Source organism: Streptomyces sp. NPDC051133 (assembly GCF_040682635.1).
Lineage (GTDB): Bacteria > Actinomycetota > Actinomycetes > Streptomycetales > Streptomycetaceae > Streptomyces.
In genome coordinates this window covers 1-111,719 of the sequence record NZ_JBFBBK010000018.1, presented here as the reverse complement: position 1 = coordinate 111,719, position 111,719 = coordinate 1, and the positions used below count along the sequence as shown (strand labels likewise).

General features: G+C 71.1%; 115 protein-coding genes, 9 tRNA genes, 3 pseudogenes and 1 riboswitch (1 of these 128 running past the window's edge). Of the genes and pseudogenes, 81 read left to right on the top strand and 46 right to left on the bottom strand.

Features of this window, described 5'->3' with window-relative positions:
* The 10 genes from AB0N17_RS20220 to AB0N17_RS20175 form a co-directional block, all read left to right on the top strand.
* Positions 1-108 carry the 3' end of a hypothetical protein gene (locus AB0N17_RS20220; protein WP_366012745.1) on the top strand. 171 nt of this gene lie to the left of the window's left edge, so only the last 108 of its 279 coding nucleotides appear in the window; its start codon lies beyond the left edge, outside the window; its stop codon occupies positions 106-108.
* Positions 109-111: 3 nt separating this feature from the next.
* A complete protein-coding gene (locus tag AB0N17_RS20215; protein WP_366012744.1) occupies positions 112-567 on the top strand; it encodes a hypothetical protein in 456 nt (151 codons plus the stop codon).
* On the top strand, positions 564-935 hold the full coding sequence (locus AB0N17_RS20210) for a hypothetical protein (RefSeq protein WP_366012743.1): 372 nt from the start codon (positions 564-566) through the stop codon (positions 933-935). The genes AB0N17_RS20215 and AB0N17_RS20210 overlap by 4 nt, the downstream gene beginning before the upstream one ends.
* 10 nt (positions 936-945) lie before the next feature.
* Positions 946-1,863, top strand: coding sequence for a hypothetical protein (locus AB0N17_RS20205; RefSeq protein WP_366012742.1), 918 nt, complete (start codon positions 946-948; stop codon positions 1,861-1,863).
* Entirely contained in the window at positions 1,860-2,363 is a 504-nt protein-coding gene (locus AB0N17_RS20200; protein WP_366012741.1) for a hypothetical protein, read from the top strand. The genes AB0N17_RS20205 and AB0N17_RS20200 overlap by 4 nt, the downstream gene beginning before the upstream one ends.
* Complete coding sequence (locus tag AB0N17_RS20195; protein WP_366012740.1) at positions 2,360-2,575, top strand: hypothetical protein; 216 nt, start codon at positions 2,360-2,362, stop codon at positions 2,573-2,575. The genes AB0N17_RS20200 and AB0N17_RS20195 overlap by 4 nt, the downstream gene beginning before the upstream one ends.
* Before the next feature lie 23 nt (positions 2,576-2,598).
* Positions 2,599-3,168, top strand: coding sequence for a hypothetical protein (locus tag AB0N17_RS20190; RefSeq protein ID WP_366012739.1), 570 nt, complete (start codon positions 2,599-2,601; stop codon positions 3,166-3,168).
* Complete coding sequence (locus AB0N17_RS20185) at positions 3,165-3,371, top strand: hypothetical protein (protein ID WP_366012738.1); 207 nt, start codon at positions 3,165-3,167, stop codon at positions 3,369-3,371. The genes AB0N17_RS20190 and AB0N17_RS20185 overlap by 4 nt, the downstream gene beginning before the upstream one ends.
* A 33-nt stretch (positions 3,372-3,404) precedes the next feature.
* Positions 3,405-3,746 (top strand): hypothetical protein, encoded by a 342-nt coding sequence (locus AB0N17_RS20180; protein WP_366012737.1) that lies wholly within the window; start codon positions 3,405-3,407, stop codon positions 3,744-3,746.
* Between the two features lie 100 nt (positions 3,747-3,846).
* Positions 3,847-4,830: a hypothetical protein gene (locus AB0N17_RS20175; RefSeq protein ID WP_366012736.1), complete on the top strand. Its 984-nt coding sequence runs from the start codon at positions 3,847-3,849 to the stop codon at positions 4,828-4,830.
* Between the two features lie 67 nt (positions 4,831-4,897).
* On the opposite strand, the gene AB0N17_RS20170 is transcribed toward AB0N17_RS20175, so the two are convergent.
* A complete protein-coding gene (locus tag AB0N17_RS20170) occupies positions 4,898-5,200 on the bottom strand; it encodes a hypothetical protein (protein ID WP_366012734.1) in 303 nt (100 codons plus the stop codon).
* A gap of 108 nt (positions 5,201-5,308) precedes the next feature.
* Between AB0N17_RS20170 and AB0N17_RS20165 the strand changes: the two genes are divergently transcribed.
* Positions 5,309-6,400 (top strand): hypothetical protein, encoded by a 1,092-nt coding sequence (locus AB0N17_RS20165; RefSeq protein ID WP_366012733.1) that lies wholly within the window; start codon positions 5,309-5,311, stop codon positions 6,398-6,400.
* 65 nt (positions 6,401-6,465) lie between these two features.
* Here the strand turns inward: AB0N17_RS20165 and AB0N17_RS20160 are convergent, their stop codons facing one another.
* Positions 6,466-6,699, bottom strand: a complete 234-nt coding sequence (locus AB0N17_RS20160) for a hypothetical protein (protein WP_366012732.1) — start codon at positions 6,697-6,699, stop codon at positions 6,466-6,468.
* 82 nt (positions 6,700-6,781) lie between these two features.
* A complete protein-coding gene (locus AB0N17_RS20155) occupies positions 6,782-6,988 on the bottom strand; it encodes a hypothetical protein (protein WP_366012731.1) in 207 nt (68 codons plus the stop codon).
* 210 nt (positions 6,989-7,198) lie between these two features.
* On the opposite strand from AB0N17_RS20155, the gene AB0N17_RS20150 reads away from it, so the two are divergent.
* From AB0N17_RS20150 to AB0N17_RS19985, 34 genes are all read left to right on the top strand, one after another.
* Complete coding sequence (locus tag AB0N17_RS20150) at positions 7,199-7,483, top strand: hypothetical protein (protein WP_366012730.1); 285 nt, start codon at positions 7,199-7,201, stop codon at positions 7,481-7,483.
* 122 nt (positions 7,484-7,605) lie between these two features.
* Positions 7,606-8,589: a DUF2637 domain-containing protein gene (locus AB0N17_RS20145; protein WP_366012729.1), complete on the top strand. Its 984-nt coding sequence runs from the start codon at positions 7,606-7,608 to the stop codon at positions 8,587-8,589.
* On the top strand, positions 8,586-10,559 hold the full coding sequence (locus AB0N17_RS20140; protein ID WP_366012728.1) for an FtsK/SpoIIIE domain-containing protein: 1,974 nt from the start codon (positions 8,586-8,588) through the stop codon (positions 10,557-10,559). The genes AB0N17_RS20145 and AB0N17_RS20140 overlap by 4 nt, the downstream gene beginning before the upstream one ends.
* Complete coding sequence (locus tag AB0N17_RS20135; protein ID WP_366012727.1) at positions 10,556-11,035, top strand: hypothetical protein; 480 nt, start codon at positions 10,556-10,558, stop codon at positions 11,033-11,035. Before AB0N17_RS20140 ends, AB0N17_RS20135 begins: the two co-directional genes overlap by 4 nt.
* Before the next feature lie 630 nt (positions 11,036-11,665).
* The gene (locus AB0N17_RS20130; protein WP_366012726.1) at positions 11,666-12,037 is read left to right on the top strand and encodes a hypothetical protein; all 372 of its coding nucleotides are present in this window, start codon (positions 11,666-11,668) and stop codon (positions 12,035-12,037) included.
* An 86-nt stretch (positions 12,038-12,123) separates the two neighbouring features.
* Positions 12,124-12,381, top strand: a complete 258-nt coding sequence (locus AB0N17_RS20125; RefSeq protein ID WP_366012725.1) for a hypothetical protein — start codon at positions 12,124-12,126, stop codon at positions 12,379-12,381.
* Positions 12,378-12,680: an HNH endonuclease signature motif containing protein gene (locus tag AB0N17_RS20120; RefSeq protein ID WP_366012724.1), complete on the top strand. Its 303-nt coding sequence runs from the start codon at positions 12,378-12,380 to the stop codon at positions 12,678-12,680. Before AB0N17_RS20125 ends, AB0N17_RS20120 begins: the two co-directional genes overlap by 4 nt.
* Before the next feature lie 295 nt (positions 12,681-12,975).
* Positions 12,976-13,554: a bifunctional DNA primase/polymerase gene (locus tag AB0N17_RS20115; protein ID WP_366012723.1), complete on the top strand. Its 579-nt coding sequence runs from the start codon at positions 12,976-12,978 to the stop codon at positions 13,552-13,554.
* 52 nt (positions 13,555-13,606) lie between these two features.
* On the top strand, positions 13,607-14,080 hold the full coding sequence (locus AB0N17_RS20110; protein WP_366012722.1) for a hypothetical protein: 474 nt from the start codon (positions 13,607-13,609) through the stop codon (positions 14,078-14,080).
* A 12-nt stretch (positions 14,081-14,092) separates the two neighbouring features.
* The gene (locus AB0N17_RS20105) at positions 14,093-15,769 is read left to right on the top strand and encodes a terminase (protein WP_366012721.1); all 1,677 of its coding nucleotides are present in this window, start codon (positions 14,093-14,095) and stop codon (positions 15,767-15,769) included.
* A gap of 12 nt (positions 15,770-15,781) precedes the next feature.
* A complete protein-coding gene (locus AB0N17_RS20100) occupies positions 15,782-17,215 on the top strand; it encodes a phage portal protein (RefSeq protein WP_366012720.1) in 1,434 nt (477 codons plus the stop codon).
* The gene (locus tag AB0N17_RS20095) at positions 17,208-18,011 is read left to right on the top strand and encodes a hypothetical protein (RefSeq protein WP_366012719.1); all 804 of its coding nucleotides are present in this window, start codon (positions 17,208-17,210) and stop codon (positions 18,009-18,011) included. The genes AB0N17_RS20100 and AB0N17_RS20095 overlap by 8 nt, the downstream gene beginning before the upstream one ends.
* A gap of 60 nt (positions 18,012-18,071) precedes the next feature.
* Positions 18,072-18,839: a hypothetical protein gene (locus AB0N17_RS20090; protein ID WP_366012718.1), complete on the top strand. Its 768-nt coding sequence runs from the start codon at positions 18,072-18,074 to the stop codon at positions 18,837-18,839.
* A gap of 19 nt (positions 18,840-18,858) precedes the next feature.
* A complete protein-coding gene (locus AB0N17_RS20085) occupies positions 18,859-19,251 on the top strand; it encodes a head decoration protein (protein WP_366012717.1) in 393 nt (130 codons plus the stop codon).
* Positions 19,252-19,267: 16 nt separating this feature from the next.
* On the top strand, positions 19,268-20,317 hold the full coding sequence (locus AB0N17_RS20080) for a major capsid protein (protein ID WP_366012716.1): 1,050 nt from the start codon (positions 19,268-19,270) through the stop codon (positions 20,315-20,317).
* Complete coding sequence (locus AB0N17_RS20075; RefSeq protein WP_366012715.1) at positions 20,317-20,634, top strand: hypothetical protein; 318 nt, start codon at positions 20,317-20,319, stop codon at positions 20,632-20,634. The genes AB0N17_RS20080 and AB0N17_RS20075 overlap by 1 nt, the downstream gene beginning before the upstream one ends.
* A gap of 4 nt (positions 20,635-20,638) precedes the next feature.
* Entirely contained in the window at positions 20,639-21,085 is a 447-nt protein-coding gene (locus AB0N17_RS20070) for a hypothetical protein (protein ID WP_366012714.1), read from the top strand.
* Positions 21,079-21,435, top strand: a complete 357-nt coding sequence (locus AB0N17_RS20065) for a hypothetical protein (protein WP_366012713.1) — start codon at positions 21,079-21,081, stop codon at positions 21,433-21,435. The genes AB0N17_RS20070 and AB0N17_RS20065 overlap by 7 nt, the downstream gene beginning before the upstream one ends.
* Positions 21,436-21,439: 4 nt before the next feature.
* Positions 21,440-21,718, top strand: a complete 279-nt coding sequence (locus AB0N17_RS20060) for a hypothetical protein (RefSeq protein ID WP_366012712.1) — start codon at positions 21,440-21,442, stop codon at positions 21,716-21,718.
* Positions 21,718-22,122, top strand: coding sequence for a hypothetical protein (locus tag AB0N17_RS20055; RefSeq protein WP_366012711.1), 405 nt, complete (start codon positions 21,718-21,720; stop codon positions 22,120-22,122). Before AB0N17_RS20060 ends, AB0N17_RS20055 begins: the two co-directional genes overlap by 1 nt.
* A 79-nt stretch (positions 22,123-22,201) precedes the next feature.
* Positions 22,202-22,849, top strand: coding sequence for a phage tail protein (locus AB0N17_RS20050; protein WP_366012710.1), 648 nt, complete (start codon positions 22,202-22,204; stop codon positions 22,847-22,849).
* A 100-nt stretch (positions 22,850-22,949) separates the two neighbouring features.
* Positions 22,950-23,282, top strand: coding sequence for a hypothetical protein (locus AB0N17_RS20045; protein WP_366012709.1), 333 nt, complete (start codon positions 22,950-22,952; stop codon positions 23,280-23,282).
* A gap of 38 nt (positions 23,283-23,320) precedes the next feature.
* Complete coding sequence (locus AB0N17_RS20040; RefSeq protein ID WP_366012708.1) at positions 23,321-23,743, top strand: hypothetical protein; 423 nt, start codon at positions 23,321-23,323, stop codon at positions 23,741-23,743.
* A 3-nt stretch (positions 23,744-23,746) separates the two neighbouring features.
* On the top strand, positions 23,747-28,111 hold the full coding sequence (locus AB0N17_RS20035; protein WP_366012707.1) for a phage tail tape measure protein: 4,365 nt from the start codon (positions 23,747-23,749) through the stop codon (positions 28,109-28,111).
* Between the two features lie 4 nt (positions 28,112-28,115).
* Positions 28,116-29,003: a hypothetical protein gene (locus AB0N17_RS20030; protein ID WP_366012706.1), complete on the top strand. Its 888-nt coding sequence runs from the start codon at positions 28,116-28,118 to the stop codon at positions 29,001-29,003.
* 86 nt (positions 29,004-29,089) lie between these two features.
* Positions 29,090-30,151 carry a phage tail protein gene (locus tag AB0N17_RS20025; protein ID WP_366012705.1) on the top strand — a complete coding sequence of 354 codons (1,062 nt, stop codon included), beginning with the start codon at positions 29,090-29,092 and terminating at the stop codon, positions 30,149-30,151.
* Positions 30,148-31,080 (top strand): hypothetical protein, encoded by a 933-nt coding sequence (locus AB0N17_RS20020; RefSeq protein ID WP_366012704.1) that lies wholly within the window; start codon positions 30,148-30,150, stop codon positions 31,078-31,080. Before AB0N17_RS20025 ends, AB0N17_RS20020 begins: the two co-directional genes overlap by 4 nt.
* An 8-nt stretch (positions 31,081-31,088) precedes the next feature.
* The gene (locus tag AB0N17_RS20015; RefSeq protein WP_366012703.1) at positions 31,089-31,703 is read left to right on the top strand and encodes a hypothetical protein; all 615 of its coding nucleotides are present in this window, start codon (positions 31,089-31,091) and stop codon (positions 31,701-31,703) included.
* Positions 31,704-31,719: 16 nt separating this feature from the next.
* Complete coding sequence (locus tag AB0N17_RS20010; protein ID WP_366012702.1) at positions 31,720-34,251, top strand: right-handed parallel beta-helix repeat-containing protein; 2,532 nt, start codon at positions 31,720-31,722, stop codon at positions 34,249-34,251.
* A gap of 75 nt (positions 34,252-34,326) precedes the next feature.
* Positions 34,327-34,608: a hypothetical protein gene (locus tag AB0N17_RS20005; RefSeq protein ID WP_366012701.1), complete on the top strand. Its 282-nt coding sequence runs from the start codon at positions 34,327-34,329 to the stop codon at positions 34,606-34,608.
* Complete coding sequence (locus tag AB0N17_RS20000) at positions 34,605-35,414, top strand: CHAP domain-containing protein (protein WP_366012700.1); 810 nt, start codon at positions 34,605-34,607, stop codon at positions 35,412-35,414. The genes AB0N17_RS20005 and AB0N17_RS20000 overlap by 4 nt, the downstream gene beginning before the upstream one ends.
* Before the next feature lie 57 nt (positions 35,415-35,471).
* Positions 35,472-35,786, top strand: coding sequence for a hypothetical protein (locus AB0N17_RS19995; RefSeq protein WP_366012699.1), 315 nt, complete (start codon positions 35,472-35,474; stop codon positions 35,784-35,786).
* A gap of 53 nt (positions 35,787-35,839) precedes the next feature.
* Complete coding sequence (locus tag AB0N17_RS19990) at positions 35,840-36,172, top strand: hypothetical protein (protein ID WP_366012698.1); 333 nt, start codon at positions 35,840-35,842, stop codon at positions 36,170-36,172.
* Positions 36,169-36,870, top strand: a complete 702-nt coding sequence (locus tag AB0N17_RS19985) for a collagen-like protein (protein ID WP_366012697.1) — start codon at positions 36,169-36,171, stop codon at positions 36,868-36,870. Before AB0N17_RS19990 ends, AB0N17_RS19985 begins: the two co-directional genes overlap by 4 nt.
* 61 nt (positions 36,871-36,931) lie before the next feature.
* Here AB0N17_RS19985 and AB0N17_RS19980 read toward each other — a convergent pair whose 3' ends face one another.
* The gene (locus tag AB0N17_RS19980) at positions 36,932-38,275 is read right to left on the bottom strand and encodes a hypothetical protein (protein ID WP_366012696.1); all 1,344 of its coding nucleotides are present in this window, start codon (positions 38,273-38,275) and stop codon (positions 36,932-36,934) included.
* A gap of 25 nt (positions 38,276-38,300) precedes the next feature.
* Positions 38,301-38,759, bottom strand: a complete 459-nt coding sequence (locus tag AB0N17_RS19975; RefSeq protein WP_366012695.1) for a hypothetical protein — start codon at positions 38,757-38,759, stop codon at positions 38,301-38,303.
* Between the two features lie 154 nt (positions 38,760-38,913).
* Between AB0N17_RS19975 and AB0N17_RS19970 the strand changes: the two genes are divergently transcribed.
* From AB0N17_RS19970 to AB0N17_RS19950, 5 genes are read left to right on the top strand one after another with little or no spacing between them, the layout of a single operon-like run.
* Positions 38,914-39,102 carry a hypothetical protein gene (locus tag AB0N17_RS19970; protein ID WP_366012694.1) on the top strand — a complete coding sequence of 63 codons (189 nt, stop codon included), beginning with the start codon at positions 38,914-38,916 and terminating at the stop codon, positions 39,100-39,102.
* A complete protein-coding gene (locus AB0N17_RS19965; RefSeq protein ID WP_366012693.1) occupies positions 39,099-39,611 on the top strand; it encodes a hypothetical protein in 513 nt (170 codons plus the stop codon). The genes AB0N17_RS19970 and AB0N17_RS19965 overlap by 4 nt, the downstream gene beginning before the upstream one ends.
* Positions 39,608-40,141 (top strand): hypothetical protein, encoded by a 534-nt coding sequence (locus tag AB0N17_RS19960; RefSeq protein ID WP_366012692.1) that lies wholly within the window; start codon positions 39,608-39,610, stop codon positions 40,139-40,141. The genes AB0N17_RS19965 and AB0N17_RS19960 overlap by 4 nt, the downstream gene beginning before the upstream one ends.
* 53 nt (positions 40,142-40,194) lie before the next feature.
* Positions 40,195-41,304, top strand: a complete 1,110-nt coding sequence (locus AB0N17_RS19955; RefSeq protein ID WP_366012691.1) for a hypothetical protein — start codon at positions 40,195-40,197, stop codon at positions 41,302-41,304.
* Complete coding sequence (locus tag AB0N17_RS19950; RefSeq protein ID WP_366012690.1) at positions 41,301-41,669, top strand: ASCH domain-containing protein; 369 nt, start codon at positions 41,301-41,303, stop codon at positions 41,667-41,669. Before AB0N17_RS19955 ends, AB0N17_RS19950 begins: the two co-directional genes overlap by 4 nt.
* 587 nt (positions 41,670-42,256) lie before the next feature.
* Here the strand turns inward: AB0N17_RS19950 and AB0N17_RS19945 are convergent.
* The 3 genes and pseudogenes from AB0N17_RS19945 to AB0N17_RS19935 all read right to left on the bottom strand — a co-directional run.
* Positions 42,257-43,648, bottom strand: coding sequence for a site-specific integrase (locus AB0N17_RS19945; protein WP_366012689.1), 1,392 nt, complete (start codon positions 43,646-43,648; stop codon positions 42,257-42,259).
* Positions 43,648-43,851, bottom strand: coding sequence for a helix-turn-helix domain-containing protein (locus AB0N17_RS19940; RefSeq protein WP_366012688.1), 204 nt, complete (start codon positions 43,849-43,851; stop codon positions 43,648-43,650). The genes AB0N17_RS19945 and AB0N17_RS19940 overlap by 1 nt, the downstream gene beginning before the upstream one ends.
* Positions 43,852-44,039: 188 nt before the next feature.
* Positions 44,040-45,827: pseudogene (locus AB0N17_RS19935) on the bottom strand (asparagine synthase-related protein); the annotation flags it as partial.
* 702 nt (positions 45,828-46,529) lie between these two features.
* On the opposite strand from AB0N17_RS19935, the gene AB0N17_RS19930 reads away from it, so the two are divergent.
* The 4 genes from AB0N17_RS19930 to AB0N17_RS19915 all read left to right on the top strand — a co-directional run bounded on the left by AB0N17_RS19930 (position 46,530) and on the right by AB0N17_RS19915 (position 51,618).
* Positions 46,530-47,957 (top strand): MFS transporter, encoded by a 1,428-nt coding sequence (locus AB0N17_RS19930; protein WP_366012687.1) that lies wholly within the window; start codon positions 46,530-46,532, stop codon positions 47,955-47,957.
* Between the two features lie 90 nt (positions 47,958-48,047).
* Complete coding sequence (gene lhgO, locus AB0N17_RS19925; protein ID WP_366012686.1) at positions 48,048-49,265, top strand: L-2-hydroxyglutarate oxidase; 1,218 nt, start codon at positions 48,048-48,050, stop codon at positions 49,263-49,265.
* A gap of 58 nt (positions 49,266-49,323) precedes the next feature.
* Positions 49,324-50,148 carry a tRNA (guanosine(46)-N7)-methyltransferase TrmB gene (gene trmB / locus AB0N17_RS19920; protein ID WP_366012685.1) on the top strand — a complete coding sequence of 275 codons (825 nt, stop codon included), beginning with the start codon at positions 49,324-49,326 and terminating at the stop codon, positions 50,146-50,148.
* 63 nt (positions 50,149-50,211) lie between these two features.
* Positions 50,212-51,618, top strand: a complete 1,407-nt coding sequence (locus AB0N17_RS19915) for a PrsW family intramembrane metalloprotease (protein ID WP_366012684.1) — start codon at positions 50,212-50,214, stop codon at positions 51,616-51,618.
* 39 nt (positions 51,619-51,657) lie between these two features.
* Here AB0N17_RS19915 and AB0N17_RS19910 read toward each other — a convergent pair whose 3' ends face one another.
* The 3 genes from AB0N17_RS19910 to AB0N17_RS19900 form a co-directional block, all read right to left on the bottom strand.
* Entirely contained in the window at positions 51,658-52,602 is a 945-nt protein-coding gene (locus AB0N17_RS19910) for an aldo/keto reductase (RefSeq protein ID WP_366012683.1), read from the bottom strand.
* A gap of 70 nt (positions 52,603-52,672) precedes the next feature.
* A complete protein-coding gene (locus AB0N17_RS19905) occupies positions 52,673-53,719 on the bottom strand; it encodes a M23 family metallopeptidase (protein ID WP_366012682.1) in 1,047 nt (348 codons plus the stop codon).
* 7 nt (positions 53,720-53,726) lie between these two features.
* Positions 53,727-53,896, bottom strand: a riboswitch (cyclic di-AMP (ydaO/yuaA leader).
* A 254-nt stretch (positions 53,897-54,150) separates the two neighbouring features.
* Positions 54,151-55,332 (bottom strand): PP2C family protein-serine/threonine phosphatase, encoded by a 1,182-nt coding sequence (locus AB0N17_RS19900; protein ID WP_366012681.1) that lies wholly within the window; start codon positions 55,330-55,332, stop codon positions 54,151-54,153.
* Between the two features lie 179 nt (positions 55,333-55,511).
* Here AB0N17_RS19900 and AB0N17_RS19895 point away from each other — a divergent pair.
* Positions 55,512-55,585: transfer RNA gene (locus tag AB0N17_RS19895), tRNA-Met, on the top strand.
* Positions 55,586-55,667: 82 nt separating this feature from the next.
* On the opposite strand, the gene AB0N17_RS19890 is transcribed toward AB0N17_RS19895, so the two are convergent.
* Complete coding sequence (locus AB0N17_RS19890; RefSeq protein ID WP_366012680.1) at positions 55,668-56,801, bottom strand: dihydrofolate reductase family protein; 1,134 nt, start codon at positions 56,799-56,801, stop codon at positions 55,668-55,670.
* Positions 56,802-56,870: 69 nt separating this feature from the next.
* Here AB0N17_RS19890 and AB0N17_RS19885 point away from each other — a divergent pair, with 69 nt between their 5' ends.
* Both AB0N17_RS19885 and ribA read left to right on the top strand, forming a co-directional pair.
* Complete coding sequence (locus tag AB0N17_RS19885; protein WP_366012679.1) at positions 56,871-57,401, top strand: MarR family transcriptional regulator; 531 nt, start codon at positions 56,871-56,873, stop codon at positions 57,399-57,401.
* A gap of 144 nt (positions 57,402-57,545) precedes the next feature.
* A complete protein-coding gene (ribA, locus tag AB0N17_RS19880) occupies positions 57,546-58,172 on the top strand; it encodes a GTP cyclohydrolase II (protein ID WP_366012678.1) in 627 nt (208 codons plus the stop codon).
* 53 nt (positions 58,173-58,225) lie between these two features.
* On the opposite strand, the gene AB0N17_RS19875 is transcribed toward ribA, so the two are convergent.
* Both AB0N17_RS19875 and AB0N17_RS19870 read right to left on the bottom strand, forming a co-directional pair.
* Positions 58,226-59,653, bottom strand: a complete 1,428-nt coding sequence (locus AB0N17_RS19875; protein WP_366012677.1) for a DHA2 family efflux MFS transporter permease subunit — start codon at positions 59,651-59,653, stop codon at positions 58,226-58,228.
* Positions 59,654-59,667: 14 nt separating this feature from the next.
* On the bottom strand, positions 59,668-60,354 hold the full coding sequence (locus AB0N17_RS19870; RefSeq protein ID WP_366012676.1) for an NAD(P)H-dependent oxidoreductase: 687 nt from the start codon (positions 60,352-60,354) through the stop codon (positions 59,668-59,670).
* Positions 60,355-60,483: 129 nt separating this feature from the next.
* On the opposite strand from AB0N17_RS19870, the gene AB0N17_RS19865 reads away from it, so the two are divergent.
* The 3 genes from AB0N17_RS19865 to AB0N17_RS19855 all read left to right on the top strand — a co-directional run bounded on the left by AB0N17_RS19865 (position 60,484) and on the right by AB0N17_RS19855 (position 61,843).
* Positions 60,484-61,182: a TetR/AcrR family transcriptional regulator gene (locus AB0N17_RS19865; protein WP_366012675.1), complete on the top strand. Its 699-nt coding sequence runs from the start codon at positions 60,484-60,486 to the stop codon at positions 61,180-61,182.
* Between the two features lie 102 nt (positions 61,183-61,284).
* Positions 61,285-61,638: a hypothetical protein gene (locus AB0N17_RS19860; protein ID WP_366012674.1), complete on the top strand. Its 354-nt coding sequence runs from the start codon at positions 61,285-61,287 to the stop codon at positions 61,636-61,638.
* A gap of 28 nt (positions 61,639-61,666) precedes the next feature.
* Positions 61,667-61,843 (top strand): hypothetical protein, encoded by a 177-nt coding sequence (locus tag AB0N17_RS19855; protein WP_366012672.1) that lies wholly within the window; start codon positions 61,667-61,669, stop codon positions 61,841-61,843.
* A 100-nt stretch (positions 61,844-61,943) separates the two neighbouring features.
* Here the strand turns inward: AB0N17_RS19855 and AB0N17_RS19850 are convergent, their stop codons facing one another.
* A complete protein-coding gene (locus AB0N17_RS19850; RefSeq protein ID WP_366012669.1) occupies positions 61,944-62,852 on the bottom strand; it encodes a hypothetical protein in 909 nt (302 codons plus the stop codon).
* A 244-nt stretch (positions 62,853-63,096) separates the two neighbouring features.
* On the opposite strand from AB0N17_RS19850, the gene AB0N17_RS19845 reads away from it, so the two are divergent.
* The 3 genes from AB0N17_RS19845 to AB0N17_RS19835 all read left to right on the top strand — a co-directional run bounded on the left by AB0N17_RS19845 (position 63,097) and on the right by AB0N17_RS19835 (position 64,748).
* Positions 63,097-63,513, top strand: coding sequence for a hypothetical protein (locus AB0N17_RS19845; RefSeq protein ID WP_366012668.1), 417 nt, complete (start codon positions 63,097-63,099; stop codon positions 63,511-63,513).
* Positions 63,510-63,824 carry a transcriptional regulator gene (locus AB0N17_RS19840; protein ID WP_366012667.1) on the top strand — a complete coding sequence of 105 codons (315 nt, stop codon included), beginning with the start codon at positions 63,510-63,512 and terminating at the stop codon, positions 63,822-63,824. The genes AB0N17_RS19845 and AB0N17_RS19840 overlap by 4 nt, the downstream gene beginning before the upstream one ends.
* Positions 63,825-64,097: 273 nt before the next feature.
* The gene (locus tag AB0N17_RS19835; protein ID WP_366012666.1) at positions 64,098-64,748 is read left to right on the top strand and encodes a GPP34 family phosphoprotein; all 651 of its coding nucleotides are present in this window, start codon (positions 64,098-64,100) and stop codon (positions 64,746-64,748) included.
* Between the two features lie 250 nt (positions 64,749-64,998).
* On the opposite strand, the gene AB0N17_RS19830 is transcribed toward AB0N17_RS19835, so the two are convergent.
* The 14 genes from AB0N17_RS19830 to AB0N17_RS19765 form a co-directional block, all read right to left on the bottom strand.
* On the bottom strand, positions 64,999-66,042 hold the full coding sequence (locus tag AB0N17_RS19830) for a hypothetical protein (RefSeq protein ID WP_366012665.1): 1,044 nt from the start codon (positions 66,040-66,042) through the stop codon (positions 64,999-65,001).
* An 8-nt stretch (positions 66,043-66,050) separates the two neighbouring features.
* A complete protein-coding gene (locus AB0N17_RS19825; RefSeq protein ID WP_366012664.1) occupies positions 66,051-67,268 on the bottom strand; it encodes an ABC transporter permease in 1,218 nt (405 codons plus the stop codon).
* The gene (locus tag AB0N17_RS19820; RefSeq protein WP_366012663.1) at positions 67,265-67,990 is read right to left on the bottom strand and encodes an ABC transporter ATP-binding protein; all 726 of its coding nucleotides are present in this window, start codon (positions 67,988-67,990) and stop codon (positions 67,265-67,267) included. Before AB0N17_RS19820 ends, AB0N17_RS19825 begins: the two co-directional genes overlap by 4 nt.
* Positions 67,991-68,013: 23 nt before the next feature.
* Positions 68,014-69,615 (bottom strand): hypothetical protein, encoded by a 1,602-nt coding sequence (locus tag AB0N17_RS19815; protein ID WP_366012662.1) that lies wholly within the window; start codon positions 69,613-69,615, stop codon positions 68,014-68,016.
* Positions 69,616-69,764: 149 nt separating this feature from the next.
* Positions 69,765-70,262, bottom strand: a complete 498-nt coding sequence (locus AB0N17_RS19810) for a hypothetical protein (protein ID WP_366012661.1) — start codon at positions 70,260-70,262, stop codon at positions 69,765-69,767.
* A gap of 168 nt (positions 70,263-70,430) precedes the next feature.
* Entirely contained in the window at positions 70,431-70,904 is a 474-nt protein-coding gene (locus AB0N17_RS19805; RefSeq protein WP_366012815.1) for a DUF3515 family protein, read from the bottom strand.
* 112 nt (positions 70,905-71,016) lie between these two features.
* On the bottom strand, positions 71,017-71,241 hold the full coding sequence (locus AB0N17_RS19800) for a helix-turn-helix transcriptional regulator (RefSeq protein WP_030938482.1): 225 nt from the start codon (positions 71,239-71,241) through the stop codon (positions 71,017-71,019).
* A complete protein-coding gene (locus AB0N17_RS19795) occupies positions 71,241-71,861 on the bottom strand; it encodes a DUF2975 domain-containing protein (RefSeq protein WP_366012660.1) in 621 nt (206 codons plus the stop codon). Before AB0N17_RS19795 ends, AB0N17_RS19800 begins: the two co-directional genes overlap by 1 nt.
* Positions 71,862-72,100: 239 nt before the next feature.
* The gene (locus tag AB0N17_RS19790) at positions 72,101-72,406 is read right to left on the bottom strand and encodes a helix-turn-helix transcriptional regulator (protein WP_366012659.1); all 306 of its coding nucleotides are present in this window, start codon (positions 72,404-72,406) and stop codon (positions 72,101-72,103) included.
* A 603-nt stretch (positions 72,407-73,009) separates the two neighbouring features.
* A tRNA-Lys gene (locus AB0N17_RS19785) sits at positions 73,010-73,082 on the bottom strand.
* A 99-nt stretch (positions 73,083-73,181) separates the two neighbouring features.
* The gene (locus AB0N17_RS19780; RefSeq protein WP_366012658.1) at positions 73,182-74,687 is read right to left on the bottom strand and encodes an amino acid permease; all 1,506 of its coding nucleotides are present in this window, start codon (positions 74,685-74,687) and stop codon (positions 73,182-73,184) included.
* Between the two features lie 116 nt (positions 74,688-74,803).
* Positions 74,804-76,945 carry a DEAD/DEAH box helicase gene (locus AB0N17_RS19775; protein WP_366012657.1) on the bottom strand — a complete coding sequence of 714 codons (2,142 nt, stop codon included), beginning with the start codon at positions 76,943-76,945 and terminating at the stop codon, positions 74,804-74,806.
* A 226-nt stretch (positions 76,946-77,171) separates the two neighbouring features.
* Complete coding sequence (locus AB0N17_RS19770; protein ID WP_366012656.1) at positions 77,172-77,693, bottom strand: hypothetical protein; 522 nt, start codon at positions 77,691-77,693, stop codon at positions 77,172-77,174.
* Between the two features lie 88 nt (positions 77,694-77,781).
* Entirely contained in the window at positions 77,782-78,132 is a 351-nt protein-coding gene (locus tag AB0N17_RS19765; RefSeq protein WP_366012814.1) for a metallopeptidase family protein, read from the bottom strand.
* 83 nt (positions 78,133-78,215) lie between these two features.
* Here AB0N17_RS19765 and AB0N17_RS19760 point away from each other — a divergent pair, with 83 nt between their 5' ends.
* The 4 genes from AB0N17_RS19760 (at position 78,216) to AB0N17_RS19745 (ending at position 80,218) form a co-directional block, all read left to right on the top strand.
* A complete protein-coding gene (locus tag AB0N17_RS19760; RefSeq protein ID WP_366012655.1) occupies positions 78,216-79,856 on the top strand; it encodes a metallophosphoesterase in 1,641 nt (546 codons plus the stop codon).
* 80 nt (positions 79,857-79,936) lie between these two features.
* Positions 79,937-80,009: transfer RNA gene (locus AB0N17_RS19755), tRNA-Glu, on the top strand.
* 36 nt (positions 80,010-80,045) lie between these two features.
* A tRNA-Asp gene (locus tag AB0N17_RS19750) sits at positions 80,046-80,120 on the top strand.
* Between the two features lie 24 nt (positions 80,121-80,144).
* Positions 80,145-80,218, top strand: a tRNA-Phe gene (locus AB0N17_RS19745).
* 89 nt (positions 80,219-80,307) lie between these two features.
* On the opposite strand, the gene AB0N17_RS19740 is transcribed toward AB0N17_RS19745, so the two are convergent.
* On the bottom strand, positions 80,308-80,517 hold the full coding sequence (locus AB0N17_RS19740) for a hypothetical protein (protein ID WP_366012654.1): 210 nt from the start codon (positions 80,515-80,517) through the stop codon (positions 80,308-80,310).
* Positions 80,518-80,727: 210 nt separating this feature from the next.
* Here AB0N17_RS19740 and AB0N17_RS19735 point away from each other — a divergent pair, with 210 nt between their 5' ends.
* Complete coding sequence (locus AB0N17_RS19735) at positions 80,728-81,018, top strand: hypothetical protein (protein ID WP_366012653.1); 291 nt, start codon at positions 80,728-80,730, stop codon at positions 81,016-81,018.
* Positions 81,019-81,034: 16 nt separating this feature from the next.
* Here the strand turns inward: AB0N17_RS19735 and AB0N17_RS19730 are convergent, their stop codons facing one another.
* The gene (locus AB0N17_RS19730; RefSeq protein ID WP_366012652.1) at positions 81,035-82,060 is read right to left on the bottom strand and encodes an ABC transporter permease; all 1,026 of its coding nucleotides are present in this window, start codon (positions 82,058-82,060) and stop codon (positions 81,035-81,037) included.
* A gap of 115 nt (positions 82,061-82,175) precedes the next feature.
* Between AB0N17_RS19730 and hrpA the strand changes: the two genes are divergently transcribed.
* The 3 genes from hrpA (at position 82,176) to AB0N17_RS19715 (ending at position 87,025) form a co-directional block, all read left to right on the top strand.
* Positions 82,176-86,120 (top strand): ATP-dependent RNA helicase HrpA, encoded by a 3,945-nt coding sequence (gene hrpA / locus AB0N17_RS19725; RefSeq protein WP_366012651.1) that lies wholly within the window; start codon positions 82,176-82,178, stop codon positions 86,118-86,120.
* A 97-nt stretch (positions 86,121-86,217) separates the two neighbouring features.
* Positions 86,218-86,292: transfer RNA gene (locus AB0N17_RS19720), tRNA-Asp, on the top strand.
* 541 nt (positions 86,293-86,833) lie between these two features.
* Positions 86,834-87,025 (top strand): DUF6274 family protein, encoded by a 192-nt coding sequence (locus tag AB0N17_RS19715; RefSeq protein ID WP_366012650.1) that lies wholly within the window; start codon positions 86,834-86,836, stop codon positions 87,023-87,025.
* A 459-nt stretch (positions 87,026-87,484) separates the two neighbouring features.
* Here the strand turns inward: AB0N17_RS19715 and bldC are convergent, their stop codons facing one another.
* Both bldC and AB0N17_RS19705 read right to left on the bottom strand, forming a co-directional pair.
* Positions 87,485-87,691, bottom strand: coding sequence for a developmental transcriptional regulator BldC (bldC, locus tag AB0N17_RS19710; RefSeq protein ID WP_003949541.1), 207 nt, complete (start codon positions 87,689-87,691; stop codon positions 87,485-87,487).
* A 519-nt stretch (positions 87,692-88,210) separates the two neighbouring features.
* Positions 88,211-89,053 carry a hypothetical protein gene (locus tag AB0N17_RS19705; RefSeq protein ID WP_366012649.1) on the bottom strand — a complete coding sequence of 281 codons (843 nt, stop codon included), beginning with the start codon at positions 89,051-89,053 and terminating at the stop codon, positions 88,211-88,213.
* A 200-nt stretch (positions 89,054-89,253) separates the two neighbouring features.
* Here AB0N17_RS19705 and AB0N17_RS19700 point away from each other — a divergent pair, with 200 nt between their 5' ends.
* Both AB0N17_RS19700 and AB0N17_RS19695 read left to right on the top strand, forming a co-directional pair.
* Positions 89,254-90,360, top strand: coding sequence for a Glu/Leu/Phe/Val dehydrogenase dimerization domain-containing protein (locus tag AB0N17_RS19700; protein ID WP_366012647.1), 1,107 nt, complete (start codon positions 89,254-89,256; stop codon positions 90,358-90,360).
* A gap of 298 nt (positions 90,361-90,658) precedes the next feature.
* Entirely contained in the window at positions 90,659-90,907 is a 249-nt protein-coding gene (locus tag AB0N17_RS19695) for a DUF3073 domain-containing protein (protein WP_361256657.1), read from the top strand.
* Positions 90,908-90,986: 79 nt separating this feature from the next.
* Here the strand turns inward: AB0N17_RS19695 and purM are convergent, their stop codons facing one another.
* The 7 genes from purM to purS form a co-directional block, all read right to left on the bottom strand.
* On the bottom strand, positions 90,987-92,054 hold the full coding sequence (purM, locus tag AB0N17_RS19690; protein ID WP_366012646.1) for a phosphoribosylformylglycinamidine cyclo-ligase: 1,068 nt from the start codon (positions 92,052-92,054) through the stop codon (positions 90,987-90,989).
* 35 nt (positions 92,055-92,089) lie between these two features.
* A complete protein-coding gene (gene purF, locus AB0N17_RS19685; protein ID WP_366012645.1) occupies positions 92,090-93,619 on the bottom strand; it encodes an amidophosphoribosyltransferase in 1,530 nt (509 codons plus the stop codon).
* Positions 93,620-93,820: 201 nt separating this feature from the next.
* Positions 93,821-94,258, bottom strand: a complete 438-nt coding sequence (locus tag AB0N17_RS19680) for an META domain-containing protein (protein WP_366012644.1) — start codon at positions 94,256-94,258, stop codon at positions 93,821-93,823.
* 56 nt (positions 94,259-94,314) lie between these two features.
* Positions 94,315-95,112 (bottom strand): sterol carrier family protein, encoded by a 798-nt coding sequence (locus AB0N17_RS19675; protein WP_366012643.1) that lies wholly within the window; start codon positions 95,110-95,112, stop codon positions 94,315-94,317.
* Positions 95,113-95,251: 139 nt separating this feature from the next.
* On the bottom strand, positions 95,252-97,510 hold the full coding sequence (gene purL / locus AB0N17_RS19670; RefSeq protein ID WP_366012642.1) for a phosphoribosylformylglycinamidine synthase subunit PurL: 2,259 nt from the start codon (positions 97,508-97,510) through the stop codon (positions 95,252-95,254).
* A complete protein-coding gene (gene purQ, locus AB0N17_RS19665; protein WP_366012641.1) occupies positions 97,507-98,211 on the bottom strand; it encodes a phosphoribosylformylglycinamidine synthase subunit PurQ in 705 nt (234 codons plus the stop codon). Before purQ ends, purL begins: the two co-directional genes overlap by 4 nt.
* The gene (gene purS, locus AB0N17_RS19660; RefSeq protein WP_366012639.1) at positions 98,208-98,471 is read right to left on the bottom strand and encodes a phosphoribosylformylglycinamidine synthase subunit PurS; all 264 of its coding nucleotides are present in this window, start codon (positions 98,469-98,471) and stop codon (positions 98,208-98,210) included. Before purS ends, purQ begins: the two co-directional genes overlap by 4 nt.
* A 309-nt stretch (positions 98,472-98,780) precedes the next feature.
* Here purS and AB0N17_RS19655 point away from each other — a divergent pair, with 309 nt between their 5' ends.
* The 8 genes from AB0N17_RS19655 (at position 98,781) to AB0N17_RS19620 (ending at position 103,827) form a co-directional block, all read left to right on the top strand.
* Entirely contained in the window at positions 98,781-99,098 is a 318-nt protein-coding gene (locus tag AB0N17_RS19655; protein WP_366012638.1) for an Lsr2 family protein, read from the top strand.
* A gap of 167 nt (positions 99,099-99,265) precedes the next feature.
* Positions 99,266-99,337, top strand: a tRNA-Gly gene (locus AB0N17_RS19650).
* Between the two features lie 80 nt (positions 99,338-99,417).
* Positions 99,418-99,490 (top strand) — tRNA-Gly (locus AB0N17_RS19645).
* Positions 99,491-99,615: 125 nt separating this feature from the next.
* Positions 99,616-100,560, top strand: coding sequence for an ABC transporter ATP-binding protein (locus AB0N17_RS19640; protein WP_366012637.1), 945 nt, complete (start codon positions 99,616-99,618; stop codon positions 100,558-100,560).
* Between the two features lie 485 nt (positions 100,561-101,045).
* Positions 101,046-101,843, top strand: coding sequence for an ABC transporter permease (locus AB0N17_RS19635; protein WP_366012813.1), 798 nt, complete (start codon positions 101,046-101,048; stop codon positions 101,841-101,843).
* 50 nt (positions 101,844-101,893) lie between these two features.
* A complete protein-coding gene (locus AB0N17_RS19630) occupies positions 101,894-103,117 on the top strand; it encodes a histidine kinase (RefSeq protein ID WP_366012636.1) in 1,224 nt (407 codons plus the stop codon).
* A gap of 5 nt (positions 103,118-103,122) precedes the next feature.
* Positions 103,123-103,728, top strand: coding sequence for a response regulator transcription factor (locus tag AB0N17_RS19625; protein WP_366012812.1), 606 nt, complete (start codon positions 103,123-103,125; stop codon positions 103,726-103,728).
* 23 nt (positions 103,729-103,751) lie between these two features.
* A tRNA-Gly gene (locus AB0N17_RS19620) sits at positions 103,752-103,827 on the top strand.
* Positions 103,828-103,890: 63 nt separating this feature from the next.
* Here the strand turns inward: AB0N17_RS19620 and AB0N17_RS19615 are convergent.
* The 6 genes and pseudogenes from AB0N17_RS19615 to AB0N17_RS19590 form a co-directional block, all read right to left on the bottom strand.
* Entirely contained in the window at positions 103,891-104,790 is a 900-nt protein-coding gene (locus AB0N17_RS19615; RefSeq protein WP_366012635.1) for a phosphoribosylaminoimidazolesuccinocarboxamide synthase, read from the bottom strand.
* A gap of 123 nt (positions 104,791-104,913) precedes the next feature.
* Positions 104,914-106,410 (bottom strand): N,N-dimethylformamidase beta subunit family domain-containing protein, encoded by a 1,497-nt coding sequence (locus AB0N17_RS19610; RefSeq protein ID WP_366012634.1) that lies wholly within the window; start codon positions 106,408-106,410, stop codon positions 104,914-104,916.
* Positions 106,411-106,696: 286 nt separating this feature from the next.
* The gene (locus AB0N17_RS19605; protein WP_366012633.1) at positions 106,697-109,327 is read right to left on the bottom strand and encodes a hypothetical protein; all 2,631 of its coding nucleotides are present in this window, start codon (positions 109,325-109,327) and stop codon (positions 106,697-106,699) included.
* Between the two features lie 283 nt (positions 109,328-109,610).
* On the bottom strand, positions 109,611-110,861 hold the full coding sequence (gene purD, locus AB0N17_RS19600) for a phosphoribosylamine--glycine ligase (RefSeq protein WP_366012632.1): 1,251 nt from the start codon (positions 110,859-110,861) through the stop codon (positions 109,611-109,613).
* 109 nt (positions 110,862-110,970) lie between these two features.
* Positions 110,971-111,615 (bottom strand): annotated as a pseudogene (locus AB0N17_RS19595) (DNA polymerase III subunit gamma and tau); the annotation flags it as partial.
* Between the two features lie 10 nt (positions 111,616-111,625).
* Positions 111,626-111,719 (bottom strand): annotated as a pseudogene (locus tag AB0N17_RS19590) (Scr1 family TA system antitoxin-like transcriptional regulator); the annotation flags it as partial.

Sequence of the window (111,719 nt, the reverse complement as noted above, 5' to 3'; positions counted from 1 at the left end):
TACGCCCGCCACCAGCGCGACGAGTGCCCGATTCCCGAGATCCGCGAGCGGGCCGCACGCCATTACGCCCGCCTGCAGCAGTCCCTCAGCAAACGACGGAGGAAGTAACCCATGCCCAAGCTCGACAAAGACGCGGCCGTCGAGGTCAAGCTCGACAGTGCCGCCGGTCTGCTCGAACAGTCCCTCACCGACGAGCAGCGCCGCGGGCTGTTCGAGCACCCCGGCATGCGGGTGATCGCGATCGTCGAACTCGCGAGCGTCACGTACACCGGGCACGCCACCAGCGAGGACAAGGCGCCGCAGGTGAAGCTCAGGATCACGACCGCTGAGGCGGCGCAGGACAACGACCAGGCGGCGCAAGTCCTCGAGGTCGCCCGCGCGATGATGCGGCGCCGCAAGATGAACAACACGCTCGACGAGGTCGGCCCCGGCGGCACGGTCGTCGAGGACGCGGTACGCGAGGCGCTCGCCAGTCACCCGACCGAAGTCGAGTACGAGCACCACCAGGCGCAGCAGGACGCACGCCGGGGACGCGAGCGCCGCAGCCGGATCGAGCAGCACGGGTGACACGCCCACCCGGCAGCAACGGCGGTGCGCGGCGCGAGCGATGCCGCTGCGGCCGAACCGTGCTGCGGCAGCTCGTCGGCAACCGGGCGGCGCTCGACGTCACCGCCGACGCCGACCCGCTGTCCGCTGCAGCGGCGGCCGAGCTGCGCGAGCCGAACCGGCTCGACTGGTGCGTGCGGCAGCGCAAGGGCGGCCCCGACCTCGCGTGGGTCGACCGGCGTAATCACCCGGCCGACTGCGACCGCCCCCACGTGATCGACCACAAGTGCACGGCACCTGCCCCTGCTGCCCATGCCCACGGGCGCGGGCAACAGGGGCGGCGCCCCCGAAACACCTCGGTTCCCGAGGGACAGCTCACCCTCGGATAGGAGAACTCCGATGCCATGGTTCGTCGTTGACGACAACGCCGACACACACCCGAAGATGATCGCCGCAACGAACGCGGCGCTCGGGCTGTGGCTCAAGTGCGGGGCGTACGCGGCACGTCATCTGACCGACGGCATCGTGCCGGGCGCCGTCGCCAAGATGTACGGCTCGGCGCCGCAGATCAAGAAACTCACGGCGGCCGGTCTGTGGCACACCTCGGGCCACGACTGCTCGCACCCGAAGTGCCTGCAGCCGGCTGCCGGTGACTTCGTGATCCATGACTACCTCGTGTACAACCCGTCGCGCCGCGACGTCCTCGCGAAGCGCGAGCGGGCGGCGGCGAAGAAGCGGAAGCAGCGCGCCGTGCAGGATGCGCGCGAAGGTCTCGAGGCTTTCGGCGGCGAATCGCACGAGAATCGCGGCGGATTCGACGACGATCCGGATCCGAATCACTCATCGGAATATGACGATCCCGCAGGTCGCGGCGGTGCGTCCCCGAGGGACAGCCGGGGGACTCGCACGCGCGCGACCCCCTCCCCTCCCCTCCCCTCCCATCAGGGGGGTGCAGATAGAGAGCCGTCTGCAGGCGGTCGCGGGCGCGATCCTCTCTCTCTGATCGCCGCCGACTGGCAGCCGAGCGACGAGGACGTCGCCGCCGCGCAGCTCGCCCGAGCCGACGCCGGTCGCGAGCAGCTCACCCCGCAGCAGATCGGCCTCGTCACCCGCAAGTTCCGGCAGCGGATGCTCGACGACCAGGTGCGCGCCGCAGGCTTCGGCGGCCGGTGGCAGCAGTGGGCCGAGAACGAGCGCACCGAGCAGCCCGCCGTCGGCGGCAACGTCGTCCACCTTCCCGCCATGACCCGCGGACAGCAGCAGCGGGCCGGACTCGACCGCCTCGCACAGCAGTTGGACGGAGGCCACACCGCATGACCTTGAAAGAAACCCTTGAGCTGCTGCGGCAGATCGCCCTCGTCGACGACCGCGTCGTGCGGCTCGACGACACCGAGCAGGCTGCGCAGCTCACGATGTGGGCGGCGATCCTGCGCGACGTGCCGCTGCCGTTCGCCGGGCAGGCGGTCGGCGACCACTACGCGACGAGCGCGTTCCCGATCATGCCGAAGGACATCGCCGAGCGGTGGCGTGCCGAGTCACGCCGACGGCTCGACCGGCACGTCGGCACGTTCGAGCCGTGCGCGTACCCGCACCTCGACCCCGACGACATCCCCGGGTACCGGGCAGCGCTGCGTGCCGAACGTGACGGAGTGCGCCGCGGCGCCGACGACCCGATCGAGCTGCGGGCGCTGCTCGCCGGATCCGAGCCGGCTGCGGCTGGTCGGCCGAACGAGGCGTACCTGCAGGCGCGCGAGGCGCTGCGCGTTGCCCGCGATACGGCTCGCACCGCGCCGCAGGAAAGCGGGGCGACGTCATGACCGGCCGCCGTCCGCTCGGCGAGGACGTACCCGACGGCACGTTCGGCGGCGCCCGCCCCCTTCGCCGTGACTGGCAGACCGAGCCCGACCCGGACGAGCAGCAGCACCTCGCCGACCCGCTGCTCGCCGAGCTGTGGCCCGACGGCACGTTCGGCGGCGCCCGCCCGCGCCGCACCCCGCACACCGGCACCGACGCCCGACCGGCCGCCTGATGACCCACAGGGAGACACGAGAGATGACCGACCAGCCGATGACCGCTATCGCGGCGCTGCGCGCGTTCGCCCTGCAGCACGTCGACGACGCCGCGGCGCAGGCACTGATCGACCAGGCGACACACGAACTGACCGGCCGCACGGTGGTGTGGCCGGAGGACGACGCCGTACCGCTGCGGTTCTTCTTCCGCCGGAACGAGGACGTGACCGGCATCAGCGGCGAGGGGCACATCGCCGACGGCGTGCTGTGGCCCGACGGCACGGTGTCGCTGCGGTGGCGCGGGCCGCATCCGAAAATCGACTTCTGCGACCGCGGCATCGACACAGCCGAGTTCGTGCACGGACACGGCGGCTCGACGCAGATCGTGTTCATCGACCAGCCGGGCGACATACCCGCGATCGGCGAGCCGGCTGCGGCGCCGCTCGTGCTGCGCCGCGTCCTCGAGCACGCCCTGCGCAAGCCGGTGCCATGCCCGAACTGCTCGCGCACCGTGGCGTGCCGGTGCATCGCCGACCGCACTGAGGCGCGTGTCGACGTCGTGCTCGGCGCGCTCGCCCCGTGGCTGAAGACCGGCAGCGGCGAGGCGGCATGAGCGCCGCGTTCGATCACGACGACCTCGCCGACCTCGACCCGGACGACGCCGAGCAGCTCGCCGAGCTGTCCGACGACGAACTCGCCGCCGCTCTCGACGACCTGTACGGAAACGACCCGCTCGCCGGCTACCCGACCCCCGCGACCAGGCGGCGCAAGCCGGACGCGATCGGCCGTCGGCTCGTCGACCTCCCCCCGCTGTAACTCGCCCGCCATCCACAGACTGTGAGGAACACCGTGGACAACACGACCGCCGCCCCGCCCGCTGCCGACTCGTCGACCGGCTACCTGCTCGCCGCCCTCGACGAGGTTCGAGCGTGGCGGCACCGGCATCCGCATTTCGACTCGGCGCGGTTCGCCGAACTCGACGCGATCCTCGACCGCGCGGCCGTCGGCCGGATCGAGCGGCGCCTCGACCTGCCCGAGGCGACGTCGCTGCCCGAGGCGGTGAACGCGCATCACGCCGTCATGAACCTGCGGCGCCGGATCCTCGCCGACGCCCATCGCGCATGGGATCTCGTCGAGGCCCGCGCCATGCGACAAATCGCGCGGTTCATGCCTGCGACCGACGCGGAGTGACCGACGGCGGGGCGCCCCATGCCGGCCAGCAATCCGGGCGCCCCCGCTGCCCCTCGCGGTGTGATCAGCCTACGCCCCACGCAACACAGGAGCGCTCACCATGCACCGCACCGCCCGCCGCACCCCCGCTGAAGACCTGAAGATCGTGATTGACCACTGGGAAGACATGCGCGACCTGATCGACACCTCGACGCCCGGCACGTGGCCCCCGGCCATGGGCAGCGGCGAGTACCTTCGCGCCCTCGACGAGCACGACGTCGACGAGGTCGGCCTCGCGCTGCAGCACGCGCAGCACCTCGTCACCCGCGTCGACGAGCACGGCCGCCCGCAGTACGAGTGTGTGCACTGTGACTACGTCGGCGAGGGCCGCGCCCACACCCCGCGCGCCGACCGCGACGCGCTCGTGCTCGGCGAGCGGCCGGTGCCGCTGCGGCTGCACGTCGTCGACGCGTGCCGCGCGGTCGAGGCGGCGCTGCGCTCGCTCGCCGACGAGATCGCCGCCGAGGTACAGCTCGCGCCGCTCCCCTCGTCGGTCGCCTGCCGCGCCGACTACCGCAGCGAGCGCGCGGCGCGCATCGCCGCCGACGACCGCGACCGGCGCGACCGGCTCGCCGCAGCCGACGCCGCGAGCCCGCATCGCTGGCCGTTCACGATGGGCGACCGGTCGGCCGTGCGCGCCGCGCGGTGGCTGCTCGCACGCATCAACGACGAGACCGTGCACTGCAAGCCGGTGTCAGGTGTGCAGCGCGCCCGCATCGCGGTCGTCGCGCGTGAGGCGGCGCGGCGTATCGAGCGGACGATCGGCGGCGTCGGCGAGCGGTACGCCGTGACGATGGACGACCGGCCGTGCCCGTACTGCGGCGACGTCCTCACGCTGCACCGTGGCGGCGGGCTCGCCGACGTCGTCGTCTGCGCCGGTCGCGACTGCGAGGCGCCGGTCGGGCTCGACGACGGCCGCCGCACCTGGTCGACGCCCGAGCAGCTCGCCGCGCTGCAGCGTGACCTCGACGCGGCAGTGCGGCGCCGGAAGCGCGCTGATGCGCGTCGGCGACAGCGTGCTGCGGCGCGCGCTGCGGCTGCCTGATGCGCGATGCGCCGCCGCGTCCTGGTGGGCGCAGCGGCGCATCACGGCCGACTGTCGGTGCGGCCGGCTACTTTCCCTTGGCGATCTGGTCGACCCGTGGAACGGAAAGCCCGATGGACTCGCCGACCTTCGCGAGCGTCATCGTCTTGCGCAGCTCGCGCACGTCGGTGCGGCGCGTCTCTGTGAGTTCCTTCTGCCGGTCGTCGACTGCCTTGAGTAGGGCCGTGATCATCGCTGCGCGCTCGACCGGCGACAGCTCCGGGTCGAGGGCGAGTTCGGCGGCTGCCTCAAAGAGCTGCGCCGGGCTGCGCCGGTCGACTGCCTCGTCGCCGGTCTCGTCGCCGGTCTCGGGTTGCTGCGTCGTCTCCATAGCTGGTGATTCTAGGCCCCCCGAAAGATCGTTTTCTAGGGGCCTTGACACGAATTTATAGGGACCTATAAATTCGTGCTCACAACGACGACAGAGAGGAACGAAGCGATGACGATGACCTACGACGAGGTGCAGCCCGACACCCGAGTGATCTGCCACTCGCGCGGCGGCCTCAAGGGCACCGTGCTGCGCAAGTTCATGGGCGGCAAGGACAAGGCCGAGCAGCTCGTGTACATCGCGTTCGACGAGGGCGGCCCCGCCCACAACACCCCCGAGCAGCTCAGCCCGATCAACGAGCCCGCGCCCGAGCCGAAGCTGAGCCGCGCCTACAAGGGCAGCTCGTCGTTCTGGATCGGCGGCCACGAGTATGAGGTGTTCAACACGACGGGCGTCGGCGACGTGCGCGGCTACTGGGCATGCATCCGCAGGTCGCACGACGGCACGGCGCACACGAACGAGGCGTACATCGTGTCGGGCGCCGACAGCCGTAAGGCAGCGTTCGAACTCGCCCTCGAAAAGCTCAAGGTGCGCAAGATCGTCAAGATCCTGCCGCGCCGCTACATGCAGGTGACCGTGCCGAAGGACGAGCGCGACGACTACGCGTACCCGTCGGTCCGGGTCGACGGATGGGTCGCCGCGTGGCACACCGACGGCTACGTGATCGTGTTCGAGAACGGGCGCGAGCGTGGGATGGTGTGGGCCGACCGCCCGATCGAGGCGAAGATCATCGGTCGCGACGGCCGCGAGCACGCCATCGACGGCGAGTTCAGGCACCTTGAGGCGGGCGTGCTCGCGGTGTACGTCCACCACATGAAGGCACGCGTTCGTCGCGCCGTCGACGTCGAGCTGCTGCCCGTCATCGTGACCGAGCTGCCCGACGACGAGGATCACGCGCCGCTGCTCGTCGACCCCGCCGCCGCCCGCGTCGTCCGCGCGGCCGACGTCGCCGACGGCGACACCGTGCTCGCCTCGTTCCCCGACTACGGGAAGCGCGAGGGCATGCTGCGCTCGGACTACTTCAATGACCAGTACGAGGCGCACCCGATGCCGTACGACCCGACGCACGGCTGCGGCTCGTGTGCCACGATGGCCGACCATGAGGGCGAGGTCGTGAACCTGGGCGACGACAACCCGTGGGAGGTGTGCGACCCGCACGCGGCCGACGCGCTGCTGCTGGTGGTGCCCGCTCGCCGCATCTGACAGCCCGGACGGGCACAGCGAAGCACCCCCGCCAAGGGTAGTGGCGGGGGTGCTTCGCGTTCATCCTACGGGCCGTGCAGCGGCGCCTCGCCCCACTCGTCGGCACCGCCGCCGCGCCACTCGATCAGCGGCGAGGCAGCGACCTCGAGGCCGTCGAGCCCTTCGAGTCCCGCGCGCCGCAGGAACTCGACCAGGTCGCGCAGCGAGTACGCCGTGCCGAGAATCTCGCTGTCGACGCGGACGCGGCGCCCGCCGCTCGGCGACGGCGGATACACGACGACAGGCTTCGGCTCGCCCATACAGCCATGCTCGGCGCGCTCGCGGCCGTCCGCAGCCTGGCGAGCCCGTACGGCTGTCGCGTCGGCTACAACGGCGGCGTGCTCACTGCTGCTCGCCGTCGGCGCGCAGGTCGGTGCGCTGTCCGGGGCGCAGCTCGCGCGTATCCCAGTAGGCGCGCACCTCGTCGAGATCCCACTCGTCGCGGGTGCTGCCCTTGCGTCGGCGCGGCTGCGGAAAGTCGGCGTGTTGGCGGCGCCAGTTGTGCAGCGACTGCCGCGTCGTGCCGAGTGCGGCAGCGAGCTGCGACATGTTCAGCAACGTCGGTTCCCCCTCGCCGGTCTCTGTCGGCTGCGGCTCTTCCCGCTCTGGCATGGCGCCCATCCTGCCTAACCTCATTGACACTGTAAAGCAGGTTCCGTACCGTCGGACCCGCATAACGGAAAGCCCGGCCGGTGCGCAGGCACACCGAACGGCCGGGCGACCGGCCCACACCGACCGTGCAGCCGAGAGGGCAGATCAGTGACGAATCGTAGCCGGGCACCGCAGGCCACCCCCACCCGTTCCGCGCGCGCCCGGCTGCTGCTGTGGGCGCTCGCACTGCTCGCCGTGGCGTTCCCGGCTGCGGTCGGACCGGCACTGCACCTCGCGCTCGGCACGCTCGCATTCGCCGTCGCGCATGGTTCGACGACGTGCACCGTCGCCGCCCTGGTCCTGCTCGCCCGAGCCTTCCCGAGCGTCGCCCGCGGGATCGGCCGGTTCCTCGGCGTCGGCGCCCGCAGCGCCGTTCGCACCGTATTCGCATGATCCACCGATTCACCTCGCAGGAAGAGCCCGCCATGACTGCCCCCGGATCCCGTCGCCTGTGGCCTACCCGCGCCGCACTGTTCCTCGTCATGGGTGCCGCCCTCGCCGTCGGCACGTGGTCGGTGTACACGCTGCTGCACGGCCGGTTCGAGGCACCGAAGACCGTCGCACTGTTCGGCTGCCTCATGTTCGACGCCGCCGCCCTGTTCTTCGCCCGGCTCGCGCAGCAGTACGCGACGTCGGAAGACTCCGGCCTCGCGCCGCGCGTCGCGATGCTCTGCATGATCGGCACCTCGTCGTGGGTGAACTGGCAGCACGCGCAGCTCGAAGGGTGGGGGAACGTCGGCTCGGTCGTCATGGCCGCCGCGCCGGTCATCGCCGAGTTGGCGTTCGAGATGTGGCACCGGTTCGAGCACCGCGAGGAACTGCGCCGCCTCGGCCGCGTACCCGAGTCGGCGCCGGCGATCGGATTCCTCGCGTGGGTGCTGCACCCGCAGGAGTCGTTCAAGGTGTTCGACAAGCACGTCGCGGCACGGCTCGTCGAGGTCGCCGCCGCAGCCGACCGGCGCGTCGAAGCGGCGCGCGGCGCCGAGCACGACGCGGAGCGCGTCACCGTGATGCGCGAGGACGATGCGCCGCATCAGCCTGCGCCGCATCACCTCGTCATCGAGGTGCGACAGCCCGCCGCGATCGCCGCCGCACCCGCTGCCGCGCCCGCACCTGCAGCGCCGCTGTACCCCGGCGAGGCGCCGCAGGCTGTACCCGCGATGCGCGCAGCTCAGCAGGCATCCGCGCCGCAGCCGCAGCAGTCCGCCGACCCGGCCGCCGTGCTGCGCCGCATCGACGAGGCGCTGCACGGCCGCACCCTCAACAAGGCCGACGCGGTGCGCGCCGTGATGCGCATCGCCCCTGATGCGGCGCCGAAGGAGATCGCGCATCACCTGATGCGGCACGGCTACGGCGAGACCGACGCCAAGTACGTCCGCACCGTGCAGTCACGCGACCGCAAGAGCGCCGTGCGCGACCAGGCGCAGCGCGCGTCCACGCCCACGGGCGCGGGCGAAACGACCGGCCACGAGAACGACGGAACGGGGCAGTACCTGTGAGCACCGCCGAGCACCTCGACCCGTACGGCGACACCGACGTGCCGCACCTGCAGCTCGTGACGACGATCCCTGACACGTCGGCAGAGATCGAAAAGCGCAGGCCACACCCCGTCGTCGTCACGTCGTCGTCGTCATCGTCGGCGCGAGCGTGGCGGCTGTGCGTCCGCACCCTCACCCGCGTCGGCGCGTGGATATCGCGCCGCCGGTGGGAACTGCTGCCCGCGGGCGGCACGGCCGCCGTGACCGGGCTCGGGCTCGCGCAGCCTGGCGGGGGACCGGCGTTCGGGTACGGCGTGCTCGCAGCCGGCTCGGCGGTCGCCGGCTGGTTCGCCCTCGAGCATAAGAACGAGCCGATCGCCCGCATCGCGGCCGGCGGCACGCTCGCACTGGCCGACGTCGCGACCGCCGCCGCGTGCGGGCTCGACTGGCCGACGCTCACCGCGTACGGGCTCACGACCGGCGCCGCGTACGGCGTGTACGGGCCATGGCTCGCGACGCAGCGCAACGCCCGCATGAAACTGCAGCTCGACACCGTCAAGGCGAAGGGCGCCATGCCTGCAGCGATGGGGCTCGACGCGGCCGACCCCGGCCTGATCGGCGGCACGCCTGAAGAAACGGCACTGCGCCGCGCGATCCACGCGCTCACCGGCTCGGCACCGGCCGACGTCCTCGCGTTCGCCCGCACCGAGCACGGGTGGCAGGCGCTCGTCGTGCTGCCCATGGGCCGCAACACCTCAGCCGACTCGATCATCAAGCGGCAGGCGCAGTTCGCTGCGAACCTCGGGCTGCCTGGTCGGCTGCTGCTGCGCAAGGGCGACGCCGAGAACCTGCTCGTCGTCCGGCTGTCGACTCTCGACCCGCTCGCAGGAACGATCCCGTTCGTCGACAACGGCGTGCGCACCTGCACGGCGCCGGTGCTGCTCGGCGCCGACGACGAGGGCAACGCGATGACCCTCGACCTGATGTACCGGCACACGCTGATCGCGGGTGCCTCCGACTGGGGTAAGTCGGGCATCCTGAACCTGATCATCGTGCGTCTCGCGAAGTGCCTCGACGCCGATCTGTACGGCATCGACATGAAGCCGGGCGCACCCGAACTCGGCCCCTGGTCGCCGGTCATGAAGGTCGCCCGCAATCCGCACGAGGCGCGGGTGCTGCTGGAGTGGATCCGCGACGAGGCGCACCGCCGCGGCGAGATCCTCAAGGCACTGACGCAGCAGGCCCTCGCCGAGGGCAAGGGGCCGGTGCGCAAGTGGGTGCCCGGCAAGCACGGGAACGCGATCTTCGTGTTCACCGACGAACTCGGCGAACTCGTGCGGCAGGATCCGACCCTTGCCGAGCTGTACGAGTCGCTGCTCGCGATCGTGCGGTTCCTCGGGATCATGTTCGTAAGCGCGACGCAGCAGCCGTCCCGCAGAGTGTTCGGCGGCTCGACGGACGCCCGCGGCAACTACGCGAACCGGCTGTCGACCAGGCAGGGCGAGTCCGGGCACGCGCCGTTCATCTTCGGCGCCGGCTGCCAGTCCAAGGGATGGCGCCCCGAAGAACTCGACCTGCCCGGCAAGTACCTCGCGCAGACACCCGAGCACGACCAGCCGCGCCGCGTGTACCGCGCGCAGTGGGTGTCCGACGAGGTGCTCGCCGACGCGGTCGGGTTCTACTACACCGACAAGCGCGACACCGAGCCGCAGCCCGCGATCACCGACGAGCCGTGGGTCGAGCAGTTCGCGCCGCTGCGCTACCCGGACGGCGAGCCGGTCGGCCGCGACGAGTGGCCCGATCTGTACCGCGTGTTCGCCGGTCTCGGCTCGGCCACGAAAGACGAGCTGCGCGCGGCCGGTAACTACAGCTCGCGCGACACCGTGCGCCGCGCCCTCGAGGTGTGGGAGGGGCACGGCGTGCGCTCGCGCCGCGACGGCCGCTCAACCCGGTTCTATCTGCCCGACGCGAAGGAGACGACGACCGCATGACCGGCGACCGGCTGCCCGAGCGGCAGCACACCATCACGACGCCCGTACTCGGGCAGCCGCTCGTCGGGAACGTCGTACCCGCCGCCGAGCAGCAGCTCGCGCCCGCACCTCCGCCCGGCATGCGGGTGATCGGGTACGTGCGGATCGATGACGTGCTGTACCCGCAGTACGGGCCGCTGTACGAGCCGGCCGTGCCCGCGCCGCAGCCGGCTGCGCCCGTGCTCGACCCGCAGGCGCAGCGCACGGCCGCGCGCGGTGTGTTCGCCGCCGGTACCGGCGTCGGCGCCTACTTCGCGCTCAAGGCGTTCGCGCTCGTCGCCGAGTCGCTCGTGCAGCTCGTGATCGCCGCAGCGGTGTGCGGCCTCGTGTGGGTGCTGCCGACCGGCCGCCGCGCCGTGCGCGAGGGACCGACGTACATCACGAACAACCGCGGGCCGTTCGCAGGCTGGTGGTCGAGGACCGGCCCGCGCAGGTAGCCCGACAGCCCGCACAGCACGCCCCGTTCGGCACCTCGCCGTGCGGGGCGTTTTGCTGTCCACGGACGTTTTCGCGAGCGATTCGTCGACGATTCGCGCGCGATTCCTCAACGATTGTGCGGTACATCATTCGCAGGAAAAATCACGTCCTCGCAGGTCAACGCGATCTGTCCCTAGGGGACTCCCGAGGGACTCGCGCGCGCGCGTTCCCCTCCCCTCCCATATATGGGGGGGTGGCCGTAGAGAGAGCACCTACAGGTAGTAGGCGGCGCGCGCACGAGCGACGATCTCTCTCTCAGCACCCCCACGAAACTTGACTCTCGCGATCACGTGTCGCACTCTGGTCGGCAAGTCCGCCCTGCCCGGACACAGAAGACGCACCGAACGCCCCGCCCACCGCGGGGCGTTCGTCATTCCCCCCCCCATCGCCGGTCGCACCCCCGTCGACCGGTACCGGCGCCGCCTCACCGGCCCGAGGCGGCGCCGCCCCCACTCGCGCGGGGCGGAAGACAGATACGAACCATGGCGGGTTTGCTGCCCGCCCCGCGCGTGACACCGACACCTGTTCAACCATCAGGAACACGGGGCACCCTGGACGTTCACCCAGAACCGCACGAAGGGGAACGGCCCATGTTCGGCAGGAAGAAGACCGACGAGGAGAAAGCCGCAGCGAAGCGGCTCAGCCGCATACGAGCAGCCGCTGCAGCAGCCGGCGTGACCGTCATCGGCGAGAAGTTCCACCAGGCCGGGCAGGCGCCGATCCCCGTCGAGGGATCCCGCGTGACGATCGAACTCGGCGAGACAGCCCGTAAGCGGATCACAGCGACGCGGGTCGCGCTCACCGGCATCTTCGCTCTGTGGCTGAAGAAGGACGAGCAGAAGCTGTACATCACGATCGAGCACCCCGACGGCGTGATCCTGTACCCGGTGGCTGCCAAGAAGGAGCCGCAGGCGCGCGTGTTCGCGACCATGGTCAACGGCGAGGCGACCGGCGTCGAGTAGCAGCACGGGCACGCCGCACCCGACACAGCCACCCCCCACACGCGGCACCCCGGCCGCTCGACGCCCCCGGACGGGAGGACACCGCCATGCGCGTACGCCTCACCGACGGACAGCACGAGGTCGAGATCAAAGCCAAGGGCTCCAGTCGGCGCAGGCTCGACGACGTCGAGAACGCGGCGCTGCGGATCCTCGACGCGCTGCGCGCCGAGCAGCCGGTGCGGCCGGGCACGACGTTCGGGTTCACCGCCGACACCTCACTCGACGGGGTCAGTCTCGACAGCAGCACCGAGCGAGCCGAGCCGTACGACGACCAGGTCGACGGCGACGAGGACGACGAAGCATGAGCGGCGGATGGGCAGGCAGCAACCGGCGAGCCGAGCTGCCGCGCGACTGGTACACGCACATACGGCCGTTCGTCCTCGCACGAGACGAGCACCGATGCCGCAACCGGATCGACGGCCGCGTGTGCGGACGCCGGGCGAACCAGGTCGACCACATCGGCGACCGAGACAACCACCGGCCCGAGAACCTGCAGGCGCTGTGCGAGGACTGCCACGCGAAGAAGAGCAGCGCGCAGGGCAACGCCGCGCGCTGGGCGGTCCGCAGGCAGCGACCGAAGGAACGGCACCCCGGATTGCTGTAAGGCGCTGTACGGCGATTTGAGCGGCGATCTCGGGCCCTGGGGGGTGACTCCCCTCCCCGCCCCGTCTGGGGCTCGGGAGGTGCTGTGGGGCTCGTCCTGTACGGGTCTGGGGAAAACGGCCACGCTGCGGGGCGTGGGCGGCGCGCTGGGCGGCGCGCACGGGTGCGGCAGGCTGATTCGATGGCGGGCGGTAGGGGTGCCGCAGATCGCCTCTCAGCCTGCCGCCCCTCATACACGAACGGTAAACATGCAGGTCAGCGCGCTAAAAGTGTGACATCTGCTGTAGACTGGACTCATGACGAACAGGACGTGCGAGCAGTGCGGCGGCCCCATGCCGGTCATGGCGCGGGCTCACGCGATCACCTGCTCGCCCAACTGCCGCAAGGCGCGCTCGCGCAAGCGCCGGTCGATCCCGGCCGAGCTGACTGCCCGGCCGCGATGGGTCCGGCGCACCTCGCGAAAGGTTCCGCTCACGACCGGCGGCGACGCGGCGAGCAGCACGGACCCGTCGACCTGGTCGTCGTACCGCGAGGCTGCGGCGAGCGAGGTCGGTGCCGGTCTCGGGTTCGTCCTCGACGGCGACGGGATCGTCGTGCTCGACCTCGATCACTGCCTCGTCGACGGCGAGCTGCTGCCGTGGGCGCAGCGCGTGCTCGACGCGGCCGACCGCACGTGGGTTGAGGTGTCGGCGAGCGGCGACGGGCTGCACGTCTGGGGGCGCGGGCGGCTGGAGCACGGCAGGCGCATCACGGTCGGCGGCGGCTCGGTCGAGCTGTACGGCGACGGCAGGTACATCGCAGTCACGGGACGCACGTTCGGCGGCACGCCGCAGCGTCTCGGCGATCTGCAGCACGTCATCGACTCTCTGCTGTAGCGGCCCGACACGGGTGCACTGCAGCGCGCACCCGACACGGGAGGTACAGCCCATGGCAGGCAACGGCCCGCCCCCGAAGGCACGCAAGGTTCGGCGCAACGCTGACGCGATCGCGCAGACGGTACTCAGGTGGGAGCGCGCTGAGGCGCCCGAGCTGCCGACGTTCGAGATCGAGCAAGACGGCGAGCTGCGCGAGTTCGTGTGGCCGGGGCGCACGCGCGAGTGGTGGCAGATGTGGATCGACTCGCCGCAGTCTGAGCACTTCGGCGCGTCCGACTGGCAGTACCTGCTCGACACCGCGCTGATTCACGCCCGGCTGTGGCGGGGCGATCTGTCGGCGGCGGCCGAGCTGCGGCTGCGGGTCGCCGCGTTCGGGGCGACGCCCGCGGACCGGGCCCGGCTGCGCATGGTGTTCGCTGAGGCGGACGGCGCCGACGGCGGCAGCGGCCGGTCGGGCGGGCCGAGCGCGCGCGAGCGGTACGGGAACCTCCGGCCGTTGCCCGGCGGCAAGAGCAAGGGCGCGTAGCGGGGGGTCGTCATGCCGTGGCGAGGCCCCGAGTACGAGGGCGAGTTTCCGACGCTCGGGTACTACGTCCTCGACTGGATGATCGAGAACCTCGCGCAGCCCGGCCGCGACGACGGCGCCGAGTTCGTACCGACTGCCGAGCAGGCCGAGTTTCTGCTGCGGTACTACCAGGTGCACCCCGTCACCGGCCGACGGGTCATCCATCGCGCGCTGCTGTCACGGCCGCGCGGGTGGGGGAAGAGTCCATTCGTCGGTGCGATCGCGCTCGCCGAAGCGTGCGCCGACGTCGTCGCCGACGGGTTCGACGCCGACGGCGAGCCGGTCGGCCGGCCGTGGCATTCGCTGCGTACGCCGCTCGTGCGTATCGCCGCCGTGACCGAAGACCAGACGGATAACACCTGGTTGCCGTTGCTGGAGATGGCGCGCGGCCGGTCGCTGTCGACCGACTACGGGCTCGACGTCCTCGACACCGTGATCTACCTGCCGCGCGGCGAGATATCCCCGATCACGTCGTCGGCGACGAGCGCGAAGGGGGACCCCGCCTGTTTCGCCAGTCTCGACCAGACGGAGGAATGGAAGGCTTCGAACGGCGGCGTCAAGCTCGCGAAGGTCATGCGGTTCAACGCGGCGAAGCTGGGCGGCAGCCTGATCGAGACGCCGAACGCGTACACGCCCGGCGAGGGGTCCGTCGCCGAGCAGTCCGCGGCCGACTATCAGGCGATCATCGACGGCCGGTCGCGGGCGCGGGGCATCCTCGTCGACCACCGTGAGGCGCCGCCCGACACCGACATGACCGACGAGCGGTCGATCGTCGCCGGGCTGCGGTACGCGTACGGCGACAGCAGCGATCATCCCGACGGGTGCGTGCTGCACGACCCGCCGTGCGAGCCTGGTTGGTCGCCGATCGAGCGGCTCACGAGCGAGTTCTACGACACGTCGAACGAGCCGCAGGATCTGCGGGCAGACCTGTTGAACCAGATCACGCACGCGTCGGATGCGTGGCTGTCCGAGCCCGAGGTGCGCGCCTCGTCCGATCTCGGGAAGGTCGTTGTACCAGGCGACCGCATCGTGCTCGGGTTCGACGGATCGCGGAAACGCTCGCGTGGTGTGACCGACGCGACCGCGCTGATCGGCTGTCGGCTGTCCGATGGGCACCTGTTCACGATCGGCGTGTGGGAGCAGCCGGAACGGCCGCAGCTCGGCCAGGACGGCAAGCCGGTCGAGTGGCAGGTGCCGGTCGTCGAGGTGCTCGCCACGATTGCCGAGACGTTCGAGCAGTACGACGTCGTCGGGTTCTACGCCGACCCGGCCAAGTGGGAATCGCACGTCGCGGATTGGGAGGCGGCATACGGTCCGCGGCTGCAGGTGCAGGCGACCCGGAACCATCCGGTCGAGTGGTGGATGACCGGCGGCCGGTCGGTGCTGATCGTCCGTGCACTGGAGAAGTTCCACACCGCGCTCACTGAGGGCGAGCTGTCGCACGACGGCTCGTCGGCGCTCGTGCGGCACCTGGTCAACGCGCGGCGGCGGCCGAGCCGTTCGGGGCTGCAGATCGGCAAGGCGCATCCCGACAGCCCGAAGAAGATCGACGCCGCAGTCGCGGCCGTGCTCGCGTGGCAGTGCCGCCTCGACGCGATCGCGAAGGGCGTCGCAAGCGAAGAAGAAGAGATGTTCGGCGGCACATTCTGAGAGGGGGCGACCGTGCTCGACGAGACTCCTGATCTCGACAATCCCGATTTCATGCTGCTGCGCCTCGGGCGCCGGCTGCGCAAGCGCACGGGCGTGCTCGAGGGATGGTGGCAGTACTACCGGGGACGGCCGCCGCTGCCGCAGTTGCCGCGGAATGCCGAGCAGGCGTTCATCGACTTTCAGCGCAAGAGCCGCACGAACTTTTGCGGCCTGGTCGCGAATGCCACGGTGCACCGGCTGCTCGCGCTCGGCGTGACCGGCTCGGACGGCAATCCGGACAACAACGCGTCGCGATGGTGGCAGGCGAACCGGCTCGACTCGCGGCAGAAACTCGTATGGCGGGTCGCGATGGCGCAGTCGGTCGGGTACATGCTCGTCGGTCCGCACCCGACGCTCGTCGAGGACAACGGGCGTCCGAGCCCGCTGATCACTCCGGAGCACCCGAGCGAGTGCATCGTCGAGTACGACCCGGAGACCGGCGAGCCGCTCGTCGGGCTCAAGGCGTGGCACAACGACGTCGACGGCTACGGGTACGCGCGGGTCTACTACGACGACCGCAGCTTTCCGTACCGGACGACCGAGCCGTTCGGGAGTCACCGGCTGCCGTGGGGGCCGGACTCGTGGCAGTACGCCGGCGAGGCCGACGACGGCGAGCCGCACGATCTCGGCCGCATGCCCCTGGTCGAGTTCGCTCGCATGCCCGATCTCGGCGAGGATCCCGAGCCCGAGTTCGCGTGCGTCATGGATACGCAGGACCGGGTCAACATGGGCGTGCTTAACCGGATGGCGGCGAGCCGGTACTCGGGCTTCCGGCAGAAGTGGGTCAAGGGCCACCGGTTCCCGAAGCGCCGGGATCCCGACACGGGGCTCACGGTCGTCGAGCAGCCGTTCGTGCCCGGCCCCAACACGGTGTGGGTGTCCGAGGGCGAGAACGCGCAGTTCGGGCAGCTCGACGCGACCGACCTGAGCGGGTTCCTGAAGGAACACGAGTCGGACGTGCGCGACATGCTGATCGTGTCGCAGACACCCGCGTACTACTACGCGAGCGACCTGATCAACATCAGCGCCGACACTGTCGCCGCGCTCGACCTCATGCACGTCGCGAAGTGCCGCGAGCACATCGCCGCGTTCGGCGAGGGGCTCGAGGACGTGTTCAGCCTCGCCGCAGCGCAGGCCGGTGTGCCCGACGACTACACCGAGGCAACGGTGCGTTGGGCCGACCCGCAGTACCTGTCCCCGGCCGTACAGGCGGACGCAGCGACGAAGCTGAAGGCGGTCGGGTATCCGCTCGACGTGATCGCCGAGCGGCTCGGAGAGACACCGCAGCAGGTACGGCGGATCACGGCGGGCGCCGCCTCGCAGGCGCTGCTCGCCGCGTCGCTGCTGCCAGCGACCCCGGCGCCGACCGCGGGCAACCTCCCCGACGAGGGGGCAACCGGTGGGTGAGGCGCTGCAGACGGCGCTCACCGACCGGTACGACGCCCTGTCGACCAGCCTGCGCGACCGCGTCGTGCAGTTCGTGCTCGGCGCGTTCGACAGTCTCGGCAACTACCGCGACAGCGACGCCGCCGCGTTCCTCGAGCGGGTGCTGCCGACCGTGCTCGCCGCGCAGCAGCAGATGGGCCAGATCACCGACGCGTACCTGTCCGCGATGATCGCCGACATGATGGGCGCCGCAGCGGCGCCGGTCGGCGTGCAACTCCCGGAGGCACTGCGCGGCGTGCCGCCCGACGAGGTGTACCGCCGTCCGTTCGTCACCGCGTACACCGCGCTCAGCCAAGGCAAGCCGTACGCGCAGGCGCTCGGCGAGGCGCGTACGCGGCTGCTGTCCATCACCGAGACCGACATGCAGCTCGCCCGCACGCACGCCGCGCAGCAGTCCATGCGGCGAGGCGGAGTGCGGTACTTCCGGCGCGCGCTGCGCGGCCCGAAGAACTGCGCGCTGTGCACGATCGCCAGTACGCAGCGGTACAAGGTCGAGAAACTCATGCCGATCCATCCGGGCTGCAATTGCAAGCCCGAGCCGCTGCCCGGCAACAAGGACCCGGGGCACATCATCGACGACAAGCTGCTGCGCGAGGCGCACGCCGCGATCGCGAAGGGCGTCGGCGCCTCGGACGCGGGCGGCCGTACCCCCGACTACCGGAAGATCATCGTTGTGCGCGAGCACGGCGAGTACGGGCCGCTGCTCGCGGTGGCCCGCCACGACTTCACGGGCCCGAAGGACATCCCCGGCTCGTGACCGGCGCCGACACGGCGCACCTCTGCAGGCTCACCTCACCCCGACACGGGAGACACCACCATGCACGAGCGCACTCTGCCTCGCCACGCCCGCACTGGGCAGCTCGCCATCGGATGGCGCAAGGCCCGTCCCCACCAGGGCGAGGCCCTCGGCGAGGTGTACCCGATCTGGCCCATCCTCGGCGGCGCCCCGGACGACGGCGACGACGACGGGGGCGACGGCGGCGACGACTCCGACACGGACGACGACACCGGCGACGACGACCAGGGCGACGGCGGCAGCGGCGACGACAAGGTCGACCACCAGGCCGAGGCGGACAAGTGGAAGGCGCTCGCGAAGAAACACGAGGGGCGCGCGAAGGCGAACGCCGACGCGGCGAAGGAACTTGCGCGGCTCAAGCGCGAGGGCATGAGCGAGGCCGACAAGCGGGTCGACGAGGCGGTCGCCGCCGCCGTGGCGCAGGAACGCGTCAAGGCCGGCGAGCGCGTCGCCCGCTCGGCGTTCCTCGCCGCAGCGAAGGGCCGCGTCGAGAACGCGAAGGACGTCGCCGACGACGTCAACCTGCGCCGCTACGTCAACGACGAGGGCGAGGTCGACGAGGACGGGATCGCCGAACTCGTCGACCGGCTCGCCCCGAAGAAGTCCGGCAAGGACGACAGCAACAACGAGGACGACGACCGCGAGGGCGGGCGCGACACGCGCCGGCGACGCCGCGGCGGCGGATTCGACCAGGGCGCACGCCGAGGCAAGAGCGGAAAGGGCGGCTCCGTGGCAGCGGGCCGCGACATGTACCGCGAGCTGCTCGGCGAGAGCGCCGGTAAGAACTGACCACACGGAGGAATCGACCATGATTCTCGCTCAGACGACTGAGCAGTTCGGGTCTGACGATCAGTCGTGGCTCGGGTCCGCGCACGGCACGGACGCGACCGAGACGATCTCACTCGACACAAGCACGTTCACCCCGGGCACCCACTACCCCGACGGGTATTTCAAGTCGGGCATTCCGCTCGGGCAGATCACGGCGACGAAGAAGTTCGGGCCGTACGACAACGCCGCGACCGACGGCAGGCAGACGCTCGTCGGGTTCCTGTTCGCCGCCGTCAAGGCACCGGCCGACAACACGCTCGACCCCAACGGGGCGATGCTCACGCACGGCAAGGTGCGCGAGTCGCGCCTGCCGCTGGGTGCTGTCGACGCCGCCGGGCACACCGACGTCGCCGGCTCGATCCGGTTCGTCTGAGAGGGGATGATCTGAGATGAGCTGGGTTCTCGACACAGAGTTCATCGAGCCGACCGAGCTGACTGGCATGATCCGGCAGGCGCTCGCCGATCTGCAGGTGAACCGCTTCACTCTGTCGCGGTGGCTGCCGAACGTCGAGGTCGACGACATCGCGTACGAGTTCACGAAGGGCGGCGGCGGGCTCGCCGAGACCGCCTCGTTCCGCTCGTGGGACGCCGAGTCGAAGGTCGGCCGGCGCGAGGGGATCGGAAAGGTCATGGGCGAGCTGCCCCCGATCTCCGAAGTCATCCCGCTGAACGAGTACGACCGGCTGCGGCTGCGGAAGCTGAACACCAACGACGACCAGGTGCTCAGGCTGATCGCCCGCGACGCGCAGCGCCTCGCCCGGAACATCGGGGCGCGGTTCGAGGTCGTGCGCGGGCAGGCGCTCGTCAACGCGCAGGCCCCGATCGACGAGCTGCAGCAGACGGTCGACTTCGGCCGCACGGCCGCGCACAACGTCGTCGCCGCGACGCTGTGGACGGATCACGCGAACGCGACACCGATCAGCGACCTCGAGTCGTGGGTGCAGCAGTACGTCGACACGAACGGCGTCGAGCCGGCCGTGATCCTCATGCCCAAGGGCGTGCTGCAGCACATGCGGATGTGTGACCAGGTGATCAGGCAGGTGTTCCCGCTCGCCCCGGCCGGTTCGGCTCCCATGGTGAGCGTCGAGCAGGTAAACGCCGTGCTGTCCTCGATGAGCCTGCCGCCGGTCGAGCTGTACGACGCGCAGGTCAAGGTCGACGGCGTCTCGACCCGGATCACTCCGGCGAACGCGATCGCGCTGCTGCCCGAGCCGGGCCCGACAACTGCGGCGCAGCCGACCGATCTCGGCGCGACGCTGCTCGGTACGACCGCTGAGGCGCTCGAAGCCGAGTACAGCCTCGTCGCGGCCGAGCAGCCCGGCATCGTCGCGGCGACGTACAAGACGAAGAACCCGATTCGGCTGTGGACGCACGCGGCGGCGGTCGGCCTGCCGATCCTGCGCGAGCCGAACCTGACTCTCAAGGCGCAGGTGATCTGATGGCTCGGCGGCTCAGGGCGTACGTACACGTCGACGGCGTGCCGTACGGACCGGACAGCGAGGTACCGGCCGACGTCGCGAAGCGGATCGGCGACCACGCATGGAGCGATGGCACCTCGTCGGCCGAAGCGTCCACGCCCACGGGCGCGGGCGACAGCACCGGCGGCGAGGCGCCGCCTCGCTCGGGCCGCGGCTCGGGCCGCGACGCGTGGGTCGCGTTCGCCGAGCAGCACGGCGTCGACGCCGGTGAGGACCGGACGCGCGAGCAGATCATCGCCGATCTCGAAGACCGCGGCGTGATCGAGCGGGAGGAGTAGGGGGATGGCGGCGTTCGCAACGGTCGCCGACTACGAGGCGCGCGCCGCCGTCACCCTCCCCGAGGGCAGCCCGCGGCGAGCGCAGGTCGAGGCGTACCTCGACGACGCGTCGGCGCTCATGGCCCGGCACATCCCGGCCGGCTACACGCCCGACGAGGGGACGCTGCGCGCGATCGCCGTTTCGGTCGTGCGCCGCGTCATGGCCAATCCCGGCGGCTACCGGCAGCGCACGATCGGCCAGTACTCCGAGTCGCTCGGAGAAGACGGCGGGCTGTACCTCACCGACGACGAGAAAGCACAACTCGCCCCGGAGGACGTCACCGACCCGGAGGCCGACGCCGCGTACTCGCTCGGCGTCGCCGACGCGGGGCTGCCGGGGTGGCGGCCGGACCCGTACCCGTACCACCAGTACGACCCGGCGCCCGGGTTCTGGGCGGGCGGTGCGTGGTGATCCCCGGCGACGTGCTGCCGCACCTCGTCGACGTCGAGCACCCCGGCAGCAAAACGGACCGGTACGGCAACCAGGTCGCCGACTGGTCGGCGTCGAAGCACGCCGCGGTCGACGCGTGGCTGCAGCAGAACACGAGCGCCGAGGACACCGACCAGCGGTCGGCACAGATCGGCGAATGGCTCATGCTCTGCAACCCGGTCGACACCGCCGGGCAGCCGCTCACGGTGTACGGCGCCGACCGCGTGCACTGGGGCGGGCTCGACTTCGAAGTGCTCGGCCCGCCCGGACCGGCGTACACGCCGGTCGAGCTGCACCACTACGAGATACGGCTCAAGGCAGTCGAGGGGTGATCGCGTGGCCCGATCGAGGTTCGTCCCCAACCGGCAGAACATCGCCTCGTTTCTGCGCACCCCGGAGACGCGGGCGCTGATCGAGCGCAAGGTGCGAGCGATCGAGTCGGCCGCGAGCGCGTCGGCGCGATCCGACGGCGCGGGCGGGCAGTTCCGGGTCGACGTCGACACGGGCGAGCACCGCGTGCGCGGCGCTGTGATCGGCGACTACTCGACCAACGACCCCGAGGTGTCGCGGCGAGCGCTGCTGCGCGCCCTCGACGCCGCTCGGGAGGTCGAGTGATGGGCATCCCCGTCGGGTTCCCCGACGGCGTCGCGGTCGTCCGGGCGTACTTGCGCGACACGCTCGTCGCCGGCGGCTACGACGTGCCGGTCGGCACGCGGGTGCCGAGTCCGCGACCGGCGCGGTTCGTCCGCCTCGAACGGATCGGCGGTACCCGGCTCGACCTCGTCACCGACCGGCCGCGGATCGATGTGCACTGCTGGGGCGACTCGGAAGAGGACGCGGCCGACCTCGCCGCACGCGTTCGTGCGCTGCTGTTCGCGATGCCGGGTTGGCGAGGCGCTGTCGCGTACGACGTCACGGAGGTCGGGGGACCGAACACGCTGCCCGATCCCGAGTCCGAGCAGCCGCGCGTCGTGTTCGCCGTCGAGGTGTCGCTGCGCGGCGCCCGCCTCGCTCCCTGATCGCTGGCTCACCCGCCACCCTGACCACTCACCCCCGGACCGCTCGTCGGCCGGGGGTTTCCCATGAAGGGGCATCAGCATGACCACACCGACCCCGGTGTCGCTCGAAACCGGGCTGCACACCGAGTACATCCGTAAGCAGCTCGTGCAGGCAGTGTTCGCCGCGGACATCAGCGCCGCAGCGATCACGAACCCGTTCGACACCGACGGCAACCTCGTCGCGATCCCGGCGGCGTACGTGCCGATCGGCTACACCACCGACGACGGCATCAGCTTCCCGAGTGACGTGTCGATGTCCGACGTCACCTCGTCGCAGTCGTCCGAGCCGACCCGCTCGGACGTCGAATCGGACGTGCTCACCGTGACGTTCTCGCCGCAGGAGACGAACGCGGCGACCGTCGCCCTGTACGAGGGGCTGCCGCTGTCCGGTACGGGCTCGCTGCCCGCGATCGGTACCGCGTGGACGTGGGACCGGGCGAAGACCCCCCGGAACCCGTTCCGCAGGCTGCTGTTCATCGGTCTCGACTACGCGGACGACGGAGGCGAAATCTTCGTCGTCAAGCACATGCCGCGGGCTCGCCTCACCGACAAGGACGACGAGACGTGGGCCCGTTCGGACCCGACGACCCGGCCGGTCACGCTCACCGCGTACCGCGACAGCACGGTCGGCACCTCGTGCCGCAACTGGATCGACGGGCCCGGCTGGCGGTCGCTCGCCACGCCCTGATCCCCCCTGATCGGGCGGGGGACGGCGGTTCTGGGTGAGCCCCTCCGTCCCCCGCCCTTCGCATGCTCACCCACTGCTCACCCGGAAGAGAGACACGATCATGAGCAAGCCGAACGGCAAGCGGTACCGGCTGGAGTCCGTGAAGCGGTCGTACGTCGACGCGGTCGGCGGCGAGCGCGTCGAGTTCGAGGTCGGACCCGACGAGGCGCCGCAGGTGTTCAGCTTCCCGCATCCGATCTTCACGCCCGACGAGCTGCAGGAGCAGCTCAACGACGCGAAGGGCGACCAGGCGGGCGCCCGCATCCTGCTCGGCGACCAGTACGACGAGTTCATCGCGGCAGGCGGCGACGTCAACTCGCTGATGCTGCTGTACGTCGGCATCCGGAACGAGGCGCAGGACAAGGTCAGCAAGGTGCGCCCTACGAAGGGGTAGGCGACGGCGACGACGTCGTCGAGGTCTACACGTACACCGTGCTCGACGTCCTCGGCGAGCAGCCTGAGGCCGTCGAGGCGGACTTGATCCGGTACTACGGCAGCAGCGTCGGCAAGGGCGGTCCGCTCGCCGCTTACTGGCGGGGCGAGATCACGCTGCGGCTGCTGCGCGTCCTGGTCGAGGGGCTGCCGCCGGACAGCGCGACCGCGCGCGCTCACAACGGGCACGCGTGGCAGGCACTCGACTACGCCGCCGCCGACACGCGCGATCTGCTCGCGCTGCTGTTCACGGCGTTCGTGAACGCCAACCGCGACCCGAAGAAACCGGCCATGTCCTACCCCGAGCCGGGGTGGCGGCCGGGCGATCCGACGCCCGAGGAGTCCGCGGCCACGACCGAGCGGGACAAGGCGAAGGCGCGGGCGGCGTACGAGCACATCCTCGCGCGCGCGAAGGGGGAATGAGTCATGCCGGTCGAGGTCGGCGTCGGGTACGTGTCCGTCGTGCCCGAGGCACGCGGGTTCGGCCGGCTGCTCAATCAGCAGATCAGCGGCGAGTCGGCGAGGGTCGGCACGTCCGCCGGTCAGGATGCAGGCGAGGGGTTCCTCGGCGGGCTCGGCGGCGTGCTCAAGGCAGGCGTGGCCGGCGTCGCCGCCGCGGGCGGCGCGCTGTTCGCTGCCGGGTTCGCCGAGGCGGTCGAGCAGGACAAGAGCAACGCGAAGTTGGGCGCCTCGCTCGGGCTCACCGAGAAAGAGTCGGCGCGCGCCGGGAAGGTGGCGGGGAAGGTCTACGCCGCCGGGTACGGCGAGTCGATCGACGACGTGAACGCCAGTCTCAAGAGCCTGCAGCAGAACGGCGTCGCCGCGATCAAGGCGCCGCAGCGGGAACTCGCCGGGCTGTCTAAGGCCGCGCTGAACCTCGCCGACGTGTTCGACGCCGACGTCGCCGACTCGACGAAGGCCGTCGGGCAGCTCATGCGCACGGGCCTGGTCAAGAACGGGAAGCAAGGGTTCGACCTGCTCACGGCCGGGTTCCAAAGCGGCGCCGACAAAGCGGGCGACCTGATCGACACCGTGAACGAGTACGCCGTGCAGTGGAAGAAAGCCGGGCTGTCGGGCGCGACCGCGATCGGCCTGATCAATCAGGGGCTGCAGGCGGGCGCCCGCGACGGCGACCTCGTCGCGGACTCGATCAAGGAATTCTCGATCCGGGCCGTCGACGGCAGCAAGACGACGGCGACCGGCTTCAAGATGCTGGGGCTCGACGCCGACGCCATGGCGAGCAAGTTCGCCAAGGGTGGCAAGTCTGCGAACGGCGTGCTGCAGCTCACCCTCGACCGGCTGCGCGGGATCAAGGATCCGGTGAAACAGTCGCAGGCTGCGGTCGCGCTGTTCGGTACCCAGGCAGAGGATTTGGGGGCGAGTCTTCTCGCCCTCGACCCGAGCAAGGCAGCCGACGGGCTCGGCAAGGTGGGCGGCGCCGCCGGCCGCATGGGCAAGCAGCTCAACAACACCGCGTCACACGACATCGAGGTGTTCAAGCGGCAGGCGCTGCAGGGGCTCGCCAACTTCGCGAGCAAGTACGCGCTGCCCGCGCTACGCGACTTCGGCTCGTTCCTCAACACGTACGTGCTGCCGCCCGCGAGGACGGTCGGCGGCACACTGGCGAGCTACCTCGTGCCCGCAGCGAACGCCGTCGGCACAGCGTTCTCGGCAACCGCGGGATGGCTCAAGGAATACGGCGCGTGGCTCATCCCGGTCGGGGTGGCGGCGCTCGGTCTGACGGCGGTTCTGTCGGCGCAGGCGATCACGACCGGCATCGTCGCCGGTGTGTTCGCGGTATACCGCGGGGCGATCCTGCTGTGGTCGAGCGTGACCCGGATCGCGACCGGCGTGCAGGCTGCGTTCAATGCCGTGATGTCCGCGAACCCGGTCGGGCTCGTCGTCGTCGGGCTGCTCGCGCTCGGCGCCGCCCTGGTCGTCGCGTACAACAAGAGCGCGACGTTCCGGGCGATCGTTCAAGGCGCCTGGCAGGGCATCCAGTCGGCCGCGATGACGGCGTGGCAGGGGTTCATCAAGCCCGCACTGTCCGGGATTTGGGCCGGGCTGCAGGCGGTCGGCACGGCCGCCTCGTGGCTGTGGTCGAGCGTGCTGTCGCCGACGTTCTCGGCGATCGCGACCGGCGCGAAGATCCTCGTTGCGGTCGTCGTCGTCGCTGTCGTGACTCCGATCGTGCTCGCGTTCAAGGTGCTCGGCGCGATCGGCTCGTGGCTGTGGACGAACGCGCTGCAGCCCGCGTTCGCCGGTATCGCCGCGGGCGCGATGTGGCTGTGGAACAGCGCGCTCGCCCCCGCGTTCCGAGGGATCGCCGCGCTCGGCGTGTGGCTGTACGGCTCGATCCTGAAGCCGGTGTTCGGCGCGGCGATGGCGCTGATACGTGACGTCGGCGCCGTCGGTATGTGGCTGTACCGCAACGCGCTGCAGCCCGCGTTCCACGGGATCGTCACGCTCGTCTCGTGGTGGTGGACCGGCGTTACCGTGATCTTCGGCTACTTCAAGGCTGGAGTGCACGCGCTCGGCTCGGCTGGCTCGTGGCTGTACCGCTCGGCGATCAAGCCCGCGTTCGATGGGATCGGCTCGGCCGCCTCGTGGCTGTGGTCGAAAGCCCTCAAGCCCGCGTTCGACTCGGCGAAGACCGGCGTACGCCTGGTCGGCGACGCGTTCGGCTCGGCGAAGGACGCGATCGGCAAGGCGTTCGGCAAGATCGAGGACATCACGAAACGGCCCGTCAACTTCGTGATCTCTGCTGTGTACTCGCATGGAATTAAGGCCGTTTGGGACAAGGTGGCCGGGTTTGTCGGACTCGGCAAGCTGCCCGCTGCGCCGAAGCTGCTCGCGCAGGGCGGCACGGTCGGGCCGTGGGGACCAGCCGCGCCGATGAAGGTGAACCGGCCGACGGCGATCGTCGGCGAGGGGCGGCGGCAATACCCCGAGTACGTGATCCCGACCGACCCGCGGTACCGGCAGCGGGCGCTCGCGCTGCACGCGCAGGCAGGTACTCAGCTACTGGCCGGCGGCGGCGTGCTCGGCGCGATCGGCGACGTCGGCGACTGGATCGGCGACAAGGCGAAGTCGGTCGGCTCGGCCGTAATGGACGGCGTCGACTTTCTCGCCCACCCCGGCAAGCTGTGGGACAAGGCGACCAAGTTCGTCCGCGACAAGATCGCGAAGATCGGGCAGAACAAGTTCGCGCAGATGATCGGGAAGGTTCCGATCAAGATGCTGTCGGGCCTGAAAGACAAGGTCGTGAACGCGGCGACGAGCGCGTTCGGCGGCGGCTCGTCGGGCGACGTCGGCGGCTCGGGCGTCAAGCGCTGGTCGTCGGTCGTGCTGCAGGCGCTCAAGATGGTCGGGCAGCCCGCATCGCTGCTGCCGACCGTGCTGCGCAGGATGAACCAGGAGAGCGGCGGCAACCCGCACGCGATCAACAATTGGGACATCAACGCCCGCAACGGTGACCCCTCGCGCGGGCTCATGCAGGTGATCGGGTCCACGTTCCGCGCGTACGCGGGCAAGCTGTTCGGACGCGGCATCTACGACCCGCTCGCCAACATTTACGCGAGCATGCGATACGCGATGTCGAGGTACGGCTCGCTCGCCGCGGCGTACAACCGGGCCGGCGGGTACGCATCGGGCGGCCGACCGAAAGCGGGCGAGGTCGCGTGGGTCGGCGAGCAGGGACCCGAACTGATCAGGTTCGGATCCGGCGGCGCCACGGTGTGGGACAACGCGACGTCAATGCGCATGGCGGCCGGGCTCGGCGCGCTCAGGGGGTTCGCGAAGGGCACGAGCGGCGCGACGTCCGCCCGTCGGCAAGTGCCCGGCGACCTCACCTCGTTCACGAAGTCGCTCACCGGCTCGGCGAGCACGATCGCGTCGGCATCAAAGGCACTCGCCGACGACCTGCGGAAGACCGGCAAGGCTGGCCGCGCGCTCGCCGACCAGGTCGGCAAGACGTCGAGCAAACTGCAGAGCCTCGCGAAGCAACGCGACGCGGTCGCCTCGAAACTCGCGACGGCGAAGCAAGCGGCGGCCGACCAGAAGAAGAACGCGGCCGACTACCTGTCGCTCACGAACGTCGGCGACGTGTCGTCGGTGGGCGACTTGATCTCGGGCATGCAGTCGCGGCAGTCGACGCTCACCGGCTTTCAGTCGCTGATCAAGACCGCACAGAAGAAGGGGGTTTCACAGTCCGTCATACAGCAGCTTGTCGCCGCCGGGCCCGACAGTAACCTCGCGCAGCTCGTCGCCGGGGCGTCCGCGGGCGACATCAAGAAGATCAACGCGCTCGCCAAGAGCGGCGCCAAGATCGGCACCTCGTACGGCAACACGCTCGCCGACGCGATGTACGACGCCGGCTCGCAGGCAGGGCGCGGGTTCTTGACCGGTCTGCAGGCTCAAGAGAAAGCCCTGCAGGCGCAGATGAAAAAGCTCGGCGACGTCCTCGTCGACTCGATCGAGCACCGGCTCGACATCCACTCGCCGAGCCGCGAGACCGAACGCGTCGGCGCCATGGTCGGCGCGGGCGTCGTCGTCGGCACCGACAAGGCGCTCGCCGCTGTCCGCGCGGGCGCCGAGCGGCTCGGCACTGCGGCGATCCCGCCGGTCGTACCGGCTGCTGCTGCGCACGCGCAGGCAGCCGGGCTGCAGCGGGGCGACACGCTCGTGCTGCGGGTCGGCGAGCACGAGTTCGAGGCGGTCGTCGACGAGCGGGTCGACGCCGGGCTCGCCGACGTCCGCAGGCGCTCGCGCGCCGGATCGAAGAAGGGATGACCGCATGCCGATGATCGTCGACCCGGCGGCGCCGCACGTGACGCCGCCGGAACGGATCACTTCGCCCGACGGCTGGTTCGCCGCGATCGTCGACGAGCTGTGGGCGGGCGCCGTGCTGTCGGTGGACTACACCGCCGGGACGGCGCTGCCCGCTGCGGCGACCGTGATGCAGGTGAGGATCACCCGCACCGATCCCGGCGCCGCGCCGGTGCCGGTGCGGTCGGCCGACCCGGCGTGGGCGATCGAGGGCGTCGGCACGGCGTACGACAGCGAGGCGCCGCTCGGCGTCGCCGTCGTGTACACCGCCGTACCGGTCTACGCCGACGGCACGACCGGCCCGTCGTCGAGTCTCGCCGTCACCGTGCCCGCCCCGGAGGCAGGCGACGACCGTGATCTGTGGATCAAGAGTGTCGACGAGCCGGGGCTGTCGCTGCGGGCGATGGTCGTCGACTGGTCGGGCGCCTCGTCGACCGCGAGGCAGGACACGGCCGACGTCGCCGGTTCGCCGTACGTCGCGGTCGCCTACGACACGGCGTCGGCCGAGGCAGTGCAGGTGACTGTCGACGTGCCGCCCGGGGACGTCGACCGCATGCGCGAGCTGCTGCGCTCGGGCGTGCTGCTCGCGCAGGCCCGGCCGGGCTACTACTTCCCCGACAGCTTCCACGTTCCGGGGGACGTCACCGGGCCGACGCCGACCGGCAAACTCGGCAGCAGCGAGGGCTACCGGTTCGGCTGGACGATTCAGCCGGTCGCCCGCCCCGACACCGCCGAGCAGCCGATGCGGCTGCCTGCCTGGTCGTGGGATGCGCTCGCCGAGCAGTTCGGCTCGTGGGATGCGGTCGCCGCGAGCTACAGCTCGTGGGCGTCGCTGTCGACGAACGGTGTCACCTGATGCTGCCCGTTCCCGACACGGTGCACCGCGCCGTACTCGGGCCGACGAGGCGACCTCGCCGAGCCGAATGGTCCAACGACGGCGGCGTGACGTGGCTGCCTGCGCAGCTCGGCGACAGCGACGTGCGCGCCGACCGCAGCGCCGAATGCCGGTACAGCGCGTCGGCCGATCTGCTCGGCGTGCCGCTCGGCCGCAGCGGCGTGAACACGGTCGCGACGCGCGTGCGGCTGTGGCAGGGCGTCGCCGGTCCGCGGATGGACACCGTATGGATCCCCGCCGGTACATACGCCGTCGACGACGTCGAGCGCACGAGGCTCGGCGCCTCGGTCGAGCTGCTCGGGCTCGAGGACGTCATCAGGGGGGCCAAGTTCCCCACTGCGAGGACGCTCGGCCCGGACACCGCCGGGCACCTCGTCGACCCGCTCGTCGCTGAGGCGCTGCCCGGCGCGGTCGTCTCATGGCGGGCGGGCGCCGATCCCAGCACGGCCGTGCCGCAGTTCGTCGTCGACGAGGACCGGTGGCAGGCACTGAGCGGCGGCACCGACAGCAGCGGCACGTCGACCGGGATCGCCGCAGCGCTGGCCGGCGAGGTCTACTGCGACGCCCGCGGCGTGCCCACGATGGCGCCGACGCCGACGCTCGACGACCCGGTCGTGTGGCGGATCCCGTACGGCGTCGCCCTGGTCAAGCCGTCCGAGAAACAGTCGGCTGAGGGGCTCGTGAACCTGTGGGTGATCTCGGGTGACGGCGGCGACGGCTCGGCGTCGGTCGGGCCTGTGTACGTGTGGGACGACGACCCGAACAGCCTCACGTACGCCGGTCCCGCGCCGGTCGAGGATCCCCTCGCGCCGCAGCGGCTCGGCATGCCGTGGGTGCGGCTGCGGGTCGAGCGGTACTCGTCGGCGCTGATCACGTCGACCGCGCAGGCGTACACCGTCGGGCAGGCCAAGCTCGCCGACAGTCTCGGCGTGCAGTCGAGTCTCTCGTTCACGAGCGTATGTCACCCCGCCCTCGAGCCTGGCGACGTCGTCGAGGTCGAGGTGCGGCCGGGCGAGTGGCAGCGGCACATCATCGACAGCCTGTCGTACAGCCTCGGCGCCGTCTCGATGAGCTGCACGACCAGGACGACGACCCGGAGGCTCAATTGACGAGCGAGGCAGCGAACGCGCTCGGCGAGCAGCTCGCCATAGCCAAGAGCGGCGCGGCGGCCGGCGGCACGGTGTCGGCGCAGGTCGTCGACGTCACCGATACCGGCGTGAACCTCGACTACCGGGGCGCGCTGCTGCTCGACGTGCCGTGCGTCGACTCCTACCGCAACCGGCAGGCCGGCGATTGGGTCGCGCTGCGACCAGGCGCGAAGCCGGTCGTGATGTGGCGGCTCGGCCAGGATCCGGGCGAGGTCGACGAGGAGACGATCAAGTCGCTCGCGAAGGACGTCGCCCTTGACGAGCAGGTGCTGCGCGCGGCGACGTGGGGCACGGCCGCGCCATCGGGTACGGGGTGGCAGACGGTACAGACTCTGTACTTGCGCAAGAACTCCGAGGGCAAGGTCGAGCTGTACGGGCAGCTCGCCTCGCAGTCGGACACGTCGCCGGATACGCCGCCCGACCGGGCGCCGAAGCCGGCCACGATCTCGCCGACGGATTACGGGACATGGCGGGGCGGCCGTCCCGACGACTATGCCTCGTATCCGACACAAGGCGACTGGACCGGCCGCGGCAACCGGCGCGGCGCCTGGTTCTACGGCAGCGCGATCTCGGACGCGTGCGCCGGTAAGACCGTCGCGAAGATGACGGTTCGTTTTACCCGCCGCACCGGCTCGGGCGTCAACGCCAAGAGGCCGCTGCACCTGTACCTGCACGATCACAGCTCGCCGCCGTCCGGGCAGCTCGACCTCGATGACGGGCCCGAGGAACTGCTGTCGCTGTCGGTCGGCGCGACCGGCACGGCGACGCTGCCCGCCTCGTGGCGATCGCAGCTCGCATCCGGCGCGGCGAAGGGACTCGCGATCTACGCGAGCGGCAGCCGCGACTACATGTCCGTGCAGGGCGGCACGATCACGATCACCTTCAGTTAGGGGGCCATATGGCTACCGTCGGCCGCGCTCAACTCCCGATCCCTGGTGGCGGCGACGCCCCGGTCGGGCCCGGCGCACTCGCCGAACTCGCGCTCGCCATCGACCCGCACCTCGTGCAGCACGTCGTCGACAAAGCTGAGCGCGACGCGCAGTACGCCGACTCTCCGCTGCACATGCTCGTGTCGGCCGAGAACGGGTCGCTGTGGATGAAGACGAGCGCCTCGTCGAACACGTGGGCCGTGATCTACGAGCCGCTCGCCGACTGGCGGCCGGTCACCCTCGCGAGCGGGTTCACCGCCGGGCAGACGACGCCCGAAATCCGCATCGACCGCGGGCAGGTGTACCTACGCGGCCGGGTCGAGAAGAGCGACGGAACAACGATCGGCATCAGTGGCGTGAAGCTCGGCACCGTGCCCGACGACTGCATCCCGTCGCAGCTCGAAAGCTGGGCGGCCGGCCAGTCCATCACCGGCGACCCCGTCACCGCCGTCGGCCGCATGGAAGCGTTCTCGCACGACCAGGACTCGAACAGCCTCGGCGGCGCCGGCTCGCTCGTCTGGTACTCGCAGGACGGCACCGGAACGACGTGGGTCGACATCAGCGGCCGTTACTCGCTCAACTGAGAGGGGGCTGCCACTCGTGGCGCTCTACACATACGGCGGCACGCCCGCCGACGTCCTCGTGACCTCGACCGGCGACGTCGTGCCCGACTATCCGCTGCTCGTCCGCCGAGCCGGTACCGGCGAACTCGTGACCGCCCTTTACGAGGACGACGGCACGACCCCGATCGGCGAGCTGCGCACGAACCCGTCGAGCAGCTCGCAGCCCGGCGCGATCCGCCCGTTCAAGGTCGCCGACGTGACCGCGATCGACTTCGAGTACCTCGACGCGAGCGGCAACCCGGTCCGCTGGTACCAGGCCGGCCGCGAGGTCGCCGCGGGCGCACTGGAGACCGCGCAGTCGGCGCTCGCCGAAGCCGACGGGAAACTCGACCGCGCAACCGGCGGCACGGTGCAGGGGCCGACGACGTTCGAGCAGCCGCTCACCGCGCCGAACCTGCCCGACCTCGTCGGCGCCCGCTGGTTCATCGTGGCCGGCGCGACCGGCAACGGCGTCGCCGACGACCGCGCCGTGATTCAGGCGCAGCTCGACGCCGCGCACGCTGCAGGCGGCGGCGTCGTGTTCCTGCCGCCCGGCAAGACGTACGGGGTGTCGACGTTCCTCGTCGTGTACGACCGCACCGTGCTGTGGGCGTACGGAGCGACGCTCAAGGCGACCGGGAACAGCGGGCTCGTGCGCAACTTTCTCGGCACCGAGACGTTCACCGGCTACTCGGGACATTCCGGGATCACGCTGCTCGGCGGTACGTACGACGGCAACGCGTCCGACGGCACGACCGGCAGCGTGACCAGCGAAACCGACGTGATCAACTTCGTGCACTGCAGCGACATCACGGTGCGCGACGTGACTGTGCTCAACTGCTCGACCGCGCACGCCCTCGAGTTCAACTCGACCGACGGCGGCCGGGCGATCAACTGCCGGTTTCTCGGGTTCCGGGACAACTCCAGTGGCGGCACGCGGCAGTTCTCCGAAGCCGTGCAAGTCGACATGGCCAAGTCGGGCAGCAGCTCGATCGGCTCGTTCGACAACACACCGAGTCGGAACATCACGATCTCGGGCTGCTACTTCGGTCCGTCGTCGCGGCTCGGCCCCTACGGGCGTGCGGTCGGCTCGCACACGGTCGCCGACACGGTGTACTACGACAACATCACCGTGACCGGCTGCCGGATCGACGGCACGCTGCAGGAAGGCATCCACGGGTACGGCTGGCGACGTGCCGTGATCTCCGACAACGTGATCACCGGTACGGGCATGGCCGGGATCAAGTGCACGGTGCCCGATCCGGCGACCGCCGGGTACGCGCTCACACCGCACTCGATCGACATTCACGGCAACGTGATCGACTCGAACGCGAGCGAGGCTGCGGCGCAGGTGATCGGGTTCGCGACCGCCCTGTATCGGGGCGTTGCCATCACCGGCAACACCTCGCGCAGCTCGGGCAGCGTCGGGTTCCGAGCCGACTACACGAACGGGCCCGTGATCGCCGACAACATCGTCGACTCGTCGTCGTCGACCGGGGTGTTCGTGCAGTGGGGGACCGACGCGACCCTGTCGGGCAACTCGTGCCGCAGCACGGGCAGTAACGCGCTCAACGTGACCGGCTGCACCGGGGGCGCGGTCGTCGGGAACGTCGTCAACGGCACGAGCAGCAATTTCGGGATCTTCGTCGGGCAAGCCGGTGACGGCGTCTCGTCGACCGACGTGCTCGTGTCCGGGAACATGATCACGGCGCCCGCGTCGTCGGGCATCCGGCTGTCGACCGGCGCCGTGCGCTGCACGGTCACCTCGAACAAGGTCAGGAAGGGCTCGGGCGCGGCGACGAGCGCCGTTTCGATGGCGTCGAGCGCGACCGACTGCGCGCTGCTGTTCAACGACTTCGCGGGTAACGGCTGGTCGGCGTCGACCGCCCTGTCGGTGTCGACGGCAGCGCCGTTCACCGGCCCCGGCGGCATGCAGGCGCTGCCCGGCACGAACCAGGTCGACGGCGACCTCACTCCGCTGCCCGCCCTCGAGGCGGCGCTGCGGTCGTCCGGACGGTTCGAGACGACGTCGCGCCTACGCTGCGGCACCTCGTCGACGCCGACGAGCGGCACTCTGTATCTGGTGCCGATATGGCTGCCGCGAGGCACGGTCGTCTCGAACATCACGTTCGTGAGCGGCGGCACCGCCGCGGCGTCGCCAACAAACTGGTGGTTCAGCTTGCATGACAGCTCGCGCAAGATGCTCGCGCGCACGGCCGACCAGACAACGACGGCATGGCCCGCGAACACCGTGATGACGAAGGCCGTCGCGCAGACGACCGCGGGCAGCGCCTCGTCGTACACGACGACGTACACCGGGCTGCACTACCTCGGGATCATGGTCAAGGCGACGACGCAGCCGAACATCGTCGGCGAGGGCAGCGTCGCCGACGTCGTCGCGTCCGTCTCGCCGGGCTACGGCGGCACCGACACCGGCATGTCGACCCCGCCGACCGTGAGCGGTACCGGATTCACGGCCGGCGCGTTCGGTGCCGGATCCGGGATCATGGCGTACGCCTACACGAGCTGACCACTCCCCCGATTCCACGCCCCGAGCCGAGCCGGCCGGGGCGTTTCTCATGCACGCACTCAGGAGGGCTCACCCATGGGTGACACAGAAAGGCCGATCCCCGAACGGCTCGGCGACCAGGAAGAGCAAGCGGCGCACCTCGTGCGGACCGGCAACGGCCCGACCGTCGAGGGCGAGGCCGAGCTGCTCGCCGAGCAGTACGGCAGTCCGGACATGGCCGGGTTCTACACCGGGCCCGAACTCGCCGACCAGGTCGCCGACGAGCCCGCCGGCGACGGCGACCAGGACGACGAGCAGCCGGCCGCCGCGGGCGACGCCCCGGCCGAGGGCACCTCGAAGGGGGGCGAGTCCGCATGAGCCTCGAGGGCATGGTCGCGCAGATGGAACGCTGGATAGGCACCGGCGAACCGAACGCGATTCAGGAGTGGTACCGGCAGCGCAACGGCGCGGCGTACGTGGGCAACTGGCCGTGGTGCGACGCCACGATCACCCGCGCCGCGGTCGACTCGGGCGAGTACGACGCGGTGTGCTTCGGGCACGACTTCGCGTACACCGTGGCGCACGCGCAGCGGTTCAAGGACGCGGGCGCCTGGCACGCGATGACCAACGGCATCAAGGCGTCTGGCATCCGGCGCGGCGACATCGTGTTCTTCGACTGGGCGGGCTCGTCGTCGATCGGCGCGATCGACCATGTCGGCATCGTCACGGGGGTGTCGTCCGACTACCGGTACGTGTACACGATCGAGGGCAACACGGCGAACGTGTGCGCGAGGCGCGTACGCGTCGTGCACGACATCGCCGGGTTCGGCCGCCCCAAGTACAAGCCCGAGCCGAAGACGACGAACACGAGCGGCAGCTCGACGTCGACCTCGAAGCGTCCGCAGGTGTCCCTCTCGCGCCTCGTAAAGGCGTTCAAGACGGATCCGCCGAAGAAGGGCACGCCGGTCTCGTACGCGCCCGTCGAGGTCGTCGAGAACGCGCTCGTCGCCGAGCGGCTGCTCGCGAAGCGGTACGTCGACGGGCACGCCGGTACAGCCACGCGCAGCGCGTACGCCCTGTATCAGGAGCGGCTCGGGTTCACCGGCGACGACGCCGACGGCATCCCCGGAGAGACGTCGCTCAAGCGGCTCGCGAAGGCCCACGGGTTCGACGTCGTCGCCTGATCGCTGCCCGGCCGCCGCCGGGTGGCCGGGCCCACCCATCACCGGAAGGGGGCCGACATGACCGGCCTGTTCGTCAGTTTCATGCGCACCGCCGTGCCGCTGGTCGCGGGGTGGCTGCTCACTCTCGCCGTGCGTACCGGTATCGAGATCAACTCGGCGACCGTCACCGGCCTGGTTACGGCCGGGCTCGCGCTCGCGTACTACGTCGTGTTCAGGCTGCTCGAATGGCTCGGCGAGCGGGCGCCGGGCACCTTCCTGCAGAACCTCGCCGGGGTGTTCCTCGGGTGGGCCCGGCCGCCGGCGTACCCGAAGTACGAGGCGCTGCAGCCGGTCGACCCGGCCGCGTACACCGGCCCGGCTGGCAACGGGTGACGCTGGCCGTTCGGCCGCCGTCCTACCCCCCACTGCACTATCGGAGGTCCCGCGTGGACGCTGCGACGCTCGGCGCCGTCGGAACCATGGTGGTCGGGCTCGCAGCGGCTGCCGCCGCCCTGGTCGGGCACCGTGGCGCGAACGCTGCCTCGCAGTCCGGCGCCGTCCTCGGCGGGTACTCGACGCTCGTCGACAACCTGCAGGAAGAGCGCGACAAGCTGCGCGACCGGCTCGTCGAGACCGAACGGCTACTCGCGGCGGCGTACGCCGAACTCGCCAGTGAGCGGGCCGACAAGGCCGGGCTGCACGAGCAGATCACGGCGCTCACAGCCGAGAAAGTGCGGCTGCGCGAGCAGCTCGTCGAGCTTGGAGGGCAACCCACGTGAAGCGTCGACATGCTCAGCCGGTCCTCGCGCAGCGGTGGCGCTCGCTCGCGGTCGCCGCCGTGCTGCTCGTGCTGTCCGGCGCCGTGCTGCTCGTGTGGCTGCGGATCGACGCCGAAGCGAGCCGCGCAGACGCCCTCGCCGACGAGGCGAACCTGCGCGGCGACGCGGTAAGCACGCTGGCGACCGACGTGCGGGTGCTGCGGGCGCAGATCACGGCGAAAGGCGGCACGCCAGCCGCGCCCGATCCGTCGCGGGCGGTCGACGATCTGCCCGCGCGGGCCGAGGTGCCGGTGCCGATCCCCGGCCCTGCCGGGCCCCGCGGTCCGCAGGGCGAGCCGGGGAAGGCAGCGCCGACGATCACGCCGTCGCCTGGTCCGGCCGGTCCGTCGGGTGCACCGGGTGCGCCGGGCGAGCCCGGGGCAACGGTCACGGGTCCGCCTGGTCCCGCCGGTCCGACCGGCCCCGCAGGACCCGCAGGCCCCGCAGGCCCGCCAGGCAAGGACGGCGCCGACGGAAAGGACGGCGCCGACGGCCGCGACGGACAGACGTGCCCGGACGGGTACACCCTGCAGGCGCCCGCCGACGATCCCGACGCGCTCGTCTGCCGCCGCGATGGCGCACCGCAGCCGAGCGACCCGTCGCCGAGCACCTCGTCGACGCTGCTCGGGCTGCCCGCCGAGCGCCGCCGCATCGCATGAACAGCGCGCCCCTGTCTGGCCTCACGGCCGGGCAGGGGCGCTTTCGTGCGTCCGGAATCGGCTACGCGCCGAGTGAGTCGATCAGGTGATCGTCAAGATCGGCGAACCAATCCTCGCGGCGCCACGGACGCAGATCGCTGCGGGCACGGCGCAGCCTGATCGAGGCAACCCGGCCGCCGGTCGCCGAAGCTGCGTCGATGCATCCGTGCAGCAGCTCGGCCGCCGACTCAGGCTCGTCGAGCCGGATACGAGCGAGTGCCTGATCGGTGGCCACGATCGCCCGCTGCACGCGCTCGCGCGGCGCCTGCAGCGCCTCAGCCGATCGCGCGAAGTAGTCGTGAGCCTCGCCGGGGTCGCCGACGTAAAGCGAGGTGACGCCCTCGAAGCCGCGCAGGTGCGCAGGCGAGAACGACGTCGGCGCCGGATCGCCGTCGCGGTCGCTGTCCATGTCGTACCAGGCGAGAGCGAGCGCCGCTCGCGCGTTCCGCTCGGCGCCAGCGCGGGCCGCGATCTCCGCCTGCAGGGCGTGCGCTCGGGCTCGGATCGTCACACTCTCGCCCGCGCGAGCGTCGCGCACCGCGGCGTCGACGAGCCGCTGTGCCGCTTCGATTCCGGGCGTCGAGTACAGGGTGACCAGGGCGTGACTCATGTGGACGACGGACCGGCGCCACGACGAGCCGGTACCGCCTGCGGCTGCGGTCGCTTCGGCGTACAGCGCTCGGGCTGCAGCGTCGTCGCGGGTCTCGAACGCTGCTCGTCCGGCCATGGTGAATGCCTGTGCGGCGACAGCCTGCAGGCCAGGCAGTAGCGGCTCGGGCACGGCTGCGTCGAGCAGCCGGCGGCACGACTCGACGATCGGAGCGAGCAAGAGCTGCACCCGCACGAACGGCACGCTTCCGACTTGCCCGTTCACATCGCCGACGGCGAGCCGCATGTCGGCGAGCAGCCCCTCGTCGAGTCGTGAAGGATCGGCGAGGGCGGACGAGAGGGCGTGCTGCGTCGCCGGGCCGAGCAGCGCGAGCAGCCCGCCGCCGCCGTCGGTCGCAGTACGCACCAGCAGCGTGCGCAGCTCGTCGAGCCGGTGCTCGCTCTCGCCGAGATGCGCGAGCGCGTCGAGCAGCTCGCCGAAGTCGGACCCGGCGCCGAGCGACGTCTGCCCGTCGGCGCTGCGGGCGTACACGTGGGCGAGCAGCAGTTGATACCGCTCGCCGGGCAGGATCGGCGCCTTACTGGATTCCCACCGGGCGACGGACCGCTGCACACTCGCGACGCTGGCGTCGAGTGGCTGCCCGAGTTCGGCAGCCTTGCCGACGAGGGCTCGGGCGAGGCCGGTGAGGGACCAGCCGCGGGCGAGCCGTAACCGTTTGAGTGTGGCGGCGCCGACGAGGCTGTCGTGCGCGCTCATGTCCTCATGATGCACGCTGCGTAGGTCATACGGGCACGATCAGTCGTGGTTTCCCCCGTGAGGCTGCATAGTTGATCGTCTGCCAAGTGCCCGAGGTGCCCTCGGGTCCCTCGCGCGGGAAGCCGAGCACCATCTGCGCCCGGTCGACCATGTACCGGTTCCGGGCGTGATACGCCGGGGTGCGCAGCTCGGCAGCGCCGAGTTCGACGACTTCGGCGAGCCGGTCGCGACACCGCTCGATCGCCTGCCGCGCTTCGGCCGGCTGCTGTGCGACCGTGCCCGGCACGACGACCGTTATCCGGCTCTTCGAGTGCCCAGCGAGCCAGAGCAGAGTAAGGCTGTCGATGCCCTTCGCGCCGCCGATGAAGAAGTGCGCGTCATCTCTCGCCCACGGCGCGAGGTAGGTGCCGAACAGGTCGCCGAACCAGGTGAGTTCCCGGTGCCCGGTCTCCCGAGTTCCGGTAATCGCTGCAGCTAGAGGCATTGATCAACTCCGTGTCATAGGTTGTCAGATCCTGCGACTTCACGCGCTGCTGTGGGATCGAGGCATGGAAGCGATGACCGCCTCGGCCATTCTGGCCGAACAGCTCGAAGCGCGCGGGCTGTCTGTGACGAATCAGGATCATCACGCTGTAAGCGTGACGAATCCCCTGCACCCCGGACTCGGCGAGATCGTCACCGCGCACGGCGGGCGGTACCTCACCGACTACGGATACGAGATCGGCGAGCAGGGCGACGAGACCGCGACCGCCGAGCGCGTCGCGTTTCTGCTCGGGCTGCCCCGCAGCTCCGCCGCCCGTCCCCCGATCCGAAGGGCAGGGCGATGACCGACAGCGCGACACAGCGGCACATCCGGCGTTCCGAACTCGCTGCCGCCGCGGTCGGCGGACTCGACGGGTTCACGCCGCTCAACTGGGTAAGTCAGACCGGCGCGAGCGCCGTCATCGCCGTCGCGGCATGGGACCGAGGCGAACTCGTCGAGGTCCCCGTCGGCAAGGCATGGCACGTCGTACGCCTGCCTCGCGCACTCGGCTGGAAGACCGTTCGGCGCATGCAGGAGAACGGCACACCGGTCGGCCCGGTGCAGCACACCCCCGACGGCGTCGAGGTGCTCGTGCCGGTCGGCTCGGTGGCCGATTGGCTGCTGCCCGACTCTTACGTGCTCACTGGGGGAACTGTCGCCGTACCGCACCCCTCCATGGTCGCCCCCCATACGCAAGCGGGGCACTCGTGGATCGTCTCGCCGCAGGAGTGTGTGCCACTCACCGACGCCGATCTGCTGCACGAGGCGTACGCCGCGGCGCTTGACTCCATCCCCACGGACGCCGCCCTATGATCATCCCCGTCGCCCCCATCGTCCCCACGCCGGGCGTGATCGCGTCGCTCGGCATCCGCCCATGGATCGACCACACGGCCGCCGGGCAGCACTTCGCCCCCATGCTGATCACCCACCCGACCCCCCGCCGCGACGACGACACCCCCGAGGCGATCGAGGCTCGCATGCGGGGGGTCGCGCAGGCTCTCGGCGCCGGCCGCCCCGACCGCGAGCTGCCGGACGTCGGTCCGCGCGTCGCAATACACCGCGGCGTTGTCCTGGTCCGCCTCGACGGCACCCCGCACGCACTGACCGCGCGTGCCCCCCGCTGGGGCCAGATCATCACCGGTCTCGGTCTCGTGTTGCTCGCCGTAGGACTCGATCCCCTGTCGCCCGGCGCACACGGCGCCGAGGTCGACGAGTACATCGAGCGGGCCGGCGCGACGGGCCGGATTCGGTTCGCCGGTGCCCGCGTCGCCCGTGACGCTCGCCACTGGCCCGGCGTCGAGTCGCCGCACGCCGCACACACCGCGATCCCCGCTCTGCAGTAATCCCGGTCGCCACCCCGGCGGCGCAGTCCCGTTCACCAACCGAGGGATAGAACATGACTGCTCACCCCGTCTCACCGAACACCGTGCTCGCGAACGCGCTCAGCTCGGCAGAGGACGTCCTCGCACCCCGTATACGGACGATGCGCCCGGCGCGGGTGACGTTCGTCGTCGGGACGCAGATCAACGGCGTTCCGCACCTCGGTACGTCCCTCGTGCATTCCCTCTCATTCGCCGCTGCGGCACGGGTTCGGGAACGCTTCGATGTTCCCGTCGAGGTGCTGTTCGGTGCCCTCGACAATGCACCGCACGAGGTCGTCGTCGACCCGGCGTCCGGGCACCGTTTTCAGCGCGCTTACGCGCAGGCGCTCGGCGAGGCAGCCCTCGCCGACCAGGTCGACGAGCTGTACCGACCGCTATTCGACGCACTGTCCGGGCGGCTCTCGATCCCGTACTCGATCGAGATGTACTCGCGGCAGCAGCAGCACGAGCAGTACCGGCGCACCTGGTTACGTGTACACCGTCGCATCGACGCCGCCCGCTGGTGGCTCGATCCGTCGCACGGTGTCCCCCACGTGCGCGTTCCTTGCCCGACGCCGGGCTGTGGCTGGGCTGAGAAGTACGCCGAACGAACCCGCGTCCTGCTCGACACCGATCACGCTGAGGTGCATGCGGTCTGCCTGCACCACGGGCCCTACGAGGTCATCATCGACCCGACCGGCGGCGGTTACCTCGACCTCGCAACGCTGTACCGGAACCTCGTCAAAGAGGTCGCCTCGACCGCCGACCGCGACCGCCTGTGCGTGATGGTGAAGGGCGGCGACTGGGTGTTCGGCTCGACCCTAGTCGACAACGCGCTGACTGCGATCGGCCTCGTCGGTGCCCAACTGCCGACCCGTCTGTTCTGCCCGCAGGTCGTCACGGACACGGGCGCGAAGCTGTCCAAGTCGCTCATACGGGACGGCAAGGCGCCGTTGCCGGACGGCTCGGCGCCGTGGATGCTCGACACCCGACTGTGGCCGGGCTCGTTGCCCGAGTACGCCGACCGGCTGCTCGGCATGGCCGACGTGTTGCTCGCCGATCCGCGCCACTTCTTCCGCGCGTACTCGGCTGGCGAGCTTGGCCGCCTGATGTCCCAACCTACGAGGAGCGTCACCGCTACATGAGCGACACCACGACTGACCGCATGCACGAGTTGAATCTGTACCGCCGGTACTTCGACCTCGTCGCCGCCGGCCGCAAGACGATCGAGGTTCGGGTGCGGTACCCGCACCTTGCTGACATGGCCGCGGGCGACACGATCCGGTTCCGGATCAAGGGCACCGACGAGACGTGCGACGTTCGGGTGCTGCGGGTGACCGCGTATCCGGACTTCGAGGCGCTGCTCGACGGCGAGGGGCCGGCGAACGTGAACCCGACCGCGAGCCGCGAGCAGCAGCTCGTGAACATTCGCGGTATCTACCCGCCCGAGAAAGAGGCGCTCGGCGCGCTCGCGATCGAGATCGAGCTGCTCGGCGCCCAGCGTCCCTAAGCCGGGGTGTCCGGCGGTCGACGCTTCCCCCGACGTCCCGCCGGGCACCCCCTTCCATCCTCGAACGCAGATGCGAATATGCTGAGTGCTTGGCATATGCACGCAGGAGGATGCGTCACCCGGGAGTCAGACCGACGTCCCCCCACATCCGGACGCGATAGGCACCTCACGCGCGAGGCCCGTTCCGTCAAGAGCACGGAGTCGCGTCCATACCGCCCCGGCTGTCCGTACAGTGGCAGCCGGGGCGGGCCCGTTCGGGGGAACGGATCGCGTCAATCTCTCAGGAATCTCACGCCAAGCGCCTTTCCTTAGTTTGGTTCCGAGCGACCTGCGAAGACGCAGGTGAGCACATCGCTAAACCTCGCACACCTTCTAAGCGCTTGGCCGCAGGTTCGAGTCCTGCCGGGGGCGCCCACTGTCAGCCCTCCCATCGGGAGGGCTTTTTGCTGGTCAGGAGGGGTGCGGCCCCACGCAAAGGAGCGCCGGACCCACCCCGGTGATCGCGGGGAGAGTCCGGCGCTGTCCGGCTGTCACCGGGTTTCTGCGGGTGGCTGCGGTGAATACGCGGGGAAGTTCTCCGGGCGCCGTCAGGCGGTCTCAGGCAGATCGGGAAGATCCCCGCGCGCCAGAATCCGCTTCTTGAGGTCCCGGAGCTGCCCCGAGATGCACCGGGCGTAGACGGCCAGCAGCACGGGCACGCTGTTGCCCGCCCACTCGGCCACCTGCGCCGGCGGGATGCCGTCGTTGAGCCAGTTGGTCAGGCAGGTGTGCCGCAGGTCGTACACCCGCTTGCCGAGCGGTGAGGCGAATTCCTCCGGAGAGAGCACTTCGGCGCGGGCGGTCCGCCAGGCCCGGCGGATGACCGAGCCTGCGAGCATGCCGCCCTTCTCGCCCTGGAACAGCAGATCTCCCGGCTTCAGGCTCTCTGCCTTGATGTGCTCGCGCAGGATCCGCGTCAGCGACGGGTGCCCCGGCACGACGCGCGTGTCATCCGAAGCGCGTCCCTTCAGCCCGCGCTCTTCATGGATCTCGCCGTCATCCGTCCAGTTCTTCCCGACCTCCGGCTGAGCGGTGTGGAACAGCAACTCGCACCACTGGTCTTCGGCATCCTCGGCAGGCAGGCGGACGTCCGCAACGCCCATCGCCACAACCTCTTCCGGGCGTGGCCCGGCGTAGTACATCGTGGCGAAGAAGGCGTGGAGCCGATCGCCACCGCGGGGACGCCGGCGTACCCAGCCCAGCAGGCGCGCCGCCTGTTCCGGGTTGAGCAGAGACCTCTTGTCGACCGCGGATGACGTCTTGGGCGCCGCCCCTCTCCCCTTCGGCAGGGGATTCGCCCGCAGAATCCGGTGCTTGACGGCGTACTCCATGGCCACGTTCAGGATCCGCCGGTTGCGCTTGACGGAGCTTGCCGCGGCACGCGTGCCGTCCAACTTCGAGCCGACGGCCCGAAGTACCTCGTCAACCTTGGCGGGGTCCTCCCATGCCGCCATGGTCAGAGTGTTGCGCTCCACCCACTTCAGGATGGTGACCACGTCGGGTGGGGCGTCCTCCCGGCGCCGCGTGTTGAACGCGAACTCCCGCAGCGCAGTGCGTACGTCGACCGGCCGGAACGCCGCCGGCGGTGTCTGCAGCAGAGCAACGGTGGCTGTCATGAGGGCTTTCGACGTGTTCTTGCGGTTGTTTCCGCCGGTCCGGTGCCACTGGGCATCCGCAAAGTGGACGGCGAAGTCGTACCAGTTCACCGCGCTCGCCCCGGACTGGTGCGAGACGGGCCGCCCCGTGGCGAGGCTGAATGCCTCGCCACGGCGCGTGGCACTGACCAGCTCGGAGCGGAAGGCGTCCGCCAGTGCCTTCGTGTCGAACGGCGCTCGCCACTCCTTGCCGTCCAACTCCCATCGGACGGTGTGGGTCGTCTTGCGCTTGCCCTTGTAGACCGCCGTCTTCCAAATCTTGACGTTGTACGTCGTGCCGTCCATCAGGCGGCGTCCTCCCGGTCGTCCAGCCAGTGTTCGTAGTCGCTGCGCCGGACCCGGATGTCACCGTTGGGCAGCTTGATACAGCGAGGGGCTCGCCCCTTCGCGCGCCAGTCGTAGAAGGTGGAGCGCGAGATCTTCAGGTCCTTGCAGATCTCCGCGAGCGTGAGCTTGTCGTCTCGCGGGCGGTACGCGGCCGTCGTCACCGCGTGCTCCTCTCATGGGTCCGTACAGCCGCGCGACCGTCGGAGGGGGCGTCAGGCTGTCCGATGTGGGCCAGGGAGCGGGGGGAGCCGGGTTCCTCGATCGCACCGTCCAGGAGGTTCATGTCGGCGCGCAGGTCGGCGAGTTGACCGGGGTGGGGGTCGGCGCGATCGGGACCCCCGGCGCGCGTGGCCGCCGCGGACGAGGCGTGGGAGGGGGTGCCCCAGCCGGGCGGGAGGTCGGTGACGCCGGCGCCCTCCAGGACCGTACGGAGGACGGCCGCGCGGGCACCGGGCTGCACGCGCAGCGCCTCGGGGAGGGCGCGGCACGCTCGGACGACCTGGTTGTCGAGGAAGGGCGCGTGCAGGCGCTGGGAGCGGATCTCGGCGGCCTGTTCCAGGACGCGCAGGTCGGCGGCGTAGCGGGTGAGGGCGGCACGCGCGCGGTGGTCGCCGGGGCGCCGGTCGCCGGACCCGGCGGACCGGTCCGCCTCCACCTGCAGCAGAACCGATACTTCAGCCAGCGCCTCGCCCGTCAGCCAGCGGGCCGCCGGCCCGGGTCTCGCCCAGCCCAGTGCCGCGAGGGACGCGCCGACCGCTCCCTTGGGCTCCTCGAAGCGGCGCCGCATCAGCCGCTCGGACAGCTCCTCCAGGCCCGCCCGGTAAGGGGTACGGGCCAGGCGGCGGGCCGCGCCGTACACGCGCGCGGGGACCAGCACCGAGCCGTCGGCCTTGGCCAGCGCGGCCACCGGCCGGACCAGATGGCGGCGCCTGCGGTCCATGAGGAGGTCGGCGAGGCGGGCGGGGTGGGCGTCCAGGACCTGGCGGGCGCCGTGGCCGGTGAAGTGGTCGGCGCTGCCGGCGGCGAGGCGGGCGCGGTGCCGGCCGGCCATGACCAGGGAGGGTCCGGGCTCGTCGGTGAGCGGGCCGTCGAGGTCGGCGTAGGGCAGGGTCTCCTCGCCTCCGGTGACCACCACGTGGTGCAGGCGCGGGTTGGCGGCGAGGGCGCCCGCACGTTCGAGCTCGGCCTCGCGCCCGCCGACGGCGAGGTCGTTGAAGGTGACCGCGACGAGCCGCTCGCCGGCGCCCGTGCCGTGCCCCAGCAGGGTGCCCGGTCTGCCCGGGAGCCCCGCGGCCAGCAGGGCCAGCGTGCCGGAGGCCGGTCCGCCGGACAGGTCGGCGCCGATGCCCGGCACCGGCATCCCGCGCGCGGCGCGCCGCTCGGCGGGACCCATGCCGGGCACCGGGCCGGGGTCGAGGCCGGGCACGTGCCGGGGTGCCGCCAGCCGGGCACGGACCGCCTCCACGAGGGCGTCCCGTACGGCGTCCACGGCGCGGTCGGGGTCGGCGGGGGGCGCGGCCACGGCGAGGGAGGCGACCGGCTCGTAGCCGGCGACCTCGCGCGATCCGGCGCGCAGCACCAGCGCATGCCCCGGCGGCACCCGCCGTACGCCCTCGTACGGGGTGGTGTCGCGCAGCGCGGCCGGGACGTCGGGGGCGGCGAGCAGGGCGGCCAGGTGTCCGAAGTCGAGGTTGGCCTCGATGAGGTCGGCGAGGGGCAGGGCGGCGGTGGCGTAGGCCGTGCCGCCGGCCCACGGGGTGTGGAAGACCGGGCGCGCGCCCGCGAGATCGCCGCAGACGGTGATGCGCCGGCCCACCTGCACGACGGCCGTGTAGCTGCCGGGCCAGGCGGTCAGGTGGCGAAGCGCGCCCCCGCGCGCGGTGAACAGCGCGCGGCGCAGCTCCTCGTCGGAGGCGCCGCAGATGCCGAGGACGGCGATCCTGTTCTGCGGGTCGGCGCTCACCACGCGCACCTCGTCCGGGCGCCAGTCGCCGACCGCCCACAGCGGATCCGGGTCGCCCCACAGGAGGTGGGAGCCGACCGGGTGCAGGGTCTCGCCGTCGTACCCGAGGGCGCCCGCGGTGCCGATCCCGGCGGCGCCCGCGGCGGTGCTGCTCCAACCCACCAACCACCGCATCGACGCCTCCACAGACCGTGGACAACCAAGTGCACCGTACGAACGGTTCCCCATGCTGCCATGAAGGACGCGCTGTGGAGGGGCGACGGCACCGGCTTCGACCGAGGGATTCCCGGCGGGCGTTCACGCGCGCGGTGCGGGGCGGCCGTGGGCCGACCATGATCGGTGCGGCGCGAATGCGCCCCCCGCACGCTCCCCCAAAACGCCGTTCGCGCCCTCAACTTGCGTGGTCGGGGCGGAAATCAACCGTGTCGGGCGGGGGTGATTTTCAGCCAAATATGCTGAGCCGCACAGGATTTGAGCACGCTCCGTACAGGCCTGCGGAGCGCGCGGCGGCGCGGACACGCGCACAGTCCGGGAGGCGGGCATCGCCTCCCGGACCGGTCCGCCACCCGCGGGGATGAAGGTGGCGGTGTCCCCCAGCCCACTGGATCCAGTACAGCGGGCCGACCCACGCAAGAGCCATGGAACCGCTCCCCCGGTGGCCGGACCAGAGCGCACGGACGGGCGCACGGCCACACGTGCGGGGGCACGCGGCGACAGGCCGTGCACGGTGCGTACAGGACCGCACTTCCGTACGGACCACAATCCCGCCATCCGGAACAATGCCCCTTAACGCTTGGGATGCGGCGAACTACGCTGGGTTTACGAATGCCGCGTGGTTATGCCACCGCGGCAGCCGTCTGTGTCGAGGGGTGGCGCATGTCCAGGGAGCAACGCGGGCCGAACGAAAAGCTCGGCGCCGTTCTCGCCCTCGCGGGAATCAGCAACGCAGGACTCGCGCGACGCGTCAACGATCTTGGCGCGCAACGCGGGTTGACTCTTCGCTACGACAAGACGTCCGTGGCGCGCTGGGTGTCGAAGGGGATGGTGCCCCAGGGCGCGGCACCGCACCTCATCGCCGCCGCCATCGGGCAGAAGCTCGGCCGCCCCGTGCCGCTCCACGAGATCGGCCTGGCGGACGCGGATCCCGCACCCGAAGTGGGCCTGGCCTTCCCCAGAGACGTGGGACAGGCGGTGAGGTCGGCGACGGAGCTGTACCGCCTCGACCTCGCCGGCCGCCGGGCCGGCTCCGGCGGCATCTGGCAGTCGCTCGCCGGATCGTTCGCAGTGAGCGCATACGCAACGCCCGCCTCACGATGGCTGATAACCCCCGCCGACAGCTCGGTCGCGCGGGAGGCGGGCTCCGCCGAGGAGTCCGGCGCACCGATCAAAGTCGGCCACAGCGACGTGCAGAAGCTGCAGGAGGCCGCCGAGGACGCCCGCCGGTGGGACTCCAAGTACGGCGGAGGGGACTGGCGTTCGTCGATGGTGCCGGAGTGCCTGCGGGTGGAGGCGGCGCCGCTGCTGCTCGGCTCCTACTCCGACGAAGTGGGCCGCGCCCTGTTCGGCGCCAGCGCGGAACTCACCCGGCTCGCGGGGTGGATGGCCTTCGACACCGGACAGCAGGAGGCGGCCCAGCGGTACTACATCCAGGCGCTGCGGCTCGCGCGCGCGGCGGCGGACGTGCCGCTCGGGGGCTACGTGCTCGCCTCCATGTCCTTGCAGGCGACCTACCGGGGCTTCGGCGACGAGGGGGTCGACCTGGCGCAGGCCGCGCTGGAGCGGAACCGCGGGCTGGCGACCGCGCGCACGATGAGTTTCTTCCGGCTGGTGGAGGCGCGGGCACACGCGCGTGCGGGGGATGCGCAGGCGGCGGGTGCGGCGCTGAAGGCGGCGGAGGGGTGGCTCGAGCGGTCCAGGGAAGGTGACAACGATCCCTCTTGGCTTGGTTTCTATGGATATGACCGGTTCGCCGCCGATGCGGCCGAGTGCTACCGCGATCTGAAGGCGCCCCGGCAGGTACGGCGCTTCACCGAGCAGGCGCTGTCGAAGCCGACGGAGGAGTTCGTACGGTCGCACGGGCTGCGGCTGGTGGTGTCGGCGGTGGCCGAGCTGGAGTCGGGGAACCTGGACGCGGCGTGCGAGCAGGGGGTGCGGGCGGTCGAGGTGGCCGGGCGGATCTCCTCGGCGCGGACGACCGAGTACGTGAGGGATCTGCTGCACCGGCTGGAGCCGTACGGGGACGAGCCGCGGGTGGTGGAGCTGCGCGAGCGGGCCCGGCCGCTGCTGATGGTGACGCCGGCCTGACCCCGGCGGGTCCCACCGCTGACACGAGCACCCGACGGCTCCGGCGTTTGAAGGCGTTGTCAGTGGCGCAGTGCACTATCGAGGTGGGAGGTGGTGCAGGTGCCGGTCGGGGCGTACGACTGTGACGTGCTCGTGGTCGGGGGCGGGATCGTCGGGCTGTCGACGGCGTACGCGATCACGCGCGCCGCGCCGGGGACGCGGGTGACCGTGCTGGAGAAGGAGCCGGGCCCGGCCCGGCACCAGACGGGGCGCAACAGCGGGGTCATCCACAGCGGGATCTACTACCGTCCGGGCTCGCTCAAGGCCCGGTACGCGGTGCGGGGCGCCGCCGAGATGGTGAAGTTCTGCGCCGAGTACGGCATCGCGCACGCCGTCACCGGCAAGCTGATCGTCGCCACCGGGCGGGAGGAGCTGCCCCGGCTGCACGCGCTGGTGCAGCGCGGCCGGGAGAACGGGATCCCGGTGCGCGAGCTGGGCCCCGCGCAGATCTGCGAGTACGAGCCGGAGGTGCGGGGGCTGGCGGCCATACACGTCGGCACCACCGGCGTGTGCGACTTCGTCGGGGTCGCCCGGCAGCTCGCTCAGGCGTCGGGGGCCGAGATCCGCTACGGGGCGCGGGTCGCCCGGGTGGACCGGCGGGCGGACCGCGGCGTCGCCGTGCGGACCTCCGCGGGGGACGTCGTACGCGGGCGCGTGCTGGTGAACTGCGCCGGGCTGTACTGCGACGAGGTGGCGCGGCTGACCGGGGACGAGCCCGGGGTGCGGATCGTGCCGTTCCGCGGGGAGTACTACGAGCTGGCGCGGCCCGAGCTGGTGCGGGGGCTGGTGTATCCGGTGCCGGACCCGGCCTTCCCGTTCCTCGGGGTGCATCTGACCCGGGGCATCGACGGAGGCGTGCACATCGGGCCGAACGCGGTTCCGGCGCTGGCCCGGGAGGGGTACGGCTGGGGGGTCGTACGGCCCCGGGAGCTGGCCGGGACGGTGGCGTGGCCGGGGTCGTGGGTGATCGCCCGGCGGCACTGGCGCTACGGGGCCGGGGAGCTGCGGCGGTCCGTGTCCAAGGCGGCGTTCCTGGAGGCGGTGCGCAGACTCCTGCCCGCCGCGGAGCCCGGGGATCTGGTGCGGGCCCCTGCCGGGGTGCGGGCGCAGGCGGTGCTGCGGGACGGGACGCTGGTGGACGACTTCCTCATCCGGGAGGGGGCGCGGGCCGTGCACGTGCTCAACGCGCCGTCCCCCGCGGCCACCGCTTCGCTGCCCATCGGGCGGGAGGTCGGACGCCGGGCGCTGGCGATGCTGGGAGCCCTGTAGGCGCCCCTCCCGGGCGCCGGTCCGTTCGTCGGGGCCGCGCCGTAAAATCTGTCCTACTGTGTCTGACTTCCTCAACGCCCCCGAAGCCCCCGCGCCGACCTCCCACGCCCCCGGTGTCTCCGTCCGGCACACCCGGGCCAAGGGGGAGCCGCGCTTTCCGGACGGCCCCAAGGCCGATCCCGCCGGGTCCCACTTCGAGCGGCGGATCCGGAGTTTCCAGCCGCGCCGCAGCCGGGTGACCGCCGGGCAGGCCGACGCGCTCCAGCGGCTGTGGCCCCAGTGGGGGCTCGACATCGACGGGCAGCGGGTGATCGACCTCGCCGAGATGTTCGGCAACGACAAGCCGGTCGTGCTGGAGATCGGGTTCGGCATGGGCGAGGCCACCGCGCAGATGGCCGCCGCCGACCCGGACACCGACATCCTCGCCGTGGACGTGCACACCCCGGGCCAGGGCAATCTGCTCAACCTGGCCGACCAGAACGGACTGTCCAACGTCCGGGTGGGCAACGGCGACGCGATCATCCTGCTCCGGGAGATGCTCACCCCCGACGCGCTCGACGGGCTGCGCGTGTACTTCCCGGACCCCTGGCCCAAGAAGCGGCACCACAAGCGGCGGCTGATCCAGCCCGAGTTCCTGACGCTCGCCGCCACCCGGCTGCGGCCCGGCGCGCTCGTGCACTGCGCGACCGACTGGGAGCCGTACGCGGAGCAGATGCTCGAGGTGCTCACCGCGCACCCGGACTTCGAGAACACACAGGCGGACGGCGGTTTCGCGCCCCGTCCCGGGTTCCGGCCGCTGACCCGTTTCGAGGGGCAGGGGCTGGACAAGGGACATGTGGTGAACGATCTGCTCTTCCGGCGCGTACCGCACCAGGGCCGGTAGCGGGCCGATCAGGACCGATAAACCGCTCCAGACCCTCGTCCCGTCACCGTTAGGGTCGATGCCGTGGCCACCAGTCCTCCGTATCCGACGTATCCCCCGGGCCCCGAGGGCCTCGTCCTGCGCCACCCGCACTGGTGGCAGCGCACCTGGGTACGGTACGGCGCGCTGATCACCCTGCTGGCGCTGTCCGGGCTGGTGATCCTCGCGCTGGTGCGGCGGCAGACCGGCACCGAGGGGTTCCTCGTCGGGCTGGGGCTGGCCGTGCTGCCCGTGCCCTGGCTGATCAGCGCGTTCCGGTGGCTGGACCGGGTGGCCCCGGGCCCCTGGCGGAACCTGGTCTTCGCCTTCGCCTGGGGGGCGTGCGCGGCAGCGCTGATCGCCATCGTGGCCAACAGCTTCGCCACGAAGTGGATAGCCACCGCCACCGCCGACCCGGCGAGCGCCGACACCCTGGGCGCCACCGTGATAGCGCCGATCGTCGAGGAGTCCGCGAAGGCCGCGGCCGTGCTGCTGGTCTTCCTCTTCCGCAGACGGGACTTCACCGGGCTCGTGGACGGGGTGGTGATAGCGGGGATCACCGCCACCGGCTTCGCGTTCACCGAGAACATCCTCTATCTCGGCACGGCCTTCGGGACCGACCAGCTCACCGGCGGTCGCGGCATCGCCTCCGTCACCGCCGCGACCTTCTTCGTGCGCATCGTGATGTCCCCGTTCGCGCACCCCCTGTTCACCGTGTTCACCGGCATCGGCTTCGGCATCGCCGCGCTGTCCGCGGAGCGCCAGCACGTCCGGCGGGTGCTGCTGCCGCTGTGCGGGCTGCTGCTCGCCATGAGCATGCACGCCACCTGGAACGGCTCCTCCACCTTCGGCGAGTTCGGTTTCTTCGCCATCTACGGCGCCTTCATGGTGCCCGCGTTCGGCCTGCTGACCTGGCTGACGATCTGGACGCGCCAGCGCGAGCTGCGGACGGTGCGGGAGGAGCTGCCGGCGTACGTGCCGGCGGGGTGGCTGGGGCCGGCCGAGCCGTTCGCGCTCGGCTCGATGCGGGCGCGGCGGATGGCCCGGGACTACGCCCGCCACCACCTCGGGCGCCCGGCGGCACGGGAGGTGGCGCGGTACGAGGCCCACGCCACCTCGCTGGCGCTCCTGCGGCGGCGGGGGCGGGAGGGCAAGGCCGGCGCCGACTTCGTCGTACGCGAGCGCGAGCTGCTGGACGAGCTGTGGAAGCGCAAGGACGTCTCCGGCCCCGCACTGGAGTACGCGGCGAGGACTGCTGCTCCGGTACGGATGCCTGCGGCGCCCTGGCCGCCTTACGGGTACCCGGCCCACGGAACCGCGGGGTACGGGACCCCGGGGTACGGGACCGCGGCGTACGGGACCGCGGCGTACGGGACGCCGGGGTACGGGTATCCGACGGTGCCGTACCCCGCGTGTCCCTCGTACCCCGCGTACAACCCGTACCAGCCGTAGCCGCCCGGCCGCCGTCCGGTGAGGGGCGGCGGCGGGGGATCAGGAAGAGGCCCGGGTCAGGCGGGTCAGCTCCTCGTCCGTCAGCTTCAGGTCGGCCACCTCCAGCAGTGCCGGGAGCTGGTCCACCGTGCGGGCCGAGGCGATGGGGGCCGTGATCGTCGGCTGGGCGGCCAGCCAGGCGAGGGCGACCGTGGCGACCTGGGCCCCGTGGGCGGCCGCGATCTCGTCCAGGGCCGTGAGGACCTGCCGGCCGCGCTCGGACTGCAGGTGCTTGGCCGCTCCCTCGGCGCGGGCGCTGTCGACCGTCGTACCCGGCCGGTACTTGCCGGTCAGGAAGCCCGAGGCGAGCGAGAAGTACGGCACCGCGGACAGGCCCTCCTTCGCGGCCAGGTCCTGCAGCGGGCCCTCGTAGGTGTCGCGGGAGACCAGGTTGTAGTGGGGCTGGAGCGCGACGTACCGGGCCAGGCCCTCGCGGTCGGAGAAGTCCAGGGAGGCCCTCAGGCGGTCGGCGCTGATGTTGGAGGCGGCGATGTGCCGGACCTTGCCCGCCTTCACCAGCTCGTCCAGGGCGCCGATGATCTCCTCGACCGGCACCTCGGGCTTGTCGAAGTGGGTGTAGTAGAGGTCGATGTGGTCGGTGTCCAGGCGGCGCAGGGAGGCGTCGGCGGCCGCCTTGATGTTGGCGGCGGACAGGCCCTGGTACTCGGGGTGCTGGCTGACCTTGGTGGCGATGACCACGTCGTCGCGGTTGCCGCGGGCCTTGACCCACTTGCCGATGATCGTCTCGGACTCGCCGCCCTTGTTGCCCTCGATCCAGGCGGAGTAGGAGTCGGCCGTGTCGATGAAGTTGCCGCCGGCGGCCGCGTAGGCGTCCAGGACGGCGAAGGAGGTCTCCTCGTCCGCGGTCCAGCCGAAGACGTTGCCGCCGAGGGAGAGCGGGAAGACCTCGAGGTCGGAGGAGCCGAGTGTGCGCAGAGAAGTCATGCTCAATGTCAACGCCGGCGGCGGATGATCGCATTCCGCCGCCGGCGCCGTGTTCACACGAACGACACGCTCAGGGGGTGAGGCCCTTCGACCGCAGCCAGGGCGCCGGGTCGACGGCGGTGGCCTGGCCGTTCGGGTGCACCTCCAGGTGCAGGTGCGGGCCGGTGACGTTGCCGGTGGCACCGACGCGGCCGATGACGTCGCCGGTGGAGACCTTCTGGCCGACCGAGACGTTGATCGAGGACTGGTGGCAGAACCACAGCTCGGTGCCGTCGTCCAGGGTGAGGACGGTGCGGTAGCCGTAGGCACCGGCCCATCCGGCCTGGGTGACCGTGCCGCTGTGGATCGCCTTGATGAGGGTGCCGGTGGGAGCGGCGAAGTCCAGGCCGGTGTGGTAGCCGGAGGACCACATGGAGCCGGGCTGCCCGAACGTTCCGGTGAGCGTGTACGAGACGACCGGCAGCGTGTACTGCTTGGCCAGCTCGGCCAGCCGCTCGGCCTCGGCGGCCTTCTTGGCGTCGGCCTCCGCCTTCTGCTGGGCGGCGGCGGCCTTGGCGGCGGCGTCCTTCTCCGCCTTGGCGGCGGCGTCGGCGGTCTGCTTCTCGGAAGCGGCGAGCGCGGCGGCGGTGGCCTTGCTGTCGGCCTTGCTCTGCTGCTGCTCGGCCTGGGCCATGATCCGGTTGCGCAGGGCCTCGCCGGCACCGGTGCTGCTGTCGCTGTCGGCGGTGGTGCCGACGTTGCTGAGCGCGGTGGCGGTGGCCTGGTGCGTGTCGGAGCCGGAGGAGTCGTCGCCGAAGAAGTGGTCGACGGAGGACGGCAGGTCCGGCAGGTCCGGCAGGGATATGGAGACCGGCGGCTTGCCGGTGTTGGCGCTGGCCATGCCGCCCGCGCCGACCGCGGCCATCACGCCGACGCCGAGGACGGTGGAGCTGCGCGCGAAGCCGCCGCGCTGCTTGGCGACGCGGTGCCGGCCGCGGACCGGGGCGACGGAGTCCTCGGTCGGGTTCCACTCCTCCCAGGGGCCCTCGTCGGCGCGGTAGGCGCCGTAACCGAACGTTTCGGACTCGCGCTGCGCAGGCACGAACGGGGCTTCTGGGGCAGGCCGGTTGGACGCCACGCGGGCGTGCTCCTTTCCTTCCGCCGCCTACCGGGTTAGCTGACGGGTTCGGAGCAGGAAGGTCTCCTACGCGCGTATACCGGTCGTGGACTCAAAGCAGTTCACGGCGGTGTCCGCGTGATTCACCCCAAGGTGGTGGTTCCCCGGTTCCCTTGCGGGATTCGGCGCGTGCGCACGGAGCCGCCTCTTGTGACGGCTGGGACGACCGCGCTGCGTTATCGAACGTTAATAGACCCGCCAGGCACTTTCCAAGCCGTTCGGCTTGATCATTAAGGTTTCCGGTCGCGGACTTTCCGGACAGGAAGCCTGCAAAACGGGCGAGTTGGCCACGCTTCAGGAGTCTCAGTGTTTTTGATGGTGACTCAGATGTTATGCGCACGGCGGTCGGGCGGTCACAGGCCGTGACTTCCGCCCAGGGACCGTCACCCCGCTCAGGGCCGCCGCACGGCGAGCAGCGCCATGTCGTCCGCCATTCCGCCGCCGGAGTGCCGCCGCGCCTCGGTGGCGAGCCGGTCGAGCAGCGCGCCCGGGTCGGCGAAGGGGCGTCCGTCGAGCCGCCGTTCCAGGTCGTAGAACCGGCCGTGGCCGTCCCGGGCCTCGGAGAGGCCGTCGGTGTGCAGCAGCAGCGTGGCCCCGCTCGGAAAGCCCGCCTGGAGGGACCGGTCGGGCCACCGGCCGAGGTCGGCCATGCCCAGCGGCAGCGCGGGCTCGTGCGTGGTCAGGGCGCGCACGGTGCCGTCGGCGTAGAGCAGCAGCGGAGGTGGATGGCCGCGGTTGACGAGCCGTACGACCCCGTCGCCGTGCGGGAGTTCGGCGAGGACGGCGGTGGTGAACCCCTCGAAGGCGTCGATGCCGGCCCGCCGGGTGCCCTCCCGGGCCAGCGCCCGCTCCAGCCGCTCGGCCACCTCCTCCAGGGTGGCCGCGTGCTCGGCCGCCTCCCGGAACGCCCCGATCACCACGGCGACCGCGGCGACCGCGCCGATGCCCTTGCCGCGTACGTCCCCGACGACCAGCCGGACGCCGTACGGGCTGTCCTGCACCGCGTACAGGTCCCCGCCGATGGACGCGTCCCGCCGCGCCGCCTCGTAGCGGGCGGCGATCTCGAAGCCGCCGATCCGCGCCGCGGGCTCCGGCAGTACGGCCCGCTGGGCGGCCTCGGCGACCTCCCGGGCGGAGGCGAGCCGCCGGTCGCCGAGCCGGACCACCCGGTTGATGGCGAGGGCGAGCAGGGCGACCGTGGCGATGGTGACCGCGTCGGTGACGGCGGCGACGGCGGGGTGGGTGCCGGGGCCTGCGTGCACCGCGAAGCCGGCGGCGAGGGCCGTGAGGCCGGTGAGCACGGTGGTGCGCAGCGACGACAGGGGTGCGGCGATCAGCGGGGCGGCGGAGAAGAACGGGACGGCGGTGAACTCCTCCGGGGTGAGCAGGCCGTACAGGACGCCCGCCGCGATCAGCAGGGCGGGCAGGGCGCGGGCCGGGACGCGAGGGTCGAGGCGGCGTGGGCGGGGCAGAGGCGGGGGCTCGTCGCCGAGGCCCGGGTCGGACAGGGGGTCGCCGGGCAGCCGGCCGCCGGCCCTGGTGCACGTGTTCTCCTCCACCTCTCCAGGGCGCACCGTTTGTCTCCCACGTGTCCGACGTACGTCCAGATTTGCGGGCGGCACGGCGCGCGGCGAGCGCTGTGGGCCGACCGGATGATCCCGCCGTACGGCCCCGCCGACAGGCCGCACGACAGGCCCGCCGGCCACGGATGTGCGTTCCGACCTGCGGATGGGGTACTCTTGAGACACAACGACGCGGGGTGGAGCAGCTCGGTAGCTCGCTGGGCTCATAACCCAGAGGTCGCAGGTTCAAATCCTGTCCCCGCTACTGAAGGCTCAGGGCCGGAAACCATCACTGGTTTCCGGCCCTGAGTGTTTGTGCCGCCCCCCGCAGGGGCGGCACGGTGCCGTCAGCCCGGCAGATGCGCGTTCGGTGCCTTGGCGAGTCCCTCCAGCTCCGGCAGGACGATCACCTGCGCGCCCGCGCCGGCCAGCACCCCCGTCCCGTCGGCCGCCGCGACGAACGTGTCCGGCTCCCGCCAGGCCGTGACCACCCGGCGCACGCCCGCACGCAGGATCAGCTCGGCGCAGGGCGCGGGGCGCGAGGCGCGGCGGGCGCAGGGCTCCAGGCTGCTGTAGACGGTGGCGCCGGGCAGGCGCGGGTCGGCCGGGTCCAGCTTGGCCAGGGCGGCCTCCTCCGCGTGCACCACGGGGTCGGCTCCCTCCCGGGAGTGGCCGCGGGCCAGCTCCTTGCCGTCGGCGGCGACCACGACCGCGCCCACGCTGAACGCGGTCCGCGAGGGCGGGCAGAGCGCGGCGAGCTCGCAGGCGGTGCGCAGCCACCGGCGGTCGGCGGCGGTGGGCGCGGAGCCGGTGCCGGGGGCGGTGGGCTCGTAGCGCATGAGCACGACGTCCTCGATGCGGCGGGTCTCCGTCAGGCGCAGCCGGCCGCCCTGGTACGCCCCGGGGCCGAACAGGCGCGGGGCCGCCGGGTCACCGACGAGGAGCGGGGCGAGGACCAGCTGGAGTTCGTCGGCGAGGCCCTCCTGGAGGAGCTGGGTGTGGACCTGTCCGCCGCCCTCGACCATCAGGCGCTCGACCCCGCACGCCTCGTGCAGATGTTCGAGCAGGGTCCGCCAGTCGAGTCCGGGGCCGAGCGGGACGACGTCGGCGGTGCCGCCGAGGAGACGGGAGGCCCGTTCGGCGCCCTGGTCGGTGGTGTAGACGACCTTCTCGCCGCCGGTGTGCCAGAAGTTCGCGGCCGGGTCGAGGTCGCCGGAGGCGGTGACGGTGACCTTGAGCGGGTACTCCGGCCTGCCCGCCGCGGTGCGGGCCGCGCGGCGCTCGGCGGAGTTGACCAGCAGGCGCGGGTTGTCGGCGCGAATGGTGCCGGCGCCGACCAGGATGGCGTCGACGGAGGCCCGTACCGCGTCGACCCGGTCGAAGTCCGCCGGACTGGAGAGCAGCAGGCGCTCCGGGCCGGTGTCGTCCAGGTAGCCGTCGAGGGAGACGGCGGCGGACAGCAGGACGTACGGGTACGGCATCGGCGCACTCCTCGCGGGCCCGGCACCGGGGCCCTTGGTTCAAGTTTGAAACAAACTTACACTGGCTGCATGACGACCCGCTGGCTCACCCCCGACGAGCAGCGCGCCTGGCGCGCCTACCTGGCCGCCGCCCGGTTGCTGGACGACGCGATCGACCGGAACCTCCAGCAGGCGGCCGGCATGCCCCACCTGTTCTACTCGGTGCTCGCCAACCTCTCCGAGGCGGCCGGCCAGCGGCTGCGCATGACCGATCTCGCCGAGACGCTGAAGATCACGCGCAGCAGGCTGACGTACGCGGTGACCCGGCTGGAGCGGGACGGGCTCGTGCGCCGCGAGGACTGCCCCACGGACAAGCGCAGCAGCCTCGCCGTGCTCACGGACGAGGGGATGGCGGTGCTGGAGCGTACGGCGCCCGGGCATGTCGAAACGGTACGCGCCACCCTCTTCGACCGGCTCACCCCGGAGCAGGTGGGGCAGCTGGCGGAGATCTGCGCGGGGATCGCTCGCGGGTTGCAGGACGAGGACGAAGGCCCCTCGGCGGGCGACGTCCCCTGGCGGCGCCGCTCGTCCTGTTCGGGGCCGCCGCCGGAGTGTTCCTGAGTCACTCCACTCCGGGAAGCCTCGGGAAGCCCCGGGAAGCCTCGGGAAGCCCGGAAAACGATTGTTTCAATTTTTAAGCATGCGGTAGGGTCCCTGCGAACCTCTGCTTCAAACCTGAAGCAACAGCCCTCCGGAGGGAACCGCATGCCCGACACCCCCGCCGCCACCCCGCGCGCTCGCGTCCGGGTACCGCTGCGCTTCCACGACGGCTACGGCGTCGACGCCGATCTCGTCACCTTCCACGGCCTCGCCGACGGCCGGGAGCACATCGCCGTCGTCCTCGGCGACCCCGGCCCGGTCCCCCTGGTCCGTCTGCACTCCGAGTGCCTGACCGGCGACGTCTTCGGCTCGGCGCGCTGCGACTGCGGACCCCAGCTGCGCGAGGCGGTCGAGCGCATCGCCGAGCGCGGCGGCATCCTGCTCTACCTCCGCCAGGAGGGCCGCGGCATCGGCCTCTACAACAAGCTCGACGCCTACGCCCTCCAGGACCAGGGCCTCGACACCTACGAGGCGAACGCCGCGCTCGGCCTCCCGGAGGACGCCCGCGACTACACGGCCGCCGCGCAGATGCTCGCCGCCCTCGGCATCGGCGAGCTGGACCTGCTCTCGAACAATCCCGACAAGGCCGAGCAGTTGCGCTCCCTGGGCGTCGTCGTCCGGGACCGGGTACCGACCGGCGTCTTCACCACGGACCACAACGTCCGCTACCTCCGCGCGAAGGTCCTGCAGACCCAGCACACCCTGCCGCTGGCCGAGCTGAACGCGGGCTGAGGAGGCGGCAGGCGACTGGGCCGGGGCCGGGAGAGGCAGGCCGGCGGGGCCGGTCACCCCGCCCGCCGGCCCGGGAGGCGGAGCGCCGGGAGGGCGGACAGGGCCAGGAGGGTCGCCGCCACCGTGTAGGTGAGGCGGAAGCCGTGCGGGTGCTGGCCCACCGAGGCCAGCAGCACCGACAGCGTCGCGGTTCCCACCGAGGCCGCCAGCTGGGAGTTGATGCTCAGCGCGGTGCTCGCGCCGGGCAGCCGGTCCCTGGGCAGGTCCCGGGTGGCGGTGGTCATCGTCGGCATCAGCACCATGCCGATACCGGCGCCCATCACCATGGCCGAGGTGACGATCCGCCAGGGCGCTACCCCGGGGACACCGGTCTGCCACGCCAGCAGCGCCATCCCGAGGGCGGCCAGGCCGGCACCGGCCGGGATCAGCCGCCGCGGTGCGACCCGGTCGATCCACCGCGCCGCGAACTGCATCGCCGTACCGACGACGAGACCGGTCGGGGCGCCCAGCAGGCCGGCCGCCGTCGCGCTCAGGCCCCGCTCCTGCTGCCAGTACAGCGGGCCGAGCAGCATCGACCCGAAGTAGCCGCAGGTGAACAGGGCTAGCGTGCCGATTCCGGCCGCGAAGGTGCGGTCACGCAGGAGCCGCAGGTCCAGGAGCGGTTCGCGGACGGTCAGCGCCCGGCGTACGAAGGCGGCCGTCAGGGCGGCTCCGGCGAGGACGGGCAGAAGGGCGCCGGGGGCGGTGAAGTCCCCGCGTTCGCCGCCCCGGGCCAGGCCGTAGAGCAGCAGGGCGAGTCCCGGCGAGAGCATCAGCAGGCCGGGGACGTCCAGGCGGGCGGTGCGCCGCGTCCCGGGGCCCGGTGCGTCGTACGGCAGCAGACGGGCCGTGAGCGCCAGGGCGAGCAGGCCCACGGGCAGGTTGACCAGGAAGATCCAGTGCCAGGAGGCGGCGTCGACCAGCCAGCCGCCCAGCACCGGGCCGACGACCGGCCCGACCAGGACGGGCAGCCCGCCCACGGCCATCGCCCGGCCGAGCCGGCGCCGGTCGGCCGTGCGCATCACCATCGTCATGCCCACCGGCTGCAGCAGCCCGCCGCCCAGCCCCTGCACCGCGCGGAAGGCGATGAGACTGGTGGCGTCCCAGGCGCAGGCGGCGAGCAGGGAGCCGAGCGTGAAGAGCACGAGGGCGGTCGCGTAGGTGCGCTTGGCGCCGATCCGGGCCATCGCCCAGGCCGCGACCGGGATGACGGCGGCGAGCGCGAGCGTGTAGGCGGTCGCGGTCCACTGGACGGTCGCCAGCGGGGCGTCGAACGACGTCGAGAGCGCGCGCATCGCGACGTTGACGATGGTCATGTCGAGCACCGCCATCACCGAGCCGATCACGGTGACGGCGAGCGTGCGCCGCAGAACGGTGGCGGAGGCCGGCGCCGCCGGCGCCCGCTCACCGGCCAGGGTCTCGACGGGGCGTGTGTCGCTCATGTCCCCCCGCCCCCTCAGCCCGCGTACGGACGCTCGGCCCGGGCGGCACGCAATGTCCGCCCCCACCAGGTGAGTTGGCCGAGCATGCCCTTGGCGGCGCCGGCGCAGATCTCGCTGTCGCGCGGCACGCCGTCCTCGCCGAGCCCGGACCAGGGCCCGTGCAGGCTGACCGAGTCCCGCACGGTCACCGCGTGCAGCTCGGCGAAGACCAGCCGGAGCTGTTCGACCGCGCGCAGACCGCCGCCGAGACCGCCGTACGAGACGAAGCCGACCGGCTTGGCCTGCCACTGGGCGTGGTGCCAGTCGATGACGTTCTTCAGGGAGGCCGGGAAGCTGTGGTTGTACTCGGGCGTGACGACCACGAACGCGTCGGCGGCGGCGAGCCGCGGCGACAGGTCCCGCAGGACGGCGGCGGTCTCGGGCTCCGGGGCGCCGCCCCAGCCGGGCAGCACCAGCGGCAGCGGCACGTCGGCGAGGTCGACGAGGTCGAGGTCGAGCCCCGGGTCGCCGTCGGCGGTGCGGACGAACCAGTCGGCGACGGCACGTCCCTGCCGGCCCTCCCGGACGCTGCCGACGAGGACGGCGACACGGAGCGGCGCCTCCTGCGCCTCCTGCGCCTCACGTGCTTCGCGGGCCTCGGGCGCTTTACCGGTCTCGTGCGCTTCACCGGTCTCGTGCGCTTCGTTGCTGACGACAGGCATGGATATCCCCCAGCTCATGTGGGCCGGCCGCTCGGTGCGGCCGCCTCCCCAGCAAAGTACAACGGTCGTTGTTAAAATTACAACGCCCGTTGTAACTCGGGTAGAGTGACCGGTCGAAGGAGGGTGACTGTGGGCGAGACGAACGAGTCCCGGCTGGAGCGGGCGCAGAGCGAGGTGTCACCGCGCAAGCTGCAGAAGCAGATGGCCATCGCGGGCGCGGCCTGCACGGTGTTCGGCCGCGAGGGCTACGCCCGCGCCTCGGTCGACGCGCTCGCGGCGGAGGCCGGCGTCTCCACACGCACGCTGTACAACCACTTCCCCGGCGGCAAGGCCCAGCTCTTCCAGACGGTGGTCACCTGGACGTCGAGCGACGTGCGCGACGCCCAACTGGCGCGGCTGCACGCGGTCCTGGACCCCGAGCGTCCGCCGCGCCCCGGCGACCTGGAGCGCGACCTGGTCGCCCTGGCCCGCGGGTTCGTCGGTCTGATGACCGAGTACCCGAACCACTTCGCCCTCGTCCGCCACATCAACGCCGAGGCCGACCACGTGCCCCCGGAAGTCCTCGCGGCCTGGCACGCGGCGGGCCCGGAACCCGTCGGCCGCGCCCTCGCCGACGCGATGGCCCACCTCGCGGAGGCCGGCCTCCTCACCCTGCACGACGACGCCCGCCTGGCAGCCGGCCACTTCCAGGCCCTGACGTCCCACACGATCGTCCAGTCCACCCACTACGGCGTCCTCCCCCTGCCCGCGGAGGAGACCGACCGGTTGATCAAGGCCGGGGTGGGGGCGTTCCTGCGGGCTTACGGGGCGATTGTGGGAAGTTCCTGAATTGGCGGCCATATTTCGGCCATTGCATACCGGGGTGTAACGGGGCGGCGCCGAAGTGACGCAGAAGCAAGAGAAATACGTCAGCGTCAGATCGGATTTCTCGTGAGCAACATCGACCCGGTTTCCGGATACCCGGCCCACGACCAGCAGCCAGGGCCCGCGCGGCCTCGGGACCACCAGGCCACCGCACGGAGAACAGCCCTGACCATCTGCACGATCGCCGACGTCGCGGCCGGGCTGCTGGGCCTGTGGATCGTGCTCTACCTGCTCGACGCCAATCGGGGGAACGCCTTCGTGCAGTTCGTGCACGGAATGGCGGACTGGCTGTCCGGATGGGCACAGGACATTTTCGTGATGGACACAGAAGGCCTACGCGTCGCCCTCAATTACGGCCTGCCCGCCGTTTTGTATTTGCTGATCGGCCACGGGATCGCGCTCCGGATCAACCGGGCCTGAAGATCGAAGGACCGGAACGGTGACACGTATGCCCATCCGAAACGACGAAGCGCCGATCTACGAGGACTTGGTCCGCGAACGCGGTGACGCGGTGGCGGAGGCCCGGACGGCGGCGGAACGCACGCAGTACCAGGCGGCCCAACTGCTGCCGGGACACGACCGGGTCCGGCCCGACCAGGGAACCGGCCAGGGCGCCGGGTGGTGAAGCGGGCCGGCCGGCGGGCGTGACGCTCAGGTCACCCCGCCGGCCGGCCAGGTAGATCAGTTCAATTCAGTTCAGTCAGGTCAGGTCAGGTCAGGTCAGGTCAGCCGAGGCAGAGCACCAGCAGGCAGACCTGGGTCGGTGACGTCGCCGCCGGGCCGGAGTGGGCCCCGGACGTGCCGGTGGTGTTCGACGTGCCCGACGAGTTCGACGCGCCTGACGTGTTCGACGTGTTCGAGCCCGTGCCGCCGGTGGATGCGGCGGGCGCCGGCTGCGCCGCCGTACTCGTCTGGACGGGGGCCGTCCCGGTCGAGGAGTGCGCCGGGGCCTGCGCCTGCGTCTGCGGGGTCGAGATCGTCACCTGGCGCGGAGGCGCCGCGGAGTCCGGCCGGGTGCCCTGCGGCGCGGCGTGCGCGGCGGTCGCGGCGGACTGCTGGTGCGGGGCGGCGGCCGGCGACTGCGCCTGGGGCGCGGCGTGGCCCGTCCGGCGACCGGTGGACGGCGTCGACGCGGGAGCCTGCGAGGCCGGCACCGCCGCCGGCTCCCCCGACTGCTCCTGGGTGTCGCCCACCCTCCTGTTGTCCGGCGCGGTGGCCGCCTGTGCCCGGTCGCCGGAGTGCCGGTCCATGGTGGCGATGGTGAGACCGCCTCCGACGAGCGCGACGGCCGTCGCCACCACGGCCCGGCGCTGCGTCTTCTTCCAGCGGGCCAACTGGCGCCGCCGTGCCGCCCGTCCCGGCCGCGTGCGCACACCCTCCACCTCGGCGGCGGGGCCCTCGCTCACGTCGGCCGCGGGTGCCGTGCCGTCGGCGGGCGGACCGCCGAGCCACATGCCGGAGGCCGTCGGCGGCTCGACGGCCGGAACGCCCGGCGCGGCCATGACGGCCGTGGCGGTCGTCGCGGTCCTTGCGGTCGTGGTGCCGGGCGGGGCGATGTCCGGGGCGTAGGCGCCGCACCCGGGACACACCAGGGCGCCGTTGAGATGTCGCCGGCACGAGGAGCAGTAGTCCATCTGCGGTCTTCCTGGGTTGACTGCGCCGTCGGCCCACCTTGACCACGGCCTGGTCACGCTCGCACGGGGGATCGAGCGACCAGTCACGGTAACGAGCCTTTCGAAAGGCTGTGTGGAGCCCGTGTGGCACTCGTGCGGAGGTTTGCCCGCCGCCGGAACGCCGAGAAATACTTGCCGCATTGGAAAGTAGATGCCACAGTGGCAATTATCCATGTGGCGTGGTGCGCTCGTGCAGGAGGAGCCGATGACCGAGGACCGATCCATGCAGGCCGAGGAAGCCCTCGCCCGCGTCCGGAAGCTGGACGCCGCCGTGCGACGCGAGTCGCGCTGGGGCGTTCGCCATCTGGCGCTCTACGCGGTGGCCGGCTTCGTGTTCACCTTCGTCGTCGGCATGCTGGACGGCCCGGCCATCGCCGTGGCCTCCGTGGTGTGGGCGGCCTTCACGGTCGGCATCTCGCTGTGGGCCGCCCGCCAGAAGGTGCACCGGGAGGGTTACGGCCGCCGCCAGCGGGTGGTGATCGCCGTCTGGGGAGCCGTCTACGCGGTCGTCATCTGCCTGGGCAGCGAACAGCACGACGCGAACCCGCTGTGGTGGCTGCTCGGCGCGGTCGCGACCGCCGCCCCGGCCGCGGTCGGGGCCGTCGTGGAGAGCCGGGCATGAGCCACCCCCGCCATCAGCTGAACGACGTCATCCACGCGCCGGTGCGGTTCTCGATCATGGCCACCCTGGCGTCGTGCGACAAGGCGGAGTTCGCCTTCGTCCGCGAAACCGTCGAAGTCAGCGACTCCACGCTGTCGAAGCAGGTCAGCCAGCTCGAGGCCGCCGGCTACGTGGAGGTCACCAAGGGCTACGTGGGCAAGCGGCCCAGGACCTGGCTGTCGATCAGCGAGGAGGGGCGAGCCGCCTTCGCGGAGCACTGCGCCGCCCTGCGCGCCATCGCCGCGAACACGCTGGGCGAGGCGCTGCCATGAACGACCTCGCGGTCATCGGCGGCTCGGCCGCGGTCCTCCTCGGTGTCGCCCTGTGGGCGTTCCGCTGGGACCAGGGCGAGGCCCGCTGACGTCTCCGCGAACGGCAGGCGTTCTACCTTCAGCCCGGCCTCGCCGCCTACGCGTGCCAGCTGCTCGAAGCATGCCGGCTGGGATGACCGGGACCGCCTCGCCGTCCCCTCCCCCCCCCGTAACTCTTCCACCCCGCACAACGATCACGAACGATCACGAACGATCACGACGGAGGGAAACGCCTTGACCTCGCTTCCTGAGGACCTTCTGCTGCTGGCACTCGACGACGAGACCGGTTCCGCCCGCTCCGGCCCGCTCGACCTCGGCCTCGCGGGCGCCCAACTCGCCGAACTCGCTCTCGGCGGCCACCTGGTGCTGCGCGACGGCAGGCTGCACGCGCCGGCCGGCGGCCGCACCGGCGACCCGCTGCTCGACGCGGCGCTCACCGAGCTCGCGCGGGGGCCGGTCAAGCCCTCCGCATGGCTGTCGTCCCGGCGCAAGGGCATGGTGGCCACCTACGGAACGCGCCTGGCCGAGGCCGGGCTGGTGACCCATCAGAAGAGCAAGACCCTCGGGGTCCTCACCACGCACCGGTATCCCGCGGCCGACACCTCGGTGAAGGCCGAGGTCCGGGCGCGGCTCGACGCGGTCGCCACCCGGCGGGCCGAGCCCGACCCGCGCACGGCGACGCTGGGCGCCCTGGTCCACGCGGCGGGACTCGCCCGCCGGCTCTACGGCGGCCGCGACGGCGCGGACGCCCGTAAGACCCTGCGGGCGCTCGCGGAAGGCGACTGGGCGTCGCAGGCGGTCTCCCGGGAGGTCGCCAAGGCCACCGCGGCGATCAGCGCGTCCGTGGCGGCGGCTGCCGCGATCTCCGCGGCCGCCGGCTCCTGACCGGTCGCCCGCCTTCCCGTCGGGCCCGCAGCCGGCCCACCCGCGGAAAACACCACGGCGCCCGAGCCGACCGAAGCCGACCCGGGCGCCGCGCAGCAGGTCAGAGGGGGTGAACCCACCCCCGCGTCCGTAGGCCCTGTGGGCTGGGTGGGTCCGGTCGCTGTGTCGGTGTCCGGGACCACCTGGTCAGGGCAGGTGTTGCCCCGTGCTCAGTCACCGGACGACGCGCGGAGGCCCCTTTCGCACAGGCTCAGAAGCTCGTCAGCGTCCCCGGCAGACTGAACGTCCGGGACGTCCCCTTGTTCAGGTCCACTACGGCCGCGGTGTCGTCCGAAACCATCACCCAGCCATCCCGCGTGTGCCTCAGCAGGGACGAGCTGTCCATGCCTTTGACCGTCACACGCCGCAGTTCACGCCCGCTTCTCCGGTCCAAATCGATGAGATCGCTGTCCTCCCCGAAGTTCACCGCGATCACGACGGTGTTCTTCGACGCCTGCAAGGCATCCACCCGTCCGCCGACTGCGCTGACCACCGTTGTCCCGCCTGCGTTCTTCAAGGTCAATTTCACCGTGGCTTCCTGGCGGTTGCGGGTGGGGGTACCGGCCAGGACGGGGGTGCCCCCTGGACATGCAAGTTGCTGCACCTGCACGCCGCCGGCCTCCCCGGCCTGCCTGGTCCTGCCGGTGGTGAGGTCGAGCACACTCGCCTTCACGTCGGACCCCTGTCCGGTAGCCAGGCACACCGAGTCACTGGACGGATCGGACGCCGCCAGCGTGACCGGCCCCGGAACCTGCACGTCCCGGACCTTCTTCCACGTCTTCGCATCGCGTACCAGCACACCGGTGGTTTTGCTGCCCGCCGTGGCAGCATCCTTATCGCTTCCGGAGGAGTCATGAAGGGTCGCGACCAGGCTCTTGCCCGGCACGAGTTCACTCAGCCGCTCCGTGGCGTTCTTCTCATCCAGGGCGTGCCGGGCGGTGTTCAGCGTGAAAAGCCGGTCTGGACGCCCCTCTTCGCGGTGCGTCGACAGCAACCACGTCCCGTCGGCCAACTGCACGAGCTGAGGAGCCAGCGCGTCATCGTCGCCATCCTTCTGCGGCACAACAGCCAGCGCCTGCGCGTGGTGAGCCTCGGGATTGATGCCGACCACCACAGTGTGCCCGGACACGCTCGCAGTCACAAAGGTCTGCGATCCCTTCCAGTCCGTCCCCAACTCCACACCGCTGGGACCGGAACAGGAGGTCAACAGAGCAGCGGACACCGCGAGCGCGGCGTACGACGTCTTGCGCCGCATAACTGGGATCACCAGTCCTTCATGGCTTCGGTGGGGGACATGCGAGCGGCACGACGAGCCGGGAGCACGGCGCCGGCAGCTACGACGACAACGGTCGCCATCGCCAGAGAGATCAGCGTCAGCGTCCCCGGAAGCGGTACCGTGTCGCGCACGTACGGGGCGATGTCACCGATACGCCGAAGACCAGCAGCCGCCGCACTGGACGCGCCCACCGCCAGCACGATGCCGGCTGCCGCCGCCACCACCCCGGCGATCGCCATCTCCGCCACGAGCATCCCCATCACCGAGCGGCTACGGAAGCCGATCGCCTTGAGGATCCCCACTTCCTGGGCCCGCTGCCGCCCCAGCGCACCCGTCACCGTGACGGCCCCTACGAAGGCGAGCACGCCCAGAATGCCGAGCAGTACCTTCCCGGTCAGGCTGACCAACTGCAGCACACCGGGAAGAGCCTGAAGCTGCTGCTGCAGGGAGTTGGCCGGGTAGTTCATCCTCTGCACGGCCTTGAGCACGCCCGGTACATGGGCGGCACTGTCAGCCACCACCGTCAGCTGATCCCAGCCTGAGGTGCGCAGGTAGTCGTCGGTCGTCTTGCCGGCCGCAGCCGCCGCCCACTTCACCACGGTCGCGTCGTCCGCATACGCGGTGTCCGGGCCGTCGAACTGCCAACTGGGGTCGTACAGGCCCACCACCTTCACCCGGTCGCTCACCGTGTCCCCCACGCCGGGCCGCACATATCGGTGCGCGTCCACTGTCACCGTCCTGCCCACCATCGAAGACAGGTTCACCCCATGCGTGGAGGCGGGAAAGACCACCTCTCCGCGGTGCAGCGGAAACAGCTGCTTGCGCACCGACTTGACCACGGGGGGTGCCAGCGCCTTGCGATAGGTCGTCGCATACAACAGGTCGGCCCCCTCGGGGTTGTCCCGTACCGGCATGGACACCTGAAGCCTGTGCTGGACCGACTCGACGTGAGCGATCTTCGCCAGGCGCTTCTCCGTCGCGTCCGTCAGTTGAGCGGTGTCGGGACGTCCCTCCGGGGAGTCCACCGTGACCGACCGGTTCGCCGTCGACTCCCCGACCTGGCTGGTCGTCGTACCCTGCGCGTTCGAGGCGATCCCGATCGCGCTCAAACACACCGCGCCGGTGACCGCGACCATCGCCACCAGACCCAGCAGCCGCCTGCGCAGCGCTCGCACGTTCCACCACGCCACCTGAAGCAGGCTCACAGCTCACCCTCCCGCTTGACCCGGGTGCGTGCCCGGGAGCGGCCGTTCGTCCCGTCCTGTACCGAAAGATCCGCGCCCCCGCCCAGCCGGTGCACGACGTCGGCCGCATCCGCGACCGCCTGATTGTGCGTGACGACCAGCACCGCCCGCCCGCCGTCCGCCAACTCCCGGAACAGGCCCAGCAACACGGCCTCGCTCTCGGTGTCCAGGTTTCCGGTGGGTTCGTCGGCCAGCAGCAGCGGGGGATCGTTCACCAGCGCTCGGGCCAGCGCCACGCGCTGCTGTTCGCCCCCGGACAGCTCGCTGGGCCGGTGCTCGCACCGGTCTGCCAGCCCCACGCGCTCCAGCAGACCGCGTGCCCGGGCCTCTGCCTCCCGGCGCCTGCCGGTGAACGGAAGCAGGACATTGCGCAGGGCGCTGTGCTGTGGCAGCAGGTTGTAGGACTGAAAGACGAACCCCAGACGCCGGCGCCGCAGGTCGGCGAGTGCGCTGTCCGACAGACCACTGGTGTCGCGGCCCTCCAGCTCCACCCGGCCCGTGTCGGGTTTCGTCAGCAGCCCGAGAATGTGCATGAGGGTGGATTTGCCCGATCCGGAGTGTCCGACGAGCGCGGTGACGCATCCCGGCGCGACAGCGAGATCGATGTCTTTGAGGACGTCGACCCGCTGGCCGCGCAATGCATAGGACTTACCTATCCCACTCGCTGTCAGCAGTGTGCTCACGGGGGTTCTGCTCACTTTCTGTCTCAGGATCCCTGCGCGGGCAGAGTTCCCAGCTTCCGATCCAGTGCCTTGTCCAGCTCCCATACCGCCCATGTCGTCTTGAGGTCGCAGCCCGGCTCGTCATCGGGGCGGTACAGGCCGGGAAGCCCCGGACAGCCCCGGTGCGCCCTGAACCGACTGGCAAGGTGACTCACCATGGATTCGTCGGCATGGCCGCCGAGCAGCAGGTAGGCGCGCACGATCAGCGCACGGTCGTAGACGCTTGCGCGGGGCCCCGGGTCGGCTGCCCATCGCTTGAGCACGTCCGCGGTCAGCCATCCAGGTGTCCGGTCCTCCTGGCCGGTCTGGTGCAGGCCGACCACCAGCGTGGCAGCCGCCTGCGCGCCTTCCAGATCGTCAACGCTCCAGCGCGTGACGGAGGGGACCGGTATCGGTATGCCGGACTCCGCGCAGTCCCATGCCGCACGCTGCCAGGCCACCACGTTGCCTGCGGTGACCATGGCCGGCACCGTCGAAGGATCCTGGCAGAGCGCGGCCTCCTGACGGGAAAGCGGCTCACCGCCGGCGCTGTGCTTGAGGGCGGCCAGGTTCAGCCGCGCGGCGCCGTCGCGGGGCGCGTCCTGGGCATTGGCCTGCTCCTCGACCGCAGACAGGAGACGTTTGTCCCGCACCGGCCATCCGGCCAGGCTCCGCAGTCGCTGCACGAACAACGACGCGTCGGGCGTGCCCAGGTAGGAGGACGGGTCACGCACCGTTCCGTCCTGCATGCGCTCCTGCTCGAGACGGCGGGTGACCGCCGAGAACGCCCCCTTGGAACTGCCGGCGGCGCGCAGGATGTGCACCAGGCTATAGAGCTGGTCGTAGTCGAGGCTTCCGACGTTGTGCGACAGGGCCTGCTGCCATGTCTCCCGGTCCACATGCGGCTTTTTGCCAGCCGACTCCTGGAGCAGGACGTAGTTGTATGTGTCTTCCAGCAGAGCGGCGCGTTCCTTGTCCGGCCGCTCGGTGAACCGGCTCGTGTCCGGAGCCGCCAGCGACGTCAGGGAGCCGGGCACGGGCTTGCCGAGCAGATGCAGGCACCGTGCCAGGGCCGCGGCCTCGTCCAGTCGCGGTCTGCCGTCCGCCAGCCTGCCCAGCCAGCCGGCGGTGGCCGCCTTGTCGGCGGCGGGAAGCTTCGTGAGAGTTCCGGTGGCCGCCTCCACCTCCAGCGCCGCCCATGTGGCACCGAGGCGTCCTTCGTCGCTCTTCCCTCCGAGCGCGGGATCTTCGTACCATCCCCTGCCGGTTCGCAGTTTCTCCACGTCATGGGTGTCACGGCGTCCCAGCACCGCGGACACTCCGGCCTCGCGCAGCGGGAGGAGCCAGTACCTCCCCCACAGTGCGGACGTCTTGAGCGCATCCGAGCGCAGCGCTGCGGCCGTCGTGGCTCCCACCGTGACCTTCGGCTTCGCACCGGTCTCTGCCAGGATGCGCAGCGCGTAGGACTGAGCTTCGGCGCTGCCGCGCTCCTCCCTCAGGAAGGGGTGGTAGTACAGGCCGTTGACCTGGCTGACGAGGCTCTGGAAGTAGGCTGGTTCCCTGCCTACACGGTGGCTGCCCTGCGAGGTGCAGGACACGGCCGGCATCAGGACGCAGGCCGCAGCAGCCGCCCACGCCGCTTTCCTCGCGACTCTCCTGGCGTGAGACATACTCGTTCTCCCCCGTAAGAGAACTCTGCCCCCGCCAAAGGGGCGGGGGCAGAGACGTTCAGGTGGTGCGCAGCATCAAGAGCGGATCAGGCCGCGCCGGCAGTGACGCACTTCTCCGTGAACTTGATGCGGCTGGTGATCTGGGCCGAGCCGCAGGACTTGGTCGACACGTACACGGTCAGCGAGCTGGGCTTCATCTGACCGTAGGTGTCCGAGATCCACTTGTGCCCGCCGTAGTTCTTCCAGCGGACCTCGCCCTGCGACTTGCTGGTCATCTTCAGCGTCGCCTCAGGGTTCTTCGAGATCTTGAGGGAGACGCTGATGCCGTGAGCGGTCAGGATGGCCCGGTTCTGCACCCACTGGGCACTGTCGTGGGCCTTGCCCTTGTACACCTTGGTCGACGCCTTCCAGTCACAGGCGCTCACGTACGTGCCACAGTGCCAGGCGTTCACCGTCATTTTGTGGCCCGGGATACCCCAGGTGCCCGAGGACGACGTGGCGTGCGCGGGCGCAGCTGCGAACAGCAGCGCACCGGCGGCCACCGCGGCGGCCCCGCCGGAGGCCAGGCGCGAGAGAGTACGCATGATTTCTCCCCGTAGAAGTGGAAATGCTTCCTTGACCATGCGCCCGGCACCGCAGACGGCACCCGCACGCACGTTCCACTGATTTCTACGTCCTGGCCACACCGGCGACCATCGCACCTTCGGGCACCCTGCCCTCCAGGGCTCATGGGAGTCCGGGCCGCAAAGGGCTCAGCCCTGCTTCGCACACGCCTTCTGCCTCGCCAGCCCCGACACGATCCCGGACACTTCACCGATCACGGCGTTCTTGTCCTTGATCCGCTCCGACATCGTGACCTCGGCTGCAGGGCTACGCCCGTACGACAGGACGGTCTTCACCCCGTCGTGGGTCTTCTTCTCGTTCACGACCCAGTCGACCCCCTTCACCGACGTGCATGGAGCCGACTCCGGAACGTCCGAGATGTTCCCGCACCGGAGAATGACGTCACCGTCCCCCCACACGGCAGTTCCCTTCTGGTCGGAATCGTTGCGCTCATGGCCCGCCAGCTTCTGCGGCGCCTTGCTCACCACACTGGAGCACGCGGCACTGGCACCCCCCGGAGCTCCCGACACGTTGTAGGAACTCGAGGAGGTCCCGCACGCTGCAAGAGCGGCAGCACAGACAGCGATCACAGCAACCTGTGCCAGACGCCGGCCAGAGGTCATCTCCATGGGTAATCCCTTGTCTAGGTAACGTAGTTATGGGCAGGTTGCGGCGAGGGCCACACCGGTAGGAGGCGGCACCCGGCACTCTCGTACGGAACGTCGGCGACCGGGGTCAGTCCTCGCGGACGCTGAGCAGGTCGCCAGGCTGGCAGTTCAATTCGCGGCAGATCGCAGTGAGGGTGGAGAAGCGGATCGCCTTCGCCCGGTCGTTCTTCAGGACGGAGAGGTTGACCACCGTCACCCCGACCCTGGCCGCCAGTTCGGACAAGGTCATGCCGCGCTCGGCCAGCAGCCGGTCCAGGTGGACCTGAACCCGGTGCTCCTCCTCTGACGGCATCAGACCAACCCCTCGGTGTCGGCGCGGAGCTTCGTACCACGCCGGAACACCTCGCCCAGGGCCAGGATGAGGAAGGCGAGCAGGACGTACTCGCCGGTGAAGGTGATCGCGGAGGGGATCTGATCAGCCATGGGGGTGCCGTTCACCAGAGCCGCCGTGGTGAGCGCCGGCAGCACCGGGGAGAGGACCGCCTGCACCAGCACCGTGAGCCCCATGGCGCTCAGACGGCGGGCGTTGCTCGGCACGAAGACGTCGCCGCCGCGCAGGGTCCTGGCCATCTGGAAAAGGAGGGCCAGGACGACGAGCAGGAGCAGGCTGCCGATGATGTCCGGCAGCGCGAGCAACAGGCGCTGAGACAGGTCGGGGTGGGCGAAGACGAGGTTGGCCTGGTGGGTGCCGGTGAGGGTCAAGCCATGGCCCGCCATCGCGTCAGTCACGGTGCCGGGCACCCGGGTCGTGGTCTCGACCTTGACCTCGCGGGTGTCCACCGGGTCGATGAGGCCGACCACCCCGAGGACCGGGAGCAGCACCCCGAAGACGCCGGCAAGCAGAGCCGCCAAGCCCAGAGCCGCCTCCAGCAGCCGACTGTCGATCCGGCTCCACCAAGACTTCGCACCCACGGTTCCCCCTGCCGCTCGCAGCGCCATATCGCTTATCGATAGTATCGATAAGCGATATGGGCACTGTCAAGCTCGGGAGGCGGCGGCACAGGCGGGCCTCGCGAGACGAGCGCCGACTGCGGTCGCCCCGAGGTCATCCGCCAGGCGGCCCGGAACCTCGGCATGCATCCCGCGGCCCTGCTTGGGCACCTTCGCCGGACCGAGGCGGAACACCCAGACCTGGCGAGCGAACGAGATCCTCAGCGCCGGCCGACGAGACGGCCATGAAAGGCATAGGCGAAGAGGGCCGCTTCGGTGCGGCTGGTCACTTTGATCTTGGCCATGAGGTTCGTCAGGTGTGCTTTGACAGTACGTTCGGCTATGCCGAGTCGCCGGCTGATCTCGCGGTTGTCGGCGGCGTGGCTGAGCAGGGTGAGAACTTGGCGTTCCCGGGGGGTGAGACAGGAGATGGCGTGGGGGTCTCCTGGGGTGGGCGGAGCGGCCAGGGTGAGGCTGAAGTCCCCCAGCGGTCTCGTCCTCTGGTCGTCCGTCGTCAAATAAGTCAAAGCGGTGGTCTCCCCGTTCGTCTCTGGCTGACCGCTTTAGCCGAAAATCCCCTTGCTCTCGTTGCGCTGCATGCCTTCCGGGGCTTCGGCGCTGGGCGGCAGTCGTGGCGACACCGGCGGCCTGATTGGCCTGCTTGGCGGTGTCGCACATGCGCGCTCCTCGCATGGCGTGTCTCCATGTCGGTATGGCTCGTGACAGCCGTACGGACGACAGTGGGTGAGGTCAGCCACCCACGCCCGGAGGGGTGCCATCGTGACGCACGGTAAGTAGATAGTTCGTAAGAGCTCAAGTAAAGCGAATTGAGGCAGGCTTGAGGTTGCCTGCGCCTCCTCGGCACGACCGGCCTGCCGCCCATCACCCTGCCGGACCTACGCCATGTGGCGGCGACGCTCACGCACGGAGGCGGCGAAACCGATCCCCCGGTCGTGTCAGGCCGCTGCCCGAACCGTCCGCCCGAACGGCAGCCGATCCGCAGGCCACGGCCGCATCCGCTGACGCAGCCCTCACGCACTGGCTCGAAAACGAAGCGGCGCCCGAGCCGACCGAAGCCGACCCGGGCGCCGCGCGGCAGGTCAGAGGGGGTAAACCCTCCCCCGCGTCCGTAGGCCCTGTGGGACTCGAACCCACAACCAATGGATTAAAAGTCCACTGCTCTGCCAATTGAGCTAAGGGCCCAGACGATGTTGCCTGTCCGAGCATAGCCGGACGAGGCCGAGTCTCCGACGGGGTATCGGTGACCCGGCCGCGTCGGGCGGGCGGAGAGCGGCGAGATGGTCACTTTTGGACCAGGTCGGGGGCCGGCTCGGAGACCGGTCTGAGGAACCAGTGCCGGGCCGAGGCCAGCCACCAGGTCGCCGCGAAGCCGAGGACGACCAGCACGGCGACGGGCGCGTAGTTGAAGGTCTTCCAGGTGACCGGCGAGACCTGCGGCAGCATGAAGAGGATCGTGATCACGCCCACCCACAGCACCGAGACCACGCCGATCGGACCCGACCAGCGGCCCAGGTGCCAGGGGCCGCGCTCGAAGTCCGCGCCCTTGCGGACCCGGAGGAAGGTCGGGACGACGTACGCGATGTAGAGGCCGATCACCGCGATCGAGGTCACCGCCGCGTAGGCCGTCGAGTTGATCAGGTACGGCAGGCCCAGCACCAGCGCGGCGAGCGCGGCCAGCCAGACCGCCGCCACGGGAGTGCGGGTGCGCGGGCTGACCGTGTGCCAGACACGGGAGAAGGGCAGCGCCCCGTCCCGGGAAAAGGCGTAGATCATGCGGCTATTGGCCGTCACGGACGCCATACCGCAGAACAGCTGGGCCCCGATCACGACCAGCAGGAGGAGCTTGCCGGTGGTGGCGCCCAGGGCGTCCAGGAGGATCTGGGCGGGGGGCGCGCCGGTGGGAGAGGTCAGCTCCTTGTCGTAGGACTGGATGGCGAAGGTGAAGCCGAGGAGCAGCACGAAGCCGGCGATCCAGGACGTCCAGATCGAGCGGACGATGCCCTTCGGGCCGGCCGTGGACGCGTCGTGCGTCTCCTCCGTCATGTGGGCGGAGGCGTCGTAGCCGGTGAAGGTGTACTGCGCCATCAGCAGGCCGAGCAGGACGACGTACGGGCCGCTGCCCCAGCCGGTCCCGTTGACGAAGTGCGTGAACACGAAGGACGTCGACCGGTGGTGGTCGGGGACGAAGGCGAGCGCGGCGACGATGACCGCGACACCGAGGACGTGCCACCACACGCTCACGCTGTTCAGGAACGCGACGATGCGCACCCCGAAGGTGTTCAGCAGGCCGTGGAGCAGGAGGATCGCCGCGAAGAGCAGCACCGTGCGGCCGGGGGTCACCTCGAAACCGAACTGGAGGTTCAGCCAGGCGCCGAGGAAGGAGGCCGCGCCGAAGTCGATGCCCGCGGTCACCGCCACCTGGCCCAGCACGTTGAACCAGCCCGTGAACCACGCCCAGGCCGCCGCCGACCGCGGGGGCGCGAGACGGTGCGCCCAGAAGTACAGGCCCGCGGACGTCGGGTAGGCGGAGCAGATCTCGGCCATCGACAGGCCCACGAACAGCGTCATCAGGCCCACCGCCACCCAGCCCCAGGTGATCACCGCCGGCCCGCCGGTGATCATGCCGAAGAGGTAGAGGGTCAGGCAGCCGGACAGGACCGAGATGATCGTGAAGGAGACGGCGTAGTTCGAGAACGCCGACATGCGGCGGGCGAGGACCTGGGTGTATCCGAGCTGGGCCAGCCGTTCCTCGTCCGACGGCCCACTCGCTCTGGCGTCATCTGTCATGCCCCCAGCAATTCCCTCGGTAAGCGCATGACATGCGTCACGCATTGGCCGAAAAAGGGCCCGTACGACCGAAGTCGTACGGGCCCTTCTCAGCTCACGCGCGCCGGCGCGTCACCTCAGCCGTTGCGCTTCCAGCGCGGCTTGTCCTCGCGGCGGCCGAAGCCGGTGCCGCGGTGGTCGTCACGACGGCCGTAGGGGCGCTCGTGGCCGCCGGAGCGGAAGCCCGGACGGTCGTCACGGCGGTCCCGGTTGAACGGGCGGTCGCTGCCCCGGTGCCCACCGCGCTCGTCCCGGCGGAAGCCGCCGCGGTCGTCACGGCGCTCGAAGGAACGGCCACCACGGTCGTCACGGCGGTCGCGGTCGAACGGGCGACGCTCGTCACGGCGCTCGAAGGTACGGCCACCCCGGTCGTCACGGCGGTCGTCGCGACGCTCGAAGGTACGGCCACCACGGTCGTCACGGCGCTCGAAGCCCCGCTCGCCACGGTCACGGTCGCGGTCGAACGGGCGACGCTCGTCACGGCGCTCGAAGGTACGGCCACCACGGTCGTCACGGCGGTCGTCACGTCGCTCGAAGGTACGGCCACCACGGTCGTCACGGCGGTCGTCGCGACGCTCGAAGGTACGGCCACCGCGGTCGTCACGGCGCTCGAAGCCCCGCTCGCCACGGTCACGGTCGAAGCTGCGGCGCTCCTTGCGCTCGTACGGCGCCGAAGCCGCCGGGCGCTCCTCGCGCTCGGTCTCGCGCTCCACCGACCGCTCGGCCACGGCCAGCTCCTCGGCGGCCGTCGCCTGGGCCTCGGCCACCGCCGCCTCCGGGTCCTCGCCGCGCTCGCGGGCGACGCGGGCGACCAGCCGGTCGGCCTCGTCGCGCAGTTCGGCGGCACGACGCTGGGCGCGCTCCAGCTGCTTGGTGAGCTGGGCGACCTCGCGCTCGGCCTGCTGGGCGGCGTTGCCCGCGGACTCGGCCTGGACCTCGGTCATGGAGCGGGCGCCGGTGATCTCGGCGACCTCCGGGTCGAAGGCGGCACCGCCCTGGATGATGTGGCGCGCGGCGTCGACGCCCGCGTCCTCCATCAGGCGGAAGATCTGCCGCCGCTGGTGCGGCAGGGACAGCGAGACGACCGTGCCGGTGCGGCCGGCGCGCGCGGTACGGCCGGCGCGGTGCAGGTAGTCCTTGTGGTCACCGGCCGGGTCCACGTTCAGGACCAGGTCGATGCCGTCGACGTGGATGCCACGGGCGGCGACGTCGGTGGCGACCAGGACGTTGACGTACCCGTCCTTGAAGTCGGCCAGGGTGCGGGTGCGGGCGCCCTGGGTCATACCGCCGTGCAGCGCGTCGGCCTTCACACCCGAGTCGCGCAGCTGCTCGGCGACGCGGTCGGCGCCCAGCTGGGTGCGGACGAAGATGATCGTGCGGCCCTTGCGGGAGGCGATCGCGGCGGTGACCGGAGCCTTGTCCTTGGGCTTCACGATGAGGATGTGGTGCGACATGGTCGTCACCGCGCCCTGAGCCGCGTCCACCTCGTGGGAGACGGGGCTGTTCAGGTAGCGGTCGACGAGGGTCTGGATCTCGTTCTCCATCGTGGCGGAGAAGAGCATGCGCTGGCCGCCGGCCGGGACCTGGTCGAGCAGCTCGGTGACCTCGGGCAGGAAGCCCAGGTCGGACATCTGGTCGGCCTCGTCGAGGACGGCGATCTGCACGTCCTCCAGGGAGCAGGCGCCGCGGTTGATGATGTCGCGCAGGCGGCCCGGGGTGGCGACGAGGATGTCGACGCCGCGCTCCAGGGCGTAGATCTGGTTGCCCATGGAGGTGCCGCCGCAGACGACCTTCATCTTCAGGCCGAGGACGTCGCCGTACGGCTGGAGGGCGTCGGCCACCTGCATGGCCAGCTCGCGGGTCGGGGTGAGGATGACCGCGCGGGGCTTGTGCTTCTGGGTGCTGCCGCCGGCCAGCGTGGCCAGGGTCGGCAGACCGAAGGAGAGCGTCTTGCCGGAGCCGGTGCGGCCACGGCCGAGGATGTCCTTGCCGACCAGGGCGTCCGGGATGGTCGCGGCCTGGATCGGGAAGGGGGTCGTCACGCCGTTCTGCGCGAGCTTGCGCACGATGCCCTCGGGGAGGCCGAGGTCGGCGAAGGTGGTCTGGGGGGTGGTGTCAGCGGCCTCGGGGGCCTCGGTGACCTCGGTCGTCACATCGACGAGTTCGTCAACGATCTCGTTCTCGGACACGACGATCTGGTCAGTACTGGACACGGACATGCGAATGCGAAACCTTCCGGAGTCTCTTCGGCACGCGCCCGTCAACTCCGTGATTCGCTCACGACCGCCTCAATGCGGTCCGCCACGGCAAAGGAGAGTACGCGCCACACGGCGCGCTCTGTGGTGGCGCCGGGCAAATGGGATCAAACGATCTACCACCATACGCACCTACCACCCCTCAAGGCAAACTGATCTCTGCGCCGCAGGTGAACGAGGGTGGCAGGGCTCATACCGGCACCCCCGCCTCGGGCGCCGGCTCGCGCTGCACCAGCTGGGGCGAGGAGTCCTCGTGCGCCGAGGAGGACGGTTCCGCCGACGGGGGATCGGAGGGCGGCGGAGGCGGAGTGGTGTCCGGGGGCTCCGGCGGAGCGGAGGTGGGCGGGGGCGTCGGCTGGTCCTGGGTCGGCGCCGGGTCCCCGGGCTTGACGGTCTTCCCGGGCTCACCCGGCTTCCCGGGGGCCGCCGAGGCACTGCCCCGCCGGCCGGACGGGCTGGCCGACGCCGAGGCCGACTTCCCCGGCTCGGCCTTGCCGTCACGGTGCTTGCCGTCGCCTCCCGCGCCCTCGCGTCCCAGGCCCCCCGCACCCCGCACCGGGCCGCCGTCGGGTGCCTCGCCCCCGCGCTGCCCCGCCGAATGCGAGGGCCTGGCGGACCGGCCCGCGTCGTCACCCACGTTCACACAGCCGGCGGCGGCGGTGACGACCAGCACCGTGACGGCGAGACGGACGGGTACGTTCAAGGGGCGCACGGCGGCCACCTCCGGGGGCAAGGAAAGAAGTCAACCCTCCCAACTCCCGCCGCCCGCAAGAGGACACGCGCCCCGCCCGCATCGGCGCTCAGCCGTAGCCGAGGGAGTGCAGCCGGGAGTCGTCGATACCGAAGTGATGCGCGATCTCGTGCACCACCGTCACCTCGGTTTCCGCGACCACGTCCTCACGGCTCTCGCAGATCCTGAGCGTCGGTCCCCGGTAGACGGTGATCCGGTCCGGCAGGACACCGGCGTACCACTCGCCCCGGTCGGTGAGGGGGGTGCCCTCGTACAGCCCGAGCAGCTCCGGGTCGTCGGCGGGCGGTTCGTCCTCCACGAACACCGCCACGTTGTCCATGAGCCGCGTCAGCTCCGGCGGGATCCGGTCGAGCGCCTCGGCGACCAGTTCCTCGAACTCCTCGCGCGTCATCTCCAGCACACGGTCATTGTCGGGCACGGCGGGCCCGTACGAGAGTGCCGAACCGTCGCATATCCGCGCCGGGACATGGGCATACGGGACCAATGGCCCGCGTCCCCGTCGCCGCGCTGAGCAGCATGCTGAACCGGACCTCGCACCGCATACCCCGTATCGGCGGCGTCCGCCGCATCCCCGGCGCTTCCCGCATCCCCGGCTCCGCCCGTCTCCGCCGCGCCGGCAGAGGCACCCACCGGCTCCCCGACCTCGAACTCGCCGACCGGCCCCGGCCCTGGCTGCAGGCCCTCGGGCTCATGACCGTCGTACTCGTCGGCGCCTGGCTGGGGCTGCTGATCGTCGGGAACGTACGGGCGCCGGTCGGGCCGATGAACACGACGATGGCCCTCCGGCCCTCCCTCACCGGCGGCACGAAGATCAACATCTCTCCGCTGGGCGCGCTCACTCTCGACAGCCATGTGGCCCCCGTCCGCCTGGACGTGAACGTCGACCAGCTCGACCCGCTCCGCGCCCAGGCCCTGGTCGACCACCCGGAGCGGATCTCCGGACTCCAGGACGAGGTCGCCCACGACGTCGAGCACGGCACGCTGGACCTCGCCGTGCGCTCCTGCGTGGCCGTGGTCGCCGGAGCCGGCGCCCTCGGTCTCGCCGTCTACCGGCGCCCGGGCCGGGCCTTCGCGGCCGGCGGACTCGCCCTGGCCCTGCTGGCCGCCTCGGGCGCGTCGGCGTACGCCACCTGGAACCCGAAGTCGATCCTGGAGCCGAAGTTCTCCGGGCTGCTGACCTCCGCGCCCTCCGTCGTGGGCAACGCGCGCAGCATCGTCACCGAGTTCGACGTCTACCAGCAGGAGCTGGCCCGCCTGGTGACGAACGTGACGAAGCTCTACGACGTCGCGTCCACGCTCCCGGCCTACCAGCCGGACCCCTCGACCATCCGGGTCCTGCACGTGTCGGACATCCATCTCAACCCGGCGAGCTGGAAGATCATCGCCTCGCTCGTGGAGCAGTACAAGGTCGACGTGATCGTCGACTCCGGCGACACGATGGACCACGGCACGGCGGCGGAGAACGGCTTCCTGGACCCGGTGAAGGACCTGGGGGTGCCGTACGTCTGGGTGCGCGGCAACCACGACTCCGGGATCACGCAGCGCTACCTGGAGCGCATGAAGAACGTGCGCGTCCTGGACGACGGACACGCGGAGACGGTCGCCGGCCTGCGTTTCGCCGGGATCGGCGACCCGCAGTACACGCCCGACCGCTCGGTGGTGCCCGGTGGCGACGCCTCCGAGCGGCTGGCGGGCTACCGGCTGGCCGGCGCCCTGCACGACCAGCGGGCGGCCGGCACCCCCGTGGACGTGGCGATCGCCCACGAGCCGTCCGCGGCCCGCGAGGCCGACGGCGACGTGCCGCTGGTGCTGTGCGGCCATCTGCATCACGAGGGGGACGAGATCCTGCCGTACGGCACCCGGCTGCGCATGGAGGGCTCCACGGGCGGAAGCGGGCTGCGGGCGGTGGAGCGCAAGTACCCCGCCCCCATCGAGGCCTCGATCCTGTACTTCGACCGCGACAGCCACCGCCTGCAGGCCTGGGACGCGATCAAGCTGGGCGGCCTGGGTCAGACGACGGCCGAGGTCAGCCGCCATCTGGCGGACGAGAACCGGCCCGGCGCCACACCCTCGCCGAGCACCCCCGCACCCTCCCCGAGCACCCCGTCGGGGGCGTCACCCTGAACCGTTTTGGCGATCCTCCCCGCCATCCCATATGCTTCTCACGTCCCCGACGCGCTGAGAAGCGCCCAGGCGGGCCGATAGCCCTCATCGTCTAGCGGCCTAGGACGCCGCCCTTTCAAGGCGGTAGCACGGGTTCGAATCCCGTTGGGGGCACGCAAGATCGTGTGCGACACTGTTGCACACACGCTTGGTCCTGTGGAGCAGTTTGGAGTGCTCGCCACCCTGTCAAGGTGGAGGCCGCGGGTTCAAATCCCGTCAGGACCGCTGGTGTTTCACGTGAAACACCGTGGCTGGGTAGCTCAGTTGGTACGAGCGATCGCCTGAAAAGCGATAGGTCGCCGGTTCGACCCCGGCCCCAGCCACAACAGCCCTGACCAGGGCATGAGCCCCTCTCCGGCATCAACGGAGAGGGGCTCTTCCGTGTGCCCGCGCGTTCCTGTGACCGCTGCTGTCAGCGCACCACGGCGTGCAGCCCGTACCCCAGGAAGACGAGCCCTATGATCCCGAACTGGATCCGCATGCTGGTAAGGCTCCGCCAGGGCGTTCCGTACCGGCTCCGCTGCCGCGTCACCAAGGGTGCCCAGTCCCACACCCACACGTCGACACCGCGGTAACCGCATGCCACCGTCAGGAGAGCACTGCCCGCGAGCAGTGCGATCACGCCCCGAAAGATCAACGCCGTACCTTTCCCCAGCCCCACGACCAGCCCCACGACCAGCGCCGCGTCGCGGCATTGTCGCACCAGCCGCACACAGCAACGCCTTTCACCCGACACCTTCACCTCCTATGATCGGGCGACGCCCCTCCAGGACGCGGTCTGAAGCCCCGTCCAGCGAACGGGGCTTTCGTCGTCTCGGGCTGGGGGGCAGCAGTGGACACCGAGGTGGAGAAGTACCGGGCGCGGTACGGGTTGCTCGCGGTGGTCGTCAGCAACCTTGCGATCGCCGGGGTCGCCGCCTTCGGGGTGTGGCGGCTCGACGGGGACAAGAGCGTGATCGTCGCGATCCTCACCGCCGCGTTCACGGCCGTGAGCAGCATGACCACCGCCTACCTGGGCATCAAGGCCGTCTCCAACACCGCGAAGTCGATCGCGCTGCGCGAGGGCGTCCAGCCCCGGCAGCACGGCACCGCGACGCCGCCGCCCGCCCAGCGCACTCCCTAGTCCGCCAGCGCACTCCCTAGTCCGCGTCCGCGCCGGACGGGTCCGGCAGGCGGCCCCCCGGGTGCCGGTGCCGCCAGATCAGGAAGACCGCGCAGGACAGGACCGACCAGCCCGCCAGCACCAGGAACGGAAAGGCGTGCTGGTGGCCACGGAAGTACACCGCCGTGTGCTGGGCGTTGACCGAGGCACCGGGCGGCAGCCACCGGCCGACCGTGCCGAGCGGGGACGGGAGCAGCGGCCAGGAGACGGCACCGCCGGACGAGGGGTTGCCGAGCAGCACCATCAGGCCCCAGGTCGGCAGCATGGCCCAGCGGCCGACCAGGGTGTTGAACATCGTGAAGACCATGCCCGAGGTGAACATCGTCAGGGCGAGGATCATCCAGGACTCCAGGAACGGCAGCTTCACCGCCCCCAGCCACCAGTCGACCACCGCGGCGATCGTGAGCCCGCCGAGCAGGGCGTAGGCGACGGTGAAGGCGATGCGCTCCATGGGGTTCAGGGCCCGCGCGTGCACGCTGAGCTGGATGGCGCCGACGAAGCCGATGATCACGGCGGCGAGTGAGATGTAGAAGATCGCGAGCCCTCTGGGGTCGCCCTTCTGCAGCGGCTTCAGGTCGTGGACCACCACGGTGGTGCCGGTGGCCGCGCCCACCTTCGCCGCCGCCTCGCCGAGCACCTGGGCGACCGTGGCCCCGGAGGCCGAGGACACGTCCAGCGCGATCGTCCGGCCGCCGGCCGGCGCCTCCACCACCGCGAACACCTTCTGCTCGTCCACCGCGCGCACGGCGGCGGCCCGGCTGCCGTACGGGTGCAGTCTCAGGGAGGCGTTCAGGGCCTGCTCCATGCCGCCGATGAACCGCCGGGCCGCCGGCACGTCGTTGGACGCGGTCACGGCCGTGGGAATGGTGTGCGGGGTCGGGTTGGCCATGGCGTAGGTGTACGAACCGGCGAAGAGGCCCGCCGCCGCGGCGATGAGCAGCAGGAGGACCGAGGCGGGGAGGAAGGGGGATGCCTTGAACGCCGCCCAGCGCGAATCGGACATAACGATCACTTTGGCATCTCGCCGTGGGCGGTGCCCGTCGATCGCCGGGTGCCGGAAGCGCCGGCGGTCAAATCGTTCGCCTGTTTTTCGGGCGGGGTGAGATCCTGGATCGCGTATGTCTACGCATCCCGCCCCCGCCCTCGGCACCCTCGCCCCCCGTCTGACCGAGCTGTCGCTGCGCGACGCGCACCGGCTCGGCAGGCGGCTCGAGGGCGCGCGCAAGATCCGTAAGCCGGAGGCCCGCGCCGCCGTCCTCGCCGAGATCGAGGCCGAGGTCGGCAAGGCCGAGGCCCGCATGGCCGAGCGGCGCGTCCGCGTGCCCGCGGTCACGTATCCCGAGCAGCTGCCCGTCAGCCAGAAGAAGGACGAGATCGCGGCAGCCATCCGCGATCACCAGGTCGTCATCGTCGCCGGTGAGACCGGGTCCGGCAAGACGACCCAGATCCCGAAGATCTGTATGGAGCTCGGGCGCGGTGTCCGGGGCATGATCGGGCACACCCAGCCCCGCCGCATCGCCGCCCGTACCGTCGCCGAGCGGGTCGCCGACGAGCTGAGCACGCCCCTCGGCGAGGCCGTCGGCTGGAAGGTGCGGTTCACCGACCAGGTCAACCCGGACGCCACCTTCGTCAAGCTGATGACGGACGGCATCCTGCTCGCCGAGATCCAGACCGACCGCGAGCTGCGCGCCTACGACACGATCATCATCGACGAGGCCCACGAGCGGTCCCTCAACATCGACTTCCTGCTGGGCTACCTCGCCCAGCTGCTGCCCAGCCGTCCGGACCTCAAGGTCGTCATCACCTCGGCGACCATCGACCCCGAGCGCTTCTCCCGGCACTTCGGCGACGCCCCGATCATCGAGGTCAGCGGCCGTACGTATCCGGTGGAGGTGCGCTACCGGCCGCTCCTGGAGGAGGACTCCGAGGACGCCGACCGCGACCAGATCACCGCCATCACCGACGCCGTCGAGGAGCTGATGGGCGAGGGGAAGGGCGACATCCTCGTCTTCCTCTCCGGTGAGCGGGAGATCCGGGACACGGCGGACGCGCTGGAGAAGAAGAAGTACAGATTCACCGAGGTGCTCCCCCTGTACGCCCGGCTCTCGCACGCCGAGCAGCACCGGGTCTTCCAGCCGCACACCGGACGCAGGATCGTTCTGGCGACCAACGTCGCCGAGACCTCCCTGACCGTCCCCGGCATCAAGTACGTCATCGACCCCGGCTTCGCCCGGATCAGCCGCTACAGCCACCGCACCAAGGTCCAGCGGCTGCCCATCGAGCCGGTCTCCCAGGCGAGCGCCAACCAGCGCAAGGGCCGCTGCGGCCGTACGTCCGACGGCATCTGCATCCGGCTGTACTCCGAGGACGACTTCCTCGCCCGCCCGGAGTTCACGGACGCGGAGATCCTCCGTACGAACCTGGCGTCCGTCATCCTGCAGATGACCGCGGCCGGCCTCGGCGACATCGAGAAGTTCCCCTTCATCGACCCGCCGGACCACCGCAACATCCGCGACGGCGTCCAGCTGCTGCAGGAGCTGCACGCGCTGGACCCGGCCCAGAAGGACCCGCGCAAGCGGCTCACCGACACCGGCCGCAAGCTCGCCCAGCTGCCCGTCGACCCGCGCCTGGCCCGCATGGTCCTGGAGGCCGACAAGAACGGCTGTGTCCGCGAGGTCATGGTCATCGCGGCGGCCCTCTCCATCCAGGACCCGCGCGAGCGCCCGGCGGAGAAGCAGACCCAGGCCGACCAGCAGCACGCCCGCTTCAAGGACGAGACCAGCGACTTCCTCGCCTACCTGAACCTGTGGCGGTACGTCCGCGAGCAGCAGAAGGAGCGGGGATCGTCGTCCTTCCGGCGGATGTGCAAGCAGGAGTACCTGAACTTCCTGCGCATCCGCGAGTGGCAGGACATCTACACCCAGCTGCGTACGGTCGCCAAGCAGATGGGCATCCACCTCGCCGAGGAGGACGCCCCGGCCGACCGCATCCACGTCTCCCTCCTCGCCGGCCTGCTCTCGCACGTCGGGATGAAGGACGTGAAGGACGGCAACAAGAACGAGTACCTGGGTGCCCGCAACGCCAAGTTCGCGATCTTCCCGGGCTCCTCGCTGTTCAAGAAGCAGCCGAAGTTCGTGATGTCGGCCGAGCTGGTGGAGACGAGCCGGCTGTGGGCGCGGGTCAACGCCAGGATCGAGCCGGAGTGGGTCGAGCCGCTCGCCGGTCACCTCCTCAAGCGGACGTACAGCGAACCGCACTGGGAGAAGGACCAGGCGGCCGTGATGGCGTACGAGAAGGTCACGCTGTACGGCGTCCCGATCGTCGCCCAGCGGAAGGTGAACTACGGCCGGATCGACCCCGGGGTCAGCCGCGAGCTGTTCATCCGCAACGCGCTCGTGGAGGGCGACTGGCGCACGCACCACAAGTTCTTCGCCGACAACCGCCGGCTGCTCAGCGAGGTCGAGGAGCTGGAGCACCGGGCGCGGCGCCGGAACATCGTGGTCGACGACGAGACGCTGTTCGACTTCTACGACCAGCGGGTGCCCGAACACGTCGTGTCGGGGGCCCACTTCGACTCCTGGTGGAAGCGCAAGCGGCACGAGCAGCCGCACTTCCTGGACTTCGAGCGGGAGATGCTGATCCGGGAGTCGGCGGAGGCGGTCACGAAGGCCGACTATCCCGACTCCTGGCGGCAGGGACCGCTCACGTTCCGGGTGACGTACCAGTTCGAGCCGGGCGCGGACGCCGACGGTGTGACCGTCCACATCCCGCTGCAGGTCCTCAACCAGGTCGAGGACGAGGGCTTCGACTGGCAGATCCCGGGTCTGCGCGAGGAGCTGGTGACGGAGCTGATCCGCTCCCTGCCGAAGCCCATCCGCCGCAACTACGTGCCCGCGCCGAACTACGCGAAGGCCTTCCTGGAGAAGGCGGCGCCGCTGCAGGAACCGCTGACCGTCACGATGGCCCGTGAGCTGAAGCGGATGGTCGGCGTGCCCTTCGAGGCGGACGACTTCGACTGGGCGAGGATCCCCGAGCATCTGAAGATCACGTTCCGGATCGTCGACGAACGGCGCCGGAAGCTGGCCGAGGACAAGGACCTGGAGGCGCTGAAGCTCCAGCTCAAGCCGAAGGCGCGCCAGGCCCTGTCCCAGGCGGCAGCGGCGACCGCGTCCCGCGAGGGCGGCGAGTCCCTGGAGCGCAAGGGCCTGACCGACTGGACGATCGGCACGCTGAGCCGGGTCTTCGAGACCCGCCGGGCCGGCCAGCCGGTGAAGGCGTACCCCGCACTGGTGGACGACGGCGACACGGTCTCGGTGCGCCTCTTCGACACCGAGGCCGAGCAGGCCGAGGCGATGTGGAAGGGCACCCGGCGGCTGATCCTGCGGAACATCCCAGTGAACCCGGCGAAGTTCGCGTCCGAGAAGCTGACGAACCAGCAGAAGCTCGGCCTCTCGGCCAACCCGCACGGCTCCATCCAGGCCCTGTTCGACGACTGCGCGATGGCGGCGGCGGACAAGCTGATCGGGGACTTCGGGGGGCCGGCGTGGGACGAGGAGTCGTACCGGAAGCTGTACGACAAGGTGCGCGCGGAGATCGTGGACACGACGGTGCGTACGGTCGCCCAGGTGCAGCAGGTGCTGGCCGCCTGGCAGGCCTGTGAGCGCCGCCTGAAGGCCGTGAGCAGCCCGGTCCTGCTGGCAAACCTGACGGACGTCCGCAAGCAGCTGGACGCCCTGGTGAAGCCCGGTTTCATCACCTGGGCGGGGATACGGCGGCTGCCCGACCTGATGCGGTACCTGGTGGCCGCCGACCGGCGCCTGCAGCAGATGCCGACGGGCGTCCAGCGGGACACCACCCGCATGGAGAAGGTCCACGAGATGCAGGACGAGTACGCCTGGCTCCTGGAGCAGCTGCCCCAGGGCCGTCCGGTCCCGTCGGCCGTCCTGGACATCCGCTGGATGCTGGAGGAGCTGAGGGTCAGCTACTTCGCCCATGCGCTGGGGACCGCGTACCCCGTCTCCGACAAGCGGATCGTGAAGGCGATCGACGCGGCGGCGCCGTAACCGATCGCGTACGGAGGGTGAGTTCGACCAGGCGGGCCCACCTCCTGTACAGTCTCTTTTCGCAGCGCAACGCAGCAAGCCGAGCGCCGCGAAACCTGGTCCTGTGGAGCAGTTTGGAGTGCTCGCCACCCTGTCAAGGTGGAGGCCGCGGGTTCAAATCCCGTCAGGACCGCACAGTGAGTGAGGCCCGCATCCCGCGAGGGGTGCGGGCCTCAGTCATATCCCGGCCCTAAGTGCTCCCCTTCCATCAAGGCGGAGGCCGCGCCCGCGGCGGAGCCGCAATCAGACACAGCAAATCCCGTCAGGACCGCACAGTGAGTGAGGCCCGCATCCCGCGAGGGGTGCGGGCCTCAGTCGTACCCCGCCGCGAGTACCCACCGCCCTGCCAAGGCGGAGGCCGCGCCCGCGGCGGAGCCGGTAGTACTGCCCGGTCGACAAGGCTCGCGCCCACCGGCGAAGCCGCAATCAGACACAGCGACCCGACAGGGCCCCCACCAGCAAGGCCCGCGCCCCCAGGAGCTGCGGGCCTCGGTCGTCCCCCACACGCACGCCTCACCGCCGCGATCGGCGCGTCCCCCGCCGCCGGACAGGGCCGGCGCCGGCGAGGCCTCCTCCGGCGCTCTGCGGCGTCGTCCGCGGCCTTGACGGCGTCACATTCCGTCGGTACCCAGGGAGCAGGGCCCGTTCCCCTGTGCGGCTCGCGGAGGTGGCGTATGGCGGCATCGGCCAGGCATGAGACGCGGGCGCTGCTCAGGGCGCATCTCGCGGCCGCCTCGTCCTACCGGCACCTCACCCGCCACTGCCCGGTCTGCCACCGCCTGTTGCGCCTCGCCATGGACGCCGGCACCCACCCCCAGGAGACCGGGGAGGCGGCGGCCGAGGACGAGAGCCCCAGGAGCGCGTGACCTCCCGCGGCCCAACCCCCTTGCCTGCGTGGGGCGCTGGAAGCCGCGCTTCCACTAATGCATCGGAGCCACGGGGGACAAGCGTCCCGGTGTGTGACGGGAGTCACCGCATGAGTTTTTGAAACCGCGGTACTTACCCACGTCCTACAACGGGTCAATTTAATATGTGCAATTGCACCCCTCCCAGAGGGTGCGCACAGTGGTTCCGACAGCCCCACCCAGACTCCGACAAGGCCGCTCACAGAGGCGCCCGCCCCCTCCGACCAGCGCACAAAAAAGATCGCGCTGGACCCGGCGGAGTCCAGCGCGATCTACGACGCACCCTGTGTCGCTGCCTACAACGTTCTCTTCGGCTTGGGCGTGGGCCCTGTTGGGGCAGGTCCCGCGTCGCTTGGAGCTAGGGGTTCGGGCGCCTCGGCCAGTTGGGGGACCGACCGTTTTGCCCGATTATTCAGTTGTTCAGGCCTCGCTGCGCTGCTGCGGGATGCCCGCGAGCAGTGCGCGGACCTCGGCTTCGCGGTAGCGGCGGTGCCCGCCGAGCGTACGGATCGACGTGAGCTTGCCGGCCTTCGCCCACCGCGTGACCGTCTTCGGGTCCACGCGGAACATCGTGGCGACCTCAGCCGGGGTCAGCAGCGGCTCGGCATCAGGGGTGCGAGCGGTCATGAGCGGCCTCCTCGGGAGAACCGAACCTTCTCGGTTCTTTCCTCTAAATTCTGCACCTTGACCCACGTTGCCCGAAATGGCGGACGCGGGCCGAGTCGGTTATAGGACGAACGGCTTGTCCTCGGCACTACAACTACACCATCTGTCCAGCCACGTCGGCCAAACCGATGGAATTGCCCTCCCAGGTGTTCATCAGCGACGGAAGCCGATGGACCATGCCATAGCGGACAGTCACGCCACTGTGACGATCAGTCACAGTGGCGATCAGGAGGCACCAGACCCCCCATAGCGTGCAATGCAGAGATTCCACCCATGCTGGGGCACAGTTGGGCAGATGGAACCCTCCCCGGGCTCCTTGTCCTATTTTGGCACGAGGGGCGGCAAGAGACGCAAGGGCCGCGTAAGTGCCGTCCATCACCCTTGAGACAAAAGCCCGGATCGGGACCAACGTCCCGTCAGATGGTCAAGTGCCGTAGACCGTACGTCCTTCAGCGGCTTTTGGACCGTGACGTGCGTCACTCAGTTCGCAGAGCGCCGGTCCCGTACCGCCCGCCACCGCTCCACGAGCCGCCCGTAGGCCTCGCCGGCCGCCGCCCCGTCCCCGCGGCGCAGCGCCTCGACACCCGCGGCCACGTCCGCCGCCGAGTGGTCGCCCTCCAGTTCGCCGGCCGGCAGCACGTGCACCAGGCCGCCGTAGTCCAGCTCGACCAGCGAGCGCGGGTGGAACTCCTCCAGCCAGCGGCCGACGTCCACCAGGCCGTCGATCAGGGGTCCCTCCTCGACGGCGTCCTTCAGCGTGCGCAGCGCCCGCGCCACCCGGCGCCGGGCCTGGACCATGGGAGTGCGGTAGCGCAGCAGCGGGGGGACCTCCGCGGTGCCCTTCTCGTAGCGCCGCTCCTCGTCGGAGACCAGCACGAACCAGTTCAGCGGCACCTGCCAGGTCGCCGTGCGGATCCAGGGGCGGGCGTCGGGGTTGCGGGCGAGCCAGCGCTCGTAGTCCTGGGCGGCCTGGTCACGCACCAGCGGCGGCAGCACCGCGTCCAGCACCGGCGGCGGCAGCTCCCCGGCCAGCTCGCCGAGCGCCTGCCAGCCGCGCAGCCGGGTCCGCCAGGGGCAGACGCAGACCACCCCGTCGACCTCCAGCACGAAGGCGTCACTGCTCTCGTGCACCGGCACCGCGACCGGCGGGGTGGGCAGCAAGTCGGCCAGGGAGCGGCGTAGTTCGTCCTGGTAGGTGGGGCGGTCCGGGCGGCGGGCGTAACGCGCCCAGTGGCTGCGCTCCGGCTCCGGGAAGGCGGCCAGCGGCTCGTACACGCGCAGGTACGCGGCATAGGGGACGACCACGGAGGACACCTTCGGCACGCCTGCTCCCTCCCCATCGGGCCCGGCTCGAAACCACTGCAAATCGTGCCACGGTCATGCGTGCACATTCGGCACGGGAGAGTGATCCTGAACACTGCGCGGATGGTGGTCGCGCCGAGGCTCTACGCTCATGCCACGGCACCCCGCCACCCGCACGGGGTTCCGCCCCACTCGCCGCTCTTTACACAGGAGTCACCACAGTGACCGAGGTAATTGGCGCACCTGCTGATGTTCTGCACACCCTGTTCCACTCGGACCAGGGGGGCCATGAGCAGGTCGTGCTCTGTCAGGACCGCGCGACCGGCCTGAAGGCCGTGATCGCCATCCACTCCACCGCCCTGGGCCCCGCTCTCGGCGGCACCCGCTTCTACCCCTACGCCACCGAGGCCGAGGCCGTCGCGGACGCTCTCAACCTCGCGCGCGGGATGTCGTACAAGAACGCCATGGCCGGGCTCGACCACGGCGGCGGCAAGGCCGTGATCATCGGCGACCCGGAGCGCGACAAGACCGAGGAGCTGCTGCTCGCCTACGGCCGTATGGTCGCCTCGCTGAGTGGCCGCTACGTGACCGCGTGCGACGTTGGCACCTACGTCGCCGACATGGACGTCGTGGCCCGCGAGTGCCGCTGGACCACCGGCCGCTCCCCCGAGAACGGCGGCGCCGGCGACTCCTCCGTCCTCACCGCCTTCGGTGTCTACCAGGGCATGCGCGCCTCCGCGCAGCACCTGTGGGGCGACCCCCTGCTGCGCGGCCGCCGGATCGGCGTCGCCGGTGTCGGCAAGGTCGGCCACCACCTGGTGCGCCACCTGCTGGACGAGGGCGCCGAGGTCGTCGTCACGGACGTCCGCGCGGACGCCGTCCAGCGGATCCTCGACCAGCACCCCGAAGGGGTCACGGCGGTCGCCGACACCGAGGAGCTGATCCGGGTCGAGGGGCTGGACATCTACGCCCCCTGCGCGCTCGGCGGCGCTCTGAACGACGACAGCGTGCCGGTGCTCACCGCCAGGGTGGTCTGCGGGGCCGCCAACAACCAGCTCGCCCACCCGGGCGTCGAGAAGGACCTCGCCGACCGCGGGATCCTCTACGCGCCGGACTACGTGGTGAACGCGGGCGGGGTCATCCAGGTGGCCGACGAGCTGCACGGGTTCGACTTCGACCGGTGCAAGGCGAAGGCGGCGAAGATCTTCGACACCACGCTGGCCATATTCGCACGTGCGAAGGAAGACGGGATTCCGCCGGCCGCCGCGGCCGACCGGATCGCCGAGCAGCGCATGGCCGAGGCGCGCGCCGGCCGCGCGGCCCACTGATCGCCGGGCACCGATCGCACGTTTGAGCGGTACCCGCCGGTGGGAACTTAGAGAGAACTCTCACTTCCACCGGCGGGTCGTTCCCCGATAAGTGGTTAAAATCGCCACTGACCAGCGAGGACGGGGCGCCTCGAAGGTCCTGGGCACAGGCGCGTGCTGCGGGCGACGTACCGTATGGGCGCGGGCTCAGGTACCGTGGAAGCCCTACGGACCGGCCTCTCCACGGAGGGTCCGTTCCGATCATGAACGCGTGTCAGACTCTGGGGCCGTCGAGCCCCGTCACCGAGGGGGTCGAGCCATGGGGCGCGGCCGGGCCAAGGCCAAGCAGACAAAGGTCGCCCGCCAGCTGAAGTACAACAGCGGTGGGACTGATCTGTCACGTCTGGCCAGTGAACTGGGCGCATCGACTTCGAGCCAGCCGCCGAACGGCGAGCCGTTCGAGGACGATGAGAACGACGACGATCTCTATTCTCGGTACGCCGACCTCTATGAGGACGACGACGAGGACGAGGACGAGGGTCCCTCACAGCACCGTCGCGGCGCTTGACCTAGTACTCAGCACCTGCCCGGTCGGTGGCACTGCCACCGACCGGGTTCTGTGCTACCCCCAGGTCAGCCGGCGGCCTTCAGTTCGCGTAGGTCCCGACCAGCTCGGCGCCGGTCTCCTTGTCGCCGCGCCCGGTGATCTCGCCGGCCACCCAGGCCTCGACACCCCGGTCCGCCAGGGTCGCGAGGGCCACCTCGGTGGACTCCGGCGGGACGATCGCCATCATGCCGACGCCCATGTTGAGGGTCTTCTCCAGTTCCAGGCGTTCGACGTTCCCGGTCCTGCCGACCAGGTCGAAGATCGCGCCCGGGGCCCAGGTGGACCGGTCGACGGTCGCGTGCAGCTCGTCGGGGATGACCCGGGCCAGGTTGGCCGCGAGGCCACCGCCCGTGATGTGGCTGAACGCGTGCACGTCCGCCGTACGGGTGAGCGCCAGGCAGTCCAGCGAGTAGATCTTGGTGGGCTCCAGCAGCTCCTCACCGAGGGTGCGGCCCAGCTCGGCGATCTCCGCGTCCAGGGCGAGGCCCGCGCGCTCCAGCAGGACGTGCCGGACCAGGGAGTACCCGTTGGAGTGAAGCCCGGAGGACGCCATGGCGATCACCGCGTCACCCGTGCGGATACGATCCGCGCCGAGCAGCCGGTCGGCCTCCACGACGCCCGTACCGGCGCCGGCGACGTCGAAGTCGTCCTCGCCCAGCAGACCGGGGTGCTCGGCCGTCTCGCCGCCCACCAGGGCGCATCCGGCGAGCACACAGCCCTCCGCGATGCCCTTCACGATGGCTGCGACGCGCTCGGGGTGGACCTTGCCGACGCAGATGTAGTCGGTCATGAACAGCGGCTCGGCGCCGCACACCACGATGTCGTCCATGACCATGGCGACCAGGTCGTGGCCGATGGTGTCGTAGACGCCCATGCGGCGGGCGATGTCCACCTTGGTGCCGACGCCGTCCGTGGCGGAGGCGAGCAGCGGGCGCTCGTAGCGCTTGAGGGCGGAGGCGTCGAAGAGGCCGGCGAAGCCGCCGAGGCCGCCGAGGACCTCGGGGCGCTGGGTCTTCTTCACCCACTCCTTCATCAGCTCGACCGCGCGGTCGCCCGCCTCGATGTCGACGCCCGCCGCTGCGTAGCTGGCACCAGTTGTCTCAGACATGACTGTGAGAGCTTTCGTGTCGTACTGCAGGGGTGTTACGGGCGGCGGATCGCGTCGGCCGCGGCCGTGGCGGCGGGACCGGCCGCCAGCTCGGTCTCCAGCAGCTGCTTGCCGAGCAGCTCCGGGTCCGGAAGCTCCATCGGGTACTCGCCGTCGAAGCAGGCGCGGCACAGGTTCGGCTTGGCGATCGTGGTCGCCTCGATCATGCCGTCGATGGAGATGTAGGAGAGGGAGTCGGCGCCGAGGCTGGTGCCGATCTCCTCGATGGTCATGCCGTTGGCGATCAGCTCCGCGCGGGTGGCGAAGTCGATGCCGAAGAAGCAGGGCCACTTCACGGGCGGGGAGGAGATCCGGATGTGGACCTCCGCCGCGCCGGCCTCGCGGAGCATGCGCACCAGGGCCCGCTGGGTGTTGCCGCGCACGATCGAGTCGTCCACGACGACCAGGCGCTTGCCCTTGATGACTTCCTTCAGCGGGTTCAGCTTCAGGCGGATGCCCAGCTGGCGGATGGTCTGCGAGGGCTGGATGAAGGTCCGGCCGACGTAGGCGTTCTTCACCAGACCCGCGCCGAAGGGGATGCCGGAGGCCTCCGCGTAGCCGATGGCGGCCGGGGTGCCGGACTCCGGGGTCGCTATGACCAGGTCGGCCTCGACCGGGGCCTCCTTGGCGAGCCGGCGGCCCATCTCCACGCGGGAGAGGTACACGTTCCGGCCGGCGATGTCGGTGTCCGGGCGGGCCAGGTACACGTACTCGAAGACGCAGCCCTTGGGCTTCGCTTCCGCGAATCGGGAGGAGCGCAGGCCGTTCTCGTCGATGGCGACGAACTCGCCCGGCTCGATCTCCCGCACGAAGCTCGCGCCGCAGATGTCGAGGGCGGCGGACTCGGAGGCGACCACCCAGCCGCGCTCCAGGCGGCCGAGGACCAGCGGGCGGATGCCCTGCGGGTCACGGGCGGCGTAGAGGGTCTGCTCGTCCATGAAGACGAGGGAGAACGCGCCCTTCACCTTCGGGAGCACCGCGTGCGCGGCCTCCTCGATGGTCAGCGGCTTGCCGTCCTCGTCGACCTGGGCGGCCAGCAGGGCCGTCAGCAGGTCGGTGTCGTTGGTGGCCGCGACCCGGGTGGAGCGGCTGTTGTTGTCGTTCGGGAGTGCGGCGACCATCTCGGCGAGCTGCGCCGTGTTGACCAGGTTGCCGTTGTGGCCGAGCGCGATCGAGCCGTGCGCGGTGGCACGGAACGTCGGCTGGGCGTTCTCCCACACGGAGGCCCCGGTGGTCGAGTAGCGGGCGTGTCCGACCGCGATATGACCCTGGAGCGAACCGAGAGAGGTCTCGTCGAAGACCTGGGAGACCAGGCCCATGTCCTTGAAGACGAGGATCTGGGAGCCGTTGCTGACCGCGATTCCCGCGGATTCCTGACCCCGGTGCTGGAGGGCGTAGAGCCCGAAGTACGTGAGCTTTGCGACCTCTTCACCCGGAGCCCAGACGCCGAAGACGCCGCAAGCGTCCTGGGGGCCCTTCTCGCCGGGAAGCAGATCGTGATTGAGTCGACCGTCACCACGTGGCACGCCACCGAGTGTAGGCGAGGTCGACCACTGGTCCGAATTGGGGATGCGCGACCCGGACCGGCGGGCCGATGTGGATCAGCTTGGGTGATTCTCAGTTTCCCCTGGTCAGAGACGTGCGGCCGGGTGCGGCCCGGAGCTGGGGCGCGCTGTGCGGGGCGGCTGGGCGGGTCTTCGCCGCGGGCATGAGTGAGGTGTCGCACATCATTCGGGTGTGCCGCGGCTGAGGTGCACGCGCTCCCCGTGACCCGTGGTGAGGACGAGCGTCCCGTGTTCGGCCGTGCCGGTGAGCGTCTGGCCGCCGAGCGCGCGGGCCAGGGCCCGCTCGAAGGTCATCCGGGTGGGGTCGCAGGCCATCCGGGTGGTGCGCAGGCCGCCGAAGGTGATCCGGTCGCCGTGCACGGTGGCCTGGGCGCTGAACTGGTTGCAGCCCAGGTTGCCCGCCGCCCTTCCGTCCGCGTCGATGCGCAGCCGGGCGGCGGCGGGGGCGCGCAGGGTCGTCCCGTCGGTGGTGACGCTGTCGACCCGCCACTCGACGCCGGTCACGGGTTCGTGTGCGGCCACCGGACCACTGTCCCCCTTCGCCCCGCCGCAGGCCACCCCCAGGGGGCCGAACACGACGGCCAGCGCCGCCGCCGTCACGCGTTGCTTGTACCGGTTCATACCGGTTCGACGGCTCGATGGGGCGAGTGGTTCCGCTACGCCATGATCGGCAGCAGCTCCCCGATGTCGGCGCGCTCGCCGCTCGCGCTGACCTTGGCCTCGGCCAGTGCGTCCTTCCAGGTCAGACGGCCGGTGGCGAGCCGGACCCAGGTCAGGGGGTCGGTCTCGACGACGTTGGGCGGGGTGCCGCGGGTGTGCCGCGGGCCCTCCACGCACTGCACGACGGCGTACGGCGGCACACGCACCTCGGTGGAGCCGCCGGGCGCCTTCACGGCGAGGGCGTCCGCGAGCAGCCGGGTGGTGGCGGCCAGGGCCTGCCGGTCGTGCGGGACGTCGAGGCCCGGCACGGCGTCGTTGAGGTCGTCGGTGTGCACGACGAGCTCGACGGCACGGGTGACCAGGTACTCGTCCAGGGACAGGGCACCGGCGCTCGTGCCGACGAGCCGGCCGCCGGGATGCTCGTCGAGCAGGGCGCGCAGGGTCTGCTCGACGTCCGTCAGGTAGGCGTGCAGGTCGGACTGTTCGGCGGCGAGGTTCCGGGTGAACTCGTCGATGGCGGCGGAGTTGGCCGAGGTGGCGAAGGGCCAGTCGAGCAGCACGGCGTCCGCCCTCGGCGGCTCGGGCAGGGCGAGCGCCCGGTGGAGCGCGCCGAGCGCCATGCCGATGTGCGCGACGAGGTCGCGGACGGTCCACTCGCCGAGCCGCGTGGGCCGGGCGAACTGCTCGGGTCCCAGGCCGCGTACGGCCTCTCGTACGTTCCCGAACTGGGCGAGGACGGCTGTTCGGGTCCTGGCGGGGTCGTAGCTGCGCGCGCGCTTCTTGGCCGGTGGCATGGCGGTGAGCCTATGCCTTCACCCCGTGGCCCTTCAGGCCGTTTTCGACCAGGGCGAGCGCGTGGCCGGGGAAGCCCCGGCCACGCGGAAAGGGCCCCGCCCGGTGTCCCGGGCGGGGCCCTCACAGGCGTACGGCGGACTACTTCAGCAGCGCCGGGATGGTGTCCTCGTGCGCCGTGCGCAGCTCCTCCAGGGTGAGTGTGAACTCGCCCTGCACCTCCACCGTGTCACCGTCCACGACGCCGATGCGGGTGACCGGCAGGCCGCGGGCACCGCACATGTCGTTGAAGCGGACCTCCTCCGAGCGCGGCACGGCGACGACCGCGCGGCCGGCCGACTCGGAGAACAGGAAGGTGAAGGCGTCCAGGCCGTCCGGGACGACCAGACGGGCGCCCTTGCCGCCCAGCAGGGCGGACTCGACCACGGCCTGGACCAGACCGCCGTCGGACAGGTCGTGCGCGGAGTCGACCATGCCGTCGCGGGAGGCGGAGATCAGGATCTCGGCCAGCAGCCGCTCCCGCTCCAGGTCGACCTTCGGAGGCAGGCCGCCGAGGTGGTCGTGGACCACCTGGGACCAGGCGGAGCCGCCGAACTCCTCGCGGGTGTCACCGAGGAGGTAGAGCAGCTGGCCCTCCTCCTGGAAGGCGACCGGGGTGCGGCGGGCCACGTCGTCGATCACGCCGAGGACGGCGACGACCGGGGTCGGGTGGATCGCCGCCTCGCCCGTCTGGTTGTAGAGCGAGACGTTGCCGCCGGTCACCGGGGTGCCCAGCTGCTGACAGCCGTCGGCCAGACCGCGCACGGCCTCCGCGAACTGCCACATCACCGCCGGGTCCTCGGGCGAGCCGAAGTTCAGGCAGTCGGAGACCGCGAGGGGCTTGGCACCCGTGGTGGCGACGTTGCGGTACGCCTCCGCCAGGGCCAGCTGGGCGCCCGTGTACGGGTCCAGCTTGGCGTAGCGGCCGTTGCCGTCCGTGGCGATGGCGACGCCGAGGCCGGTCTCCTCGTCCACGCGGATCATGCCGGAGTCCTCCGGCTGGGCGAGGACGGTGTTGCCCTGCACGAAGTGGTCGTACTGGGAGGTGATCCACTTCTTGGAGGCCTGGTTCGGGGAGGCGATCAGCTTCAGGACCTGGTCCTTCAGCTCCTCGCCCGTCTCCGGACGCGGCAGCTTGCCCGCGTCGTCGGCCTGGAGGGCGTCCTGCCACTCGGGGCGGGCGTACGGGCGCTCGTAGACCGGTCCCTCGTGCGCCACCGTGCGCGGGTTCACGTCGACGATCTTCTCGCCGTGCCAGAAGATCTCCAGCCGGTCGCCGTCGGTGACCTCACCGATGACGGTGGCGATGACGTCCCACTTCTCGCAGATCTCCAGGAAGCGGTCGACCTTCTCCGGCTCCACGACCGCGCACATGCGTTCCTGCGACTCGCTCATGAGGATCTCCTCGGGCGAGAGCGTGGAGTCGCGCAGCGGGACGTCGTCCAGGGTCACGCGCATGCCGCCGGAGCCGTTCGAGGCCAGCTCGGAGGTGGCGCAGGACAGACCGGCGGCACCGAGGTCCTGGATGCCGACGACCAGCTTCTCCTGGAACGCCTCCAGGGTGCACTCGATGAGGAGCTTCTCCTGGAAGGGGTCGCCGACCTGGACCGCGGGGCGCTTCGAGGGCTTGGCGTCGTCGAAGGTCTCCGAGGCGAGGATCGAGGCGCCGCCGATGCCGTCGCCGCCCGTGCGGGCGCCGTACAGGATGACCTTGTTGCCCGCGCCGGAGGCCTTGGCGAGGTGGATGTCCTCGTGCCGCATCACACCGATGGCACCGGCGTTGACCAGCGGGTTGCCCTGGTAGCAGGCGTCGAAGACGACCTCGCCGCCGATGTTGGGCAGGCCCAGGCAGTTGCCGTAGCCGCCGATGCCGGCGACGACGCCCGGCAGGACGCGCTTGGTGTCCGGGTGGTCGGCCGCGCCGAAGCGCAGCGGGTCCACGACCGCGACCGGGCGGGCGCCCATCGCGATGATGTCGCGGACGATGCCGCCGACGCCCGTGGCCGCGCCCTGGTAGGGCTCGACGTACGACGGGTGGTTGTGCGACTCGACCTTGAAGGTGACCGCGTAGCCCTGGCCGACGTCCACCACACCGGCGTTCTCACCGATGCCGACGAGCATGGCGTCGTTCTCGGGCGCCTTCTCACCGAACTGGCGCAGGTGGACCTTGGAGGACTTGTACGAGCAGTGCTCCGACCACATGACCGAGTACATGGCGAGCTCGGCACCGGTCGGGCGGCGGCCGAGGATCTCCACCACCCGCTCGTACTCGTCCTTCTTCAGACCGAGTTCGGCCCAGGGCAGCTCGACGTCGGGGGTCGCGGCCGCGTGCTCGACCGTGTCCAGAGGCGTCCGGCTCATGCGTTGACCAGCTTCTTGAGGATCGAGGTGAAGAACGGGAGCCCGTCGGTACGGCCCGTACCGATCAGCGGCTCTACGGCGTGCTCCGGATGCGGCATGAGGCCGACGACGTTGCCCGCCTCGTTGGTGATGCCGGCGATGTCCCGCAGCGAGCCGTTCGGGTTGCCGTATCCATCAGCGGCTTCGCCGCGGACCAGGTACCGGAAGGCGACGCGGCCCTCCGCCTCCAGCTTGTCGAGCGTGTACTCGTCGGCGACGTACCGGCCGTCCATGTTCTTCAGCGGGATGTGGATCTCCTGGCCCTGGCGGTAGTCGCCGGTCCAGGAGGTCTCCGCGTTCTCCACCCGCAGCTTCTGGTCGCGGCAGATGAAGTGGAGGTGGTCGTTGCCGAGCATGGCGCCCGGGAGGAGGTGGGCCTCGGTGAGGATCTGGAAGCCGTTGCAGATACCGAGGACCGGCAGACCGGCCTTCGCCTGCTCGACGAGCGGCTCCATCACCGGCGAGAAGCGGGCGATGGCACCGGCGCGCAGATAGTCGCCGTACGAGAAACCTCCGCACAGCACCACGGCGTCGACCTGCTTGAGGTCCTTGTCCTTGTGCCACAGGGCGACCGGTTCGGCGCCCGCGACACGGATCGCGCGCTGGGTGTCCCGGTCGTCCAGACTGCCGGGGAAAGTGACGACGCCAATACGAGCGGTCACTTGGCCGCCTCCGCCACTTCTTCGACCTTGACGACGAAGTCCTCGATCACGGTGTTCGCGAGGAAGGATTCCGCCAGATCATGGATGCGGGCGAGTGCGGCCTCGTCGACCGGCCCGTCAACTTCCAGTTCGAATCGCTTTCCCTGACGTACGTCCGAGATCCCGGTGAAACCCAGGCGCGGCAGCGCACGCTGGACCGCCTGGCCCTGGGGGTCGAGGATCTCCGGCTTGAGCATGACGTCGACTACGACGCGTGCCACTGGCACTCCCGGTGTGTGGTGCTGAGCAGGTTCCTTCAGACTACCCGCACAAAATTTCTACGCGGGTAGAGTTGGAGGAAACTACGTGAGGCGCATCACGATCGGGTGTCGAAGCCGTACCGCCACGAAAAGTTCTGGGAAAGTTCGACGGTCCGCGGCGGCCGCCTATTGTGCTCGGACACGCGGACGGATTTAGTCGGGCTTCACTTTGCATTGCCGGGCACTGTACAAATGAATTGGCAATAGCCGATACTCGGCACGTCATCGCCGTGAGCTGTATCGACGTGCCGCACGAAGGGACCGATATTCGTGGCGCAAAAGGTCGTGGTCACTCTCTTTGACGACATCGACGGCTCGGAAGCGGCGGAAACGATCGCCTTCGGACTCGACGGCAAGTCGTACGAGATCGACCTGAACGAAACCAACGCCAAGAAACTGCGCAAGGCGCTCGCGCCGTTCGTGGAGGCCGGCCGCAAGCGCTCGCGGTCCGGCAAGGCGTACAAGCAGACGGAGGTCGCCCCCGACCCGGCGGCCGTCCGCGCCTGGGCCCAGGCCAACAAGATGGACGTCCCCGCCCGTGGACGCATCCCGAAGAAGGTCTACGAGGCGTTCAGCGCCGCGCAGTGAGCCCGCGAAGGGGCGAGTCCTCAGGGTCCGTCAGCGGGCCCTGAGGGCCGTGCACTTCGCGGCACCGGGCCGAGCGGGGGAGCCGACTTGCGCAACCCCCCTGCTGATCAGCTAATGTCTGCAGCACGCCGAGGGGCGAGGCCGAAAGGCCGGATCCCGAGGACCATGCGGGTGTAGTTCAGTAGTAGAACATCCCCCTTCCAGGGGGAAGGCGCAGTGTGCGATTCCTGTCACCCGCTCTGACATCGGTCACCGACCACTCTTGTGGATCAGGTAGGCTGGTGTTCGCACCGATCGGTGGGAGCCGGTCGGGGGCAGTGCGGACGTAGCTCAGTTGGTAGAGCGCAACCTTGCCAAGGTTGAGGTCGCGAGTTCGAGCCTCGTCGTCCGCTCAGGAAAAAGACCCCGGTCCACTGGACCGGGGTCTTTTCGTTGTCCCCGCTCGTCTGACATTTGTCATGCCGGACGATGACATCGCGCACTGCCGGCCCGGCCCGCACGCCGGGACGCTGGCTTCATGCACTACGACGAACACGAACACGTGATTGAGGTCACCGATCTCAGGCGCGTCTACGGGGGCGCGTTCGAGGCCGTGCGTGGAATCAGCTTCTCCGTGGCCCGCGGGGAGATCTTCGCGCTGCTCGGCACCAACGGGGCGGGCAAGACCTCGACGGTCGAACTGCTGGAGGGCCTCGCCGCACCCGCCGGGGGGCAGGTCCGCATCCTCGGCCACGATCCCCACCGGGAGCGGGCGGCCGTACGGCCCAGGACCGGCGTGATGCTCCAGGAGGGCGGCTTCCCGGCCGAGCTCACCGTCGCCGAGACCGCCCGGATGTGGGCGGGGTGCACGAGCGGGGCGCGGCCGCCGGCCGAGGTCCTGGGGCCGGTGGGACTGGCGGACAAGGCCGACGTCCGGGTCAAGCAGCTCTCCGGTGGTGAGCGGCGCCGGCTCGACCTGGCGCTCGCCCTGCTCGGCGACCCCGAGGTGCTCTTCCTGGACGAGCCGACGACCGGGCTCGACGCGGAAGGCCGCCGCGGCACCTGGGAGTTGGTACGCGCCCTGCGCGACGTGGGCACGACCGTACTGCTCACCACGCACTACCTGGAGGAGGCCGAGGGCCTCGCCGACCGGCTCGCCATCCTGCACGAGGGCCGGATCGCCGTCTCCGGAACCCCGGCCGAGGTCACCGCCGGCCGGCCCTCCCGGATGGCCTTCGAACTGCCCGACGGCTACTTCCTCGGCGACCTGCCGCCGCTGGCCGACCTCGGTGTCTGCGACCACGAGAGCGACGGAAGAGTCGTACGGCTGCGGACGACCCAACTGCAGCGCACCGCGGCCGCGGTGCTGGGCTGGGCCGAACGGACGGGCGTCGAACTGCGCGGCCTCGACGTGCGGTCCGCCTCGCTGGAGGAGGCGTTCCTCGGGATCGCGAGCGAACACGCACGGGAGACGGCGACATGAGCGGCCCGGGGGCGCACACGAGGGGACACGGTGCGAGCGGGACCGGAGCGCGGGTTTCGTCCGGAGCGCGGTTGTCGTCCGGAGCGCGCGCCGGGGCCGGAGTCGGTGACGGGCTCCGGGGCAGGGACGGGGCCGGAGTCGGTGACGGGCTCCGGGGCAGGGACGGGGCCGGAGTCGGTGACGGGCTCCGGGGCAGGGACGGGGCCGGAGTCGGTGACCAGGCCGAAATCCGTGACCGGGTCAGGGAGCGGGCCGGGGTCGAAGCCGGGGGTGGAGTCGGAGACAGGGGCGGGAGCGAAATCGGTGACGGGGTTGGAGACAGGGACCAGGCCGAGAACGGTGACCGGGCCGAAGACAGAAACCAGGCCGAGAACGGTGACCGGGCCGAAGACACGAACCAGGCCGAGAACGGTGACCGGGTCGGGGTCGAAGTCCGTTGCGGGGGCGGCATGAAGACGGAGGGATGCGGCGTGAGTGGTGTCCGGGTGGCGGGGCGGGTCGGCGCGCGGAGCGGTGACCGGACGACGACGGGCCGGCGGCTGCGGGCACTGGCCCGCGCCGAACTCGCCCTCCTCGGCCGCAACCGCGGAGTCGTGTTCACCGCGCTGACCGTGCCGCTGCTGCTGCCGTTCAGCGTGCGGCCGGCCGTCGACCAGCTCGATCTGGAGAAGCGGGGGCTGAGCGTCGGCACCACCCTGCTGACGGCCGCGGTCGGCTTCTCCTTCCTCTTCGCCGTCTACACCTCCCTGGTCAACGTCTACGTGGCCCGCCGCGAGGAACTCGTCCTGAAGCGGCTGCGCACCGGGGAGCTCTCCGACGCCGAGATCCTCACCGGCACCGCCCTGCCCGCCGTCGGCATCGGCCTGGCCCAGGCACTGCTGCTGTGCGCCGGGTGCGCGGTCCTGCTGCACACCGGCGCGCCCAGGGCGCCGTACCTGATCCTGCCGGGGCTGGTGGCCGGGTACCTGGTCAGTGCCGCGCTCGCCGCGCTCACCGCGTCCTTCACCAGGACCGTGGAGAGCGGCCAGGTCACCGCGCTGCCGATGGTGTTCCTGTCGATGATCGGCTCCGGGCTCATGATCCCCACGGAGGTCATGCCGGACGGTCTGGCCTCCGCGTGCGAACTGCTCCCGCTGTCCCCGGCGATCCGGCTGGTCCACGGTGGCTGGACCGGTCAGTTGAGCGCGCACGACGCGTTCGGCGCCCTCCTGACGGCGTTGGCCTGGGCCGTCCTCGCGGTGTTTGCTGTAGGACGGTGGTTCCGGTGGGAGCCGCGGCGCTGACAGCGGGCGCGGCACCGGGACGGCGAGTGACGGGGGACGGGGGGACGGGGATGACCGGGCCGTACGGCTGGTGGAGGCGCAAGACCACTCCGGCGAAGGTCGAGACGTACACACGCTGGTCGTTCCACTTCTTCATCGCGGTGGAGGTCCTCGGCGTGGGCCTGCCCGTGGTCGGGCACGTGCCGCCGGGGCTCGCGGGCCGGCTGGTCGCCATGGTCGCCGTGCACGCGGTGGCGGTCGCGGTGACCGCCTCCCTGGCCCTGGACTGGACGCGGGGCCGGCGCGCCCAGCCGATGGGGGCGCTGTGCGCGCTCGCCGCCCTCACCGTGGTCCTGGCGGTGACCGCGCTCCTGCCGCACCGGTACGGACCGGCCGGCACGGGCGCCGGGACCGCCGTCGGCACGGTCTACGGTGGGCTGTTCTGCTGGGGCGGGGGCATGCAGGCGCTCGGTCTGCGCAGCCGGCGGCGGACGTTCGCGGTCGTCTCCGGGTTCGCCTGCGGCGCCGCGCTGATCGCGGTGCCGCTGGGCGTGCCCTGGCCCCTCGCGGTGGTCACCGGCCTCATGGTGTTCCTTGGGGGCGGGTTCCTCGCCCTCACCTGCATCTTCTCCCTCTGGCTGCTCAACTGCGTGTACGAGCTGGACGAGGCGCGGGAGACCCGGGCCCGGCTCGCCGTCGCCGAGGAGCGGCTGCGGTTCGGGCGGGACATGCACGACGTGCTGGGGCGGAACCTGTCGGTGATCTCGCTCAAGAGCGAGCTGGCCGTGCAACTGGCCCGGCGGGGACGGCCGGAGGCCGTGGAGCAGATGATCGAGGTGCAGCGCATCGCGCAGGAGTCCCAGCGGGAGGTACGGGCCGTCGTACGCGGCTACCGCGAGGCCGATCTCGGGGCCGAACTCTCCGGTGCGCAAGGGGTGTTGTCCGCCGCCGGAATCGACTGCGAGGTGCGTGCGGAGACGGCGGGGCTGCCCGCGGACGTGCAGTCCGCGCTCGGCTGGGTGGTGCGTGAGGCGACCACCAACGTGCTGCGGCACGGGGACGCGAGCCGGTGCCGGGTGGCGCTGCGGACGCTGGAGGGACGTGCGGTGCTGACGGTGGAGAACGACGGGCTGTCCGCGGCCCCCGACGGGGGCGGGGGTTCCGGGCTCGCCGGGCTGCGGGAGCGGCTGGCGGCCGTCGGCGGGACCTTGGAGGCCGGGCCGGTGCCCGGAGAACGGTTCCTGGTGGTGGCCGAGGTGCCACTGAGGCAGGAAGTGAGTGGAGTCACATCGTGAGTACTGTGGTACGGCTGTTGCTTGCCGACGACGAGCATCTGATCCGGGGCGCGCTGGCCGCGCTGCTGTCGCTGGAGGACGATCTCCTCGTCGTCGCGGAGGCGGCCGGCGGCCCCGAGGCGTTGGCGATGGCGCGGGCCCATGAACCCGATGTGGCCGTGCTCGATCTCCAGATGCCGGGCGCCGACGGTGTGAAGGTCGCCACATCCCTGCGCGCCGAACTGCCGGACTGCCAGGTGCTGATCGTCACCGGACACGGGCGGCCCGGCCACCTGAAACGGGCGCTCGCGGCCGGTGTGCGCGGGTTCGTCCCGAAGACGGTCAGCGCGCAGCGGCTCGCCGAGATCATCCGGACCGTGCATGCCGGGAACCGCTACGTGGACCCCGAGTTGGCCGCCGACGCGATCTCCGCCGGGGACTCCCCGCTGACGGCGCGGGAGGCCGAGGTGCTGGAGCTGGCGGCCGACGGCGCGCCGGTCACGGAGATCGCCGAGCGGGCCGCGCTGTCGCCGGGGACCGTGCGGAACTACCTCTCCTCGGCCGTCACGAAACTGGGGGCGGAGAACCGTCATACGGCGGTGCGTCTCGCACGGGAGCGAGGTTGGGTATAGTTGCTCTCGCGCCACGGCGCAGTGCGGACGTAGCTCAGTTGGTAGAGCGCAACCTTGCCAAGGTTGAGGTCGCGAGTTCGAGCCTCGTCGTCCGCTCCAGCAAGGCCCCCGGGAGACCGGGGGCCTTTTGCGTTGCCCCCGGTCTCCCGGGGGCGGGGCGGGTCAGCGCCAGCCGACACCCGTCAGGCGCTCGTACGCCTCCACGTACTTCTGCCGGGTCGCCTCCACGACCTCCTGCGGCAGCGGCGGCGGGGGCTGCTCGCTCGTGCGGTCCCAGCCGGAGGCGGCGGAGGTCAGCCAGTTCCGGACGAACTGCTTGTCGTACGACGGCTGCGCGCGGCCCGGCTGCCACTGGTCGGCCGGCCAGAAGCGGGAGGAGTCCGGGGTGAGGACCTCGTCGGCGAGCACGAGCGCGTCGCCGTCGAAGCCGAACTCGAACTTGGTGTCGGCCAGGATGATCCCCCGGTCCCGGGCGATGTCACGGGCCCGCGAGTACACGGCGAGCGTGGCCTGGCGCAGCTGGGCGGCGGTCTCGGCGCCGACCTGGCGGGCGACCTCCTCGTAGGAGACGTTCTCGTCGTGCTCGCCGACCTCGGCCTTGGTGGCCGGGGTGAAGATCGGGGCGGGCAGCTCCGAGCCGTCGACCAGTCCTTCGGGGAGGGCCAGGCCGCAGACCGTACGGGACTCGTTGTACTCGAGCAGGCCGGAGCCGGTGAGGTAGCCGCGGGCCACGCACTCCACCGGGACCATCTTCAGCGACTTGCAGATCAGCGTGCGGCCCGCCCAGTCGGCCGGGGCGCCCGCGGGCAGTTCGGTGCTGATCACGTGGTGGGGGGCCAGGTCGCGCAGCTGGTCGAACCACCACAGGGAGAGCTGGGTGAGGACGCGGCCCTTGTCGGGGATCTCGGTGGGCAGCACCCAGTCGTAGGCGGACATGCGGTCGCTGGCGACCATCACGAGGTCGCCCGCCTCGTTCTGGTACAGCTCGCGCACCTTTCCGGTGTGCAGGTGCACCAGGCCCGGAACCTGGATCGGCTCGGGCTTTTCTACGAATCCGGACACGGTTCCTCCCCGTGGTTCTGTCCAAGTGCCTCGATTCTCCCTTATGCGGGCGAACGGTTTCGGCCAGGGGGTCGCCGGACGCTTCCAGGGCGGTCGGCGGGGGCGCCGGACGCTGCCGGAGGGTCAGTCGCGTTTGCAGATGCGGTCCAGCAGGTTCGCGGTGGCGCGCTGGATCCTGGGGTCCACGTGGCCGGGGCGGTCCAGGGCCGGGGACCAGGCGAAGGTGCCGGAGGCGAACACCCAGGCGCCGGAGGGGGCGCGGTACAGGGAGGTCTCCTGGTGGCGCTGGACGCCGTCGTTGTCGGTGTAGGGGGAGTGGGCGAGCAGGATGCGCTCGTCGTGGTCCGGCAGGGCGGTGCGCGGGAAGTACCGGTCGGCCTCGCCGGCCACCAGGCCCTCGATCTCGTCGCCCTCGTGCGCGCCGGTCGCCTCCCACAGCCAGTGGCCTGCGTTGCGGACGATCAGCGGGTGCGGCTCGGGGACGCGGCCCGCGTACTGGATGCCGACCAGCTGCTGTTCGGGCCGGTCGATCTCCCGCCACAGCACCGGCTTTCCGGGGCCCTTGCGCTTGCGGCAGGTCAGCAGCCGGTCGGGCACCCCGGACGGGGACGGGCCCAGCTCGACCTGCCAGTACATGGTGTTGGCGGAGAGGAAGACCAGCGAGGTGCCACGGTCTCGGGCCTCCTCGACGGCCCGGCGCATCGGCACCGTCCAGTACTCGTCGTGGCCGGGGAAGACCAGGCCCCGGTAGCGGGCGGGGTCGACGCGGCCGGCGTGCAGGTCGCGGGCGTCGGCGTAGGCGAGGTCGTAGCCGTAGCGCTCGGCCCAGCGGATGAAGTCGTAGGCGTGGCCCACGTGGAGCGGGAGGCCCGCGCCGGCGTAGGGGCGGTCGAAGGAGACCGTGGTCGCCGCGTCGGCCTCGCCCAGCAGGCCGCCCTTCTCGTCCCAGGCGTGGTAGAGGCTGGCGCCGGTGCGGCCGTCCTCCGGGTACAGGTTGTACGCCTGCCAGGTGATGTCCGGCAGCAGCAGGAGCAGGTCGGCGGGGTGATCGTCGCGGACCGTGAACGGCACGTGGGAGCGGTAGCCGTCGGAGGTGGTCAGGACGGCCACGTAGGCGCCGATGCTCCAGTGGGAGGGCACCTGGAGGCGCCAGGACAGCCACCAGTGGTGACAGGAGACCGTGCGGTCGGCGGCCAGCGGCGCGGGCTGCACGATGCCGGACAGCCGGGGGCTGGTGGTGATCTTGGACGCGCCGTCACCGCCGTAGTGGCCGATCCGGTAGATGTCGACGCTGAACTCCTGGGGCCGCTCGACCGTGATGTGGAAGTCGATCGCCTCGCCGGGCGTGACCGCGCCGGAGGAGGTGAAGCCCTTGATCTGGCGGTGCACGTCGTCGGCCGAGCGGGGGCCGGGACCGGACGAGCGGGGGGCCGGGACGCGCGGGTTCTCCCCGGTCGGCTGCGGCTGGCTCGGGTCCACGTACCAGGGCACGACGTGACCGGTGTCGTCGAAATAGGTCTCACTGCCGCGCAGCCAGGGCACCGGGCCCTGACCGAAGGGGTCCGTGACGGCGTGCGCGAGCGCTCCGGACTCCCAGCGGCGGATGTGGTCCGAGGCCATGGTCGCTCCCCTCCCTCATGCCCCCGTGCGCTGTCTCGGTGGTGCTGGTCTGCTGGTCTGCTGGTCTGCCTTGGGCTGGCCGTGCGCGTTGTGCTCGGCCGGGCTGTCGTATGTCGCAAGCCTTTGCCAAAGGCGTGGTCGGTCCCAGCACATCACATAACGCACGGGCTCGGTCACTAGTCGTTGCGAATTGACCTGAAGTGGAAGTCCCTTCTCCGTTACGACGGGGGCGGTGGTGGCGTACGGCTGCGGGTACGGGCCGCCCGGGTACGAGGGGGAGCGGGGGTCAGACGAGCCGTACGGGCTTCTCGGGGCGTATCCCGGACGCGGCCAGCCAGTCGCGCAGCGGGCCCGGGTCTCCCTCCTCGATCAGGCTGCGGACCTTGGGCGCCAGATCGGCGGCCCGCTCACCGTCCAGCAGCAGGGAGGGGCCGTCCAGCCAGTCCAGGGCGGGGACCGCGCCGGCGGTGTCCACGGCCGCGCAGCACACCATCGCCGTGACGTGGTCGGCGAGCAGATCGCGGCCGGTGCGCGGGGGTTGGAGCGGGAACAGCGGCAGTCCGCCGTCGTCCCACAGCGCGCTCTCGGGACACCGCCCGGCAGCGGACGCCCCTCGCGGCACGGCAGCCTCCTCACGGGCCAACTGTGCACTGAGCCCGGCGGCGAGAACAGCGCTGCGCTCGGTACCGGGGTCGGTGTCGTCGTCGGGGTGGAGGGCTGTCGTTTCCGTGGAGGGGGTGGCCGATTCACCGGGCCCGGCGGCGGCCACGGGCCCGGCGGGGGCGAGGGTGTCCTGTGCGGCGACCACGGGCCCGGCGGGGGCGGCGGCTTCCTCTACGGCTCCGGCCTCGGTCGGGGGCTGCTGGGGGCCGGGGGCGCCGGGGGCGGGCGTGGACGTCTCGGCGGCGCCGGGCTCGATGGCCTCAGTGGGTGCCGACTCGCCGCTCAAGCCCGTACGGACTGTCTCCTTGGCCGTCCCGGACTCGGCGAGCGGGCCGGGGCCGGCGGGCTCCCTCATCGGACCGGACTCGGCAGCGGGGCCGGGAGCGACGCTCTCCCCCACGATCCCGGACTCGGCGAAACCGCCGGGGGCCGTCACTCCGGCGGACCTCTGCTCGGCAGCCAGGCCGGGAGCGCCGGGCTCACGCATGCGCCCGGACTCGGCGAAACCGCCGGGAGCGGACTCACCGATGAGACCAGGCTCCGCAAAACGGCCGGGATCGGCGGACTCAGCGATGGGACCAGGCTGGGCAGCCGGCCCGGGATCGGCGGACTCGTCCATGCGCCCGGACTCGGCGAAACGGCCGGGAGCGGACTCACCGATGAGACCAGGCTCCGCAAAACGGCCGGGATCGGCGGACTCGGCGATGGGACCAGGCTGGGCAGCCGGCCCGGGATCGGCGGACTCGTCCATGCGCCCGGACTCGGCGAAACCGCCGGAGGCGGACTCGGCGATGGGACCGGGCTCCGAGAAACGGACGGGATCGGCGCTCTCACCCACCACCCCGGACCCGGTGAAACCGCCGGGGGCCGTCTCTCCGACCGGGCTGGGCTCGGCGGAGCCGGGGGCCGTCCCCGTGGTGAGGTCGGGGCTCGTGGGGAGTTCGGTGTCCGAGGGGTGGAGCAGGGGCGTGGCGGGGGTCGGTTCGGTGAGGTGGTCCAGGACCCGGGAGAGGGTGGGACCGCCGGGGTCCGGGGTGGCGGGGTCGAGGGACGGGCGGACGCCCAGGGAGTCCAGGACCCGGTGCAGGCGGGCCGCGTCGGCGCGCCATGTGCGGTCCACGACCTCCTCCGGATACGCCTGCCACTCCACCGGGGCCCAGTCGGGGCCGGTCTCGGCGGGGCCGCCGTGGAAGAGGCGGGCGGCGAGGAGGGAGGTGGCCTCGTCGATCGCGCCGGGCTCCTCCAGCAGGTCGCAGGCGGGACGCTCACCGAGGCGGGAGGCGAACCCCTCGGCCAGCCGGTCGCGCCGGGACAGCTCCGTCAGTGCCGCGACCACGCCCGCGTCCAGCCGGGACGGCCAGCGGCCCATGCGCCAGGCGGGCAGCGCCACCCGGGTCAGCAGCCGGTCCCAGCCGGCGTAGGCGAGGCCCACCTGCTCCTGGGCGACGATCCTGAGGCCGTAGTCCACGGCCTGCGCCCGCTCGGCCGCCGCCGCGGCAACGCCCCGCTCCATCTGCGTCGCGTGCTCGCGGCAGCCGCGGAGCAGCAGCCGGGCCACCCAGCCGAGCACCGCGCACACCCCTCGGGTCGCCGGACAGCGGCCCGGCGTCGCGGCCACGGCCACCGCCGCGTCCAGTCCGCGCACGAAGCGGCGGGCGGCGGCTATGTCGGGGTGTGCCGAGGGGCCCGTACCCGCGATGACCGGGGCGAGGACCGCCCGCAGCTCGCCCACCCGCATCCACCACAGGAACGGGGAGCCGATGACCAGGACCGGCGCGAGGGGCGCGCGGCGGTGGCCCGGGCCGGCTATCTCGTCCGCCGCCGGGCGCGGGGGCGGGCCGTGGGCCGAATGGGCGCGGTCCTCCAGCCAGCTGTCGCAGTCCGGGGTGAGCGCTATCGCCGAGGGGGCCGGCACGTCGAGGCGGTCGGCGAGGTCGCGCACCATCCGGTACAGGTCCGGGGCGGACTCCTCGGCCACCGGCACCGTCGGGCTCACGGCGGGACGGGCCCGCGCCACGACCAGCGCGATGCCGGCGGCGGCCAGCAGCACCAGCACGGCGAGCACACAGACGACCCAGCGGACGGTGTCCCAGCCCGGGCCGGTGAGATGACCGGTGGCACCCCCGGTCAGCAGGATCACCGCGGCACCCGCGGGCAGCAGGGCCACGGCCAGCGCCCGGCCCCGCACCCGCAGCACGGCGAGGGCGCGGGAGCGCGCCGCCTGCGCGCCCATCTCCACACCGATTCCGGTCACGAGCCGACCTCACCCCCTCCCCGTCGATTGCCGTGCTGTCCTGGTGTTGCTCACTCCCCCACTGTGGCACCCGCCACCGACATCGCAATGCCGGTGGGCCAAGTGCCGGAACACTTGCGCGGCACCCTAGTTGGGGCCCCGGCCCCCGTCATCCATATGGGCGATTGCTCACTCGATGGAATGGCGTTGGTCAGAGCTGGGTGACAGACAGCAAAGATCGGGCCCCGGATTCCGGTCCGGGGCCCGATCAGGTCGAGAATGCGCCGCTGAGGCCGTCGGGACGCTACGCCTGCGCCGCCTTCGCCGCGATGTCCGTGCGGTGCTGGGAGCCGTCCAGGCGGACACGGTCCACCGCCCGGTACGCCCGCTCGCGCGCCTGTGCCAGGTCCACGCCGACGGCCGTGACGGACAGCACCCGGCCGCCCGCGCTGACGACCGCGTCGCCGTCCCGCCGGGTCCCGGCGTGCAGCACGTACGCGTGCGGGGCGTCCTCGGCGGTCACCTCGTCCAGGCCGGTGATCGGGTCGCCCGTGCGAGGGGTGCCCGGGTAGTTGTGCGAGGCGACGACGACGGTGACGGCCGCCTCCTCGCTCCAGCGCAGGGGCGCCAGGTCGGCGAGGTTGCCGGTCGCGGCGGCCATGAGGAGACCGGCCAGCGGCGTCTGCAGCCGGGCCAGCACGACCTGGGTCTCGGGGTCGCCGAAGCGGGCGTTGAACTCGATCACCCGCACTCCGCGCGAGGTGATCGCGAGCCCGGCGTAGAGCAGGCCGGAGAACGGGGTGCCGCGGCGGCGCAGCTCGTCCACCGTCGGCTGCAGCACCGTCTGCAGCACCTCGTCGACCAGCTTGGGGTCGGCCCACGGCAGCGGCGAGTACGCGCCCATGCCACCGGTGTTCGGGCCCTCGTCGCCGTCCAGGGCGCGCTTGAAGTCCTGGGCGGGCTGGAGCGGGACGACCGTCTCGCCGTCGGTGACGGCGAACAGGGAGACCTCGGGGCCGTCGAGGAACTCCTCGATGACCACCCGTTCGCAGGCGGCGGCGTGCGCCTTGGCGGCCTCGACGTCCTCGGTGACGACCACGCCCTTGCCCGCGGCCAGCCCGTCGTCCTTGACGACGTAGGGGGCGCCGAAGGCGTCCAGGGCCTCGGCGACCTCCTCGGCCGTCGTGCAGACGTAGGAGCGGGCGGTCGGCACCGCGGCCGCCGCCATGACGTCCTTGGCGAAGGCCTTGGACCCCTCCAGCCGGGCGGCCTCCCCGGACGGGCCGAAGACCGGGATGCCGGCCGCGCGCACGGCGTCGGCCACGCCGGCGACCAGCGGGGCCTCCGGGCCTACGACGACCAGCTCGGCGCCGAGGCGGCCGGCCAGCTCGGAGACCGCCGCGCCGTCGAGCGCGTCGACCTGGTGCAGCTCGGCGACCTCGGCGATGCCGGCGTTGCCGGGGGCGCAGTACAGCGCGGTGACGTCGGGGTCGAGGGACAGGGAGCGGCACAGGGCGTGTTCGCGGGCGCCGCTGCCGATGACGAGGACCTTCACGGGGTCAGCCTACTGGCAAGGTCGCCGAAGGTCGGGCGCCGGTGGAGTTGGGGGTTCCTCCAAGAGTGCGGGGCGCGGGCCGCGCCGTACCGGCGCGCCCGGGCGGTCCCTACTCGTTCGAGAACTCCTCCACCACCGTCGCCCCCAGCTCCCGGACGATCAGGTCGTGGCCGGACAGGGCCGACTCGTCCAGGTCCGGATCGTCGTCCTCAGGGGTGTCGTCCTCGGGGGCGACCGGAGCCGGCGGCTCGGGCGCGGCGGGCTGCGGGGCCGGGCGGGCGGGCGCCGCCGAGGCGCCCTGAGGGGCCGTAGACGGCTGCGGGGCCGACGCGGGAGCCGCCGGACGGGCGGCGGACTGGGTGCCGTAGCCACCACCGCCGCCACCGCCGGCGGGCGCACCGCCGTAGCCCGCGCCACCGGAGGACGCGCCGCCGTAGCCGCCTGCGCCGCCGTAGCCCGGCGAGCCGCCCGCGGGCGGGGGCGCGGAGCCGCCGCCGGACGGGTCGATGATCGCCTCGATCTTCCACTGCACGTTGAACTGCTCGGCCAGCGCCTGCCGCAGCACGTCCTCGCTGCCGCTGCCGGCGAAGTTGTCGCGGGCACCGGAGTTGACGAAGCCGAGCTGGAGCGTGGTGCCGTCGAAGCCGGTCACCTGGGCGTTCTGACTGAGCAGGATCCAGGTGAAGCGCCGGCGGTTCTTGACGGCCTCCAGGATGTTCGGCCAGAGCATGCGGGGGTCGAGGCCGCCCGCCGGGGGCGTGAACCAACTCGTCGTCGGTCAGTTCAGGAAGCCTGGACGAGAAGACCGCACGCGAGTAGTCCTCCGTCTGCAGCAGGCCCGGCACATAGAGGATCGCC

What these genes read in the sequence shown, in the direction of transcription:
- AB0N17_RS20030 (WP_366012706.1), top strand. Translation starts at nt 28,116, where the DNA reads ATGCCGATGATCGTCGACCCGGCGGCGCCGCACGTGACGCCGCCGGAA.
- AB0N17_RS19980 (WP_366012696.1), bottom strand. Translation starts at nt 38,275, where the DNA reads ATGAGCGCGCACGACAGCCTCGTCGGCGCCGCCACACTCAAACGGTTA.
- AB0N17_RS19800 (WP_030938482.1), bottom strand. Translation starts at nt 71,241, where the DNA reads ATGCCGTCAGAGGAGGAGCACCGGGTTCAGGTCCACCTGGACCGGCTG.
- AB0N17_RS20120 (WP_366012724.1), top strand. Translation starts at nt 12,378, where the DNA reads ATGAGCGGCGGATGGGCAGGCAGCAACCGGCGAGCCGAGCTGCCGCGC.
- AB0N17_RS20015 (WP_366012703.1), top strand. Translation starts at nt 31,089, where the DNA reads ATGGCTACCGTCGGCCGCGCTCAACTCCCGATCCCTGGTGGCGGCGAC.
- AB0N17_RS20090 (WP_366012718.1), top strand. Translation starts at nt 18,072, where the DNA reads ATGCACGAGCGCACTCTGCCTCGCCACGCCCGCACTGGGCAGCTCGCC.
- AB0N17_RS19855 (WP_366012672.1), top strand. Translation starts at nt 61,667, where the DNA reads ATGCCCATCCGAAACGACGAAGCGCCGATCTACGAGGACTTGGTCCGC.
- AB0N17_RS19805 (WP_366012815.1), bottom strand. Translation starts at nt 70,904, where the DNA reads ATGACCTCTGGCCGGCGTCTGGCACAGGTTGCTGTGATCGCTGTCTGT.
- AB0N17_RS20175 (WP_366012736.1), top strand. Translation starts at nt 3,847, where the DNA reads ATGCACCGCACCGCCCGCCGCACCCCCGCTGAAGACCTGAAGATCGTG.
- AB0N17_RS19845 (WP_366012668.1), top strand. Translation starts at nt 63,097, where the DNA reads ATGACCGAGGACCGATCCATGCAGGCCGAGGAAGCCCTCGCCCGCGTC.
- AB0N17_RS19910 (WP_366012683.1), bottom strand. Translation starts at nt 52,602, where the DNA reads ATGACTTCTCTGCGCACACTCGGCTCCTCCGACCTCGAGGTCTTCCCG.
- AB0N17_RS20035 (WP_366012707.1), top strand. Translation starts at nt 23,747, where the DNA reads ATGCCGGTCGAGGTCGGCGTCGGGTACGTGTCCGTCGTGCCCGAGGCA.
- AB0N17_RS20170 (WP_366012734.1), bottom strand. Translation starts at nt 5,200, where the DNA reads ATGGAGACGACGCAGCAACCCGAGACCGGCGACGAGACCGGCGACGAG.
- AB0N17_RS20165 (WP_366012733.1), top strand. Translation starts at nt 5,309, where the DNA reads ATGACGATGACCTACGACGAGGTGCAGCCCGACACCCGAGTGATCTGC.
- AB0N17_RS19775 (WP_366012657.1), bottom strand. Translation starts at nt 76,945, where the DNA reads ATGTCCGTGTCCAGTACTGACCAGATCGTCGTGTCCGAGAACGAGATC.
- AB0N17_RS19630 (WP_366012636.1), top strand. Translation starts at nt 101,894, where the DNA reads ATGACCGGGCCGTACGGCTGGTGGAGGCGCAAGACCACTCCGGCGAAG.
- AB0N17_RS20155 (WP_366012731.1), bottom strand. Translation starts at nt 6,988, where the DNA reads ATGTCGCAGCTCGCTGCCGCACTCGGCACGACGCGGCAGTCGCTGCAC.
- AB0N17_RS19930 (WP_366012687.1), top strand. Translation starts at nt 46,530, where the DNA reads ATGTCCAGGGAGCAACGCGGGCCGAACGAAAAGCTCGGCGCCGTTCTC.
- AB0N17_RS19780 (WP_366012658.1), bottom strand. Translation starts at nt 74,687, where the DNA reads ATGACAGATGACGCCAGAGCGAGTGGGCCGTCGGACGAGGAACGGCTG.
- AB0N17_RS19870 (WP_366012676.1), bottom strand. Translation starts at nt 60,354, where the DNA reads ATGCCTGTCGTCAGCAACGAAGCGCACGAGACCGGTGAAGCGCACGAG.
- AB0N17_RS20055 (WP_366012711.1), top strand. Translation starts at nt 21,718, where the DNA reads ATGGGCATCCCCGTCGGGTTCCCCGACGGCGTCGCGGTCGTCCGGGCG.
- AB0N17_RS20070 (WP_366012714.1), top strand. Translation starts at nt 20,639, where the DNA reads ATGGCGGCGTTCGCAACGGTCGCCGACTACGAGGCGCGCGCCGCCGTC.
- AB0N17_RS19850 (WP_366012669.1), bottom strand. Translation starts at nt 62,852, where the DNA reads ATGGACTACTGCTCCTCGTGCCGGCGACATCTCAACGGCGCCCTGGTG.
- purM (WP_366012646.1), bottom strand. Translation starts at nt 92,054, where the DNA reads ATGTCTGAGACAACTGGTGCCAGCTACGCAGCGGCGGGCGTCGACATC.
- AB0N17_RS20115 (WP_366012723.1), top strand. Translation starts at nt 12,976, where the DNA reads ATGACGAACAGGACGTGCGAGCAGTGCGGCGGCCCCATGCCGGTCATG.
- AB0N17_RS19810 (WP_366012661.1), bottom strand. Translation starts at nt 70,262, where the DNA reads ATGCGTACTCTCTCGCGCCTGGCCTCCGGCGGGGCCGCCGCGGTGGCC.
- AB0N17_RS19760 (WP_366012655.1), top strand. Translation starts at nt 78,216, where the DNA reads ATGGCCCGCGTCCCCGTCGCCGCGCTGAGCAGCATGCTGAACCGGACC.
- ribA (WP_366012678.1), top strand. Translation starts at nt 57,546, where the DNA reads ATGCCCGACACCCCCGCCGCCACCCCGCGCGCTCGCGTCCGGGTACCG.
- AB0N17_RS19640 (WP_366012637.1), top strand. Translation starts at nt 99,616, where the DNA reads ATGCACTACGACGAACACGAACACGTGATTGAGGTCACCGATCTCAGG.
- AB0N17_RS20125 (WP_366012725.1), top strand. Translation starts at nt 12,124, where the DNA reads ATGCGCGTACGCCTCACCGACGGACAGCACGAGGTCGAGATCAAAGCC.
- AB0N17_RS19695 (WP_361256657.1), top strand. Translation starts at nt 90,659, where the DNA reads ATGGGGCGCGGCCGGGCCAAGGCCAAGCAGACAAAGGTCGCCCGCCAG.
- AB0N17_RS20050 (WP_366012710.1), top strand. Translation starts at nt 22,202, where the DNA reads ATGACCACACCGACCCCGGTGTCGCTCGAAACCGGGCTGCACACCGAG.
- AB0N17_RS19675 (WP_366012643.1), bottom strand. Translation starts at nt 95,112, where the DNA reads ATGCCACCGGCCAAGAAGCGCGCGCGCAGCTACGACCCCGCCAGGACC.
- AB0N17_RS19950 (WP_366012690.1), top strand. Translation starts at nt 41,301, where the DNA reads ATGAGCGACACCACGACTGACCGCATGCACGAGTTGAATCTGTACCGC.
- hrpA (WP_366012651.1), top strand. Translation starts at nt 82,176, where the DNA reads ATGTCTACGCATCCCGCCCCCGCCCTCGGCACCCTCGCCCCCCGTCTG.
- AB0N17_RS20160 (WP_366012732.1), bottom strand. Translation starts at nt 6,699, where the DNA reads ATGGGCGAGCCGAAGCCTGTCGTCGTGTATCCGCCGTCGCCGAGCGGC.
- bldC (WP_003949541.1), bottom strand. Translation starts at nt 87,691, where the DNA reads ATGACCGCTCGCACCCCTGATGCCGAGCCGCTGCTGACCCCGGCTGAG.
- AB0N17_RS19875 (WP_366012677.1), bottom strand. Translation starts at nt 59,653, where the DNA reads ATGAGCGACACACGCCCCGTCGAGACCCTGGCCGGTGAGCGGGCGCCG.
- AB0N17_RS19965 (WP_366012693.1), top strand. Translation starts at nt 39,099, where the DNA reads ATGACCGACAGCGCGACACAGCGGCACATCCGGCGTTCCGAACTCGCT.
- AB0N17_RS20075 (WP_366012715.1), top strand. Translation starts at nt 20,317, where the DNA reads ATGGCTCGGCGGCTCAGGGCGTACGTACACGTCGACGGCGTGCCGTAC.
- AB0N17_RS20000 (WP_366012700.1), top strand. Translation starts at nt 34,605, where the DNA reads ATGAGCCTCGAGGGCATGGTCGCGCAGATGGAACGCTGGATAGGCACC.
- AB0N17_RS19890 (WP_366012680.1), bottom strand. Translation starts at nt 56,801, where the DNA reads ATGCCGTACCCGTACGTCCTGCTGTCCGCCGCCGTCTCCCTCGACGGC.
- AB0N17_RS20205 (WP_366012742.1), top strand. Translation starts at nt 946, where the DNA reads ATGCCATGGTTCGTCGTTGACGACAACGCCGACACACACCCGAAGATG.
- AB0N17_RS20185 (WP_366012738.1), top strand. Translation starts at nt 3,165, where the DNA reads ATGAGCGCCGCGTTCGATCACGACGACCTCGCCGACCTCGACCCGGAC.
- AB0N17_RS19715 (WP_366012650.1), top strand. Translation starts at nt 86,834, where the DNA reads ATGGCGGCATCGGCCAGGCATGAGACGCGGGCGCTGCTCAGGGCGCAT.
- AB0N17_RS19830 (WP_366012665.1), bottom strand. Translation starts at nt 66,042, where the DNA reads ATGCGGCGCAAGACGTCGTACGCCGCGCTCGCGGTGTCCGCTGCTCTG.
- AB0N17_RS20130 (WP_366012726.1), top strand. Translation starts at nt 11,666, where the DNA reads ATGTTCGGCAGGAAGAAGACCGACGAGGAGAAAGCCGCAGCGAAGCGG.
- AB0N17_RS19885 (WP_366012679.1), top strand. Translation starts at nt 56,871, where the DNA reads ATGACGACCCGCTGGCTCACCCCCGACGAGCAGCGCGCCTGGCGCGCC.
- AB0N17_RS19995 (WP_366012699.1), top strand. Translation starts at nt 35,472, where the DNA reads ATGACCGGCCTGTTCGTCAGTTTCATGCGCACCGCCGTGCCGCTGGTC.
- AB0N17_RS19815 (WP_366012662.1), bottom strand. Translation starts at nt 69,615, where the DNA reads ATGCCGGCCGTGTCCTGCACCTCGCAGGGCAGCCACCGTGTAGGCAGG.
- AB0N17_RS20215 (WP_366012744.1), top strand. Translation starts at nt 112, where the DNA reads ATGCCCAAGCTCGACAAAGACGCGGCCGTCGAGGTCAAGCTCGACAGT.
- purL (WP_366012642.1), bottom strand. Translation starts at nt 97,510, where the DNA reads ATGAGCCGGACGCCTCTGGACACGGTCGAGCACGCGGCCGCGACCCCC.
- AB0N17_RS20190 (WP_366012739.1), top strand. Translation starts at nt 2,599, where the DNA reads ATGACCGACCAGCCGATGACCGCTATCGCGGCGCTGCGCGCGTTCGCC.
- AB0N17_RS20085 (WP_366012717.1), top strand. Translation starts at nt 18,859, where the DNA reads ATGATTCTCGCTCAGACGACTGAGCAGTTCGGGTCTGACGATCAGTCG.
- AB0N17_RS20080 (WP_366012716.1), top strand. Translation starts at nt 19,268, where the DNA reads ATGAGCTGGGTTCTCGACACAGAGTTCATCGAGCCGACCGAGCTGACT.
- AB0N17_RS19955 (WP_366012691.1), top strand. Translation starts at nt 40,195, where the DNA reads ATGACTGCTCACCCCGTCTCACCGAACACCGTGCTCGCGAACGCGCTC.
- AB0N17_RS20200 (WP_366012741.1), top strand. Translation starts at nt 1,860, where the DNA reads ATGACCTTGAAAGAAACCCTTGAGCTGCTGCGGCAGATCGCCCTCGTC.
- AB0N17_RS20135 (WP_366012727.1), top strand. Translation starts at nt 10,556, where the DNA reads ATGACCGGCGACCGGCTGCCCGAGCGGCAGCACACCATCACGACGCCC.
- AB0N17_RS19975 (WP_366012695.1), bottom strand. Translation starts at nt 38,759, where the DNA reads ATGCCTCTAGCTGCAGCGATTACCGGAACTCGGGAGACCGGGCACCGG.
- AB0N17_RS19945 (WP_366012689.1), bottom strand. Translation starts at nt 43,648, where the DNA reads ATGGACGGCACGACGTACAACGTCAAGATTTGGAAGACGGCGGTCTAC.
- AB0N17_RS20110 (WP_366012722.1), top strand. Translation starts at nt 13,607, where the DNA reads ATGGCAGGCAACGGCCCGCCCCCGAAGGCACGCAAGGTTCGGCGCAAC.
- AB0N17_RS20105 (WP_366012721.1), top strand. Translation starts at nt 14,093, where the DNA reads ATGCCGTGGCGAGGCCCCGAGTACGAGGGCGAGTTTCCGACGCTCGGG.
- AB0N17_RS20195 (WP_366012740.1), top strand. Translation starts at nt 2,360, where the DNA reads ATGACCGGCCGCCGTCCGCTCGGCGAGGACGTACCCGACGGCACGTTC.
- AB0N17_RS20045 (WP_366012709.1), top strand. Translation starts at nt 22,950, where the DNA reads ATGAGCAAGCCGAACGGCAAGCGGTACCGGCTGGAGTCCGTGAAGCGG.
- AB0N17_RS20005 (WP_366012701.1), top strand. Translation starts at nt 34,327, where the DNA reads ATGGGTGACACAGAAAGGCCGATCCCCGAACGGCTCGGCGACCAGGAA.
- AB0N17_RS19960 (WP_366012692.1), top strand. Translation starts at nt 39,608, where the DNA reads ATGATCATCCCCGTCGCCCCCATCGTCCCCACGCCGGGCGTGATCGCG.
- AB0N17_RS19610 (WP_366012634.1), bottom strand. Translation starts at nt 106,410, where the DNA reads ATGGCCTCGGACCACATCCGCCGCTGGGAGTCCGGAGCGCTCGCGCAC.
- AB0N17_RS19730 (WP_366012652.1), bottom strand. Translation starts at nt 82,060, where the DNA reads ATGTCCGATTCGCGCTGGGCGGCGTTCAAGGCATCCCCCTTCCTCCCC.
- AB0N17_RS19840 (WP_366012667.1), top strand. Translation starts at nt 63,510, where the DNA reads ATGAGCCACCCCCGCCATCAGCTGAACGACGTCATCCACGCGCCGGTG.